Origin of the sequence: Flavobacterium sp. ARAG 55.4, from assembly GCF_051846875.1 — a bacterium.
GTDB lineage: Bacteria > Bacteroidota > Bacteroidia > Flavobacteriales > Flavobacteriaceae > Flavobacterium > Flavobacterium plantiphilum.
Genome location: NZ_JBPYCT010000003.1, coordinates 304,425 through 402,400 on the forward strand (window position 1 = coordinate 304,425; position 97,976 = coordinate 402,400).

General features: G+C 34.8%; 85 protein-coding genes and 4 tRNA genes. 36 read left to right on the top strand and 53 right to left on the bottom strand.

Annotation, left to right across the window (positions count from 1 at the left end):
• Positions 1 to 86: 86 nt before the first annotated feature.
• Positions 87 to 2,030, bottom strand: coding sequence for a DNA topoisomerase (ATP-hydrolyzing) subunit B (gene gyrB, locus ACSV4D_RS05350; protein ID WP_408081277.1), 1,944 nt, complete (start codon positions 2,028 to 2,030; stop codon positions 87 to 89).
• Positions 2,031 to 2,232: 202 nt separating this feature from the next.
• On the opposite strand from gyrB, the gene ACSV4D_RS05355 reads away from it, so the two are divergent.
• Positions 2,233 to 2,691 (top strand): RNA methyltransferase, encoded by a 459-nt coding sequence (locus ACSV4D_RS05355; protein ID WP_408081276.1) that lies wholly within the window; start codon positions 2,233 to 2,235, stop codon positions 2,689 to 2,691.
• Positions 2,692 to 2,886: 195 nt separating this feature from the next.
• On the opposite strand, the gene gatB/aspS is transcribed toward ACSV4D_RS05355, so the two are convergent.
• The 5 genes from gatB/aspS to ACSV4D_RS05380 form a co-directional block, all read right to left on the bottom strand.
• Complete coding sequence (gene gatB/aspS, locus ACSV4D_RS05360; RefSeq protein ID WP_439227423.1) at positions 2,887 to 6,219, bottom strand: bifunctional amidotransferase subunit GatB/aspartate--tRNA ligase AspS; 3,333 nt, start codon at positions 6,217 to 6,219, stop codon at positions 2,887 to 2,889.
• The gene (locus ACSV4D_RS05365; RefSeq protein ID WP_439227424.1) at positions 6,219 to 7,616 is read right to left on the bottom strand and encodes an amidase; all 1,398 of its coding nucleotides are present in this window, start codon (positions 7,614 to 7,616) and stop codon (positions 6,219 to 6,221) included. Before ACSV4D_RS05365 ends, gatB/aspS begins: the two co-directional genes overlap by 1 nt.
• A gap of 1 nt (position 7,617) precedes the next feature.
• Positions 7,618 to 7,875, bottom strand: a complete 258-nt coding sequence (locus ACSV4D_RS05370; RefSeq protein WP_439227425.1) for a hypothetical protein — start codon at positions 7,873 to 7,875, stop codon at positions 7,618 to 7,620.
• A gap of 185 nt (positions 7,876 to 8,060) precedes the next feature.
• Entirely contained in the window at positions 8,061 to 8,267 is a 207-nt protein-coding gene (locus ACSV4D_RS05375) for a hypothetical protein (RefSeq protein WP_439227426.1), read from the bottom strand.
• A 7-nt stretch (positions 8,268 to 8,274) separates the two neighbouring features.
• A complete protein-coding gene (locus ACSV4D_RS05380; RefSeq protein WP_439227427.1) occupies positions 8,275 to 8,724 on the bottom strand; it encodes a hypothetical protein in 450 nt (149 codons plus the stop codon).
• 183 nt (positions 8,725 to 8,907) lie between these two features.
• Here ACSV4D_RS05380 and ACSV4D_RS05385 point away from each other — a divergent pair, with 183 nt between their 5' ends.
• A complete protein-coding gene (locus ACSV4D_RS05385) occupies positions 8,908 to 9,453 on the top strand; it encodes a DUF2911 domain-containing protein (RefSeq protein ID WP_408081271.1) in 546 nt (181 codons plus the stop codon).
• Between the two features lie 132 nt (positions 9,454 to 9,585).
• Here ACSV4D_RS05385 and ACSV4D_RS05390 read toward each other — a convergent pair whose 3' ends face one another.
• Both ACSV4D_RS05390 and ACSV4D_RS05395 read right to left on the bottom strand, forming a co-directional pair.
• Entirely contained in the window at positions 9,586 to 11,319 is a 1,734-nt protein-coding gene (locus ACSV4D_RS05390; RefSeq protein WP_439227428.1) for a TonB-dependent receptor, read from the bottom strand.
• Positions 11,320 to 11,398: 79 nt separating this feature from the next.
• A complete protein-coding gene (locus ACSV4D_RS05395; protein ID WP_439227429.1) occupies positions 11,399 to 14,413 on the bottom strand; it encodes a tetratricopeptide repeat protein in 3,015 nt (1,004 codons plus the stop codon).
• Between the two features lie 170 nt (positions 14,414 to 14,583).
• Here ACSV4D_RS05395 and ACSV4D_RS05400 point away from each other — a divergent pair, with 170 nt between their 5' ends.
• Positions 14,584 to 15,267 (top strand): cell division ATP-binding protein FtsE, encoded by a 684-nt coding sequence (locus tag ACSV4D_RS05400; RefSeq protein ID WP_408081269.1) that lies wholly within the window; start codon positions 14,584 to 14,586, stop codon positions 15,265 to 15,267.
• 6 nt (positions 15,268 to 15,273) lie between these two features.
• On the opposite strand, the gene ACSV4D_RS05405 is transcribed toward ACSV4D_RS05400, so the two are convergent.
• On the bottom strand, positions 15,274 to 15,879 hold the full coding sequence (locus ACSV4D_RS05405; RefSeq protein WP_408081268.1) for a trimeric intracellular cation channel family protein: 606 nt from the start codon (positions 15,877 to 15,879) through the stop codon (positions 15,274 to 15,276).
• Between the two features lie 170 nt (positions 15,880 to 16,049).
• On the opposite strand from ACSV4D_RS05405, the gene ACSV4D_RS05410 reads away from it, so the two are divergent.
• From ACSV4D_RS05410 to ACSV4D_RS05440, 7 genes are all read left to right on the top strand, one after another.
• Positions 16,050 to 16,835, top strand: a complete 786-nt coding sequence (locus tag ACSV4D_RS05410; protein WP_439227430.1) for a TrmH family RNA methyltransferase — start codon at positions 16,050 to 16,052, stop codon at positions 16,833 to 16,835.
• 176 nt (positions 16,836 to 17,011) lie between these two features.
• On the top strand, positions 17,012 to 19,231 hold the full coding sequence (locus ACSV4D_RS05415) for a RelA/SpoT family protein (protein ID WP_408081534.1): 2,220 nt from the start codon (positions 17,012 to 17,014) through the stop codon (positions 19,229 to 19,231).
• Positions 19,232 to 19,404: 173 nt separating this feature from the next.
• On the top strand, positions 19,405 to 19,905 hold the full coding sequence (locus tag ACSV4D_RS05420) for a Fur family transcriptional regulator (RefSeq protein ID WP_439227431.1): 501 nt from the start codon (positions 19,405 to 19,407) through the stop codon (positions 19,903 to 19,905).
• Between the two features lie 65 nt (positions 19,906 to 19,970).
• Positions 19,971 to 21,242: an adenylosuccinate synthase gene (locus tag ACSV4D_RS05425; protein ID WP_408081265.1), complete on the top strand. Its 1,272-nt coding sequence runs from the start codon at positions 19,971 to 19,973 to the stop codon at positions 21,240 to 21,242.
• Positions 21,243 to 21,304: 62 nt separating this feature from the next.
• Positions 21,305 to 21,886: a GDP-mannose pyrophosphatase NudK gene (gene nudK / locus ACSV4D_RS05430; protein WP_439227432.1), complete on the top strand. Its 582-nt coding sequence runs from the start codon at positions 21,305 to 21,307 to the stop codon at positions 21,884 to 21,886.
• 157 nt (positions 21,887 to 22,043) lie between these two features.
• Positions 22,044 to 22,628, top strand: a complete 585-nt coding sequence (locus ACSV4D_RS05435) for a helix-turn-helix domain-containing protein (RefSeq protein ID WP_439227433.1) — start codon at positions 22,044 to 22,046, stop codon at positions 22,626 to 22,628.
• Positions 22,629 to 22,699: 71 nt separating this feature from the next.
• The gene (locus tag ACSV4D_RS05440; protein ID WP_439227434.1) at positions 22,700 to 23,143 is read left to right on the top strand and encodes a response regulator; all 444 of its coding nucleotides are present in this window, start codon (positions 22,700 to 22,702) and stop codon (positions 23,141 to 23,143) included.
• A 223-nt stretch (positions 23,144 to 23,366) separates the two neighbouring features.
• Here the strand turns inward: ACSV4D_RS05440 and ACSV4D_RS05445 are convergent, their stop codons facing one another.
• On the bottom strand, positions 23,367 to 24,005 hold the full coding sequence (locus ACSV4D_RS05445; RefSeq protein WP_408081261.1) for a peroxiredoxin: 639 nt from the start codon (positions 24,003 to 24,005) through the stop codon (positions 23,367 to 23,369).
• Positions 24,006 to 24,103: 98 nt separating this feature from the next.
• Positions 24,104 to 25,015, bottom strand: a complete 912-nt coding sequence (locus ACSV4D_RS05450; protein ID WP_439227435.1) for an AEC family transporter — start codon at positions 25,013 to 25,015, stop codon at positions 24,104 to 24,106.
• Between the two features lie 140 nt (positions 25,016 to 25,155).
• Here ACSV4D_RS05450 and meaB point away from each other — a divergent pair, with 140 nt between their 5' ends.
• Complete coding sequence (gene meaB, locus ACSV4D_RS05455) at positions 25,156 to 26,235, top strand: methylmalonyl Co-A mutase-associated GTPase MeaB (RefSeq protein ID WP_439227436.1); 1,080 nt, start codon at positions 25,156 to 25,158, stop codon at positions 26,233 to 26,235.
• On the opposite strand, the gene ACSV4D_RS05460 is transcribed toward meaB, so the two are convergent.
• Together ACSV4D_RS05460 and ACSV4D_RS05465 are read right to left on the bottom strand one after the other, a co-directional pair.
• Positions 26,232 to 26,462, bottom strand: coding sequence for a hypothetical protein (locus ACSV4D_RS05460; protein WP_073240840.1), 231 nt, complete (start codon positions 26,460 to 26,462; stop codon positions 26,232 to 26,234). The genes meaB and ACSV4D_RS05460 overlap by 4 nt on opposite strands.
• 71 nt (positions 26,463 to 26,533) lie before the next feature.
• Positions 26,534 to 27,910, bottom strand: a complete 1,377-nt coding sequence (locus ACSV4D_RS05465; protein WP_439227437.1) for an MATE family efflux transporter — start codon at positions 27,908 to 27,910, stop codon at positions 26,534 to 26,536.
• A gap of 256 nt (positions 27,911 to 28,166) precedes the next feature.
• Between ACSV4D_RS05465 and ACSV4D_RS05470 the strand changes: the two genes are divergently transcribed.
• Positions 28,167 to 28,709, top strand: coding sequence for a hypothetical protein (locus ACSV4D_RS05470; RefSeq protein ID WP_439227438.1), 543 nt, complete (start codon positions 28,167 to 28,169; stop codon positions 28,707 to 28,709).
• 61 nt (positions 28,710 to 28,770) lie between these two features.
• On the opposite strand, the gene ACSV4D_RS05475 is transcribed toward ACSV4D_RS05470, so the two are convergent.
• A complete protein-coding gene (locus tag ACSV4D_RS05475) occupies positions 28,771 to 29,649 on the bottom strand; it encodes a PPK2 family polyphosphate kinase (RefSeq protein ID WP_439227439.1) in 879 nt (292 codons plus the stop codon).
• Between the two features lie 177 nt (positions 29,650 to 29,826).
• On the opposite strand from ACSV4D_RS05475, the gene ACSV4D_RS05480 reads away from it, so the two are divergent.
• Positions 29,827 to 30,663, top strand: a complete 837-nt coding sequence (locus ACSV4D_RS05480; RefSeq protein WP_439227440.1) for a DUF6929 family protein — start codon at positions 29,827 to 29,829, stop codon at positions 30,661 to 30,663.
• 12 nt (positions 30,664 to 30,675) lie between these two features.
• Here the strand turns inward: ACSV4D_RS05480 and ACSV4D_RS05485 are convergent, their stop codons facing one another.
• Positions 30,676 to 31,548: a L,D-transpeptidase gene (locus tag ACSV4D_RS05485; RefSeq protein WP_439227441.1), complete on the bottom strand. Its 873-nt coding sequence runs from the start codon at positions 31,546 to 31,548 to the stop codon at positions 30,676 to 30,678.
• Positions 31,549 to 31,748: 200 nt separating this feature from the next.
• Here ACSV4D_RS05485 and ACSV4D_RS05490 point away from each other — a divergent pair, with 200 nt between their 5' ends.
• The 4 genes from ACSV4D_RS05490 to ACSV4D_RS05505 all read left to right on the top strand — a co-directional run bounded on the left by ACSV4D_RS05490 (position 31,749) and on the right by ACSV4D_RS05505 (position 36,077).
• Positions 31,749 to 32,465, top strand: a complete 717-nt coding sequence (locus ACSV4D_RS05490) for a 3-ketoacyl-ACP reductase (protein ID WP_439227442.1) — start codon at positions 31,749 to 31,751, stop codon at positions 32,463 to 32,465.
• A 12-nt stretch (positions 32,466 to 32,477) separates the two neighbouring features.
• Entirely contained in the window at positions 32,478 to 32,972 is a 495-nt protein-coding gene (locus ACSV4D_RS05495) for a hypothetical protein (RefSeq protein WP_439227443.1), read from the top strand.
• Between the two features lie 199 nt (positions 32,973 to 33,171).
• On the top strand, positions 33,172 to 33,672 hold the full coding sequence (locus tag ACSV4D_RS05500; protein WP_439227480.1) for an RNA polymerase sigma factor: 501 nt from the start codon (positions 33,172 to 33,174) through the stop codon (positions 33,670 to 33,672).
• Positions 33,673 to 33,674: 2 nt separating this feature from the next.
• Positions 33,675 to 36,077, top strand: a complete 2,403-nt coding sequence (locus ACSV4D_RS05505) for a YfbK domain-containing protein (protein WP_439227444.1) — start codon at positions 33,675 to 33,677, stop codon at positions 36,075 to 36,077.
• 87 nt (positions 36,078 to 36,164) lie between these two features.
• Here the strand turns inward: ACSV4D_RS05505 and mtaB are convergent, their stop codons facing one another.
• Complete coding sequence (mtaB, locus tag ACSV4D_RS05510; RefSeq protein WP_439227445.1) at positions 36,165 to 37,493, bottom strand: tRNA (N(6)-L-threonylcarbamoyladenosine(37)-C(2))-methylthiotransferase MtaB; 1,329 nt, start codon at positions 37,491 to 37,493, stop codon at positions 36,165 to 36,167.
• 239 nt (positions 37,494 to 37,732) lie between these two features.
• On the opposite strand from mtaB, the gene ACSV4D_RS05515 reads away from it, so the two are divergent.
• The 3 genes from ACSV4D_RS05515 to ACSV4D_RS05525 are packed head-to-tail and all read left to right on the top strand — an operon-like array spanning position 37,733 to position 39,732.
• On the top strand, positions 37,733 to 38,845 hold the full coding sequence (locus ACSV4D_RS05515; protein WP_439227446.1) for a hypothetical protein: 1,113 nt from the start codon (positions 37,733 to 37,735) through the stop codon (positions 38,843 to 38,845).
• A 6-nt stretch (positions 38,846 to 38,851) separates the two neighbouring features.
• The gene (locus ACSV4D_RS05520; protein WP_439227447.1) at positions 38,852 to 39,286 is read left to right on the top strand and encodes a hypothetical protein; all 435 of its coding nucleotides are present in this window, start codon (positions 38,852 to 38,854) and stop codon (positions 39,284 to 39,286) included.
• Positions 39,287 to 39,300: 14 nt separating this feature from the next.
• Complete coding sequence (locus ACSV4D_RS05525) at positions 39,301 to 39,732, top strand: hypothetical protein (RefSeq protein ID WP_439227448.1); 432 nt, start codon at positions 39,301 to 39,303, stop codon at positions 39,730 to 39,732.
• A 98-nt stretch (positions 39,733 to 39,830) separates the two neighbouring features.
• Here the strand turns inward: ACSV4D_RS05525 and ACSV4D_RS05530 are convergent, their stop codons facing one another.
• The 10 genes from ACSV4D_RS05530 to hisS all read right to left on the bottom strand — a co-directional run bounded on the left by ACSV4D_RS05530 (position 39,831) and on the right by hisS (position 49,608).
• Positions 39,831 to 40,628: a Cof-type HAD-IIB family hydrolase gene (locus ACSV4D_RS05530; protein WP_439227449.1), complete on the bottom strand. Its 798-nt coding sequence runs from the start codon at positions 40,626 to 40,628 to the stop codon at positions 39,831 to 39,833.
• Positions 40,629 to 40,673: 45 nt separating this feature from the next.
• Positions 40,674 to 40,892, bottom strand: coding sequence for a putative signal transducing protein (locus ACSV4D_RS05535; protein WP_408081244.1), 219 nt, complete (start codon positions 40,890 to 40,892; stop codon positions 40,674 to 40,676).
• A gap of 19 nt (positions 40,893 to 40,911) precedes the next feature.
• Positions 40,912 to 41,586, bottom strand: coding sequence for a DEAD/DEAH box helicase (locus ACSV4D_RS05540; RefSeq protein WP_439227450.1), 675 nt, complete (start codon positions 41,584 to 41,586; stop codon positions 40,912 to 40,914).
• 87 nt (positions 41,587 to 41,673) lie between these two features.
• Positions 41,674 to 42,837, bottom strand: a complete 1,164-nt coding sequence (locus ACSV4D_RS05545) for a sigma-54-dependent transcriptional regulator (RefSeq protein ID WP_439227451.1) — start codon at positions 42,835 to 42,837, stop codon at positions 41,674 to 41,676.
• Positions 42,838 to 42,850: 13 nt separating this feature from the next.
• Positions 42,851 to 43,717: a mechanosensitive ion channel family protein gene (locus ACSV4D_RS05550; RefSeq protein ID WP_408081241.1), complete on the bottom strand. Its 867-nt coding sequence runs from the start codon at positions 43,715 to 43,717 to the stop codon at positions 42,851 to 42,853.
• Positions 43,718 to 43,722: 5 nt separating this feature from the next.
• On the bottom strand, positions 43,723 to 45,036 hold the full coding sequence (locus tag ACSV4D_RS05555) for an ABC transporter permease (RefSeq protein WP_439227452.1): 1,314 nt from the start codon (positions 45,034 to 45,036) through the stop codon (positions 43,723 to 43,725).
• Positions 45,037 to 45,091: 55 nt separating this feature from the next.
• The gene (locus ACSV4D_RS05560) at positions 45,092 to 46,021 is read right to left on the bottom strand and encodes an ABC transporter ATP-binding protein (protein ID WP_439227453.1); all 930 of its coding nucleotides are present in this window, start codon (positions 46,019 to 46,021) and stop codon (positions 45,092 to 45,094) included.
• A 154-nt stretch (positions 46,022 to 46,175) separates the two neighbouring features.
• Positions 46,176 to 47,288 (bottom strand): molecular chaperone DnaJ, encoded by a 1,113-nt coding sequence (dnaJ, locus tag ACSV4D_RS05565; protein WP_408081238.1) that lies wholly within the window; start codon positions 47,286 to 47,288, stop codon positions 46,176 to 46,178.
• Positions 47,289 to 47,335: 47 nt separating this feature from the next.
• Positions 47,336 to 47,914 carry a nucleotide exchange factor GrpE gene (locus ACSV4D_RS05570; RefSeq protein ID WP_439227454.1) on the bottom strand — a complete coding sequence of 193 codons (579 nt, stop codon included), beginning with the start codon at positions 47,912 to 47,914 and terminating at the stop codon, positions 47,336 to 47,338.
• Positions 47,915 to 48,237: 323 nt separating this feature from the next.
• Positions 48,238 to 49,608, bottom strand: coding sequence for a histidine--tRNA ligase (gene hisS / locus ACSV4D_RS05575; protein ID WP_439227455.1), 1,371 nt, complete (start codon positions 49,606 to 49,608; stop codon positions 48,238 to 48,240).
• Positions 49,609 to 49,799: 191 nt separating this feature from the next.
• Between hisS and ACSV4D_RS05580 the strand changes: the two genes are divergently transcribed.
• Entirely contained in the window at positions 49,800 to 51,041 is a 1,242-nt protein-coding gene (locus tag ACSV4D_RS05580; RefSeq protein WP_439227456.1) for an ABC transporter permease, read from the top strand.
• Positions 51,042 to 51,108: 67 nt separating this feature from the next.
• Here ACSV4D_RS05580 and prmC read toward each other — a convergent pair whose 3' ends face one another.
• Positions 51,109 to 51,966: a peptide chain release factor N(5)-glutamine methyltransferase gene (gene prmC, locus ACSV4D_RS05585; protein ID WP_439227457.1), complete on the bottom strand. Its 858-nt coding sequence runs from the start codon at positions 51,964 to 51,966 to the stop codon at positions 51,109 to 51,111.
• A gap of 102 nt (positions 51,967 to 52,068) precedes the next feature.
• Here prmC and ribD point away from each other — a divergent pair, with 102 nt between their 5' ends.
• From ribD to ACSV4D_RS05600, 3 genes are all read left to right on the top strand, one after another.
• Positions 52,069 to 53,112 carry a bifunctional diaminohydroxyphosphoribosylaminopyrimidine deaminase/5-amino-6-(5-phosphoribosylamino)uracil reductase RibD gene (ribD, locus tag ACSV4D_RS05590; protein ID WP_439227458.1) on the top strand — a complete coding sequence of 348 codons (1,044 nt, stop codon included), beginning with the start codon at positions 52,069 to 52,071 and terminating at the stop codon, positions 53,110 to 53,112.
• Positions 53,105 to 53,707, top strand: a complete 603-nt coding sequence (locus tag ACSV4D_RS05595; protein WP_439227459.1) for an HAD family hydrolase — start codon at positions 53,105 to 53,107, stop codon at positions 53,705 to 53,707. The genes ribD and ACSV4D_RS05595 overlap by 8 nt, the downstream gene beginning before the upstream one ends.
• A 77-nt stretch (positions 53,708 to 53,784) precedes the next feature.
• Positions 53,785 to 54,396 (top strand): IMPACT family protein, encoded by a 612-nt coding sequence (locus ACSV4D_RS05600; RefSeq protein ID WP_439227460.1) that lies wholly within the window; start codon positions 53,785 to 53,787, stop codon positions 54,394 to 54,396.
• Positions 54,397 to 54,511: 115 nt separating this feature from the next.
• Here ACSV4D_RS05600 and ACSV4D_RS05605 read toward each other — a convergent pair whose 3' ends face one another.
• The gene (locus tag ACSV4D_RS05605) at positions 54,512 to 54,913 is read right to left on the bottom strand and encodes an acyl-CoA thioesterase (RefSeq protein WP_439227461.1); all 402 of its coding nucleotides are present in this window, start codon (positions 54,911 to 54,913) and stop codon (positions 54,512 to 54,514) included.
• 199 nt (positions 54,914 to 55,112) lie between these two features.
• On the opposite strand from ACSV4D_RS05605, the gene dnaA reads away from it, so the two are divergent.
• The 10 genes from dnaA to scpA all read left to right on the top strand — a co-directional run bounded on the left by dnaA (position 55,113) and on the right by scpA (position 66,065).
• Positions 55,113 to 56,540 carry a chromosomal replication initiator protein DnaA gene (gene dnaA, locus ACSV4D_RS05610; protein ID WP_373405347.1) on the top strand — a complete coding sequence of 476 codons (1,428 nt, stop codon included), beginning with the start codon at positions 55,113 to 55,115 and terminating at the stop codon, positions 56,538 to 56,540.
• A 7-nt stretch (positions 56,541 to 56,547) separates the two neighbouring features.
• Positions 56,548 to 57,015, top strand: a complete 468-nt coding sequence (locus tag ACSV4D_RS05615) for a low molecular weight protein-tyrosine-phosphatase (protein ID WP_408081230.1) — start codon at positions 56,548 to 56,550, stop codon at positions 57,013 to 57,015.
• A 31-nt stretch (positions 57,016 to 57,046) separates the two neighbouring features.
• A complete protein-coding gene (locus ACSV4D_RS05620) occupies positions 57,047 to 57,769 on the top strand; it encodes an SAM-dependent methyltransferase (RefSeq protein ID WP_439227462.1) in 723 nt (240 codons plus the stop codon).
• A gap of 224 nt (positions 57,770 to 57,993) precedes the next feature.
• Positions 57,994 to 59,121 (top strand): methionine aminotransferase, encoded by a 1,128-nt coding sequence (locus tag ACSV4D_RS05625; RefSeq protein WP_439227463.1) that lies wholly within the window; start codon positions 57,994 to 57,996, stop codon positions 59,119 to 59,121.
• A 201-nt stretch (positions 59,122 to 59,322) separates the two neighbouring features.
• A complete protein-coding gene (locus tag ACSV4D_RS05630; RefSeq protein WP_439227464.1) occupies positions 59,323 to 60,204 on the top strand; it encodes an SDR family oxidoreductase in 882 nt (293 codons plus the stop codon).
• Between the two features lie 354 nt (positions 60,205 to 60,558).
• The gene (locus tag ACSV4D_RS05635; protein ID WP_439227465.1) at positions 60,559 to 61,206 is read left to right on the top strand and encodes a hypothetical protein; all 648 of its coding nucleotides are present in this window, start codon (positions 60,559 to 60,561) and stop codon (positions 61,204 to 61,206) included.
• A gap of 147 nt (positions 61,207 to 61,353) precedes the next feature.
• A complete protein-coding gene (gene udk, locus ACSV4D_RS05640; RefSeq protein ID WP_408081223.1) occupies positions 61,354 to 61,962 on the top strand; it encodes a uridine kinase in 609 nt (202 codons plus the stop codon).
• Positions 61,963 to 62,113: 151 nt separating this feature from the next.
• Complete coding sequence (locus tag ACSV4D_RS05645) at positions 62,114 to 62,437, top strand: FtsB family cell division protein (RefSeq protein WP_439227466.1); 324 nt, start codon at positions 62,114 to 62,116, stop codon at positions 62,435 to 62,437.
• A gap of 73 nt (positions 62,438 to 62,510) precedes the next feature.
• Positions 62,511 to 63,875, top strand: coding sequence for a methylmalonyl-CoA mutase subunit beta (locus ACSV4D_RS05650; RefSeq protein WP_439227467.1), 1,365 nt, complete (start codon positions 62,511 to 62,513; stop codon positions 63,873 to 63,875).
• Positions 63,876 to 63,914: 39 nt separating this feature from the next.
• Positions 63,915 to 66,065: a methylmalonyl-CoA mutase gene (scpA, locus tag ACSV4D_RS05655; protein ID WP_439227481.1), complete on the top strand. Its 2,151-nt coding sequence runs from the start codon at positions 63,915 to 63,917 to the stop codon at positions 66,063 to 66,065.
• 41 nt (positions 66,066 to 66,106) lie between these two features.
• Here the strand turns inward: scpA and ACSV4D_RS05660 are convergent, their stop codons facing one another.
• The 5 genes from ACSV4D_RS05660 to dapF all read right to left on the bottom strand — a co-directional run bounded on the left by ACSV4D_RS05660 (position 66,107) and on the right by dapF (position 70,151).
• Entirely contained in the window at positions 66,107 to 66,745 is a 639-nt protein-coding gene (locus ACSV4D_RS05660; protein WP_439227468.1) for a peptidoglycan-binding protein LysM, read from the bottom strand.
• A gap of 96 nt (positions 66,746 to 66,841) precedes the next feature.
• A complete protein-coding gene (locus tag ACSV4D_RS05665; protein ID WP_439227469.1) occupies positions 66,842 to 67,756 on the bottom strand; it encodes a DUF2279 domain-containing protein in 915 nt (304 codons plus the stop codon).
• Between the two features lie 2 nt (positions 67,757 to 67,758).
• Positions 67,759 to 68,799, bottom strand: a complete 1,041-nt coding sequence (gene mltG, locus ACSV4D_RS05670) for an endolytic transglycosylase MltG (protein ID WP_408081217.1) — start codon at positions 68,797 to 68,799, stop codon at positions 67,759 to 67,761.
• Positions 68,800 to 68,809: 10 nt separating this feature from the next.
• On the bottom strand, positions 68,810 to 69,343 hold the full coding sequence (locus ACSV4D_RS05675; protein WP_439227470.1) for a GNAT family N-acetyltransferase: 534 nt from the start codon (positions 69,341 to 69,343) through the stop codon (positions 68,810 to 68,812).
• A 25-nt stretch (positions 69,344 to 69,368) separates the two neighbouring features.
• Complete coding sequence (gene dapF, locus ACSV4D_RS05680) at positions 69,369 to 70,151, bottom strand: diaminopimelate epimerase (RefSeq protein ID WP_439227471.1); 783 nt, start codon at positions 70,149 to 70,151, stop codon at positions 69,369 to 69,371.
• A gap of 135 nt (positions 70,152 to 70,286) precedes the next feature.
• On the opposite strand from dapF, the gene ACSV4D_RS05685 reads away from it, so the two are divergent.
• Positions 70,287 to 71,687, top strand: coding sequence for a trypsin-like peptidase domain-containing protein (locus ACSV4D_RS05685; RefSeq protein ID WP_408081214.1), 1,401 nt, complete (start codon positions 70,287 to 70,289; stop codon positions 71,685 to 71,687).
• Positions 71,688 to 71,983: 296 nt separating this feature from the next.
• Here the strand turns inward: ACSV4D_RS05685 and ACSV4D_RS05690 are convergent, their stop codons facing one another.
• From ACSV4D_RS05690 to ACSV4D_RS05710, 5 genes are all read right to left on the bottom strand, one after another.
• On the bottom strand, positions 71,984 to 73,360 hold the full coding sequence (locus ACSV4D_RS05690; protein ID WP_439227472.1) for a LysM peptidoglycan-binding domain-containing protein: 1,377 nt from the start codon (positions 73,358 to 73,360) through the stop codon (positions 71,984 to 71,986).
• A gap of 222 nt (positions 73,361 to 73,582) precedes the next feature.
• Complete coding sequence (locus ACSV4D_RS05695) at positions 73,583 to 75,850, bottom strand: aconitate hydratase (protein WP_408081212.1); 2,268 nt, start codon at positions 75,848 to 75,850, stop codon at positions 73,583 to 73,585.
• Positions 75,851 to 75,985: 135 nt separating this feature from the next.
• Positions 75,986 to 78,757, bottom strand: a complete 2,772-nt coding sequence (locus tag ACSV4D_RS05700) for a bifunctional aconitate hydratase 2/2-methylisocitrate dehydratase (protein ID WP_439227473.1) — start codon at positions 78,755 to 78,757, stop codon at positions 75,986 to 75,988.
• 318 nt (positions 78,758 to 79,075) lie between these two features.
• The gene (locus ACSV4D_RS05705) at positions 79,076 to 80,029 is read right to left on the bottom strand and encodes an AAA family ATPase (protein WP_439227474.1); all 954 of its coding nucleotides are present in this window, start codon (positions 80,027 to 80,029) and stop codon (positions 79,076 to 79,078) included.
• Positions 80,030 to 80,107: 78 nt separating this feature from the next.
• Positions 80,108 to 81,541, bottom strand: coding sequence for a peptidylprolyl isomerase (locus ACSV4D_RS05710; RefSeq protein WP_408081209.1), 1,434 nt, complete (start codon positions 81,539 to 81,541; stop codon positions 80,108 to 80,110).
• A gap of 353 nt (positions 81,542 to 81,894) precedes the next feature.
• On the opposite strand from ACSV4D_RS05710, the gene ACSV4D_RS05715 reads away from it, so the two are divergent.
• Positions 81,895 to 83,484 carry a peptide chain release factor 3 gene (locus ACSV4D_RS05715; protein ID WP_439227475.1) on the top strand — a complete coding sequence of 530 codons (1,590 nt, stop codon included), beginning with the start codon at positions 81,895 to 81,897 and terminating at the stop codon, positions 83,482 to 83,484.
• Positions 83,485 to 83,561: 77 nt separating this feature from the next.
• On the opposite strand, the gene ACSV4D_RS05720 is transcribed toward ACSV4D_RS05715, so the two are convergent.
• The 15 genes from ACSV4D_RS05720 to ACSV4D_RS05790 all read right to left on the bottom strand — a co-directional run bounded on the left by ACSV4D_RS05720 (position 83,562) and on the right by ACSV4D_RS05790 (position 97,974).
• Complete coding sequence (locus tag ACSV4D_RS05720; protein ID WP_408081207.1) at positions 83,562 to 83,867, bottom strand: hypothetical protein; 306 nt, start codon at positions 83,865 to 83,867, stop codon at positions 83,562 to 83,564.
• A gap of 211 nt (positions 83,868 to 84,078) precedes the next feature.
• Entirely contained in the window at positions 84,079 to 84,381 is a 303-nt protein-coding gene (locus ACSV4D_RS05725) for a DUF3467 domain-containing protein (RefSeq protein WP_073240933.1), read from the bottom strand.
• Between the two features lie 96 nt (positions 84,382 to 84,477).
• On the bottom strand, positions 84,478 to 88,785 hold the full coding sequence (rpoC, locus tag ACSV4D_RS05730) for a DNA-directed RNA polymerase subunit beta' (protein ID WP_408081205.1): 4,308 nt from the start codon (positions 88,783 to 88,785) through the stop codon (positions 84,478 to 84,480).
• A 306-nt stretch (positions 88,786 to 89,091) separates the two neighbouring features.
• Complete coding sequence (gene rpoB / locus ACSV4D_RS05735; RefSeq protein ID WP_408081204.1) at positions 89,092 to 92,904, bottom strand: DNA-directed RNA polymerase subunit beta; 3,813 nt, start codon at positions 92,902 to 92,904, stop codon at positions 89,092 to 89,094.
• A 267-nt stretch (positions 92,905 to 93,171) separates the two neighbouring features.
• The gene (gene rplL / locus ACSV4D_RS05740) at positions 93,172 to 93,543 is read right to left on the bottom strand and encodes a 50S ribosomal protein L7/L12 (protein WP_408081203.1); all 372 of its coding nucleotides are present in this window, start codon (positions 93,541 to 93,543) and stop codon (positions 93,172 to 93,174) included.
• Positions 93,544 to 93,630: 87 nt separating this feature from the next.
• Complete coding sequence (rplJ, locus tag ACSV4D_RS05745) at positions 93,631 to 94,134, bottom strand: 50S ribosomal protein L10 (protein WP_408081202.1); 504 nt, start codon at positions 94,132 to 94,134, stop codon at positions 93,631 to 93,633.
• Positions 94,135 to 94,156: 22 nt separating this feature from the next.
• The gene (gene rplA / locus ACSV4D_RS05750; RefSeq protein WP_408081201.1) at positions 94,157 to 94,846 is read right to left on the bottom strand and encodes a 50S ribosomal protein L1; all 690 of its coding nucleotides are present in this window, start codon (positions 94,844 to 94,846) and stop codon (positions 94,157 to 94,159) included.
• Between the two features lie 13 nt (positions 94,847 to 94,859).
• A complete protein-coding gene (gene rplK, locus ACSV4D_RS05755; protein WP_071185147.1) occupies positions 94,860 to 95,297 on the bottom strand; it encodes a 50S ribosomal protein L11 in 438 nt (145 codons plus the stop codon).
• A gap of 66 nt (positions 95,298 to 95,363) precedes the next feature.
• Entirely contained in the window at positions 95,364 to 95,915 is a 552-nt protein-coding gene (gene nusG / locus ACSV4D_RS05760) for a transcription termination/antitermination protein NusG (RefSeq protein WP_408081200.1), read from the bottom strand.
• A gap of 8 nt (positions 95,916 to 95,923) precedes the next feature.
• On the bottom strand, positions 95,924 to 96,121 hold the full coding sequence (secE, locus tag ACSV4D_RS05765) for a preprotein translocase subunit SecE (protein ID WP_408081199.1): 198 nt from the start codon (positions 96,119 to 96,121) through the stop codon (positions 95,924 to 95,926).
• Positions 96,122 to 96,139: 18 nt separating this feature from the next.
• Positions 96,140 to 96,210: transfer RNA gene (locus tag ACSV4D_RS05770), tRNA-Trp, on the bottom strand.
• A gap of 54 nt (positions 96,211 to 96,264) precedes the next feature.
• Entirely contained in the window at positions 96,265 to 97,452 is a 1,188-nt protein-coding gene (tuf, locus tag ACSV4D_RS05775; protein WP_408081198.1) for an elongation factor Tu, read from the bottom strand.
• Between the two features lie 54 nt (positions 97,453 to 97,506).
• A tRNA-Thr gene (locus tag ACSV4D_RS05780) sits at positions 97,507 to 97,578 on the bottom strand.
• An 87-nt stretch (positions 97,579 to 97,665) separates the two neighbouring features.
• A tRNA-Tyr gene (locus ACSV4D_RS05785) sits at positions 97,666 to 97,746 on the bottom strand.
• Positions 97,747 to 97,900: 154 nt separating this feature from the next.
• Positions 97,901 to 97,974, bottom strand: a tRNA-Thr gene (locus ACSV4D_RS05790).
• Positions 97,975 to 97,976: the final 2 nt, after the last annotated feature.

The window sequence follows — 97,976 nt, forward strand, 5'->3', positions numbered from 1 at the left end:
TTAACGTTTATCGGTTATTTAAAAATTGGTTAACTCCTGCTAATCTACAATTTATTGCTTAAATTCACCACCCAATAAACTATTTTTTATGCGTCAATATTAGCATAAACAGCATTTTTCTCGATAAATTCTCTTCGTGGCGGTACTTCATCTCCCATTAACATAGAAAAAACACGATCTGCTTCTGCTAAACTCTCAATAGTTACCTGACGTAAGGTTCTGAAATTAGGATCCATTGTAGTTTCCCACAATTGTTCTGCATTCATTTCCCCAAGACCTTTATAACGCTGAATAGCGGCACTTCCTCCCATTCTTTCGTTAGCCTGATCACGTTGAACATCAGTCCATGCATATTCTTTTTTGTTTCCTTTTTTAACTAAGTATAAAGGCGGAGCAGCAATATACACATGTCCTTCTTCAATTAATTCTTTCATAAAACGGAAGAAGAATGTCAAAATCAAAGTAGAAATGTGGCTTCCATCAACATCGGCATCACACATAATAATTACTTTATGGTAACGCAATTTAGATATATTCAAAGCTTTACTGTCTTCTTCAGTTCCAACCGTCACTCCAAGTGCTGTAAATATATTTCGAATCTCTTCGTTTTCAAAAACCTTGTGATGCATCGCTTTTTCTACATTCAGAATCTTACCTCTCAAAGGCAAAATAGCCTGAAAATTACGGTCACGACCTTGTTTAGCAGTTCCGCCTGCCGAATCTCCCTCGACAAGATACACCTCACATTTTGCCGGATCCTGTTCAGAACAATCTGATAATTTTCCTGGCAATCCACCACCACCCATAACGGTTTTACGCTGTACCATCTCACGCGCTTTCTTAGCTGCATGACGGGCCTGAGCCGCAAGAATTACTTTTTGAACAATGATTTTAGCATCATTTGGATTTTCTTCCAAATAAGTTTCTACCATTTCACTTACCGCCTGACTTACAGGAGACACAACTTCTCTGTTCCCAAGTTTGGTTTTAGTTTGTCCTTCAAATTGTGGCTCTGCAACTTTCACCGAAATAATTGCTGTCAATCCCTCACGGAAATCATCTCCGGCAATATCAAATTTCAACTTATCTAACATTCCGGAAGCATCCGCATATTTCTTAAGTGAACGGGTCAATCCCATTCTGAAACCTTGCAAATGTGTTCCCCCTTCATGCGTATTGATATTATTTACATAAGAAAAGATATTCTCAGAATAACTGGTATTGTAAATCAAAGCTACCTCAACCGGAATTTCCGCATTTTGATTATCCATTGAAATCACATGCCCAATAATTGGCTCACGGTTTCCATCTAAATAACGGATATACTCTTTCAATCCTTCTTGCGAATGAAAAATCTCCCCTACTGGTTCTCCTTTTTCATCCAGTTCTCTTTTATCACAAAAATGAATTGTAATTCCTTTATTTAAAAATGCCAACTCACGCATACGCGCCGACAATGTATCGTAAGAATAATCTGTAGTTTGTGTAAAAATAGTCGGATCCGGATAAAAAGTAACAATGGTTCCTCTTTTATTGGTATCTCCAATTTGTTTTACCGGATACAATGCTTTACCTCTCTCATACTCCTGTTGGTAAATTTTACCATCACTACTATGAACGGTAGCCGTTAAATGGGTAGACAAAGCGTTCACACAAGAAACTCCGACCCCGTGTAACCCCCCGGAAACCTTATAGGAATCTTTATCAAATTTACCTCCGGCACCAATTTTAGTCATTACAACTTCCAGTGCTGAAACCCCTTCTTTTTTATGAATTCCAACCGGAATACCACGACCATTATCTTCTACAGTAATAGAACCATCTTCATTAATTGAAACACTAATCGTGTCACAATGACCTCCCATCGCCTCATCAATGGAGTTATCTACAACCTCATAAACTAAGTGGTGAAGTCCACGAACTCCTACATCTCCTATATACATGGAAGGACGCATTCTTACGTGCTCCATTCCCTCTAATGCCTGAATACTATCTGCTGAATAATTTCCTTTATTGATTTCTTCGCTCATATAATTTATTCTAAAAATGTAATTTTTTGTCTAACACGCAAATATATAAAAACGCAATTTATATACCGTTAAAAATAACCTTTTAAGCTCTTAAGTTATCAACAAAAAATGTCAATTTCACAGGATAAATCAGAAAAGAAGCTGTTTTATTTAAACGATTCAGAAACTTGAAAATTCTAGCAACAGTTTGTACTTTTGCACTATGAATGATAATTTTATAAATGAGTTTTTCGGAATCGGAATTCAAAACGGCAAAACACCGGAAAACCTCGGGGTTTTATGGCGATCAGCACAAAACCTGGGTGCCAGCTTTATTTTTACTATTGGTAATCGATATGCCAAACAAGCTTGCGACACCCATAACGCTGTAAAATCGATGCCTTATTTCCATTATGAAAATTTTGATGATTTTTTCAAAAACCTACCTAAAGGTGCTCGCTTAGTTGGAGTAGAATTAGATGACAGAGCCGAAGATTTAGAAACTTTTGAACATCCTAGACGCTGTGTGTATTTATTAGGCGCTGAAGACAACGGACTTTCTAAACAAGCCATTGAAAAATGCCATTCTTTAGTAAAATTCAAATCCGAAAAAAGCTTGAATGTATCCGTTGCAGGAACGATTGTACTTTATGACAGAGGACTAAATAAGCCGAGATCATAAAAAAATATAATATTCTTCAATCATCAGTTCGAGCGCAGTCGGGAACCGATAAAACATCTCGACTGCGCTCGATGAGACAACGGTATCGAACCAAAAATTCAAACAAAAAAAAAAAAAAAAAAAAAAAAAAAAAAAAACGGATTTATATCTTTCGATACAAATCCGCTTTTACTATTTATTTAGATTTTTAAAAATCTATTTTCTCATAATTTTCACATTCATCTCTTCCACCTTTTTATCAGACAAAGGAGATGGTGCACCAAATAATAAATCTTCGCTGGTTCCGGTTTTCGGGAAAGCCATAACCTCACGAATCGATGCTTTTTTCTCTAAAATCATCATCAAACGATCAATTCCCCAGGCGATTCCTCCGTGTGGTGGTGCTCCGTACTGGAAAGCCTTATACATCGTTCCTACGCTCTTTATCATCTCTTCTTTGTTGTAACCCATATTTCTATAAGTTGCTTCCAGAATTTCCGATTTGTGCGCACGAACAGATCCTCCACCTATTTCGTATCCATTTAAAATGATATCATATTGTTGCGCGATAATACTTCCTATTTCTTCATCTTTACCATTCATGTGTTTTTCTAAGTCATAAATAGCAGGCATTGAGAACGGATTATGAGTAAAAGTCCATCTTCCTTCATCAGTTCTTTCAAACATTGGAAAATCAACCACCCATGCCGGACGCAATTCCTTCGGATTAATCAAGTTCAACATGCGCCCCATTTCCTGACGAACAGCATCTAAAGCTTTATTTGCCGTAGCATAATCTGCAGCTGAGAAGAAAACAATATCACCTACTTGTGCATTCGTTGCTTTGATGATTCCAGCCGCAATTTCTTCACCTAAGAATTTAATAATTGGCGATTGCAAATCTTCTTCGTTCACAATAATATAAGCCAAACCTCCTAAACCATGTTGTTGTGCAACAGCAGTTAATGTTTCAATTTGCCCTTTAGACATACGCTTATTTCCTTGCTCTTCAGCCGAAACTTTGATACATTTTACAATTCCGCCTTCTTCAATTGGTTTAGAAAATACTTGGAAAGTAGTATCTTTTACAATTTCGGTAATGTCTTGCATTTTTAAGCCGTAACGCAAATCAGGTCGATCACAACCATAGAAATCCATGGCATCTTTATAGGTGATTACTTCAAACGGATGCAAAATCCATTTTTTACCGTACACCTTAGTCACAATTTCATTGAATAATTTGGTATTCAAATCAATAATTTGCTGCATACTGGCATACGCCATTTCCATATCCAATTGCGTAAATTCCGGTTGACGATCTCCACGAGAATCCTCATCTCTAAAACAACGCGCTACTTGGAAATATTTCTCATAACCACTCACCATCAACATTTGTTTGAACTGTTGTGGCGCTTGTGGTAAGGTATAAAAGAAACCTGCCTGTTTGCGTGTAGGAACAATAAACTCACGAGCTCCCTCATCGGTTCCGGCACTTAAAATTGGGGTTTCTATTTCTAAAAACTCCTCTTCATCCAGAATATCACGCAATAACTTAATTACTTTATGACGATTTACAATAGCTCTTCTTACTTCCTCATTTCTGTGATCTAAGAATTTGTATTGAAAACGTGTCGCTTCATTGGTTTTAGCAGCTCTTTTGATTTCAAAAGGCAATGTTTTAGATAAGTTTAAAATCTCTAAAACCGAAGTTTCTAATTCAATTTTACCGGTACGTAATCCAGCATTAAAATCATCTTCATTACGACCAACTACAACACCTTTTACTGAAATAACCGATTCCGGTTTTAATTTTACTAATTCATCGATATTAGGGAATGACTCCCTACTAATACGGATTTGGAAAATCTCAAAACTGGAATCACGCAAATCAATAAACATCAATTCACCGTGGTCACGAACACTCGCTACCCAACCGGACAACATTACTTCTTGTTGAATATTAGCTTCTGATATTTGCGAAATTTTATGCGTTCTGTAAGTATCTTTTATAACAATAGGAATTTCAGGAAGTGCTTCTTCTTGACTTTCTTTTGAATCAACAACCGTTTCTTTAGCCGCTTTTTCTTCAGTTGCTGCCTTTTCTAAAACTGCCGCTGCTCCTAATTTATCTAAAATAATCTGACGAATAACCTTTCCGTTGGCCCCTTTTCCAATAACACCTAAAACTTTACCAACTAAAATACCGGCTTTCCCTTGGTCTCCCGCTTTGATATCATTGGCAACAGCCTCATTTTCTGAAATTACTTTTGTAATAACTTCTTGGATTTTATCTTCAGAAATAGTATTTTCTTCAAAATACTTGTTGTAATCAAAATTTTGATCTTTTAGATAACCTGCAATTGCATTTTGAACCAAAACCGCTGTGATTTTTTCGGCTTTGAATAAAACAAAAATGGTTATTAAATGCTCTATATTATGGATTTTATCATAATCTTCCGCTTTGATATTGTTTGCCAAAGTTTTAGCCACAAAAGAAGGATCATTGATCGCATTATTCAAAGTCACAAAGGTTCTTGAACGCAAAGCATCGGCTGTAAAAAACTTAGCATCCTGCGGCAAAACACCTCCATTAATCAAAATAGATTCCACAGCATAAGGCAAAGCACTTGTATCCACTTTAATCGCTTCAATCTCGGCCTTGATATTTACAAAAGGTAAATCCGGTTCCGAAATAAAACGGTAGTCCGCTTCAAATTCTTTTTTACGCATGGTTTTGGTCTGCTTCAAATCAGCATCCCATAAAACCGTTGTTTGATCTGGTCTAAACGCTTTGTTTTCTATAAAATAATTGAATTGTTTTTCAACTTCTTCTTTCAAAGCCTCCACCATAAACTTAAATGAATTCAAGTTTTTGATTTCCGTTCTTGGATTCAAATCAGCGCTGTCTTTTTTACGCAAAGACACCGACACATCTGATTTGAATTCCCCTTTTTCCAAGTTCGCTTCAGAGATTCCTAAATTCTGAACAATACGCTGAATGTATTGCGCATAAGTCGAAGCATCTTCGATATTTCTAATACAAGGTTCTGTAACAATTTCGATTAACGGCACTCCAGCTTTATTGAAATCAACTAACGAAATTTTCTTTTCATGCATCAATTTGGCAGCATCTTCCTCGATATGAACCTGAGTTAAATTTACCGTAAATTGCGAACCGTCATTTCTATAACAGGAAACTTCTCCGTCAGGAATAATAGGGTTATGGTATTGCGTAATTTGGATATTTTTTGGGTTATCCGGATATTCATAATGTTTTCTATCCCAGGAAATCACCTCATTACTAAAAGAGGAATTTACCGCTTTACCAAAATAAATTGCTTTTGTAATCGCTTCTTTATTGATAGCAGGCAAAACACCCATTTGTCCCGTACAAACCGAACAGATATTCACATTAGGTGTTTCAATTTCCTGATTGGGACAAGAACAAAACAACTTGGTTTTGGTATTCAATCGAACGTGCGTTTCCAGTCCGATTACCAATTCTAAATCGTGGGCTTTAATAGCCGCATTTAATTGCTCCAATTCCATTATAGTGTATCTTTTAAGAAGTTTGCAAATTGCAATACTAATTCATCATTATTTTTTGCCGCAGTAATCTGCAGTCCTGTTGTTGTTCCTTGTGGCACGGTCAAAGTGGGTAATTGTCCCAAACTAAAACCAACGGTATAAGCATCTGACAAATACATCGCCAAAGGATCTTTTAAGCTATCTCCAATTTTAGGAGGTGTACTTGGAGTAACCGGCGATAAAACAATATCAACCTCGTTAAAATCTTTACTAAAATTTTCCGAAATTTGATCTCTTACAGCCAATCCTTTCAAATAAATTTCATCTGAGAAACCTTGAGACAACACTTGGTTTCCACCTACAATTCTGCGTTTTGTTTCTTCTGAAAAGTTTTCAGAACGCGTCATCGCATACGTCTCAATTAAATTCTCTGCTTCGATACGGTTTCCATAATTGGTTCCGTCAAGACGAGATAAATTGGAAGCCGTTTCCGCCATTGCCAATGTATAATAAGTTGAAACTAAAATATCAGATTTAAAGAAATCCAGTTCTTTTACTTCAATTCCTTTTGCTTTTATTTTTTCGATACTAGCTAAGAAATCAGCTTTTACCTGAGTATCAATAGCATCACTTTCGACAAAGTTTTTAAAATAACCAATTGTTTTTACTGGCGAAGTAGCCAATGCTTCTTCGGTAATTTCATGTGCCGCAATAGAGGTTTGATCTTTTGGATCTTTTCCGCTCATGACATTCATTACAATTCGAATATCTTCAATTGATTTTGCTAATGGTCCCACACAGTCTGTAGAAGATGCATACGCCATTAATCCATATCTTGAAATTCTTCCGTAAGTAGGTTTAAAACCATAAATATCGTTATAACCCGCAGGCTGACGAATCGAACCTCCTGTGTCTCCTCCAATAGAAAATACCGTATAATCCTTAGCCACATTTACTGCTGAACCTCCACTGGAGCCTCCGGCAACTAATTCCGGATTGATAGCGTTTTTAACCGCTCCAAAAATGGTATTTTCACTTGAAGAACCATGACCAAAACTATCACAGTTTTCTTTTACTAACGGAATAGCACCTGCATCCAATAATTTCTGAATGGCAGTAGCAGTATATGGCGATTTATAGTTTTTCAACAAATCAGAACTTGCAGTAGTATACGTTCCTTGCAACATATACACATCTTTAATTCCAAAAGGGATTCCCTCTAATAAACCAATGGTTTCTCCGTTTGCAATTTTAGCATCTACCTTAGCAGCTAAATCCAGCGCGAAAGTATCCAACACAGCATTTACGGACTTATAGGTATTTTGTTTTAGTAAATCTAATTTTTCTTGCACTAAAGCTGTACAAGTGATTTGTTTGGTCACCAATTGCTGGTGTATTTTTTTTATCTGTGAATCCATTTTATCCTTCTATAACTTTAGCAACCACTAAAAATCCATTTTTCTTGTTCGGGAAATTTTCTATGATAAGTTGTTTTTCTATTTCCGAACTCTCTATCACAACATCTTCCCTTAAATCACTTACAGACACGCAATTACGATTGACATTATTCAAGGAATTATTATTTGTAGGAACTGCATTTTTAATCACATCAAATAATTGGTTCACACTCTCGGAAGGCTGTGCTCCTTTAATACTCGACAAAATGTCGACTGTCATTATTTTACTCATAATTTTGTTAGGTTTTAAAGTCAAACTTTTAAGGTCGCGAATTTACGAAAAGTTTTTTTAGGGAGTCCCGTTTTTTTAAATGGATTTCGATTGCTCAAAAAGCCAAAGTCGTTAGCATAATCAAACTTAAATAATGAAACAAGAATTACAAATAACACAATTCTTTAAAAAATTCATCCTATTGCTTTAAAAAAATAAATAACACCCATAATCACAAACATTACAATCCCCATCCAATGCTTAAAACCACCAACTTTCACCTGAAATTTATAAAGTTTATCCTTTTCAGTAACGTCTTTATGCCAAATTTTGTGAATTTTATAAAAAGCAAAAGCTGATATAAACCAAGAAAAACTGCATATTAAATACCAATAATCCATTTGTAAATCAATTAATTTCTTCTATCAAATACTTTGTCCCATTAATTTCAAAAGTAAATCCCACGGAATTCCCCATTAGTTTATTTCCCAATGGCGATTGTGGTGATAACGCAATCACATTAATTCCTTCGAGAGTAATTTTTGGCAAAGCCAAAGACACATACAAGTAAATCCCATTGGCTTTTACCAAACTTCCTAAAGTGATGGATTTAGCTGTAATTTCTGGATTTATTTTATCCAAAACTGCTTTTTGTTCTAGCACTTCTCGCAACTTTGTATTGAATTTTTCCTGTTCCAAATGCATCATCGACAAAGCCGTTTCGTGCTTATCGCCTGCCGAACCTTTGGCATCGTTTTTAGAATCCTCAGTCAAAGCTGCAATCATATCCCTAAAAGCATCAATCCTGTCTTCTACCAGTCGGGAATAATACTGATGTATTTTTTGTTTAAAAGTCATTTTATTGAAGTACTCGTTTCTTAGATTACAAAGATGTTGTTTTTTTGAAGGGAACAAAAGTAAATTTAATTTATTATTACAAAAGCGGATTATTTTATCACTGGCAGAATTCTTAATGATTAGACATTTTTTTTATTTAACTTCGTAAAAGAATCATTACTAATCTTTTATTTTAAAATTATTATGAAAAAATTAAAATTTATTTCCGCACTTGCTTTTGGTTTGCTATTGCTATTAGCTACTGAGGTACAAGCTCAAAAATTTCCCGGTTTAGATAAAAGTCCAATGGATTTGGCTTTATATCCGGCAGATAATAAAATCCCAACTAAAATGGCTAAAGTAGTTTACAGCCGTCCGCAACTCAAGGGGCGTTCTTTAAGCGAACTTGCTCCTGAAGGAAAAGTATGGAGAACCGGTGCTAATGAAGCCACAGAAATTACTTTTTATAGAGATTTCAAACTAGGCTCTACCAGAATCAATTCAGGAACTTATTCCTTGTACACTATTCCGGGAAAAGATAATTACACCGTTATTATCAACAGAAGTACGAATGTGTGGGGAGCTTACAACTACAAAGCAGAAAACGATCTTGCCCGTTTGAGTGTTCCTGTTACACAAGCAGAAGAATCTCTTGAAGCGCTTTCGATGGTATTTACTCCAGCTGATAAAGGTATGGTGCTAAACATTGGATGGGATAAAACTCGTATTGCAATTCCTTTTACAGAATAATATCTTTTAACCGCAGAGAACGCTAAGTTCACAGTAGCCAACAGCTAGTTTCAAAAAAAGGCAATAAATTCACAAATTAAAATCTTTGTGAACTTATTGCCTTTTTTTAAACTTTGAGATTAAGTAAAAAACCTAGAAATCAAATTTAAAATTAGCTCCTACTAATACCTGAAAACCCTGAACCGGGTATTTCATCCATTTTTGATAGGATTTACCAGTCATATTATTCAGTTTTACAAATGCCGTTAACTGAGAATTATATTTATAACCTACATGCGAATTCAAATCAAAATAGCTTCCTATTTTTGTTGGAGAAGTTACCATTAATGCATCCGATAAATTTGTTTGCATATCTTTTCTTTCTCCTACATAAAATACTTTTGCACCGGCAAACCATTTAGGCGTGATATTAAAATCGATTGACGAGTTTACCTCAACAGCCGGCAAATTCCAGGCTTCCTGCTCATTACTGTTTTTATAGCTATTGAAAGCTCCACCAATAGAAAAACTTACATTATCAGAAAAATCCGCTTTTAAATCACCTGAAAAACGAAAAGTACGAACATCATCATACACTACCTGAAATGAATTCCCGAAAGCATAATCTTCATTAGCAGCATTTTCAGTATAATCATTAGCTCTGTATAAAGCCTTATTTCTTTCATTGGTATAAGAACCACGCAGATTATAACTTACGCTTGAAGCTAATTTTCCTTTCAAACCTGCAAAAATATCATATTGTCTGTCTGTTGGCATAATAGCCAGAGTAGGCGACAAAAAAGGATTTTCGTTGACAAATTCCATATAAGAGTTTTGCTCTAATCCCCCTTCGGCACCAGCATAAAAAATCATTAAATCCTCAACAACCGGATAAGAAACATTAATATTTGGATAAATCAAGAACTGACTGTCATTCCCTTCATTATCCATACTGTAAAACAACGAAGCTCCTAATTTCACATCCCATCCGTTTTCCTGAATTACAAAACTAGGCGAAATACCTAAATTAGTAAAGCCATACTTGATAGCTTCTGTATTGGTATTCAGGTAATTTTTATCAAATGATCCTCCCACATAATCCACTGTAATATCAGTTTTCACAAATTGGTTTCCCACATTAAACCGCAACGAAGGTTTTACAAAAAAACGGTTTTCCGATGAATCAAAATTATCCGAAAAATGGCTAAACTTCATAGCTGCTTCTTTTAAAAAACCTTCATTAAATTCCAGTTTACCTCCTAAAGAAATACCATTATAAGTATGTTTTGAATCAATATCATCTAATAATGAACTATCAAAATCCATAGGTAAACCGTACCAGTTGTATACTTGATTGTGATAACCTAAATCAAGATTCCAAGACATATTATCCAGGTTAGCTCCATACGTCAAATCTAAAGCAGTGTTGTAAAACCAATCGTCTAATTGAACATCGTTTATCCCGCCCTGTGAAGAAAAATGACGAAACATTCCCCCCACATAATTGTTATTATTTAATTCCTGATTGATAAATAATTCGGCATTCAGATTACCATAGTTTCCATATCCTAAAGTAGCATAATTATTGTAAAACTTTTCTTTAGCTTCTTTGTCTACACCTTCTGCTTTTCCTTTAGCAGGTGCAAAAGTGGAGGCAACAGGAAAAGAAAAAATAGAATAATTGATGGTTTCTTTTTTTGCATTTCCGTCATCATCAAGTACAACTGATTCCTGAACCTTGGAAGCATCGGATATTGTTGGGGTATATGGTTTTACAATATTTACTTCTTCTGAACCAATACTTTTCTCTTTCTTTTGAGCAAAAGAAACTTGTAAAATCATTAGAAACAGACCTATTGTTATTTTATTTTGGAAATTGAATTTCATATTTTATTTTTTAATGTGAAGCACTTCGATCCTTCGATAAACTCAGGAAAGGCTGAGCTCAGTGTGACAACTTTTTTAATTAATTACCTATCGAAGAATTTGTTTTAGACTCTTCTGATTTGATTCGGCTTAACTCTGTTTGCGCTTCCGAAACTACATCCGGGAAATCGGCAAAATTCTTAATTACACTATCCAGAATATAGGTAGCCTGAAAACTGTCTTTTAATCCGTAAAAGTTTTTAGCCATTAAAATTAATCCTTTAGCTCCATACAAACGATAAGCGGAGTAGCTCTTTGCCAGTTTTTGAACTGAAGTATTTGAAGCCTCAAATTTAGCTTCCTTGTTTTTAAAATAAGCATCATAATACAATGCTTCCGCTGCCAATTCTCCTTTGGCAATCGGCATCACTTTTGCATAAGCAGCTTTCGCTTTAGCCTCATCGCCTGTTTGCATAGCCGAACGTGCAATGATTATTTGGGCATCACTTTTAACATTATCATCTGTTTTTGGATTACTCAAAACTTTATCTGCATAAACCACTGCGTTAGAATAGTCTTTGTTCTCATAATACAATTTCATCAGATTGGATTGTGCGAAAACTTTATTCTGGGACAAATCAGCTTCATTTTCTAAACGAATTAATACCGGAGTTGCTTTTTGTTTATCTGCTGAATCTAATAAAATCTGAGCTAACCTTGTTAATGATTGCTCTGTAAATTCATTTCGGGGCTGATTGATTACATACTCATAATTAGGTAAAGCTTTGTCTTTCTGACCTTCTGCATAATAAGCCTGTGCCAAATTAAAATTAGCTTTCAAAGCATGAATACCATTTGGAAAACTTGAAATATAAGCTCTGAATCCGGAAATTGCCTGAGCTGTATTATTTTGTTCAAATTGTTTCATTGCCGATTCATAAGTATCATTATCCAGATCAGCATCAGTAACCTCAACAAAATCAAGTGTTTTTACCCAACTCGCATATTCATTCACTTTTCCGCCATCAACATAAATCAATCTTGCGGTAGCAACTGCTTCTAAAGCTTCGGGAGTTTTAGGATATTCGGCAGCTACTTTTTTAAATTTCACTAAAGCATCCGAACTCCTGTCCGAATTATAATAAACCAATCCCTGACGCAAAATCGCTCTGGCTGTAAAAGCACTATTTTTATATTCACTGATTAACCTGTCATAAGTTTTCAATGCCTGATCTTGCTTATCACCCGCCACATAGGTATTGGCCAGTTCAAACATGGCATCATCACGGTAAGCCGATTTAGGATAATTTTGAATAAAAGCATTCAAATCTTCAATTTTTCTGTCATTTCTGGCAACAAAACCATAACAAAGGGCTTTTTGATAATGCGCATAATCAGCATCTACACTTTTTAATTCGATTACTTTATTATAAGCATCCATTGCCGGCCAGTATTTAGAAGTCACAAAACGGCAATCTGCTAATCGCAAATAAGCATCTGTCAATCTGGTTTTATCATCTTTTGTTTTATCAATAAATTTCTGAAAAGCATCTCCGGCTGAATCGTATTCTTTTAATTTAAAATAAGCATACGCTACATTATAATTGCTGTTTTTATACTCAGGAGTAGTACTAGCTGCTGACATTCCTGCAAATTGTTTAAAACTCAACAATGCTTTATTGTAATCATTCAATACATATTCTGTTTCTCCTTTCCAGAAAGTAGCTCTGGCAGTAAATTCAGCATCCATTGCATTTCCTAAAGATTTTTGGAACATTTGCAAAGCCTGCGTATAATTTCTATCGGTATATAATTCTAAACCTCTGTAGAACGTCACTTTTTGGTAAGCCAGTTTATTTTCAGGGCTTTTATTTTTTTCCAATAAAACTAAGGCTTCTTTGTAATTTTTAGAAGAGATATAAGAGTCAATCAATAACTTTTCTACAACCGGACGGCTGGAATTGTTGGGATATTTATTGATAAAACCTAACAGAATAGATGGTACACTTTGATAAGAATTCCCTAATTCATAGCTTAATTTAGCATAATTTAAATACGCATCTTCCTGAATTGCTGCTTCAAATGGCATTTCGGAAGCATTTTTGAAAGCATTCAGTGCTTCTTGTTTTTTATTTAGTTTAAGATAACTTTCACCTAAATGATAATAAGCATTTTGCGCCACTCCGTCTTTTCCTCCAATAATTTTATTGAATTGTGCGATAGCATTTTCAAAATCATTTTGTTTGTAATACGCATACCCTAACTGGTAATAATCGGTATTATTCCATCTTCCTTTTTTTCCTTTATAAGCCACTAAATAAGGAATAGACTCCTTGTATTTCTTTAAATTAAAATAACTCTCACCAATAATTTTATTCAGTTCTGACTTTTCAGCAGCATTGGATTTCCCCATTGCTTTTTGTCCAAGTTCAATAGCTTTTTCAAAATTCCCCGATTTAAAATTCATGTCAGCCTGATAATAGGATAACTTTTCAGCATATTTTTCATCTCCGGCAACGGCATCAAAATATTTATTGGCTTCCTGATAATTATCGCCTTCATATGCCATAAAACCCAGATAATATTTAGCCTGAGGTCCATAAACATCTGATTGTAATACTTTATTGAAGTAAGTTGTAGCTTCTTTTTTATTATTGGAACTAAAAAAACTGTATCCTTTTTGGAAATTAAAACGATCCTTATCTTTAGCACTTAACTGATTTTCATCTGTTTTTTCAAACCATCTTAAAGCCTCATTATAATTTCCCTGATTGAAATAAAAATGAGCTACTTCAGTATATGCCTGATTACTCTTGGAACTCGTAGGGTAATTTTCCAGAAATGATTCCATCAGCACATCGGCATTTGGATGTCCTAAACGTACCGCACAACTGGCATCATAATAAGCACAATCCGACTTCATCTCTTCATTTTGAGTTTTATCCTTTACTTTTTCAAAAAGATACTGAGCCGAAGCATATTGATTATCCTTAAACAAGTCCACTGCCCTGCTGTAATCCTTTAAATTATTGGTATATATTATTGATTCCTGTGCTAAAAGCATATTGGTTTTAACAAAAACCAATAAAAAAAAGAGCCACGAGAGTTTACGCATTTTCATTTATTTTTTTTAATATCCCAAATATATCATATTCTAAGATTTATAACGAGGGATTAATTCGTTTTATTATGAACAAATATTTTAACAGAACACAAAAAACTAATATTTTGATATTGCCATTTCATAATTGATAATTACTTTTACACCATAAACAAAATAAAATTATGTCCCAAGCCATATTATCATTAAAAAATGCAACCATTTACCAGGAAGACAAAGTAGTTTTATCGAATGTTAACCTGGAAGTTAATCGTGGAGAGTTTCTGTATATTATTGGAAAAACAGGTTCCGGAAAAAGTAGTTTTATGAAAACGCTGTATGCCGATTTACCATTAACAGAAGGAACCGGGCATATTGTAGACTTTGATTTAGAAACCTTAAAAGAGAATGACATTCCGTTTTTAAGACGTAAAATAGGAATTGTTTTTCAGGATTTCAAACTGTTACCGGACCGTTCCATTCAGGACAACATGCTTTTTGTATTAAGAGCTACAGGCTGGGCTGACCAAAATGAAATGGAACGAAAAATAGAAGAAGTACTGGATAAAGTAGGAATGAAAAACTATGCGCAAAAAATGCCTCATCAAATTTCCGGTGGAGAACAACAACGTGTAGCCATTGCCAGAGCATTGCTTAATGACCCTGAACTTATTCTTGCTGATGAGCCTACAGGAAACTTAGATCCTCAAACCAGTGTGGAAGTTTTAGATGTTTTGAAAAAAATAAACGGAAACGGAAAAACAATTATCATGGCCACTCACGACTATGCTTTGCTAATGAAATTCCCTTCAAAAACACTAAAATGCGAAGACTCTAAAATTTTTGAAGTCGTTCAGAGAACCGTTTAACAAACACTATTTATCACTTTCCAAAGCAGGCAAATGCCATTTGTATTTCACTGCCATCAATCGGATACTAATAATGACAGATACTGTTGTTATATAAATAATCTCATCATTCAGCTGAAAGGCTTTGAGTATAAAAAACAGAATTCCGCCAAGAATACAAATAGTTGCATAAATCTCTTTACGGAAGATTACGGGAATTTCATTGCATAAAATATCACGGATAACACCGCCAAAACATGCGGTGATTGTCCCCAGAGCAATGCAAATAATAGGATGTAAACCTATCTCAATTCCTTTTCTCAATCCCGTTAAAGTATAAACCCCCAGACCAATAGTATCAAAAAGAAACAAAGAAGTTCTCAATCTATCAAATTTCTTCCGAAAAACCACTGCCAGTATAAATCCGGTAATAATCATATAAACATACTCCAAATCCATCATCCAGCCCACCGGAGTCCGTCCTATTAAAACATCACGCAAGGTCCCTCCGCCCACTGCGGTTACAAAAGCAATAATAAAAACACCAAAAGGATCTAACTTTTTCTCCATGGCTGTCAAAACCCCGGACATAGCAAAAGCCATCGTACCCACAATTTCTAAAAAACTAATCATAGCTGATGATTTAATTAATGACTTACAGCAAATTAAAGAAAAACAACTCACTTACATCACCCAAACTTTATTATTCTATCTGAAATGAAATAAAAATTTAAATACAGTTTTACAAAACAATCATTGTCTGTGTATCTTTGCTGTGAATTTAATTTTAAATCCTGCGCCTCTTGAAACAAATAACATCCATTCAGAATCCTTTTATTAAATCTTTGGTATTATTACAGGAAAAAGCCAAAAACAGGAGACAAACAGCGACGTTTTTGATTGAAGGGATACGTGAAATTTCATTGGCAGTAAAAGGGAAATATGAAATTGAAACTATTTTATTCTATCCCGAAATCTGCAGCCAGACAGAAGCTAAAAAACTAGCTCCGGACGCTGGATTAATTGAAATCAATAAAGAGATTTTTCAAAAACTGAGCTATCGTGATACCACTGATGGTGTTTTGGCTGTAGCCAAATCCAAATCCTTACAACTTTCAGATCTAGAACTTTCTGAAAACCCGTTAATCTTAGTCGCTGAAGCTCCGGAAAAACCAGGAAACATCGGAGCACTTTTAAGAACTGCCGATGCCGCTAATCTGGACGCTGTAATTATTGCTAACCCAAAGAGTGATTTATACAACCCAAATATTGTTCGTTCCAGCGTAGGCTGTTTGTTCACCAATCAAATTGCCACTGCAACTACCTCAGAAATCATTGCTTTTTTAAAAGAAAAAAACATCAATTTCTATTGTGCCACTTTACAAAATTCAACCAGCTATCATACTCAGGATTTTACAAATCCAACAGCTCTGATAGTAGGAACTGAAGCCACCGGCCTAACACAGGAATGGCGTGATGCTGCCACACAAAATATTATCATCCCAATGCAAGGCGAAATTGACAGCATGAATGTTTCGGTTGCTGCGGCCATTTTAATATTTGAAGCAAAAAGGCAAAGAGGATTTTAAAATTTAGATTTCAGATATTATATTGCAGATTAAATAGTTATAAATTCGATTTTATTCTTTAAAAACCTGACGTTTTTTAAAATTTAATATCTAAAATCAGAAATCTACAATCTACATTCCCAACTCTTGCATATATGCTAACTTATGATTATTTTTAGAAAATGAACCCTGCAAGTATGACCGAAATAGATATCGAAAAAGAAAATAAAGCAATTGCTCAGGAATATAAAGAATTGCTTCGTATCAGTTACCAAACCTTAACCACAGAAGATAAAAAACTTATACGAAAAGCATTTGATGTTGCAGTTGAAGCGCATAAAGACCAAAGAAGAAAATCGGGCGAAGCCTATATTTTTCATCCTATTGCTGTGGCTAAAATTGTTGCTTCGGAAATTGGTCTTGGAGCAACCTCAATTGCGGCTGCTTTATTGCATGATGTGGTGGAAGACACTCCAACTACAGTAAAAGATATTGAACGAATGTTCAACCCGAAAGTAGCACAACTTGTAGAGGGTTTAACCAAAATATCTATTGTACAAAAAGACATGAATGTGTCTATGCAAGCTGAGAATTTTCGAAAAATGTTATTGACTTTGTATGATGACGTAAGAGTGATTCTTATTAAAATTGCCGACAGATTGCACAATATGCAAACTATGGATTCGATGATTGACCACAAACAGGTTAAGATTGCTTCGGAAACACTTTATATTTATGCACCATTAGCGCATCGTTTAGGACTATACAACATTAAAACAAAACTGGAAGATTTAGGATTAAAATACACTGAACCGGCAGTTTACAATGATATTGTCAGCAAAATAAAAGAAACCAAAGAACAACAGGACGCTTACATCAAAGATATTTCTGATGTTTTAAAAGCCTCTTTAGACGCTGAAGACATTGATTATATCATCAAAGGCCGCCCAAAATCCATCTATTCGATTCGCAGAAAGATGAAGGCTCAAAACGTAACTTTTGACGAAGTTTACGATAAATTTGCGCTGAGGATTGTCTATAAATCAGATCCACATGATGAAAAATTTATCGCCTGGAAAATTTATTCTATCGTTACAGACCATTACAGACCGAGTCCAAGTCGTTTAAGAGACTGGATTTCCTCTCCTAAATCTACCGGTTATGAAGCATTGCATATTACTGTAATGGGACCTAAAGGACGCTGGGTAGAAATTCAGGTTCGCAGTGAACGTATGGATGAAATCGCTGAAAAAGGATATGCAGCGCATTATAAATACAAAAATGGAGATTCAGAAGAAGGTGGTCTGGATGTCTGGTTAAACTTATTGAGAGAAGCATTAGAAAATTCAGAAACAAATGCTATCGACTTTGTTGAAGATTTCAAAATGAACCTGTATTCAAAAGAAATCTATGTCTTTACACCAAAAGGAGATATTAAATCCTTACCTAAAGGTGCAACATCACTTGATTTTGCCTTTAGTATCCACTCCGAAATTGGAATTAAAACCCGTGGAACAAGAGTTAACGGAAAACTAGTTCCTTTAAACTATGAATTAAAAAGCGGGGATCAGGTAGAAATAATCACATCTCCAAACCAGAAACCAACAGCAAACTGGTTTGATTATGTAACCACTTCCAGAGCCAAAAATAAAATCAGAAACGTTCTCAACGAAAACACCAAAAAAATTGCTGAAGACGGAAAAGAAGTACTGACACGTAAATTAAAACACCTTAAAGTTACGCTAAACGAAACTGTCATCAACGAGTTAGTTAACTTTTTCCACCTTAAAACCAGTCTGGATTTATTTTACCGTGTTGGAATCGGAACTATTGATAACCAACAATTGAAAGATTTTGCAGCACAAAAAAGCAATACTTTAATTAATTTCTTTAAAAACAAAATAAAACGCAGTGGAAATACTGCCGATGCTGATATTCATAAACCTGTTCTGAACAGCAATTATGACATGCTGGTTTTTGGAAAGGAACAAGACAAATTAGATTATAAACTCTCTACTTGCTGTAATCCGATTCCAGGAGATCAGGTTTTTGGCTTTGTTACGATAAACGAAGGGATAAAAGTGCATAAAAAAGACTGTCCTAATGCTATCTCTCTACAATCCAATTATGCTTACCGAATCATGCCTGCCAAATGGATTGATTCTTCGCAACAGGAATTCAAAGCTATTCTTAATATTACCGGAATGGATACCATTGGCCTTACTAATGAGCTCACAAAAGTAATTTCGAACAACATGAACGTCAATATTCAGAGTATTTCGCTGAGTGGAGATGCCGGATTGTTTAAAGGACAATTAACTGTTATTGTTCAAAACATTACTATTCTGAAAAAACTAATTGAAAACATAAAAAAAATTGACGGGATTGACCGCGTGACAAGGGTTTACAAGAATTAATAATTTTTGAATGATTTAACATTATTTCACATCCTTTTTTCCGATTTTTGAAAAGCTTTTCAGACTTAAGGAGAATACAAAATTATTGTTTAACTTTATAAAAAAACAAAATTATTCTCTTATAAGTACTTAAACTTGAAAACTATTAAAATAAAAATTTATCTTTGCCGAATATGACACTCATTTCCACAAATAACAACAAAAATCAGGAAATTGTAAAAAATGTTTTTACAATGTATCTTGAAAAAAACGGGCATAGAAAAACGCCTGAACGTTACTCCATACTTCAGGAAATCTATGAAAGTGAAGAACATTTTGATATTGAAAACCTCTATATCAAAATGAAAAATAAAAACTATCGTGTGAGCAGAGCAACGCTGTATAATACTATAGAATTACTTTTAGACTGTGGTCTGGTTCGTAAACATCAATTTGGACAAAACCAGGCTCATTATGAAAAATCTTACTTCGACAAACAACATGATCATATTATCATGACCGATTCTGGTGAGGTAATTGAGTTTTGTGATCCAAGAATACAGACCATAAAAAAAACCATTGAAGAAATTTTTGATGTGGAAATCATCAATCATTCCCTGTATTTTTATGGAATAAAAAAGACAGCTAAAACAACAGAGGAACAAGAAGAAAATACTAATAACGAAAACATTTAGTTTTAAAAAAGGCAGTAACTCACTATTACCGCCAAAACGAATTAACGAAAATAAATAAATTAAAAATGACCGTAGATTTATTACTAGGATTACAATGGGGAGATGAAGGAAAAGGAAAAATTGTTGACGTTCTTACCTCAAATTATGATATTATTGCTCGTTTTCAGGGAGGTCCTAATGCCGGACACACTTTAGAATTTGACGGAATAAAACATGTATTGAGAACCATTCCTTCCGGAATTTTCCATAAATCAGCGGTAAATATTATTGGAAACGGTGTTGTAATTGATCCTGTTGTATTTCAGAAAGAAATTGAAGGATTAGCAAAATTTAACATTGATATCAAAAAGAAATTAATCATTTCCAGAAAAGCACATTTAATTTTACCTACCCACCGTTTATTAGACGCAGCCTCTGAAGCTTCTAAAGGAAAAGCTAAAATTGGTTCTACTCTTAAAGGAATCGGACCAACTTACATGGATAAAACCGGCAGAAATGGTTTACGTGTAGGAGACATTGAATTAGAAGATTTTAAAGAAAGATACCGTGCTCTTGCTGACAAACATGAAGCTATGATTGCTTTTTATGGTGTAGAATTAGAATATAATTTACCGGAATTAGAAGCAGAATTTTTTGAATCTATCGAAGAAATTAAAAAATTAGATTTCATAGATAGTGAAGAATACATGTATCAGGCTCAAAAAGCAGGTAAATCTATTTTATGTGAAGGAGCTCAGGGTTCTTTATTAGATGTTGATTTCGGGACTTATCCTTTTGTGACTTCTTCTAATACTACAGCAGCCGGAGCCTGTACAGGTTTAGGAATTGCTCCTAATAAAATTAAAGAAGTGTACGGAATTTTTAAAGCATACACCACTCGTGTAGGTAGCGGTCCTTTTCCAACAGAACTTTTTGACGAAACAGGTGCGACAATGGCTAAAGTAGGTAACGAATTTGGTTCCGTTACAGGAAGAGCAAGACGTTGCGGATGGTTAGACTTAGTAGCTTTGAAATATGCTGTTCAGGTTAACGGAGTTACACAATTAATGATGATGAAAGGTGACGTACTTTCCGGTTTTGATACTCTGAAAGTATGTACAGAATACAATTACAAAGGAAAAAACATTGCTCATTTCCCTTACAATGTAGAAGAAGAAAATGTTTCTCCTGTTTACAAAGAATTCAAAGGATGGAAACAAGATTTAACAGGAATGACTACTTATGAGGAATTACCAGTTGAATTAAAAGAATATATTGAGTTTATTGAAAAAGAACTTGAAGTTCCTATTAAAATTGTTTCTGTTGGTCCGGACAGAAAACAAACTATCCTAAAATAAAAAATTAACGCCCTGAAATTCGGGGCGTTTTTTTATACATTAAATCAAATCGCAAATAACAAATGAACGACCCAAAAATAAGCATCAAAGAAACCAAATTATTATCTGACAACTGGTACATTTTAAACAAAGTAACTTTTGATTATAAAAAACCGGATAATAGTGTCATTACACAACAACGAGAAGTGTATGACCGGGGCAACGGAGCTGCTATATTACTCTACAATACTGCAAATAAGACTATTATTTTAACACGTCAGTTTCGTTTACCCACCTACTTAAATGGAAATAAAAACGGAATGATGATTGAAGTTTGTGCCGGATTATTAGATGAGGATGAGCCTGAACAATGCATCATACGGGAAACGGAAGAAGAAACGGGCTACCGCATTTCTAAAGTCGAAAAAATCATGGAAACCTACATGTCTCCTGGCGCTATAACTGAAATTTTATATTTATTTATTGGCGAATATGATGCCTCTATGAAAGTAAGCGAAGGTGGCGGATTAGAGCATGAACAGGAAAATATTGAAGTTATTGAAATGTCTTTTGAGGAAGCTTACGATAAAATAGCAACAGGAGAAATACAAGACGCAAAAACTATTATGTTACTGCAATATGCTAAAATTAATCTGGGATTTTAAACCAATTATCATATACATTTGTAAATCAACATCCTAAAAAACACCATACAAATAAGTAATTACATTTAGTATTTTAACGTAGAATAGCTGATTTTTTTTATTTGGAAAAAGTATATATTTACAAAAAATCCAGAAACTATTTAGTTAAATCATCCTGATGAAAATTTATATTAAAAACATGGCCTGCGAAAGCTGCAAGGTGGTAGTCAAAGAAGCACTAGAAGAATTAAACTTAAATCCTGTAAAAATAGAACTTGGGGAAGCTGTTATCAAAGAAGAAATTACTACCGAGAAAAAGAAAAAACTGAATGCTATTATAAATAAAGTAGGCCTGGAAATTATTGAAAGCAAGGGTGGAGTTTTAATAGAAAAAATCAAAAACTATTGTCAGGAATACATCAATATTGACAAACCGGTAAAAGTTAATCTATCTGATTTTTTAACTGAAAAACTGGATTTGGATTACAATTATTTGTCAAATGCTTTTTCTGAAGTAACTTCATCTACAATTATTCATTATACCAACTTATTAAAAATGGAGAAAGCGAAAGAAATGATTTTATTCGAAGAATACAATTTTTCAGAAATAGCCAGCAAACTTAATTTTAGCAGTCTTTCGGCATTTTCAACTCAATTTAAAAAAGTTACAGGCTATAGTCCTACTCATTTTAAAAACTTAAAAGAGAAAAGAAGAAAAGCTATTCAGGAGTTAAATGAAGACTTAAAAAAGAAAAACCAATAAAATTTATAAAATTATAAGGAAAAAAGTGAATTTTTATAAGATACCTTTACCTATTAAAATTATAAAAAAATATGAGTAAAATAAGTATCTTTTATGCTGACGACGACGAGGATGATTTAATGTTTTTTAATGATGCGGTAGAAAGCGTTAGTAATACTTGCAACTTACTCGTCCAGCTTTATATCCATAAAAACGGTGACAATCTTGTTACTAATATTAAAGAGCAAAAACCTGAAAACGGAGTCGTATTTTTAGACTTAAATATGCCAAAAAAATCCGGGTTTCAGATTTTGGAAGAAATACGTAATGAACCCGCTATTAAACACTTTCCGGTAGTTATTTATTCTACCAGTTCTGATAAATCAGATATTGAATTAAGTCTTAATCTTGGTGCAAACTTTTATGCTGTCAAACCTTATAATTTCAATGATTTGATGAAGATGATTCAAAACGTGATTAAAATAAACTGGAATAATCATAAGGTTGATATAGAAAATTTTTTGTTAATTAAATAAAATATTAAACCTTTTACACCAAATTATCAAATTGCCACTAACCCGCATGAGGGATGGAAGCGGCATCCTTTTATGTATTTCTTTAATACATAAAAGATACAGCGTACAGACCGGCCTTATTGAAAAAATATTTTTTACTATTTTTTTTAATAAGGTCATGCAAAAGAAAAGGAGAACACAAATAAAATTGTATTCTCCTTTTTTATGCAATAAAAATGTAAAATTATTTATTAGGCTGCGGAGTCATTCTTAAATAATATTTTATTCTGTTGAAGCCTTTTGGGAATTTCGCGGGGATATCTTCATCTTTAATTGATGGAGATATTACAACATCCTGACCGTCTTTCCAGTTTGCCGGAGTGGCCACACTGTAATTAGCAGTTAATTGCAAACTGTCGATAACGCGTAAAATTTCGTCAAAGTTTCTTCCTGTTGAAGCCGGATAAGTCAAAATTAATTTAATCTTTTTATCTGCTCCGATTACAAATACAGAGCGAACAGTAAAAGTATCATTAGCATTTGGATGAATCATATCATACAAATTAGCTATTTCTTTATTTTCATCGGCTATGATAGGATACTGTAAGGTAGTATTTTGAGTTTCCTCAATGTCTTTAATCCAGTTTACATGCGACTCTAATCCATCCACACTCAATGCAATAACCTTAGTATTTCTTTTTTGAAATTCAGGAAAATAATTTGCTACTGTTCCTAATTCAGTAGTACAAACGGGTGTAAAATCAGAAGGATGAGAAAATAAAACACCCCATGAATCGCCCAGCCATTCGTGAAAATGTATGGTTCCCTGAGTAGTTTCTGCTGTAAAATCCGGAGCTGTATCTCCTAAACGTATTGTTGCCATTGTATATCTGTTTTTAAATTCGAATAAAGTTAATCAAAAAAATAGCGATAGCCGATGGATTGCATTTAAATATTTGTTAAAGAGAGTCCGAATCTTTTTTAAATGTAATGTAAAATGAAATACCAAAAAGCCAGTGTGACAAACGAAACAGGAATCCCAAAACCAATCATCATACTGCTCAATCGTGGTTTTAAACCATAAGAAGTAGCCAGAATACTCGCCATAATCATGGGTGCCATGGCGGCTTCGATAATAGCTACCTGAATCATTAAGGAACTTTGTTTCAGGATAACAACATAAAGTAAAAAAAGTATGGCTGGTGTAATTAACAACTTATATGCTAATCCAATCCACAGAAATTTCCAATGCTTGCTCCGGCTGTCAAAATGCAATTGCAACCCAACAGAAATCATGGCTAATGGTGTGAGCAGACTTCCTAATTTCTGAAAAGCCAACTGGAGATAATCATGAAAATCTAAATCCAGAACATTAGCAAAAACAGCCACTAAAAAGCAGATAAAAGGAGGAAACAGCAAAACTTTCTGAGCAATTTTAACTCCGCTTGCTGCTTCTTTAGAATACAATGTTGCCACCACTACGGCAATCGTAGAAAGCACTACAAATGTTCCCGGCTGATCGACCAAAATAGCCATTTTTAATCCTTCGGAACCATACAGGGCATTTACTATAGGATATCCCAAAAAGGAAGTGTTTCCCAAACCTGCAGTTATAATCAGACAACCTGTTAATTTTTTAGACCAGCCGTATTTTTTTCCTAAAAAACGAAATAAAAAGAAAGCTATTGTAAATCCAATCCAGGTAACACCAATGAGATAAAGCAATTCATTATCCCAGCGAACTTTTGGGATATAATACAGCGCTAAAGCCGGAAGACAGCAGTAAACAACAAATTTATTGATCAGCTTATAACTATCAGAGGGAAACCATTTAACACGCTGAAGCGCAACACCTGCCAGTAAATAGACAAAAATCAGAATAATATTAATCATAATGCTGCAAAGATATTTACTAATTTGCTAGTATCATAAACATATGTAGAATATAACATCTCGAGTAAGATTCATTGTATTAACAACAGACAGCAAAGTTTAGTCTGAATGTATTATTTTTACAAAAAGCATTCTGTATTTTGAAAAAAGATAAGCTCAATCCAAAAGACAATCAGGACAATCCTGAAATTTTTAATGCTGCTGTGTTGAAAAAAATTCAACAGGCACGCAATTCCCAACCCAGTATCGAAGTACTTATTTCCGGGATTTTATCAGGAGAAATTAGTGCACTGAGCAGAGCTATTACTATAATCGAAAGCAATAATAAAAATCATTTTGCTAAAGCTAATTCAATTATTAATGCCTGCCTCCCTTATGCGAACCAATCTGTCCGAATAGGCATTACAGGTGTTCCCGGAGCAGGAAAAAGTACATTCATCGAAGCTTTTGGTAAACACCTAAGCAGTCTGGGTAAAAAAACAGCCGTTTTAACAATTGACCCAACCAGCAGTATTTCCCACGGGAGTATTCTGGGCGATAAAACCCGAATGGACGAATTATCCAAAGATCCTAATACGTATATCAGACCGTCAGCGTCAGGCGACACACTGGGCGGAGTGGCTCGAAAAACAAGAGAAACTATCATACTCTGTGAAGCAGCAGGTTTTGATATTATTATAATTGAAACTGTAGGTGTGGGACAAAACGAGATTGCCGTTCACAGCATGGTCGATTTTTTCTTATTGTTACAAATTGCAGGAGCCGGTGACGAATTACAAGGTATAAAAAGAGGAGTTATCGAAATTGCAGATGCAATTGTAATTAACAAATCAGATGGTGACAACATCGCCAAAACCGAACAAGCAAAAGCCGAACTGAGTCGTGCTCTGCATTTTTTCCCTCCTAAAAAATCAGGATGGATTCCTGTTGTATCAAGTTGTAGTGCTAAAAACAATCAGGGCATAACAGAAATACAGCAGATAATTACAGACTATATTGAACTCACAAAAAGTAACGCTTATTTTGATACCAAAAGAGCGGAACAAAATGAATTCTGGCTAGTAGAAACCATTAATGAGCAACTAAAACAAGATTTTTATGGAAATACTGAAATTCAAAACCTCTTAGAAAAAACTAAAAAAGCGGTGCAAAATAATGAATCCTCACCTTTTGCAGCCGCCCGTTTATTAATTGAAACTTATTTTAATTCTAAAGACTAATCTTGTTCGTAACGCTCCATTTCCCTGTCATAAAAAGCATTGGCCTGCTCTATTAAGCCTTCCATTTCGGCATTTAATTCAGCTTCATCAAGATCTTCAGCTTCTTCCATAAATTCTACTTCATCATCTTTCAGATTAATAATAAATCTGGGATAATCTAAATGAATGATAAAAATGTCATCTGGAAAATCAGTGTTGTCGCCAAGTAAAAATTTAGGTAATTCCATGCTGTAATTAATTTGATTATTTTTTGAGTTGTCTTTTTTTTTATTTTAAAAACGACAATAATTTTGTGTTTCTAATGTTGCTCGAAGATTAAGCGTTTCGTTAATCTGATAAAGCGAATATACAAAAATAAAGCTGCCATAGTTAATCCTGCCAAAAGTCCAATCCAGATTCCAACTGCTTTTAAACCGGTATAAAACCCCAGATAGATGGAAACCGGAAATCCCACAACCCAGTATGCTACAAAAGTTATATACATTGGAACTTTAGCATCCTGCAAACCTCGCAAAGCACCTAAAACTACCGCCTGAATCCCATCTGAAATTTGGAAAACAGCTGCAATTAGCAGTAATTGAGCAGCTATGGTTATTACTTCAGTATTGGCTGCAAAATCAGCAGTATTATTCATATCTACAAATAAAACCGGCATTTGTTTATGAAATAAAACAAAAAACAGTGCAAAGAAAATTTCTAATAAAACTGCTAGTAAAAAGATAGAAAAAGCGACAATTTTCATTTTTTTATAATCACCTAAACCTTTTTGATTCCCTACTCTTATAGTAGCAGCAACGCTCAATCCCATCGCAAACATAAAAGTAAATGAAGCCAGACTCAACGCAATCTGATTAGCTGCCTGATACGCTATTCCTAAACGGCCGGAAAGCCAGACTGCGGCAGTAAATAAACCTACTTCAAAAAACATTTGCATCGAGGAAGGAGCACCTAACCTAATGATTTTCAGATTAATTTCGCGCTGAATATTTTTAAACGAAAACCCCTCAAAAAAAGGATAAAACTTAACGTTTTTTTTCATCTTGTAATGCATATATCCCAACATTACAAAACGGGAAACAATAGTTCCAATAGCGGCCCCCACAATGCCTAATTCAGGAAAAATCCAGACTCCGTAAATGAAAATGTAATTCAAAACCACATTCACCACATTCCCTAAAATAGTTGCCCACATGGAATATTTGGTTTCACTCATCCCATCTGCAAATTGTTTGTACCCCTGAAAAACTATCAATGGTACTAAAGAAAATGCTACAATATCAAGATAAGGCTGAGAAAGTTCTACTACATTAGCAGGTTGTCCCATAAAAACAATCCATTGTTTAGCAAAAAATACCAGTACAAAAAGAAAAAAACCTAAGAAAGTACATAAATACAAACCATGATGAAACACGCTTCTGCCTTTTTCAATGTTCTGTTCTCCATCGGCCTCGGCAGCCAGAGGTGTAATAGCGGTCGAAAAACCTATTCCTAATGACATGGCTATAAAAACAAAGCTGTTGGCTAATGAAACTGCCGCCAGTTCAGCCGGTCCTAATTTCCCTACCATAATATTATCTACAATCCCAACAACAGTATGCCCAATCATCCCTAAAATGATAGGATAAGCCAAATGTAAATTATAGGAGAATTCTTTGGTATAAGTAGCTAGAGTCACTTTGATTTTTTTAAGGCGACAAAGGTAAGCAGAAGTAAATCGACTGCAAGGTGTAATCCCAATATTTATACAACAAAAAAATGCTGTTAAAAAAATTCGTTAGCTAATTGATAGTCAATTGTTCCCGTTTTATAAATATAAAAAAGCAAAAAACAGCACAACATTTAAAGTCAACTCTCGTTTATAAGCTCTATAACCGCCCTGATTACGGGTAGTTTTAAATAAAATTGAAAAAATAATTAAACCCCCTCGAATCATGAAAACAACAAAAAAATTTACAGCTGCCATTTTATTTACACTGGCATTATTTACATTTAATGGCGCAAAAGCTCAGGAAACATCAAAATACGATCAGGGTTTCCGATTAGGTTTTGGATTAAGTGGTGGTTATGCCACCGAAGATCCTTATAAAGCTGCTGTAGGAGGTGATGTCCGCCTGCAATATGATTTAACTAAAAGGTATTCAATCACTTTAACTACTGGTTACAATCACATCTTTGTGAGCGAAAGTGATGGAAAAGACTTAGGTTTTATTCCTGTAAAAGCAGGTTTAAAAGCCTTTATCTGGAACGACCAGTTTTATCTAACAGGAGAAGCCGGAGCTGCTTTTTCGGTAGCGAATAATTACAATCAAACCTCTTTATTATTAGCTCCTGGAATTGGATATGCGACTAAATACATCGATATTTCTGCACGTTACGAGCATTATTCTGATTTCAAAACAATCAATAACGATGGAACTCCGGGACAGGGTTTTGGTCAGGTAGCAATTAGACTGGCTTATGGTTTTAAATTATAAAAATTTAAAAGATAACTAACAAAAAACACCTGATCACTTAAATGGCTATCAGGTGTTTTTTTTATTCTTTTGTCAGTTGCTCTTTATACATGGCAAAATTCATTTTAATCTTATCATCCAGTTGTGGTTCTTTTATATCGGTATATTTCTGCATTTCTTCCCAAATAATTTTTGCCACAATATAACGAGACATTTCTTTATCATCAGCAGGAATTACATACCAGGGTGCTTTTTCAGTACTGGTTTTATTAATAGCTTCCTGATAATATTTCATATAATCTTGCCAGCGGTCTCTTTCTTTTAAATCACCGGGCGAAAATTTCCAGTGATGTTCTTCTTTTTCTAAGCGTCTTAACAGCCTTTTACGTTGTTCTTCTTTGCTTAAATGCATATAAAACTTTAAGACAATAGTTCCGTTTTGAGTCAGATGTTCTTCAAAATTCCTAATCTGCTGCATTCTGTTTTCCCAGAACTCAGGAGTAATATCATCTACACTTTCTATTCCGGGTAAATTCTCATTCATGATATATTCAGGATGCACTCTGGTAACTAAAACATTCTCATAATGCGTTCTGTTAAACACGGCAAATTTTCCCTTTTCAGGCAAAGCCAGATAATGCCTCCATAAATAATCGTGTTCAAGTTCAGTAGAATTAGGTGTTTTAAAACTATGCACCACCACACCACGCGGATTAAACTCTTTAAAAACTTCCCTGATTAAACTGTCTTTCCCGGAAGTATCCATACCCTGAAGACAAATTAAAACCCCGTAACGGTTATGCGCATACATGACATCCTGCAAAACACTCAGTTTAGCCTGAACCTCATCTAATTTAGCTTCTTTAACATCATCACTTGCTTCGTTAAATAAATTAGTCGGGATTTTAGACAAATCAATTTCTCTTGTTACTTTAAAATCATCGGGATTTATGGCTTTCATAGGTACTATTTTATCATTATATTCTCAAATATAAGCAATAAATACTATAATTTTAGCCTTTAAATAGCTTTATCAGAAGCTGTTTCCGGTTATTCACTATATCTTTAGCTCCATAAAGAAAGGAGCTAAAGGATACCGCTGCTACCCGGGCTATTCAATCTGTTTTTAAATTAACATATGGAAAAATTTACACTCGAAATATTGTTTCACATCATCGGCATAGGTGCTGCTTCAGGATTAATTTATAAAGACAACTCTCTTTATCTTATTAGCGACAACAGCAGTTATTTATACGAATATCACATGAATTCTCAGGATTTACAACGTCATGCCCTTACAACCGATCCTGCTGAGAACATTCCTAAAAAAGACAAACCTGATTTTGAAGCTATGACTGCTTTTCAGGATACACTTTATATATTTGGCTCAGGTTCCACTACCAACAGAAACAAAATGGTCGAATTTGATTTGGCACAAAAAAAGAAAATTGCTACCAATGATTTAAGTAATCTGTACGAAGTAATGCAAAATTTTGCCTCTATAAAACCGGAAGATTTTAATATTGAAGGCATCATGCACGATGGTGAAAACTGGTATTTTTTAAATCGTGGTAACGGAATTGCAAATAAAAACACCCTTCTTAGTGTTCATGCTAAAAAGCTCGATCAGGAATTCAGCCTTATGGCAAACGACTATAAATTACCAAAGATAAAAGGAGTACGTACCAGTTTTACTGATGCTGTATTAACAGATAATGCCATTTATTTTTTGGCCACAGCCGAAAATTCAAAATCCACGTATCACGACGGAGAAGTATTAGGAAGCATCATTGGACGCATTAATCTGGAAACGATGAAAATTGATTTTACAAAAAAAATTAGCCCCACAAATAAATTTGAAGGGCTAACGGTATATTCAAAAACGGAGCATCAGATTCAGTTTTTGCTGTGTGAAGATAAAGATTCTGATGTATTAGAAAGTACTATTTACGAATTAACAGTTCCTCTAAAATAATTTTTTTTCTTATTATAAATCAGCTCTCTTTTTTTGTTCAATCATAATACTATCTTTAAAAGGTTTCACCACTCTGGCTATTTCTTCTTCAGAAATATTAAGAGCTTTTGGATCATCCAGCAGTTTTAACCATGGCTTTGGTGCTTTAAAATCATAAGATCCAAAAACAATTACAGGTGTTCCTTTTACCTTTACGGTTTCATTGTCTTCAAGTACCCATTCGTCAGCCCAGTCATACAGATAACGTGCATCTTTTTCCTGTAACCTTAAACAGGAATGTGAAGCCGGATAACCCGGTAGGGTATACTGATGAAATCCTACTCCTAATTTATTTTCGATATTAAAATTCCATTTTAAAATCCATTCATCATTAAAGGTACTGGTAGTTTCTTCGGCTTTCCAATTTGTAAAGAAAAGACCTGTGGGAGTAGGATCTTTTTCTCTTCCCATATTTGTAGGTCCCGTATACACTAAACGCCCCTTATCATAAGCGACAAAAGTTTGAGTAGGATATGAAAATAAAATGATTTTATGTATGTCTTGTAAGACCTTTACTTCCAGCGGAAACGGTAAATAAAACTCGATATCGCCACTTTTGTCTTTGGGAACAATAACAGAATCCATTTTTTTTAAATTAGCGGCATCGGTTCTGTTGGCCGCATATACCAATTTTAAGTAAGCTTCGTCTGTTTTATTTTTTGCTAACCATTCTTTTGTATTTACCATCTGGTAAGCCACTTTTTCCGTAGGTTCATGACGCACCGGACTTTCTATGGTTCCTATAATCGTTTTTTCGTTTTCTATAGCTGGTTTTTCATTTTCCTGTTTGCAGGCAACAAATAAAAGGGCAGCCAGCCCGGTACAGAGTAAGAGTATCTTCTTCATATTTTGATATTAAATTATTAAGTTATGCTTATTATTTCATAAAACTCAAGATTGTAAAATTCATACTTTTTATGTCACTTTTTGTTACGGAATTTTCAGAAAATCTTATCATATTTAAAGACTGTCTTTTTTAACTTTTTAATACGATTAAAAAACAATGAAACCTTTAAATTTGTTAAACAAACGTAAATAAAACAGAAATGAACGATTTAAAAAATAAAAACGCACTGATTACAGGAGCGGGAAAAGGAATAGGAAAAGCAATTGCAATTGCTCTGGCAAAAGAAGGCGTAAATCTGATATTGGTAGCCCGCACCCAATCAGAAATTGATGCTGTGGCACAGCAAGTACAGACTTTTGGTGTAAAAGCCCTGGCTCTAACTGCAGATGTTTCCAATATGGATTCTGTAAATACAGCCGTGGAAAAAGCCTTAACCGAATTTGAAACTATTGATATTCTTATCAACAATGCCGGTATTGCTGCTTTTGGTAAATTTTTAGATTTAGAACCTACCGAATGGGAACGCATTATTCAGGTGAATGTAATGGGAATTTATTATGTAACCCGTGCTGTTGTTCCTAACATGATAGAAAGACAAACGGGTGATATCATCAATATTTCATCCACTGCGGGATTAGCAGGAAATGCACTTACAAGTGCTTACAGTGCTTCTAAATTTGCTGTGCTTGGATTAACCGACTCGTTGATGCAAGAAATGCGTAAACATAATATTCGTGTATCCGCTTTAACACCAAGTACCGTGGCTACTGACATGGCCAAAGATTTAAATCTGACAGACGGGAATCCTGAGAAAGTAATGCAATCCGAAGATATGGCCGAATTAATTGTAGCACAGTTAAAACTCAACCGTCGCGTGTTTATAAAAAACAGCAGCATCTGGTCAACAAACCCTTAATTATATATTGAAATGGAACAATATTTAAGACAATTAATCGAAATCGAATTTGAAGACAAAAAAGAACTCTATACCGGATTTCTTATTGACTATTCTGACGATTGGATTTTATTAAGAAACAATCCTGTAGACTTTATAGTAGATGGATTTGTTATTCTGAGGAACAGGAATATAGCTAACATTCACAGAGATGAACAACTTGAATTTACTGAAAAAGTGATTCGGCTAAAAGGAGTAAAAACAAACGCTGAGGACATTATCCCAATTAGAGATTTAGAGACCATTATCCATTATCTTGATAAGAAATATGGTGTTTTCCAAATTGCAAAAAAATCAGCTAAATCTGCCTATTTAGGAAAATTAATAGCACTCAACAATGAAGAACTTACGATTGATTTTCTAGACATCAGAGGTGAATTTGGCGGTGAGTTAAGTTTTAATCCCGAAAAAATAAGAGTAATTGAATTTGATACCGATTATATCAATTCTTTAAAACTATTAATTTAGACAAATAAATTAAAGATTACATCCAAACTGAAACCATTAAAAATCAATAGAATATTTTTTATTGCATTGATTTTTAATGGTTTTTATTTATTTTTAAAAAAAATCGAACTTCGCTCCCAACCTTTTTCTCTTTTTAATCCTCTTTAGTAGAAAGACAACAATTGTGATAAACGAAAACTTAATTTCTGACTGCAAAAAAATGCACCGTGATGCCCAGCGTCAAGTGTATGAGCTTATGGCTCCAAAACTGTATCGCACTTGCAAGCGCTACCTAAAGAAAGAAGAAGAAATAGAAGAAGCACTGGCCGATGCTTTCTATACTATTTTTACTAAACTCGATCAGCTTAAAGAATGGGGTGCTTTTGAATCCTGGTCCCGAAAAATTACTGTCAACCATTGTCTGGCAACCATCAAAAAGAAAACCAATTTCAATTTATATCTTGATGATGTGAGTATGCTCTCACAGCCTTTTACTGATGAAGTAACAGAACTTGAAGAGGAAGATTTACTCCATTTACTGGATCAGCTTCCTGAAGGCTGTAAAACTATTTTTAATCTTTTCGTTATTGAAGGCTATGCGCACAAAGAAATTGCGGCCATGCTTCATATTTCCGAAGGCACATCCAAATCACAATTGAATGCTTCGAAAACAAAACTGAAAGAATTAGTAAACAATTTGTATTACCAAAAAGCAAAATAGTCATGGACAATCAAGATAAAATATTCGAAAAAATAAAAAATGCGGCTCAAAAAAATGAGGAAAAAGACTTTGCTGCATTCGAAAAAGTATGGTCTCGTGTAGAAGAAAAACTAGACAAAAAAGAAGATAAAAAAGTAATTGTACTTTGGAAAAAGTTAGCCATTGCTGCTTCACTTCTATTGTTTATTTCTTTGGGATATCAATTTTTAAAAACAGACCGAAATCAAATTACTCCAAAAAACACCAAAGAAAATCCAATTGTAATCAAAGGAAAAACTAATCCAAAAATTACTTCTCCAAAGGACACAAAAGAAAACAATGTAGTAATTCAGGAAAAAACGGAGTCAAAACCAACCGATAAATTTTCAAAAAACATCAAATCCAATGCGGAAGTCATCCTAAAAAAACAAATGGAAAACCCAGTTGCTTTGACTGAAGCAGATACAATTTCAAAAATAAATACCAGCACTAATGGAAATGGAATTGCATCAATGCAAGCAAAAAGCGTGGCTTTAAATGAAGTCATTGTTGTAGGCTATGGTACACAAAAAAGAAAAGAGCTCACAGGTTCAGTTACAAGTATTGCTGCAACTAAAGGAAAAAAACAAAAATCTGAAAATATTATTGAAACACTTCAGGGAAGAGTTGCAGAACATAAAATATCAGCTAATACAAGTCAAGGTACCGCTGGTTCCAATCTAAACATTATGATTCGAGGCGGAGGTTCAATTGCATCTGGAAATGAACCTTTATATATTGTTGATGGAGTTCCCATGAATACTGATATATCAGCAATAAAACCTAATGATATTGCAACAATTGATGTATTGAAAGATGCTTCTTCAACAGCTATTTATGGAAATCGCGGTGCAAACGGAGTGATTCTAATCACTACTAAAAACGGAATATTTCAAAATCTTTCCAAAAAACAATTAGAGCAAAAACTAAAAAAACTGGATAAACAGAAAAAAGCAACCTTAAGAATTTTGCCGCCAAAATCGATAGCAGTTTCTCAGGAAGAATACGAAAACTTTGTCGAAAACCAATTTGAAACACCTAAAAATGCTCCGCTTTCTACTTTTTCAATCGATGTGGATAATGCCTCATATACTAACATTCGTCGTTTTTTAAACAATGGACAAACGGTACCTAAAGACGCTGTAAGAATTGAGGAAATGCTAAACTTTTTCAAATACAAATACCCACAACCACAAGACCAGCATCCGTTTTCGATTAATACAGAATACAGTAATTGTCCCTGGAATCCAAAACACCAATTGCTAAAAATAGGATTACAGGGAAAAAATATCCCAACGGAAAATTTACCTGCATCCAATTTGGTTTTCCTGATTGATGTTTCGGGTTCTATGAGCGATGCCAACAAATTACCCTTACTCAAACAATCGATGAAAATTTTAGTAAACGAACTAAGAAAAGAAGATAAAGTGGCCATGGTGGTTTATGCCGGTGCAGCAGGAATGGTACTGCCTCCCACATCAGGAGATAAAAAACAAACCATCATCAGTGCATTAGACAATCTTAACGCTGGTGGGAGCACTGCCGGTGGAGCAGGAATAGAATTGGCATACAGAACTGCAATGGAAAACTTTATTAAAGGAGGAAATAATCGCGTTGTTCTGGCTACCGACGGCGATTTTAATTTGGGCAGCTCCTCTAATACCGACATGCAAAGTTTGATCGAAGAAAAACGAAAATCAGGTATTTACCTGACTTGTCTGGGCTACGGAATGGGGAATTACAAAGACAGTAAAATGGAAATTCTGGCCAACAAAGGCAATGGAAACTATGCGTATATCGATAACATTCAGGAAGCCAATCGATTTTTGGGAAAAGAATACAAAGGTTCGATGTTTGCCATCGCCAAAGATGTAAAAATCCAGATTGAATTCAACCCGAAACATGTGCAAGCGTATCGATTAATTGGTTACGAAAATCGTAAACTCCGTCCGGAAGACTTTAAAAATGACGCCATCGATGCCGGAGAATTAGGAAGCGGACACACAGTAACGGCTTTGTATGAAATTATTCCAACAGGTATTGAAAGTGATTATACCACAGCCGATTTAAAATACACTAAAAGCAATAAAACTGACAATTACAGTAATGAACTGGCAACTATAAAATTCCGCTATAAAAAACCGGATGGAGATAAGAGTATCGAAATGGTGAAAGTAATTGAGAACAAATCCGTTCCATTAAAAAATGCTTCTGATGATTTTAAATTCAGTGCTGCCGTAGCCTGGTTCGGATTAAAGTTAAGAGACTCAGATTTGGTTCCCAATAAATCTACAGACGAAATAAAAAAACTGGCAAAAGAAGGATTGTCTAATGATGAAGACGGTTACAAATCGGAATTTATCCGATTAACAGAAACTGTAAAATAATAAAAAAGAAAACCATTCATAACTACAAAAACTAAGGATAGTATTTAATTTTTGCAGTTGTGAATGGTTTAAAATTTTATACTAAAATTAAACCAAAGCCTCAACAAATTCCATTCGCACACTGCCATCTTCGTCAATATGTGTCAAATGAACGTGTTGTAAAGTATTGGCTAATTCGGGATTCCAAGGTGTTTTTACTTTAACGTAATTCTCCGTAAAACCGTGAATATAACCTTCTTTATTTTCGCTTTCGAATAAAACGGTTCTGCTCGTTCCTAACTGACTTTCATAAAAGGCACGACGCTTTTTAACCGATAAACTGCGTAACATTTTGCTTCGTTTAGCACGTACATTCCCCGGAACTACACCTTCCATCAAAGCAGCTTCGGTATTGTCTCTTTCTGAATACGTAAAAACATGCAAATAGGAAATATCCAAATCATTCAGAAAATGATAGGTTTCTAAGAAATGTTCATCTGTTTCTCCCGGAAAACCTACAATCACATCGACACCAATACACGCATGAGGCATTACTTCCCGAATTTTACTCACTCTTTCGGTATAAACCTCACGCAAATAACGACGTTTCATTAATTTCAAAATATCATTACTCCCCGATTGTAGCGGAATATGAAAATGCGGTACAAAAGTTCTGCTTTTCGAAACAAACTCAATCGTTTCGTTTTTCAGCAAATTCGGTTCGATAGATGAAATTCGCAAACGCTCAATTCCTTCCACCTCATCCAAAGCCTGAACTAATTCCAGAAAAGTATGTTCGTGTTTTTTGTTACCAAATTCCCCTTTTCCGTAATCACCAATGTTCACACCAGTAAGCACGATTTCCTTGATGCCTTGTTTCGAAATTTCGTAGGCATTTTTTAATACATTTTGCAATTCGTCACTACGCGAAATTCCACGAGCCAGCGGAATCGTACAATAAGTACATTTGTAATCGCAACCATCCTGCACTTTCAGGAAAGCACGGGTACGATCGCCAATAGAATAACTGCCTACATAGAAATCAGCTTCGGAAATCTCGCAGGAATGCACTTCGCCAATATCATTTTTAGACAAATCATTGATGTAATCGTTTAGTTTGAACTTTTCGGTGGCACCCAAAACCAAATCCACACCATCCACATTGGCCAATTCTTCCGGTTTTAATTGCGCATAACAACCCATCGCAGCAATAAAGGCATTGCTGTTTAGTTTCATGGCTTTGCGAACGACTTGTTTGAATTGTTTATCGGCGTTTTCGGTAACGGAGCAGGTGTTAATCACATACATATCAGCCACTTCCTCAAAATCCACACGATCAAAACCTTCGTCCTGTAAGTTACGGGCAATTGTCGAAGTTTCTGAAAAGTTCAGTTTACAGCCTAAGGTATAGAAGGCCACTTTTTTTCTGTTTTCCATAAGTAAGCGCTATCTAATGAAATCGTTGTCAAAAAAATAGCGTGCGCAAATTTACAAACAAATACGGGAATAGTACAACCAATTTTTATTTTATTCCGAGAGATAATTTTGTAGTTATTTATTGATATATTTGAAAATATATAAAGTATAACAGTTGTCCCTTTTATATTCAGAAAAAAGGTAGCTTTGAATGATTTAGTCATACATACGTTTACTATACAAACCAAAATAATGAAAATATGGATAACAGAAAAAAAGAACTTGAAGACTCACAAAATAATCCTTGCTGGGTTGCTTTTATTCATCCAATGACATTTATTGTCCCCAATGATGAAATTCCTTGGGAAGTCAAATTAGAAGATATTAATAATATTTCATATAGCAGTGGAAATTTAGTTCGAATTGTAACAAAATTCAATATCGAAAAATCTGAACTCTGCGGTTTAATTTGTTATGACGGAGCAGTTGCTATTCCAAAAAACATTAAATTTCAAACTAAAGAATCAGCTTTAAATTATTTTAGTTTATTCTTTGCTAAACTCCTTCTTGCAAATTTTTATGTAGAAGGAATTGATCATAAAGATATTGTTAATGGTAACCTTAATGAAAATTGGTCTATATGGCCGACAGATTTAGGAAACAGTTCTATTTCAAACTTACATTCAAAAATTAGAATGCTCAATGCAAGTAATATGGATACTATTCATCTGGCAAATCCAAGAATATTATATGTAAATGATCTACTAGATAAATTAAAATTAGGAGACGAAATTTTTAAACAAATACCAAATTTAAATCCTAAATTTCTATTAAGAGGAATAACTGAATTTAAGTATAAAAATTGGGATTTAGTATTATCCAATTTATGGATAAGTCTTGAACAATTGATTGATTTCATATGGAACCATAATTTTTTGGCTAATAACGTAAACCATCCAAATATTGAAGTCCCTAATCGAAAAAAATCACTAAAGGAAGATAGCAGAACATGGTCTGCTTCAGTCAAACAAGAAATTTTATATCAAAAAAATCTAATTGATGAAGATATACTTAATCGCCTATCAAAAGCTCGAAAAATAAGAAATAAATTAGTTCATCAAGGAATAAATGTAGATGAGCAAACAGCCAAAGACATATTAGATGTAACAATTAGGTTAATAAAAATAATTGCCATAAAATCAAATTTAGAAGATCTAAATTTTGACAAAAGTGATATTCGAAAAGTAAAAAATAGTGATTTCCAACCTAACTTTATATCTTGGAAAAAATTACCAGATTCAAATTTTGTGGAAAGTGTTTTTGGAAAAGATGTTACCAAAAAAGTAAAAAAAGAATCCCGCAAAAAAAATTAGATTGATATGCAACTAATCATTAAGTTTAAAAACTACATTCCATTAATTTCTTTCGCTTTATTACTTATTCTAGCCATTCCTTTTGAATCTGGTTTTACCATTCAAAGTCTTACCGGTTGGAATATGGTTATTCCAAGTACGAGTTATTTGGAAATAATAGTTTTGATTATACTTTCGATAATCACATTTAAATATTGGAAAATAACCAAATATAAAATTGATTTAAGGTTGTTTGCACTTCATTTTATTTTAACCATCCCAATTGTACTGTGGGCACGCTTTAATTTTCCGATTCGTCAATTTACTGCAAAAAATTCAACAGATATTTTTGAAATGATTGATTTAATTAATACAATTCTTTACACTGTACTAATATTATTTTTTATAGGACAAGTGATTTTTGCATATTTACTTTTTAAAACACGAAAGAAAAACAAATGACTAATCTTAAAACAATGAAGAAAACCTCTCTATTTCTTTTATTATTAACGTTCATTTCTTGCAATCCATTTAATGAAAATAAGGTTTTGAAGTACAAAAATGAATTAATCAATTTAGTTTCAAAATTTGAAAAATATAATAATGGTGTTTATGATAGAGATGAATTTGATGAATTTCTAATTGATGATATTGAGCAATTAGATATTGATTTAGTAGTAAAAAATGGAAATAAAAAAAATCTAAATTATTCAGGTTTTATAGAAGAGAACGATAGTTTACTAATTTTTATCAAAAAATCCAATAGCTTATTCGACAAGGAGAAAAGAATCATTTATGACTCTACTAAAAAGCCAAGAAACTTTGGGAACAATGAAGTAATTGGAGCATCTTACAAATTCATACAAGTTGACGAAAGATGGTATTATTCTGAAATTGGATTTGATTAAAAAAATCAAATACTATCCTATGACTCACAAGTATCAAAAAACCATTAAGAAACTTAATCAACTTAATTTCTTAATGGTTTCTAATTTATGTAAACGGCTTAAGCCAATATAAATCGTCTTACTACCTCAGCAACTCCGTGATCGTTATTAGAAGCTACAATTAAATCTCCTTTGTGTCTTAACTCCTGTTCCACATTGTCAACCCAAACACCCAGACCGGCATATTCAATCATCGTAACGTCATTTTCAGCGTTTCCTACTGCAATAATTTCACTTGGACTGATATTTAATTTTTCAGCCAGATATTGAACACTTGCCCCTTTATCAATTCCAGTTTGAGCCACTTCTAAAAAGAAAGGCTTTGACATACATACACTCAAATGAGGCATGGCGGCTTTCAAGTCTTTTTCTACTTCTTTTAAGTACTGAGGTTCTTCAAGCAAAATACATTTTATCGCTGGTGCTTGTACTCTTTGTTTAAAATCAGGTACTACTTCGTGTTTTAAACCTGTAATATCTATTTCGATATCAATATACTCTGAATTCGTTTCGCTGATAACATTTCCGTCCAAATAGGTAATAATATGTGTTTTCTTGTATTGACTGTAATTGTACAGCGCATGAATTTGTTCGACAGTCAGATTTTGCTCAAAAATAACTTCATTGCGTGTTAAGTCAGTAATCACACCACCATTAAACGAAATCATATACGAATCCATCAACCCCAGATCCTTTGCATATTCAATCATCGCAGCCGTTGGACGACCGGAAGCTAAAATTATCTTTACACCTTTTTCTTTCGCTTTTTCTAACATCGTTCTGTTCTCAACTGAGATTTCATGATCATCATTCAACAGGGTATCATCCATGTCAAGAACTAACATTTTGTATTTCATATTTTATTTTTTATTAATCATCAAAGTTAAAACTTCAGTGACCCATTAAATATTCAATCGAAACTCTTCAATAACAGGATTAGCCTTAGCAAAATCCGTTTCCTGAATAAACAACTCAACAGCAGCAGACAGACTTCCAAAGCCCGCTAATCTGGCCGATTGAATATTGTCTTTCAACAATACATCCACACCTATTGCTTCAATTTTTTCTTTTAAAGCCAATGCTAAAATTTCACTCCCCGAAAACACCTTCATTAATCCCATATCTATTTTTATTTATTTTTTATACTTCCTGTTCATTGTTCTCCTCTTCTTCTAAATCTTCTTCTTCTTCATCATACTCCACATCTTCAAAATCAAATATCTCAGGCTCTTCCATCATTTTTTCGGCTAAAATTTCGATTCTTTCAGAAAACTGATTACCAAAAATAATTCGCTGTGTTTTAGCAATACTATTAGAAATACGCATGATTTTTGTTTCATGACGCAATTTCAAAATTGGATTAGCATCATCCAGAATAAACATTTTCAATCGGTTTACATTATATCCGGCTGTAGAAAACATTTCATTCAGTTTATGTGGTGTACCTATTAAAACGTCGATTCCGGTTGAAATGTAATTTTTATCATAATCCATATCGCCTTTATCATGAACGCCATAAACCTCCAGATTACTGTATTTTCCATATTTTTCAAAAAGCGCTTCCATTTCCAGCACTTTGGGTTTGTCTTCCACAATAATCAAAGCTCTTGGCGATTCTTCATTGGAACCAATCAGCCGCTGAATCACATTGAGTACAATTGTTGTCGTTTTTCCTTCACCATCCGGAGCAATGATAATACAATCCACTCCGCTTTTTATAGTCGAAAAAGTTTCTTTCTGAATATCATTTGCCTCTGTTAATCCGTTTTCAATTAAAGCTTGCTTTAAAGTTTCGTTTATTTTTTTTAGTTTCATCTATTTTAGATTGAAAAATTTAATCATTGAAAAATTAAAAGATTATTTCTCCTAATTTTAAAACCTTTAAATCTTTAAATTATTCCATTATTTGGAAGCAAACAGCTTCACATCATTTTCAGAAATCTGGCTTCCGCCAAGGATAATCAAACGCTCAATTACATTTCGTAATTCACGAATATTTCCTGTCCAGTCATATTCCTGAAGTAATTTAATCGCATCATCAGAAAATTTCTTCACTGCTGTTCCCTGTTCTGAAGCAATTTTGTTTGAAAAATGATTCACTAACAAAGGAATATCTTCCCGTCTGTCATTCAGCGAAGGTACTTTAATTAAAATTACCGCTAACCGATGGTATAAATCTTCTCTAAAACGTCCTTCTTCAATTTCCTTTTTCAAATCTTTATTTGTGGCAGCAACAACGCGTACATCTACTTTTATGTCTTTATCAGCACCCACTCTGGTAATGATATTTTCCTGCAATGCACGCAACACTTTGGCCTGAGCCGAAAGACTCATATCACCTATTTCATCCAGAAAAATTGTTCCTTTATCAGCTGCTTCAAACTTTCCGGCACGGTCTTTAACCGCCGAAGTAAAAGCGCCTTTTACGTGACCAAAAAGTTCACTCTCAATCAATTCAGAAGGAATCGCAGCGCAGTTTACCTCAACAAGAGGAAAACCGGCACGTTCACTTTTTTCATGCAACTGATGCGCCACCAGTTCTTTTCCGGTTCCGTTAGGACCTGTAACCAGAACACGCGCTTCCGTAGGTGCGACCTTATCAATCATCATTTTGATGTGATTAATAGCTTCGCTTTCGCCAATCATTTCGTAGTTTTTGCTTACTTTTTTCTTCAGAATTTTATTTTCAACGACCAGTTGTTTCCGGTCTAAAGCATTGCGAACCGTATTCAATAACCTGTTTAAATCAGGCGGTTTAGAAATATAATCAAAGGCCCCCAAACGCATCGCATTAATGGCCGTTTCCATATCTCCATGTCCGGAAATCATCACTATCGGAATTTCCGACTTTATTTTTTTGACTTCTTCCAATAATTCAACACCATCCATTTTAGGCATTTTGATGTCACATAGTACCAGGTCGTAATCGTTATTTTTTATTTTTTCATATCCCGAAACTCCATCTTCTGCTTCTTCTACCTGATAACTTTCATTTTCTTCAGAAAGAATTTTTGTCAGCACTCTTCTGATAGCCGCTTCGTCTTCTATAATTAATATTTTACTCATAGTTTTTTTTTATTTAATCTCTCTGATTGTTCTTTTGAGAATCAGAATCAGCTTTAGTCTTAATTAGATGCACATCCAGTTGCGGAAACGAAATACGGATATCATTTTTAGCAAATAAATCATAGATTTTAAAACGTATCTGACTTTGAATTCCCGGAGTCTGCATGCCGTGATACACATAAAAATGTACTGCAAATTCTAAGGAAGAATCTCCAAACTCATCAAAAGTAACGTTGATTCTGCTGGTAGGCACAATCCCTTCTATGGAATCTACTGCTTCTAAAAGTAATTTTTCAACCAGACGAACATCACTTTCATAGGCTACCCTGACAGATACTTTTTCGCGATTACTGGAATTATTTTGTGTCCAGTTAAAAAGCGTATCTTCCATAAATTTATGGTTCGGAATGACCATTACACGATCGTTTCTGGTAAACATAACTGTAGTACGCAATTTTATTTCCTGTACTTCTCCTACTCTTCCGTCAACTTCGATAATATCACCTACATGCAAAGACTGATCCAGTATTATTAATATTCCGGAAATAATATCCTGAAAAAAAGTTTTTAAGGCAAAACCTAATCCAACAAATAAGGCTGCTGAAGCCGTTAAAAGTACATTAACGTTGACGCCTGTAGCATTTAAAATCAATACTATTACAAATAGAAAAACAATGTATCTGAAAACCTGAAAAACACTGTTAAATCGCTTCTTATCGTTAAGAGGAAGTTTTCTGCTGAATAATTTCTGAATTAATTTTAAAACAATTGAGGTGACTGCAATGGCAATAATTATTAGTCCTACATCTAATAAAGAAATCTTTATATCTTTTCCGTTTATGAAATCATAGGAAACAAAATCAACAATATCCTGCCACATAATTTTTAATATTTAAGCCATTTGTAAAGTTCTTTCCACGATGGTTTCTTACCATACATTAATATGCCTACACGATAAATTTTGGCTGCAAACCATACTACTGCCAAAAAAGTAGCAAATAGTAAAGTTAATGAAATTGCAATTTGCCACCAAGGAACTCCAAAAGGAATCCTCATCAGCATCACAATAGGAGATGTTAATGGAAAAATCGAAAAAGCAACTGCAATAGTACTGTCAGGATCGTTTACAACACTAAAAAAACCAATATAAACACTTAATATCAAAGGCATAATTATCGGTAACAGAAATTGCTGTGAATCCGTTTGATTATCAACAGCTGCGCCAATAGCAGCATAAAAGGAACTGTATAAAAAATAACCGCCTATAAAATAAACGATAAAACTTATCAGAATACCGGCAATAGGTAAATTCCATATTTCCTTAATAAATAGTTGTGCTGTTCCGGCAAATTCTGTTTGTGTATGAGTTAATAATCCTGAAGACAAATGAGCTGAGGTCCCTACATCGACACCTAAAAAAGCAGAAGCTAAAAACAGCAGAGAAAGTCCTATAATTACCCAAATACTAAACTGTAAAATTCCGGCCAGAGAAGTTCCTATAATCTTTCCAATCATCAGTTGAAACGGCTTTACTGAAGAAATGATAATCTCTATAATCCGGTTTGTTTTTTCTTCGATAACACTACGCATTACCATGTTTCCATAAATAATGATAAACATCATAATCAGATAACCAAAAGCACCTCCGATAGCAATTTTCGCTTCATTTAGCCCTTTAACACCTTGTTCTCCGGATGTTTTAGCAATAGTAATAGTCACATTGGCCTGCGCTTTTTGAATCGCTAAAGTGTCTAAATGCGCTTTTTCAAAATTAAGCTGAGTAATTTTCCGGGCAATAACAGCCTGTGTATTTTCTATAAAAGAAATGCTTGGACTGGCATTTGAAATAAATTCGATTTTATGTTCTAATGCTGTAACATCAGTTGTTGCCGGAATTATTAATAATCCTTCGTACCCATTATTTACACTGTCTTTTAAATACTGATTGTCAATTTGCGAAAAATCAAGATACTTATAAGCTCCGTCTTCTGAATTCTGGGCTAAAAAGTCTTTTACAAACAATCCTGTTTCATCATGAACAGCCACACGCTTAACGGTAGTTTCAGCGGCACTTAAATAGCCCACAAATATTGCTATTGCTACAAATAATAACGGGCTTAAAAAAGTCATTACAATAAAAGATTTATTGCGCACTTTGGCAAAAAACTCTCTTTTTATAATTAGTGATATGATGCTCATTTCCTGATTTTAGATATTAGATTTAGATATTAGATTTTAGATTTAACTCCGAAATCTAAACTTTGTTTTCTGTTACAGTTTGAATAAAAATATCATGTACTGTTGGAATTTTTTCTACAAAATGAGTGAGTTGCCCCCGTTGGGTTAAAAGATTCAATAATTCATTTGGAGCCGAATTCCCTAACTGTATTTCCAGTTTTAATTCATTATTCAAAGATTTAAAATGAGCCGGACTCACCGTAAACTGCTGAGTAATATCATACATTAATCCTTCTACATTGTCAGTTAAAATACCCACTTCAAAACTGTTGGTTTTATGCTGTCTTTTAACATCATCTAATTTTCCTTCGATTAATTTATTAGATTTATGAATCAGTGCAATATGATCGCATAATTCCTCCACACTTTCCATTCTGTGCGTCGAAAAAATAATGGTAGCTCCTTGTTCTTTCAAAGCGAGAATTTCGTCTTTGATTACATTTGCGTTTACTGGGTCAAAACCGGAAAATGGTTCATCAAAAATCAGCAATTTGGGCTGATGCAGTACACAAACCACAAACTGAATTTTTTGTGCCATTCCTTTAGAAAGTTCCTGGATTTTCTTATTCCACCAGCCCTGAATTCCTAATCTGTCAAACCAGTAATCCAGCTGCTTTTTGGCCTCAGTCTTGGACAAACCTTTCATTTGGGCCAGATACAAGCATTGTTCACCCACTTTCATACTTTGATACAAGCCTCTTTCTTCAGGAAGATACCCAATATATTGAACGTGCTTAGGCTGCAATTTTTCTCCATCAAGAATAATTTGTCCGCTGTCGGGCATAGTAATTTGATTGATAATGCGAATGAGGGAAGTTTTTCCGGCACCGTTAGGACCTAAAAGTCCGTAAATACTACCTCTGGGAACAGTTAAAGAGACTTCGTTAAGCGCTACATAATTATCGTATTGCTTCACTACTTTATTGACTTCTAATAAGATATTCATCTTTTTTTGAATTTTCTTCTTGGGTTTGGTCTTTTTGACCTTGCGTGTGTAAAAGTAAATAATTACTAACTAAATAGCTTAGATTATGGTATAAAAAAACCCATCTTCATTTTATTCGGATGGGTTTTTACAACTATTTGAATTACAAAAAAGCTTAAGAAAACATATCTTTTACTTTTTCGAAAAATGATTTATCTGATTTTTCAGGATTTGGAGAAAAATTATCATCTTCTAAATTTTTCTCGAAAAATTGTTTTTGTTCTTTATTCAGCGTTTTAGGTGTCCAGACATTTACGTGAACCAGCAAATCTCCGTTTCCATAACCATTGATACTTGGAATACCTTTTCCTTTTAATCGAAGAATTTTTCCGGACTGAATTCCTTCTTCTAATTTAATTCTCACTTTACCATTGATAGCTTCAATATCTTTAGAAACTCCAAGAACCGCTTCAGGGAAACTTACATATAAATCATAATGCAGATTTTCTCCTTCACGCTTTAAAAATTCATGTTCTAATTCTTCAATTGCCACAATTAAATCTCCCGGAATACTGTTTCCAGGTGCATCGTTTCCTTTGTTGGAAACTTTTAACTGCATACCATCAACAACACCAGCCGGAATTTTAATAGAAACAGTTTCGTCTTCTACAATCATCCCCTGTGCATCCGCATTAGATGGTTTTTTATCTAAAATCTGACCGGAACCGCCACAGGCAGGACAAGTTGTCGCAGACTGCATTCTGCCCAGAATGGTATTTGTCACCCGCATTACCTGACCCTGACCATTACAGGTAGAACAGGTTTTATAGGAAACTCCAGGAGCCTGAACTTTTCTTTTAACTTTTACTTTTTTCTCTACTCCATTAGCAATTTCTTCCAAAGTTAACTTTACTTTGATACGCAAATTACTTCCCTTAGCACGACGGACTCCGCCACGGCTTCCGCCTCCGCCAAAGCCACCGAAACCACCGCCAAAGATATCACCAAACTGACTGAAGATATCATCCATATTCATGTGACCATGACCGCCAAATCCTCCGGAACCATCAAAAGCCTGATGCCCATACTGGTCATACTTTGCTTTTTTGTCAGGATCTCCTAAAACTTCATAAGCTTCCGCTGCTTCTTTGAATTTTTCCTCTGCCGCTTTGTCTCCCGGATTTTTGTCAGGGTGAAACTCAATTGCTTTCTTTCTATAGGCTTTCTTTATTGCCGCAGTGTCCGCATTTTTAGAAACACCTAATATGTCGTAAAAATCTTTTTTCATTTGTATTTATTTTTTTAAAATGCACAGCTGTACATTTCTAACCCAATTTACTGCCCAATAACTACTTTTGGAAAACGGATAATTTTATCTCCCAGTTTGTATCCTTTTTCAAGAACATCCACTATTTTTCCTTTTAATTTAGGTGTTGGTGCAGGAATTTGAGTAATTGCTTCTGCAAAATCAGCATCAAAACCGTCTCCTACCTTTACATCAACTAATTCTAATCCTTTTGAAGATAAAGTGCTTTTAAGCTTTTCATGAATCAGCTCCACTCCTTTAGTCAGTGTCTCGTCTTCTGATTTAGCAATTTCAATTAAAGCTCTGTCAAAATCATCTAAAACAGGTAACATTGCCAGTAAAACTTCCTGGTTAGCTGTTTTAAATAAATCGATACGCTCTTTTGAAGTTCTTCTTTTATAATTTTCAAATTCAGCAAATAATCGTAAGTGTTTGTCTTTTTCATTCGCTAAGTCTTTTGCTAATTGCTCTTCAACACTTAACTCCTCAGTAACTGCATGCTCTTCGCCTGCTGTATTTTCAATTGTTACCTCATCTTTTTCTTTATCGATTTCTGTATTCTCAGTACTCATATTTCCCTTATTTTTAAAAATATTCTTAAACTTCATTTTTACACTTTCCTTTGGATAGCAAAAGTACTGCCAAATCAGACTAAATGTCAAATTGTCACTCTTTTTCCTAATAGTTATTTTTAATAGCTGTTTTTTCTTAAATTATTTTTTTTATACTTTTAAAATAAAAATTTAGTAATTTTTTAAGACATATTTCAAATAGATTCTATATGTTTGTTATTAGGTTCTAATCAGTTTCTGATTTTTAGAATATAAAAATCGATACTGGTTCCAAAACAATTATTAATTCACCATTACTCATATTAAAAAAAGCTTTGTCTTAAAGGGGACAAAGCTTTTTTTATATTATTTTTTTCTGATTAAATCAAAGCATTTTTCAAACCTTCAAAGTCCAGATTTACTTGTTCTCCTGAAACTAAATTTTTAAGCGAATAACTCCCTGAACTCATTTCTTCACCGCCCACAATCACCGCAAAAGGGATATTTCGCTTATCAGCATGCTGAAATTGTTTTCCCACCTTCGCCTTATCAGGATACAATTCTGCTTTTATACCTGAATCTCTTAATTTTTTAATAGCCTGCAAAGCATAAAAAGCTTCGGCATCACCATAATTAATAAACAAGGCTTTTGAACTTGCGGTAACAGTCTCCGGAAATAAATTCAACTCCTCTACAACCAGATAAATACGATCCAATCCAAAAGAAATCCCCACACCGCTCATGTTTTTCAAACCAAAAATCCCGGTCAGATCATCATATCTTCCGCCGCCGCCGATGGAACCCATAGCCACTCCCTTAGGCGCTGCCACTTCAAAAATAGCTCCTGTATAATAATTCAACCCACGTGCCAGAGTCACATCCAGATCTAAAATAGCGGTTGACAATCCCAGTTTAGTGACATTATCACATATAAAGCGTAACTCTTCCACTCCTTTCATTCCTTCTTCAGACGTAGCTAACAAACCTGAAAGTTGTTCAATTTTCTCAGAAATAGTTCCTGAAAAAGAAAATAACGGCTGCACTTTTACAATCGCTTCTTCGGTAATTCCTTTTTCAACCATTTCTTTTTTTACACCGTCTTCTCCAATTTTGTCTAACTTGTCTAAGGCAACCGTAAAATCAATTAATTTATCCGAAGCACCAATTACCTCAGCAATTCCGGATAAAATTTTTCGGTTATTGATTTTAACTGTAACTCCGTTTAAACCTAAAGCAGTAAAAACAGTATCGTACAATTGTACCAATTCTACTTCCTGCCACAATGATTTCGAACCCACCACATCGGCATCACATTGAAAAAATTCTCTGAAACGTCCTTTTTGCGGACGGTCAGCACGCCAAACCGGTTGGATTTGGTATCTTTTAAATGGAAACTCAATTTCATTCTGGTGTTGCACCACATATCTGGCAAAAGGTACTGTCAAGTCATAACGTAACGCTTTTTCAGAAATACTGGATGTTAATTTTGTACTATCCTTAGCTTCTAAATGCGTTGCATTCGCCTTAGCCAAATAATCTCCGGAATTCAATATTTTAAAGATCAATCGATCGCCTTCTTCTCCATATTTACCCATTAGGGTTTCTGAATTTTCAAACGAAGGTGTTTCAATCGGTTGAAAACCAAATTTCTCAAAATTACTTTTTATTGTTTGGATAATATATTGACGTTTTGCCACCTCAGCAGGTGAAAAATCTCTTGTTCCTTTAGGAATACTTGGTTTTGATGCCATTTTAATATGATTTCAGATATTAGATTTTAGATTTAAAATTGGAACAGATTTTAAAAAAGCAGCTTCTTAAATTGAATGTCAAAAATCTTAAATCTTAAATTTCGCCTGCAAATATCTTATTTTTAAAATAAATAATCATCCTTGAAAACAAACTTCTGTCAAAAATTGTATTTTCGTATCAAACTACAATCATGAGCAATTTATTAAAGGAAAATATAAAGATAGCTTCCGGTTCGATAAAAACCCAAATCCTAAGAACAATCCTTACCATAGTTATTATCGCTATTGGAATCACGGCTCTGGTAGGAATTCTCACAGTAGTTTCAGCTTTAGAAAACACGATTTCTTCTGATTTTGCTTCGATGGGAGCTAACACTTTCAATATTAACCGTTATGAAAACACCGTAAAAAAACAAGGTGGAAATGAACGGGAAATTATCAACCCTGTTATTTCTTATCCGGAAGCAGTAGCTTTTAAAAACAAATACAACTTTCCGCTTTCGCAAACCTCACTTTCCTTTAAAGCTACTTCTACAGCCGAAGTAAAATTTGAAGCTCAGAAAACCGATCCTGAAATTTCTGTTTTGGGTGTAGATGAGTATTTTGTAACTAATTCAGGACTGGAAACCAGTCAGGGACGTAATTTCAATAATTTTGATATCAGCAACAATAATTATGTTTGTATAGTAGGTTCTGATTTTGAAAAAGGTCTGTTAAAAGACGTTAACCCCATTAATAAAATCATTTCGATACGGGGCGCACGTTTTAAAGTTATTGGTGTTTTAAAAGAAAAAGGCTCTACTTTTGGCAACAGCCAGGATTTAAGAGTCCTGATTCCTATTCAGCTGGCACGGTCCTTATTTACAGCTCCTAACATCAATTACAGCCTGAGTGTAATGGTAAATAACAAAGATTTTATGGAACAAGCCACTGATGACGCCATTAGCACCATGCGTAGTATCCGAAAACTGAGTCCGGTAAAAGAAAACAACTTTGGTATTGTCAGAAGTGACGATCTGATTAACCGAATACTCAGCATTACCCAATATCTTGGCTGGGCAGCATGGGTGATTAGTATTGTAACAATTCTGGGGTCGTCGATTGCTTTAATGAATATCATGATTGTTTCTGTTACAGAACGCACCCGGGAAATTGGAGTGCGAAAAGCATTGGGTGCCAAACGCTCAACGGTTGCCATTCAGTTTTTTATAGAAACACTATTAATTGGTCAATTAGGAGGACTCGCCGGTATTATTTTCGGAATATTAATAGGTTACGGAATCGCCACTGCCTTGAGTTTCGCCTTTATAATTCCATGGATGGCTATTTTTGCTGCTTTTGCAACAAGTTTTGTTGTAGCCATTGTATCCGGATTATATCCCGCCATTAAAGCTGCAAAATTAGATCCTATTGAGGCGTTGCGATACGAATAAGTAGTAGTGAAGCGTTTTTCAGTAATCAGTCTAAACATTCGTAAAAAAGCAAAACACTAAATATTACCTACAGAATATTACATCTTGTCATCCTGTCATTCTCATAAATATCTTTTCGCAGTTCAATATTTTTGAAATTCATTTTTTCGAGTAATGCTACCATTTCTTTTCCAAGATACTGATTAATTTCAAAAAATAACTGCCCGTTTGGAGTTAGATGATGTTGCGCTAATTCGGCTATTTTCCGATAAAAAATTAAAGCTTGATCATCTTCAACAAAAAGAGCCAAATGCGGTTCATAGTCCAGAACATTCTTCCTGATTTCGTCTTTTTCCAAATTTCGGACATAAGGCGGATTAGAAACAATGATATCAAACTGTTGCTCTAAATCCTCTGTTCCTAAAATATTCTTATGAATAAAAGTGACATTCACCTGATTTTTTTCGGCGTTTTTCCGGGCTGTAGCCAAGGCTTTCTCCGATATATCAATAGCAAAAACTTCCGCATTCTGAATATTTTTAGCCAATGAAATTGCAATACAGCCACTGCCGGTACCAATGTCTAAAATTCTTAACTTCTCACTTCTCCTTGCAGACTTCTCACTTTCAACAATCCAATCGACAAGTTCTTCCGTTTCTGGTCTCGGAATCAAAACATTCTCATTTACTTCAAATTCCAATCCGTAAAAATGAGTTTTTCCAAGCAGGTATTGCACCGGAATCTCTAATTTCAGTTGTTCCAAAATAACATTCCAATCTGCAATCTCTGCTTTAGAAAAAACCAAATCAGGATACAAAGCCAGATCAATTCGCCTCAGTTGTTTTTTTTCTTCTAAAATCAGATAGAAAAAACTTTCCGCTTCTACTGTATCGTAAAAGGGTAAAAGTGCCTGAATAAACTGCGTTCTGTATTGCTTGATTTGCATGTTTCCACTAAAATTTAAAAAAGCAAAAATAAGAATACTTTATTGTAATTTTTAGTGCTTTTAAAACTAAATCATAAACTCAAAAATAACTACTTTTGTCTTGTGAAGATACATGAAAAATACCTCGCACGCTGCATTCAACTGGCTAAAAACGGCTTAGGAACCACCTACCCTAATCCGATGGTTGGCAGTGTGATTGTTTATGAAGACCAAATTATTGGCGAAGGCTGGCATAAAAAAGCAGGCGAACCACACGCCGAAGTAAATGCTATAAACGCTGTAAAAGACAAATCATTATTACGAAAAGCAACGATTTATGTGAGTTTAGAACCCTGCAGTCATTTTGGAAAAACACCGCCTTGTTGTGATTTAATCATTCAAAATAAAATCCCAAATGTGGTTATAGGAACGGTAGATCCTAATGAAAAAGTAGCCGGAAAAGGAATCAGAAGACTCCGGGAAGCTGGAATTAATGTTACTGTAGGTATTCTGGAAAATGAATGCAATGCGCTAAACAAACGTTTTTTCACTTTCCATCGGCAAAAAAGACCTTATATTATCCTGAAATGGGCCGAAAGTCCTGACGGATTTATTGCTCCAACAGAAAGAAATGAGCAAAAACCTGTGTGGATTACTAATCCCTATTCGAGACAATTAGTTCATAAATGGCGTAGTGAAGAACAAGCCATTCTAGTGGGCACACAAACCGCCATAGACGACAATCCTAAATTAGATGTAAGAGACTGGTCAGGAAATAATCCGGTAAGAATCGTTTTAGATAAAAACAACAGAATTCCCAAAGAGGCTTACCTGATGGACAATCAAATCAAAACTATTGTTTTTTGCCAGACAGAAACAAATATAAACCGGGAAAAGCTTATCTTTGAAGTAATTGATTTTAAGCAGAATATAGCTCTGCAAATCGTAGAAATTCTATTTCAGCATCATATTCAATCAGTTATTATTGAAGGCGGCCGTCAGACTTTACAAACTTTTATCGACGAAAACCTTTGGGACGAAGTCCGCATTTTTAAAGGAAAAACAAGCTTTAAAAACGGAACCAAGGCACCACATTTACAAACCAACACAAACCAAAAACAGTTCATTTTAAAAGATGAACTCATAATTTTTACCAATCATGATTAATACTATTATTTTTGATTTTGGAGATATCTTCATCAATCTGGATAAACAAGCCACAATAGACGGACTTAAAAATTTAGGTCTGAAAGAATGGAACAGCGATTTAGATCGGCTGAACACTGAATTCGAAAAAGGTAAAATCACAAAAGATGAATTTCTAAGCGGTTTTCAAAAACACATGCCCAATGCCGGCATTGATGAAATCTTAAAAGCATGGAATGCTGTTTTACTGGACTTTCCTTTGTATCGCCTGGAATTTTTACAAATACTTTCGCAAAAGTACCGCCTATTTCTATTAAGTAATACGGATTCCATACATATTGAAACTTTTGAGCAAACAGTAGGCTCTTCTTTTTATGGAGATTTTTATCAGTGCTTTGAAAAAGTTTATTTTTCGTTTGAAATGGGAATGCGAAAACCTGATTCAGAAATCTATCTTACTCTTTTAAACAAACATGAACTACAGCCAAAACGCACTTTATTCATTGACGATAAAAAAGAAAATACAGATGCTGCAGCAGCTCTTGGAATTCATGTCTGGAATCTTCAGGTAGGAAAAGAAGATGTAATTAATTTATTCGAAAAAGAAATACTTTAAAATAGCCTAACAAAATTCAACAGCAATGGCAATTCTGCTTTGAAATTGAATTTCGTTATTGAAATTGACATTGATTAATGAAAGATACTTACCAGACTATTGCATCTCCATCAGAAGAAATTCTGTTTAAAGAAAAAGGAAGCAAATTCTTTGGTTACGCTTACCCGATAACATCAGAAACAGAAGTAAAACCCCTACTTGATATTTTAAGAAAAAAACATCCTACTGCCTGCCATTATTGCTATGCCTATCAAATTGGAACTGAAAAAATCAGCTACAGAGCTAATGATGATGGCGAACCCAGTAATTCAGCAGGAATGCCTATTTACGGACAAATTCAGTCTTTTTCCGTTACAAACATTCTGGTGGTAATCGTCCGTATTTTTGGTGGCACAAAATTAGGTGTCGGCGGATTAATTACCGCTTATAAAACTGCCGCACAACTTACACTTGAAAATTGTTTCATTATCGAAAAAACGATTGATGTTCATTATTTAATTTCTTTTGATTACAAAAACATGAATAAAGTAATGCGTATTATCAAAGAAAAAAATCTGGATATCGTAAATCAAACCATGGAAATGAGCTGCGAAATCGAAATCAAAACCCGAAAAAAAAATGCCGAACCGTTAGTCGGCATTTTTAATTCTTTATTTGAAATCGGGATAACAGAAAAAAATAAAGTGTAATTTTCGATTACAGTTTACAAAATACTATTGTAAAATAAATTCCGATATCCTTAAATTTCTACTTAAAAAATGACACAAAAATTAAGGATAAAAGAATATTAAATTCATCCTGTTTTTATATTCCTAAAAGTTTATCTTTTATATACTCCGGAGCTGCCATAGGACGCCCTGTTTTCATGTTCACAAACACCAAAACTGAGTTCCCAATTGTTAATAACTCATCCTGTTCATTATATATCTCATAATCAAATTCTATCTTAACAGAAGTCTGACTTTTAAAAATTGTTTTCACTCTTAATAAATCGTCATATCGCGCAGGCTTTTTATAGTTCATTGATAAAGAAACTACCGGAAGCATCACGCCGTTATCTTCCATCGATTTATAAGAAATCCCAATGTTTCTAAGCCATTCCACGCGTCCCATCTCAAAGTATTGCGCATAATTCCCATGATAAACTACTCCCATCTGGTCTGTTTCTGAATAGCGTACGCGCACTTTAAACTCGTATATTTTCATTTGTAAATTGTATTATTTTATCTATTTTTTTAAAAGCTTCTCTTTATTACTTACAATAATTTTTCTTCAAAATCAACCCCGATAAATTTTTTTTTAACGAAAATTGTTCACATATTTGTTACCCCGATAAATAACATCTTTTTTTGATATTATTTACTTCAGACAACCTAATACAAAATATAATAATTTAACAGAATTTATGAACAAAACTGCTCAATCAGTATGGGATAACTGTTTGTCTTTCATAAAAGACAATATTCAAGACCAGGCATACAAAACTTGGTTTGAACCAATTAAGTCAGTTGAACTTACCGATAACGCATTATACATTCAGGTTCCTAGTAAATTTTTCTACGAATGGTTAGAAGAGCACTATGTTAAATTATTAAAAGTTGCCTTAACTAAAGAACTTGGAAAAAACGCAAAGTTACTTTATAAAATCAAAATGGAGAACACTTACGGCAACAAACAGCCGTTTACAGAACAATTGCCAAGTGCAAACCGTTCTCCAATGAAACCTCAGAATGTTGATGCCCCTTTAAAGAATCTTGATCCTGAATTAAAAAATCCTTTTGTAATTCCCGGAATCAGAAATTTAAAGATTGAATCCCAACTAAATGCCAATTATAGTTTTGATAATTTCCTGGAAGGAGATTCTAACCGATTAGCACGCTCCGCAGGTATGGCTGTTGCCAATAAACCGGGTGGAACGTCATTCAATCCATTATTAATTTTTGGAGGTGTCGGATTAGGAAAAACGCATTTAGCTCATGCTATCGGAGTTGAAATTAAAGATAAATATCCTGAAAAAACCGTTTTATATATTTCTGCTGAAATTTTCACGCAACAATATATCGATTCGGTAAAGAAAAACAACAGAAATGACTTTATTCATTTCTACCAGCTAATCGATGTTTTAATCATTGATGACGTGCAATTCTTATCCGGAAAATCCGGAACGCAGGACGTATTTTTCCATATTTTTAATTATTTGCATCAAAACGGAAAACAAGTTATCCTGACTTCTGATAAAGCACCTGTTGATATGCAGGATATTGAGCAACGCTTATTATCCCGTTTCAAATGGGGACTTTCTGCTGAATTGCACCAACCTGATTACGAAACCCGAATTTCTATCTTAAAAAACATCTTGTACCGCGATGGTGTTGAAATGCCGGACGAAATTATTGAATATGTAGCCCGCAACATTAAATCGAATGTTCGTGAACTGGAAGGAGCTATCATTTCATTGATTGCACAATCTTCTTTTAACAAAAAAGAAGTGACTATTGAGCTGGCCAAAAGCGTTGTAGAGAAATTTGTTAAAAATGTAAAACGCGAAATTTCGATTGATTACATTCAGAAAATTGTTTCAGATTATTTCCAGTTGGATATCGAAACTTTACAATCTAAAACCAGAAAACGTCACGTAGTCCAAGCCAGACAATTAGCAATGTTTTTTGCCAAGAAGTTTACTAAATCCTCTTTGGCTAACATTGGTTCGCAAATAGGTGATCGCGATCATGCAACGGTATTGCACGCCTGTAAAACTGTAGATAATTTAGTTGCTACTGACAAACAATTTAAAAAGTTTGTCGAGGACATCCACAAGAAATTAACGCTATAAAAAGCTTATGTCGGTCAAAATTTTAATGGTGTGTTTAGGAAATATCTGCCGGTCTCCTTTAGCCGAAGGAATCTTAGCTTCTAAACTGCCTAAAAATAAATTCACTATTGATTCAGCCGGAACAGGTTCCTGGCATGTAGGACACCAGCCAGATTCCCGTTCTATTGCTGTTGCAAAAAAATATCAGCTGGATATTTCCGGACAAAAAGGAAGACAATTTAAACCCGCTGACTTTGATACTTTTGATTACATCTATGTTATGGATAATTCCAATTACAGAGATGTAATTCATCTGGCTAAAAATGAAAGCCAGAAAGCAAAAGTCCAAATTATTCTCAACGAATTATATCCCGGGGAAAACGTAGATGTTCCCGATCCATATTACGGAATCGAAAACGGATTTGAAACAGTATACCAGATGCTGGACGAAGCCTGCGAAAATATTGCGGCAAAATTAAAAGCAAAACATACTTAAATCTTTTTCAATACTTTCAAAAAACAACATAATGGAACCAAACGCTCTTTTAGGAAAACTATATTTAATCCCAACCACCATGGGAGAATGTGACCCAATGGATGTGTTGCCACAAACTATAAAAAGAACGATTGATTTTATTGACTATTATATTGTTGAAAACGAAAAAACAGCCCGAAAATCCATCAAAGCAGTACATCCTGAAAAAAAACAATCCGATTTAGTACTTTTTGCTTTAAACAAACATACGGAAGCCAAAGAACATTTAGACTTCATCAAACCTTTATTGGAAGGAAAAAATGTAGGTTTAATGAGTGAAGCGGGCTGTCCCGGTGTTGCCGATCCCGGTGCTGTAATTGTAAAATTAGCTCATGACAGAGGCATTCAGGTGATTCCGTTAGTAGGACCTTCTTCTATATTATTGGCTATGATGGCTTCGGGAATGAACGGACAAAGTTTTACTTTTCACGGTTATTTGCCTATAGAAAAAGATGAAAAAAGAGCAAGTTTTAAAAACTTAGAAAGAACCTCTTTCGAAAAAAATCAATCTCAAATTTTCATTGAAACCCCTTATCGCAACAATAAGTTACTGGAAGATTTAATTCAGACGTTGCATCCGGAAACCCATTTGTGTATCGCCGCCGATATTACTTTACCAACGGAATACATCAAAACCAAGAAAATTTCAGCCTGGAAAAAAGAAACGATTGATTTACATAAACGTCCTACTATTTTTATTATTCATAAAATGTAGTTTTCTTGTTCATTTGTAAGTTTATAAAATTCAAACTATTAAGAACTTAAACTTCATTAAGTTTTCTTTCTTCGAAAGAGAAGTTTATGTGACTTTTATGGTAAAAAAACTAAAAAGAAAACCTTCCTCCTGCTTCTTGCATCTTTATTCTTTTCTCTTTCTTCTATTTTCTTTTTCCACAAATCAAGACCTTTCCTTACTTTTAGCCTTTCAAAAAGTAAAGTATGTCTAAACTTCCCAATAGCACCACCAGCATTTTCACTGTCATGTCAAAAATGGCTACTGAACACAATGCGATCAATTTATCACAAGGATTTCCAAATTTCCCTGTTGATGAAAAACTGACTGATATAGTAGCTCAACTAACCAAGCAGGATGTACATCAATACACTCCGATGGCAGGCTATCCGCCATTAATGAATAAAATTACCACACTGGTTGCCCATTCGTACCAAAGAACAATTCAGTCTGAAACCGAGATTTTGGTCACTACCGGAGCCACTCAGGGAATTTTCAGCAGTGTTCAGGCTTTAGTGGGCAATGGAGACGAAGTCATAATTTTAGACCCCAGTTACGACTCTTACGAACCTAATGTTTTGTTATCAAATGGAACTCCTGTTCGGATTGCATTAAACGATGATTACACCCCCAATTGGGAAATCATCGAAGCGGCTTGTTCGGAGAAAACCAAAATGATTATCATCAATAATCCACACAATCCAACAGGAAAGATTCTAACCGAATCGGATTTTGAAGCCTTAGAAAAACTACTGGAAAAATTTCCAAATATCATTTTGCTATCTGACGAGGTGTACGAATACATCACTTTCGAACAAAAGCACATTTCTGTTCACACCAAACCATTGCTTCGCAACCGGGCCGTTGTGATTTCTTCTTTTGGAAAAACCTTTCACATTACGGGGTGGAAAATTGGTTATGTAGTCGCTCCAGAACATTTAATGACAGAAATTAAAAAAGTACATCAATTTCTGGTTTTCAGTGTCAACAGTCTTTCGCAAGCAGCTATTAGCGAATATTTAGATATCGTTTCCGTTGACAGCATTGGTGATTTCTTCCAACAAAAAAGAGATTATTTCAGACAGTTACTTGGCAAAAGCCGATTCAAATTATTACCTTGTGAAGGGACTTATTTTCAGGTAGTTTCTTATGAAGCCATTTCGAATGAAAACGATGTGGATTTTTGCAAACGTTTAATCACCGAACATGGCGTTGCTGCAATTCCTATTTCTACTTTTTACGAAAACGAAAAAGACTTAAAACTCATCCGCTTTTGTTTTGCCAAAGACAATGCTACCTTAGAAGAAGCAGCGAGAAGACTTTGCGAAATTTAATCTAAAAAATCCTTTTGTCAGTGTGAGCCTGTTGAAGACTTCATTTTGACAAACATAAAAAACATTTCGACAGGCTGAGTGTGACATAAATATTGTATATAAAATAAATTCCCAACTTCATTTCGAGTATTTTTTGTTTCTTTTTTGATCAAGCAAAAAAGAAAAACCTATTTCGTATATTTACCATAAAACCTCAACAAAATGAACTTTAGCCAAAAAATGCTTCGCGACGATGCTCTTCAGGGAAAAGTAATTGTAGTTACCGGAGGCGGTAGCGGATTAGGAAAATCGATGACTAAATATTTCCTGGAACTGGGTGCCAAAGTTGCCATTACTTCCCGAGATTTAGACAAACTCAGAAATACAGCTGCCGAATTAGAATCCGACACAGGCGGTACTTGTTTGCCCTTGCAATGCGATGTGCGTCATTATGAAGATGTCGAAAACATGCTACAGGAAGTCCTCAACAACTTTGGAAAAGTCGATATTTTATTGAACAACGCAGCTGGAAACTTCATCTCTCCTACCGAACGATTGTCTGCTAATGCCTTTGACACTATTATAGATATTGTTTTAAAAGGAACAAAAAACTGCACCCTTGCTTTTGGAAAACACTGGATAGACAGCAAGCAAACATCAGCTACGGTTTTAAATATTGTAACCACTTATGCCTGGACCGGTTCGGCATATGTGGTGCCCAGCGCCACTGCTAAGGCTGGCGTTCTGGCCATGACCCGAAGTCTGGCGGTAGAATGGGCTAAATACGGTATTCGTACCAACGCCATCGCTCCGGGACCTTTCCCTACCAAAGGTGCCTGGGACCGATTACTTCCCGGAGATCTTGCCGAAAAATTTGATATGGCTAAAAAAGTGCCGCTAAAACGTGTGGGCGATCATCAGGAATTAGCCAATTTAGCCGCTTACCTCGTTTCCGATTTTTCTGCCTATATCAATGGCGAAGTCGTGGTCATTGACGGTGGCGAATGGCTCAAAGGCGCAGGACAATTCAATCTATTAGAAGCCATTCCCGAAGAACTTTGGGATCAACTCGAAATGATGATTAAAGCAAAGAAGAACAAATAAAATTCCATTATTTTTTTGGGCGTTCCCCCGCTTACACGCCACAGCAATACCGGAACTTCTGAATAGCGGGGTCAGGCTGTACGCTATATCTTTTTATTTTGTCATCCTGAGCCTGTCGAAGGACAAAATAAAAAAGATACCGCTTCCATCCTTAACGCGAACCTTAGCCACCACGTTTGTCTTTGCGAGCGTAGCGAAGCAATCTCACGAAGTAATCCCATTATGTTTTTCAAATTCACAAACAACTCAAAAAAACAAATTATTTGTAACTAATTATTGATATATTTGAGAAATTATAAAAAATATTTGAGATCTAATTAACAAATCAAACATTTTTTTTTCATAGAACCTATTATGGATAATACTCATGAATCAATATCAAAAATTTTAGAGGTAGAAATTAAAAATCTCGAATCTAAAGAAATCCAATTAATAGAAATAGCTAAAAAACTCAATTCAGAAAAGTTTTACCCTTTAGACTTTTTATCAAATGCTGTCATTAACAGATCTCTAAAATTAATTTTTGGGTTTACTACATTATTAAAAAATGAAAATTTCATAGCTGCTTCTCACCTTGTTAGATGTCATTTAGATAACATTATCAGATTCTCAGCTTCTTGGATTGTAAATAACCCACATGATTTTGCAATAAAAGTAATTGATGGCGTTAAAATAGAAACATTAAAAGACAAAAATGGTAAACTAATGAAAGATTGGTATCTCAGAAATCTTTTAAATGAAGAACATCCATGGATTTCTAATGTATATGAACAATCTTCTGGATATATACATTTCAGTTCTAAACATATTTTTAACTCGATATACTCTATTGACTCACAAAATAGAACAATGCAATTTTCTTTTTCAAAAAAAGACAATGAAATTAATGAAAATTTGAAAATAGAAGCAATTCAATGTATGGGAGAAATCACCGAAATTTTACTGCAATATTTAAATGGTTGGTATCATACTAAAGAAAACCCAAATAATATGAACCAATAATGAAAACCAACCCCAAAATTGGTCCTTTTTAACAGTTCCAAAATAATAAACGCCCTGTTGAAAACCCACCAACATTTCATCTCAAAACCAAAATATACTCCCAATTAAATTCCTATTTTTGTTTTACGATAAAAGAAAAAATAGACCATGCTCATTATAGGAATTGCAGGCGGAACCGGAAGCGGAAAAACAACGGTAGTACGCCAAATCATGAATCAGTTACCGGATGCCGAAGTGGGCGTTATTTCTCAGGATTCCTATTATAAAAAAAATGATCATCTGAGTTATGATGAACGTGTACTGATTAACTTTGATCACCCCAGAGCCATTGATTTTGATTTATTGGTCAGTCATTTAAACGAACTCAAAGCAGGCAAAACCATTCAACAACCTGTCTATTCTTTTGTAACCCACAACCGCACCGAAGACAGCATCAGCACACATCCCAGAAAAGTAATGATTGTAGAAGGCATTTTAATTCTGGCTAATCCGGAATTAAGGGATTTATTTGACATTAAAATCTTTGTACATGCCGACGCTGATGAAAGACTCATCCGCAGACTCAAAAGAGACATTGCCGAACGTGGTCGGGATATGGAAGAAGTTTTAAACCGCTATCAAAAAACTTTAAAACCGATGCACGAACAATTTATTGAACCTACAAAAGCTTTTGCGGATATTATTATCCCAAACAACAACTACAATACTGTTGCCATCGACATGCTAAGAACCGTAATTAATCAAAAAATCATATAATTTTATTGTAACTTTAGTGTTCTGAAAAGGCAAAAAATAGTATTTATATTTACCAAATAAAAAACGATAACAAACAGAATTTGTCAGACTAAGCTCAAAGTCTTGCAAACAAAACGAATAGAACAACTGCTCAACCTGACATATACAACGAATGAAAAATCCATATAAAGAGAAAGGCTGGTTTAAATTTTTAAGTAACAAATACATGTGGTCTCTAAGTTTTTTTGCCGTTTGGATGCTGTTTCTCGACAATTATTCTTATTTTGATCATCGCGTTTTAGACAATCAAATTCAAGAATTAGAAGACAATAAAACCTATTACCAGGAAGAAATTAAAAAAGATGAAGCACAAATAAAACAGCTCAAAAATCCGGAACAAATAGAAAAATACGCCCGCGAAAAATACTATATGAAAAAAGATAGTGAAGATATATACATTATTGAATTTGAAGGTGACACTATTGAAAAAAAATAAACACTTCCGTTTATAACAACTAAAAGACATAGCCATATTCCCTCTCAACAGAGAAATTAAAATCAAAATTAAAATGAATACTCCATTCTTCGAAGATTTCGCCCCAGTTTCATCCAAACAATGGAAACAAAAAATCCAGTTTGAATTGGATGGCGCCGATTATAACGAGACTTTAGTGTGGAATTCACCGGAAGACATTAAGGTAAAACCTTTTTATCATCGTGATGATTTTAATAAAACGGCTACGACTGATAGTCACACAGGAAATTTTAAAATTTGTCAAAACATCTTTGTTTTTGATGTTGAAAAATCTGTGGACAGAGCCTTGGATTTACTTCAAAGAGGAGCCGAAAGTTTACGATTTACCATCGATAACGAATCTTTGGATATCAATAAACTTCTCGGAAAACTTCCGTTAGACAAAACCCCTGTTTATTTTGATCTGAAGTTTCTATCCGTTGATTTTATTAGTAAAATAAACGACATTATCGAACATAAAAAAGCGACTGTTTTTTACAATTTGGATCCTATTGGTCACCTGGCCAAAGAAGGGAATTGGTTTACGACCAAAGAAAAAAACAATTTCGAAACCCTGCAAATTATTTCTAAAAACACTCGTGAAAGCTCATTAATTAGCATTAATCTGGGCTTATATCAAAATGCCGGTGCCAATATGGTACAGCAAATTGCTTATAGTCTGGCTCATGCCAATGAATACCTCAACCGTATTCCTACCATCCATCAGCCTATTGTTTTTGAAATTGCTGTGGGAAGTAATTACTTTTTTGAAATTGCCAAATTGCGGGCTTTGCGATTGTTATTTCAATTAATAGCTAAAGAATATTACCACGACAACGATTGTCATTTTTTAGTAACACCAACTAAACGCAACAAAACCCTGTATGATTTTAATACCAATATGCTGCGTACCACTACCGAATGCATGTCGGCTATAATTGGAGGAGCTGATACTATTGCCAACTTACCTTATGATGCCATTTATCATAAAAACAATGAATTTGGAGACAGGATTGCCCGCAATCAACTGCTGCTGTTGAAAAACGAAAGCTACTTTGACAAAGTAAAAAATCCTGCCGACGGAAGTTACTACATCGAAACGCTGACGCAGCAATTGGCAGACAAAGCCTTAACTCTATTTAAAGAAATTGAAGCCAATGGCGGATTTTTAAAGCAGTTAAACGACGGAATTATCAAAAGAAAAATTCAGGAAAGTGCTGATAAAGAACAACGCCTTTTTGATACAAACAAAGAAATTCTGGTTGGAACGAACAAATATCAGAATCCCAAAGACAAAATGAAAGAGCAAATTGAACTCTATCCATTTGTAAAAACAAAACCAAGAAAAACACTGATTACCCCAATCATTGAAAAACGACTGGCAGAGAAATTAGAACAGGAACGACTGGCTTCGGAATAATTTAATCACCGATACCCTAAAATGGTAAAAAGCATCCAAATGATTCGAAAAGACCTTAAACATATTCAACTTCATCCTGAAAAATCCAAAATTAATACTGGTTTTGCAGATAAAAATTCGGCTATACCAGATTTTGTTACAGCTGAAGGAATCGAGCTGAAAGCTGCCTATTCAGAAAAGGATACTGAAGATTTAGAACATTTGGACTTTGCGGCCGGATTCCCTCCGTTTCTTCGTGGTCCTTACACCACCATGTACGTTCAAAAACCGTGGACGATTCGTCAATATTCTGGTTTTTCTACTGCAGAAGAAAGTAATGCTTTTTACAGAAGGAATATCAAAGCAGGACAAGAAGGACTTTCTATCGCTTTTGATTTGGCTACACATCGCGGCTATGATTCTGATCACGAACGTGTAACAGGCGACGTTGGAAAAGCAGGAGTTGCTATTGATACTGTTGAAGATTTTAAAATATTATTTGACCAGATACCTTTGGATACAATGTCTGTTTCCATGACTATGAATGGAGCGGTTTTACCTATTATGGCATTTTATATTGTAGCCGCCGAGGAACAAGGAGTCAAACCCGAGCAGCTTTCAGGTACTATTCAAAATGATATTCTTAAGGAGTTTATGGTACGTAATACCTACATTTATCCACCGGAAGCTTCGATGAAAATTATTGCAGCTATTTTTGAATATACCAGCAAAAAAATGCCCAAATTCCATTCGGTTTCCATTTCCGGTTATCACATGCAGGAAGCGGGCGCCACCGCCGATATTGAACTGGCTTATACGCTGGCCGATGGATTAGAATATGTAAGAACCGGTCTTTCAGCCGGACTTAAAATAGACGACTTTGCTCCCCGATTGTCTTTCTTTTGGGGAATTGGAATGAATCATTTTATGGAAATTGCCAAAATGAGGGCGGCAAGAATGATCTGGACGAAATTAATTAAAGATTTTAATCCCAAAAACAGTAAATCCCTCACTTTACGAACCCATTGTCAAACCAGTGGCTGGAGTTTGACCGCTCAGGATCCTTTTAATAATGTTGCCCGCACTTGTATTGAAGCTACAGCAGCTGTATTTGGCGGAACACAATCGCTCCACACCAATGCTTTAGACGAAGCAATGGCATTGCCTACTGATTTTTCTGCACGAATTGCAAGAAACACACAATTATATTTATTAGAAGAAACTAAAATCAGTAAAACAGTTGACCCTTGGGCAGGCAGTTATTATGTTGAAAGTCTGACACATGAACTTGTTCAAAAAGCCTGGAAACTAATTGAGGAAATTGAAGCATTAGGAGGTATGACTAAAGCCTTGGAAACCGGAATTCCTAAATTAAGAATTGAAGAAGCAGCAGCCCGAAAACAAGCCCGTATCGACAGTGATCAGGATATAATTATAGGTGTGAATAAATTTCAAGCTAAAAAAGAAGTATCTTTAAATATTCTGGACATTGATATTGAAAAAGTCAGAAACCAACAACTGGACCGGCTCAATCAGGTTAAATCAAAACGAAATATTTTAAAAGTAAAAGAAGCTTTAGAAAGAATCACCCAAGCTGCCCAAACCGGAACCGGAAATTTACTGGAATTAGCTATTGAAGCTGCCAGAGAAAGAGCTACATTAGGTGAAATTAGTGCCGCTTTAGAAAATGTTTTTGGAAGATATAAAGCGCAAATTAAATCTTTGAACGGTGTGTATAGTAAAGAAATCAAAGACAATAAAAGTTTTAAAAAAGCAAAATATTTAGCCGATGTTTTTGCTAGACAAGAAGGTCGCAGACCAAGAATTCTGATTGCTAAAATAGGACAGGACGGACATGACAGAGGAGCCAAAGTTGTAGCTACCGCATTTGCCGATATCGGTTTTGATGTAGATATTGGTCCTCTTTTTCAAACAGCTGCAGAAACAGCCAAACAAGCCATGGAAAATGATGTCCATATTTTAGGTATTTCTTCTCTTGCGGCGGGACACAAAACCTTAGTACCGCAAGTGGTTCATGAACTAAAAAAATTAGGTCGTGAAGATATAATGGTGGTAGTAGGCGGAGTAATACCCACACAGGATTACCAATATCTTTTCGACGCAGGTACCGCTGCAATTTTTGGTCCTGGGACAAATATTAGTAAAATCGCTGTAAAAATCCTGAGTTTATTTATTAATGAAGAATTATAAAAAGACACCCATTTGCAATTAAACAAATGGGTGTTTATTTTTTAAAGAGAAACTACTGCGTTTATATTAGGCACAATAAATGAAGTATCATAACCTCCAAAAGCTTTTAAGTAACTCCTTATCGAAGTTCCGTAAGCATCTTTAATGTATTTTTTTCCATTATTTTTAAAATACCTCTTTACAGAACCTGCTCCGCCAAGATGAGCCGCTGCTAAAATACCCGATTCAGTTATTAAAATTCCGTTTACAACTTTTCCGTCATATTTTTCAATAACATCTTTTAAAATAAATTTGTTTTTTGATAACAAAGCAACAAAGGCCTTTTCCTGTAGTTTCGGGCTTTTTAAGAATTTATCAGTATCATGAATTCCAATAGACCTTAAAGTTTCATTTCCGAATTGATATTTTCCTAAATATCCTAATGAATTTACTTTTTTATACTTGTTTTCAGATTCTCTGAAGCCCAGAGCTTCTTTAAAACCAATGAATAAATTTCCGGTGAAAGGAATATTCAGACTCGTATAATCTTCTTGCTTGACAGATGGAAATAAGTAGGGAGTCCCATTATCATTTTTTCTCAAAAACCACTCTTTAGTATCTAATTTTAGTGGTTTAAAACTGTAACTTAAAAAAGCTATAATTACAGTTAAACTGGTGTAAAAATACCATTTTTTTATCATAAATTGTTTTTCTTCTCAATCTGTCACCTCGAGAAATTTCTGCATGCAAAGATACAACTTTTTTCATAAATCTGAAAATCAAGCTGTTAATGCTTTCTAAAAATACAAAACATGAGCTCTAAATCCCTCGTTAACTGTATATTCCAAGGTGGGTGCAGGAATTTTTACAACAGAAAAAACAGAGAAAAAAGTCTTCCAAAAATGAGATTTTGTTTCAATTTTCGTCAGGTCAATGTCGAAACTCAGATAAAATTGTCGTGATTTTGAAAAATTTTGCTCCGGAAAAAACGATGAATTTTCTGCTGTTCCACTAAGCATACCATCGGCACCGTACCCAACAGCTAAATTTAAGATTTTTGGAATTTTAGAGTCTTTAAAAAATGATTTCAGATTGGCCGATAACCAATAAGTTTGTCCATTGTAATCTTTCAATACTTGTTCAGAGAAACTGCTTCCTAAAACCTTAGGTCTGTATTTTGCAAACCGGGTAGTATGAAATGAAAATTTAGGCGTGATGCGTTGTTCTTTCCACAGTAATTGTTGCGAAACGTACAAAGCTGTTCCGCTCGCATTAGCAATAATATCACCTGATGAAGCTCCCCATTCTGATGAAAAGCCATCTAAAACTTCTACAGCCGTTAAGAAAGCAAATCCTAAACCTGCACCGTACACTAACTGCTGTTTACGGCTCACTCCGCTCCATTGCAGCATTTCACTTCCCAAACGTCCTAAATGATACGAAGAGTATAAATGTCCTATTTTATCCATTTGCAACCATTCCTTATTATCATTTGTAAAATGAAATTTAGATTGGGGATAATCAGCATACCATAATTGATGTAAACCAATCAATGCACTAACTGAAACCACAGATTCAGCTATAAAAACCGCATTTTTTCTTTTGAAATTTAATGTATCAGATGGTTTTAAGAAAGAGTTTATTCCACTCTGAGCAATACAATTAGAAATTGTAAATACAAAAATTAAGAATAAAGATTTTTTTAACTTCAAAACTATCTTTTAACTCCCTGTGCATTAATCCAGTTGGAATATTTTTTAGCATTTACAGTATGCTCCTGTAAAGTAGCCGCAAACTCATGATAACCAAAACGATCTACAGAGGCACAGAAATAAATAAAGTCATGTTTTTCCGGATTTAAAACAGCTTCTAATGCCGTAATATCGGGCATGGCAATAGGTCCGGGCGGAAGACCAATTACTTTATAAGTATTATATGGTGAGTTCAAAAACAAATCGTTATAAAACACCCTTTTAATTACCTGATCAAAATCGTTGTCCTTTTTCTTTTTAGCAAAAATGACTGTTGGGTCAGCCTGAAGCGGCATTCCTAATCGTAATCTGTTTAAATACACACCGGCAATTCTGGGTCTTTCGTCTTTTTTAACTGATTCTTTATGTACGATTGAGGCTAATATTGTAGCTTCTGTGGGAGTAAAACCTTGTTTTTCCGCTTGCGCGATTCGTTCGGAAGTCCAAAAATTACGGTATTCTTTTATCATTTTATCCCGGAACTTAACAGCCGATGTATTCCAGTACACTTCATAAGTATTAGGGATAAACATAGCCAAAATGTTTTCCTCGGTAAATCCATTTTCTTTTAAAAAAACCGAATCTTTAAAAGCTTTAAGTAATGAAACACTGTCCGCTTCTATTTGAGAACCTACACGACCGGCCAGATTTTCCACACGTTCCTGATTATTAAAAGCTAATTTTACCGGAACATTGTATCGCATGGCTTTTACTAACTCATAACTGTTCATTCCGTTTGTCAGCAAAAAGCGTCCTGATTTTACATTCTCAGGATAATTCATCTTACTGGCGACCATTTCAAAACGATTTAAATTTGTGACATATAGAGCCATGGAATCTAATACCTGTTCATAAGTCGCATCCGTTGGAATATGAACATATATTTCCTGCTTATCAAAGCTTGTGTTTTTTGAAAATATCTGAGTAATAAGTACAAAACCGTAAATAATCAATCCTGAAATAACAGCTATAGAAACGATTGAAATAATTTTTTTTGGAGTCAAAACTATGAAATTAAAATTGTTGATTAATCAATTGATAGATGGCTTCGTCTTGATACACTCCATTAATAAGGTTCCAATCCTTTTTAACACCTATACATTCAAAGCCAAATTTAGTAAAAAGAGCTTTACTTGCTTCGTTTTCTATACTAATATTTGCATACAATTGATGCAAATTTAGATGCTTAAAGGAATAAGCAATCAATAGACTCAAAGCCTCTGAACCTATTTTTAAATTTCTGTTAGCAACATCCTGAATCAGAATTCCCACTCCGGCTCTGTTATTTTTTGGATCAAAGTCAAACAAATCAATTAAACCCAGCGCCGGAAAATCTTCATCCTGACAAATAGCTAATCGTAATTGTTTAGCCTCATAAATATCCTGATGAGCATTTTCAAGATATTGCCTTATCAAAAACCTGCTGTAAGGAGTTTGTGTATTACTTACTTCCCAAATGCTCTGATCATTTTCCATAATATAAATAAATTCTAAGTCATTAGGTTCAAGCGCCCTTAAGTAAATAGAATCACCTTTTAATTTTACCATTGGGAAGTAAGTATTTTTTATTAAATTATATTTCGATTATTCCTTCAAAAACAAATTTGGCCGGACCATTCAGAAAGACATTCACATATTTATTTCCTTCTTTTTGAAAAGAAACCGATAATTTCCCCCCTTCAACATTCACATTGATAGCAGTCAAATCTGTTTGTCCGATGGCATTCATTGCAATGGCAGCGGCAGTTGCACCGGTTCCGCAAGCTAATGTTTCATCTTCTACTCCACGTTCGTAAGTGCGCAATGCAAAGGTGGTATCGTCTATTTTTTTAACAAAATTGATATTGCTTCCTGCTTTACCATATAGTTCTCCATATCGAATGGAGGCACCGTTTTCTTTTACATTATAATTTTCTAAATCATCCACTAATTGTATATGATGCGGTGAACCTGTATTTAGAAAAGTATAGTCAGCATTCGTTTTTATACCATCAACATCGATCATTTGCAAAGAAACAATTCCTTCCTGACTAACGGAAGCATGATGCAGTCCATCCACTGCATTAAAAGAGGTAGTATCTCCTATAACATTTAATTGTTTTGCGAAGGCAACCAGGCATCTTCCGCCGTTTCCGCACATAGTGCTCTGATTTCCATCAGAATTGTAATACACCATCCTGAAATCTGTTTCATCATCATTTTCGAGTAAAATAAGTCCATCAGCACCTATACCAAATCGTCTGTCGCAAAGACGCTCAATAAGTTTTGTATCTTCTTTTGGAAAAAAATCGGAACGATTATCAATCATTACAAAATCGTTTCCGGTACCCTGATATTTATAAAATTGTATACGCATTATTTCTAATTTTGTTTTACAAAAGTACGAACTATTAATGAAATGTTAATCATTGTTAAACAGCGTTAAAGTGTTTTTTAACATTCGATTTTACTCTTAATTTTACTCTACAAATAACACAAAACGATCGCTATTATGAAACGATTTTCAAATCTATTTTTAGTGTCTTTATTGAGCGGAGCTATCACATTAGGCGCTTATAAATTTTTGTTTGACAACGATGGTTATTTTTCGAAAGACCGGAGCTCTTTAACCACTCTGGCTTCTGAAAATTATACCAAAAGAGTTGGTTTATCATCTGATGTTCTTGATTTTACAGAAGCTGCAGATAAGACAATTCATAGTGTTGTTCACGTTAAAAATGTTTCTTATCACAAAGTAAGCAATCCTATGCTGGAGTTTTTCTACGGTTATAAAGGAGGTCAATCTCAGGAACAGGTAGGAACAGGTTCCGGAGTTATCATTTCTGAAGACGGATATATTGTGACTAATAATCACGTAATCAGAGACGCTTCGGAAATTGAAATTACTTTAAACAATAAAAAATCGTATACCGCAAAACTGATAGGAACCGATTCTAAAATGGATATTGCATTATTGAAAATTGATGCCGATGAGAAATTACCTTATACTACTTTTGGTAATTCTGATGATGTTAAAGTTGGCGAATGGGTTCTGGCAGTAGGAAATCCGTACAACCTGACTTCTACAGTAACAGCAGGAATTGTTTCGGCTAAGGCCAGAAATTTAGGAACTGACGGAATTCAGTCCTTCATACAAACCGACGCTGCAGTAAACCCAGGAAACAGTGGTGGTGCATTAGTAAATACCCGTGGTGATTTAATTGGAATCAACACCATGATTACTTCGATGACGGGATCTTATGTAGGTTACTCTTTTGCAGTTCCTTCTAACATTACCCGAAAAATAATTGAAGATATTATGGAGTACGGCAATGTACAGCGCGGCATTTTAGGTGTTGAAGGAGGCGAACTAAATGCAATGGCTTCAAAAGAATTAGGAGTAAAAGAAACACAGGGTTTTTATATTAAGAATGTTAGAAAAAATACCGGTGCAGCTAAATCAGGATTGCAGGCAGGAGATATTATTGTAAAAATTGACAATCAAAATATTTCCACTTTTGCAGACCTTTCCGGTTACATCAACACTAAAAGACCTAACGATAAAGTTGCTGTGACCATCATCAGGAATGGAGAAAACAAAACAATTCCTGTGACTTTAAGCAAAAACGAACTTTTCAGCGTTGAGTTTAAAGGGATGGAATTAGAAAATATCTCAGCCACTGACAAAAAGAAATTCAAAGTTGATTATGGTGTAAAAATTAAGTCTATCAACAACGACAACTTAAGAGAATATACAGATGAATTAGTCGGAAATATTATATTGAGCATTGATAATATAAAAGCCACAGATGTTGAAGGTGTCTCTAAATTCTTAAATAGTAAAGATGAAAGACAAAGCGTCCGAATTGAAATGGTAAATAAAAACGGAGAAATTATTCGCATCATCATTTAATACAATACATACTAAATCCCAAAATCAAAGCCAGTAAATTTATTCTTACTGGCTTTTTTAATTCTAAAAAAAAATAAGCTTAAAAACTTCTCTCTTTAAAGTTATACTTAATCGTAGCATAAAGACCTTTCATTTATTAAAAGCGGCTCATTAAACGCAAAACTGTCCTAAAAAATCTAAGTCTTTCTCTGAGGGTACATACTTTAAAAAGTTTTTCAAAATAGTACCACAAAAAAAAGGCTATCCTTATTTTCCCGGAAAGCCTCTATATATTCTGACATTAATAACCTCAGTAATTACAACACCCTATTAATCTGAGTAACTCTTTTGCTGTAATATTTTTCTTTTATTGATGAAATTATAACTCCTCCGCCTACAGATGCATGAATGAATTTTATATCCCCATTGTCTACTTCAACTACCATTCCTACATGATTGATCTGGCTGCGTCCATTGGTTTTAAAAAAGATCAAATCTCCCTTTTGAGCTTCCTCACTATTCACTTTTACACCATATTGCGACTGTTCAAAAGAAGTTCTCGGTAGTTGAATATCAAATGCGCCAAAAGTAGTACACATTAAACCCGAGCAATCAAAACCATCTTTCGTTGTTCCGCCTGTTCTGTAACGAACACCTATATTTTCTGAGGCAGTAGCGATTAATTTCTCAATAAAATCTGCATCGTGAAGGGGCTCCACTACATAAACAGATTCATTTTTACTGATTCCCTCATCAGTGAAATCAAACTTTTTAGGTGTTTTTACATTGGATTTCAGTGTACGTATTTTTAATTTCTCTCCTATTAAAAGCTTAGCTGCAATTTTAGGATTCTGAATCTCTAACTCCTTTACTGTAATTCCGTATTCTTTTGCAATTCCGTATTTTGTTTCTTTAGCTACAACCTCATGACTAACTTCAACTTCAGCATCATCCAAAGTTTTTTGAACATCCTCTACAGTTGGACGCACTTCATTTTTTAAAGCAGTTTCTTCTTTTTTTATTTTATTGTTGGTGGTAGGAATTACTATTTTCTGACCAGTTCTTAGTGCCTGTGTTTCTAAAATCGGATTAGCCTTTTGAATATCAGACACTGATACACCATATTCCTTAGCTATACCATACAGCGTTTCTTTAGCCAAAACTTCTTTTATTACATTCATTGTTAAATGAAGGTTAATACCGTTTTCAGTATTCTGCTTCACTTCAGGAGCAGAAATCTCTTTCTGGGCAGTAGTAACCTCATCTTTTAATTCCTGACCAGGTATAATAATCGAACTTCCAACACGAAGCCCTTTTTTCTTTAATAACGGATTTGAACTGTATAAATCAGCCACTTTCACCCCATATTGCTTAGCAATTCCGTATAAAGTTTCTTTAGCTAAAACAAGATGTTGCTTTTGAGTACTAATCCCTTCTGAATCATCCTTAATATTAGCTGTTAGCTTTCCATTTTTATCGCTAACAAATGGTATTAATAAAACCTGTTCAAATTTAATTCCATCCTTAGCATTCGGATTAACAGCATAAATCTGAGAAGCATCTAAATGGTATTGTTGTGCAATTTTAAAAACAGTTTCTCCTTTAGCCACTATATGCTGAATGTATTTCTCCTGAGAAAAAACATTCCAAGTACCAAATAAAAGAAACATTAAAATCCAAAAATTACACCTCATAAAATCGTTTAAATAATTTCTTAATCTATTGTATTGTTTAAAACTAATAAACAGACAAAGAACTTCATAACTAACTATAATTTTTTTTTACGAAAGCGAATTTAATGTTTTAATGACAAGAATCCCAACTTTTAACACCACTTTAAACTATTTTTTGCACTAAAACCAAAAAAAAGCGCCTTGTTCACACAAAGCGCTTTTAAATATAAATTTCAAATCATTTTATTCATTTGCTTCTGCGGCAATTAAATTCAACGCTGAACCAGCTACAAACCAGCCTATCTGACTCGCATTGTAAGTGTGGTTAGCCAGAATAACATCTTTAGAACCGTCAGCATGAACAAATTCTACTGATAATGGTTTTCCTGGTGCAAAATCAACTAAATCAATAAAGTTAATTGTATCATCTTCCTGAATTTTATCATAATCATTTTCATCTGCAAATGTCAACCCTAAAAGACCTTGTTTTTTGAGATTAGTTTCATGAATACGGGCAAATGATTTTACTAAAACCGCTTTTACTCCTAAGAAACGTGGTTCCATAGCAGCATGTTCACGTGAAGAACCTTCGCCGTAATTATGATCTCCAATCACAACCGAAGGAATTCCTGCGGCTTTATAGGCACGTGCCACAGCAGGAACAGCATCATACATTCCTGTTATTTGATTTTTAACTGCATTGGTCTTTTGATTAAATGCATTTACGGCACCAATTAACATATTATTAGAAATATTATCTAAATGCCCACGGAAACGCAACCAGGGTCCAGCCATAGAAATATGATCTGTAGTACATTTTCCAAAAGCTTTAATTAGCAATTTTGCTCCTGAAATATTTTTACCATCCCATGGTTCAAATGGAGCTAATAATTGCAATCTGTCCGAATCAGGATTAACTGCAATCTGAACAGCTGAACCATCTTCGGCCGGAGCCTGAAAACCTGCATCTTCTACATCAAATCCTTTTGAAGGTAATTCTTCCCCAAAAGGTGCGGTCAATTTAACTTCCTGACCATTATCATTTAATAAAGTATCAGTTATGGGATTAAAATCCAGCCTTCCCGAGATTGCTAATGCAGCAACCATCTCCGGCGAAGTTACAAATGCATGTGTATTTGGGTTACCATCTGCTCTTTTTGAGAAATTACGGTTAAACGAATGCACAATAGTGTTTTTTTCTCCTTTATCAGCACCTTCTCTGTCCCATTGTCCAATACATGGTCCGCAAGCATTAGTAAACACCTTAGTGCCTAATTTTTCAAAAGTAGCAATTATACCGTCTCTTTCAATAGTATAACGAATTTGTTCAGAACCCGGATTAATTCCAAACTCAGCTTTTGGAGTAATTCCAAGCTCAACAGCCTGACTTACAATAGATGCAGCTCTGGTCATGTCTTCATAAGAAGAATTAGTACAGGAACCTATTAATCCCCACTCTACTTTTAGTGGCCATCCATTAGCTTCAGCTTCCGCTTTCATTTTAGAAACCGGAGTACCTCTGTCCGGAGTAAAAGGACCATTGATATGAGGCTCTAATTCTGAAAGATTAATTTCAATAACCTGATCAAAATACTTTTCCGGATTAGCATAAACTTCAGCATCTCCCGTCAAATAATCCGCCACTTCATCAGCAGCATCCACAACGTCCTGACGACCTGTAGCAGCTAAATATCTTCTCATGGAATCATCATATCCAAAAGTTGAAGTTGTAGCACCAATTTCAGCCCCCATATTACAAATGGTACCTTTACCGGTACAAGACATATTAGTAGCACCTTCACCAAAATATTCAACAATAGCTCCCGTTCCTCCTTTTACCGTAAGAATATCAGCTACTTTTAAAATAACATCTTTTGGTGCCGTCCATCCGGATAATTTTCCTGTTAGTTTTACACCTATTAATTTTGGAAATTTCAATTCCCATGACATTCCCGACATTACATCCACTGCATCTGCTCCTCCAACACCAATTGCCAGCATACCCAATCCACCTGCATTAACTGTATGAGAATCGGTCCCAATCATCATTCCACCTGGGAAAGCATAATTTTCCAATACAATCTGATGAATAATTCCAGATCCAGGTTTCCAGAAACCAATACCATATTTATTTGAAACTGATGATAAGAAATCAAAAACTTCTTTAGATTGTGAATTGGCTACAGCCAAATCATATTTAGCTCCATTTTTTGCTAAGATTAAGTGATCACAATGCACTGTGGTGGGCACAGCAACTGTTTTCTTTCCGGCGTGCATAAATTGCAATAAAGCCATTTGAGCCGTTGCATCCTGACATGCTACACGGTCAGGAGCAAAATCAACATAATCAACCCCTCTTACATAGGCTTCCTTGGCCATACCTTCCCAAAGGTGGCTATACAAAATCTTCTCTGTTAAAGTAAGTGGACGATCAACTATTTTTCGTGCTGCATCAACACGAGTACTCATGTTGGCATACACTTTTTTTATCATTTCAATATCAAATGCCATAAGATTTATTAATTGTTTTTTTATTATTATTTTTTGACATCACAATATACGAAAAATAGAGTAGCTATAAAAAAAAAGCCTGAGTTTATTACTCAGGCTTTGGATTATGATGAACTACTATTAGTATAAAAATAATTATTTCACTAACTGTTTATGAGAAGGCGCAAATTTAGTCAGGTTGATACCCTTAACTGCTGTTTTATATTCATCTATAGTAGGTGTTCTACCTAAAATAGTAGAAAGAACTACAACAGGAGTTGAAGAAAGTAATGATTCTCCTTTTTTACCTTCAGCATCTTCAACAACTCTTCCCTGGAAAAGGCGAGTAGAAGTTGCCATAACCGTATCTCCTTTTGCTGCTTTTTCCTGATTTCCCATACAAAGATTACAACCCGGACGCTCTAAATACAACATTTTCTCATAAGTTGTACGTGCCGCTATTTTTGGTGCGTTATCATCAAATTCGAAACCTGAATATTTTTGTAAAACCTCCCAGTCTCCTTCAGACTTCAGTTCGTCTACAATATTATAAGTAGGAGGAGCAACTACAAGTGGCGCTTTAAATTCCACTTTACCCTGCTGCTCTTCTATGTTTTTAAGCATCTGAGCAAGGATTTTCATATCTCCTTTATGAACCATACAAGAACCTATAAATCCAAGATCCACTTTTTTATCACCTCCGTAAAAAGACAAAGGTCTAATTGTGTCGTGCGTATATCTTTTAGAAACATCAATATTATTCACATCAGGATCAGCAATCATAGGTTCAGCAATAATATCAAGATCAACCACTACTTCAGCGTAATACTTAGCATTTGCATCCGGAGCCAATGCAGGTTTTTCACCTGATTTTATTTCAGCAATTCTTCTGTCAGCAATAGCAATCAATCCTTTAAGAACCTGATTTTTATTATCCATTCCTTTATCAATCATGATCTGGATTCTGCTTTTAGCTATTTCTAAAGACTCAATCAGAGTTTCATCTTCAGAGATACAGATAGAAGCTTTCGCTTTCATCTCTGCAGTCCAATCCGTAAAAGTAAAGGCCTGATCTGCCGTAAGCGTACCAATATGCACTTCAATAACTCTGCCCTGAAACACATTTTCACCTTTAAACTGCTGTAACATCTGAGCCTGAGTAGCATGAACAACATCACGGAAATCCATGTAAGGCGCCATATCACCTTTAAACGTAACCTTAACAGACTGAGGGATTGGCATCGTTGCTTCACCAGTAGCCAATGCTAAAGCAACAGTTCCTGAGTCAGCACCAAAAGCAACACCTTTAGACATTCTTGTATGAGAATCACCCCCAATGATGATAGCCCAGTCATCTACCGTAATATCATTAAGCACTTTATGAATTACATCGGTCATTGCATGGTATTCTCCTTTAGGGTCACGAGCTGTAATCAAACCAAAATCATTCATGAACTTCATCAATCTTGGAATGTTTGCTTTAGACTTGTTATCCCAAACAGAAGCAGTATGACAACCAGATTGGTAAGCACCATCAACAATTGGCGAAATTACCGTAGCTGCCATAGACTCTAATTCCTGAGAAGTCATCAAACCAGTAGTATCCTGAGACCCTACAATGTTTACTTCTACACGTACATCAGAACCTGCATGTAATACTTTGCCTGGTGTAGTTCCAACAGCATTTTTATTAAATATCTTCTCTACTGCGGTAAGTCCCTGACCTTCATGAGAAATTTCTTTTGAAGGAGCATAAACAGCCGGAACAGGAATATTTAGTGTTTTTGCAGCGAATGTTTGTAATTTTTTACCAAAAACGATAGCATAAGAACCACCAGCTTTAATAAATTCTACTTTTTGTGGAGTTAATGAAGATGATATATCAATCAGCTCTTTATCCCCATTATATAATTTTTTTGTTTTTGTATTAATAGTAAGAACCGTTCCTGTAGCTACAGAATACACTTCTTCCAGCACAGGCTCTCCTGATGCATCAACTATAACATTCCCCTGTGCATCTAGTTTTTTAACCCAGTTTTTAAGGTCGATACCAATTCCTCCTGTAACACCTACAGTAGTAAGGAAAATTGGAGAAATACCATTAGTTCCTGCAATAATTGGTGCAATATTAATAAACGGAACATAAGGACTTGCCTGTCTTCCGGTCCATAACGCCACATTATTTACTCCTGACATTCTGGATGACCCTACTCCCATAGTACCTCTTTCGGCAATTAGCATCACGCTTTTATCAGGATGCGCTTCTCTCAGGGATTTAATATCAGCCTGAGCTTCTGGTGAAATCAAACATTTACCATGAAGTTCACGATCTGATCTTGAGTGCGCCTGATTCCCCGGAGAAAGTAAATCAGTCGAAATATCTCCTTCACCTGCAATATAGGTAACTACTTTAATTTCTTCAGCAATTTCAGGTAATTTAGTAAAAAATTCTGCTTTTGCATAGCTTTCTAAAATAGCTGCAGCAATTTCATTTCCTTCTTTATAAGCTTTCTCTAAACGATCTGTATCTGCTTCATAAAGATAAACCTGAGTTTTAAGAACTTCTGCTGCTTCTTTAGCAATTACAGCATCATTACCTAAAGCCAAATCCAGTAATACTTCTATAGAAGGTCCACCTTTCATATGTGATAATAACTCTAAAGCAAATGCCGGAGTAATTTCTGCAACCACAGATTCTCCCAGAATTATTTCTTTCAAAAACTTAGCTTTTACGCCAGCAGCACTGGTAGTACCAGGTACAACATTATAAATAAAAAAATGAAGAGAATCCTCTCTATACTCATTATCCAAATCTTTAATTTGCCCAATGATTTCGCTTAGTAATTCAGCACCATCAATTGGTTTTGGGTTAAGACCCTGTACTTTTCGTTCTTCAATCTCTTGGATATAATCCTTATAAGTATTCATAATAGAAATCTTTTCATTGTTAGAGGTCAATTACTATGAAAATTTCAATGTAAAAGCCATAATACCTAGGTTTTTTTTATTTGTGGCGCAAATTTAGTTATTTATGATGAGATTTAAAAAAATTTTAACCTCCCTCTTCATACCCTTACATACATTATTAAAAAATACGCATTCTATTAGATTTAAAATAAGAAAAAAAACGAATTTCAACTCATTTTATAAACAATCAATAATACAGAAACTATTTTCTAACAAACTTAAAACATGTTGTTATATCGAAAAGCATTTTAGAGACTAGAAAACACCGCAAAATCAGTACTAAACGAGCTTAGCAATAATCATTTCTTCGGTAATTCCTTCGGCATCCGCCTTGTAATTTTTAATGATCCGATGTCTTAAAACTGAAGTCGCCACAGCCACTACATTTTCTATATCCGGAGAGAATTTTCCATTAAAAGCTGCATGCGCTTTAGCAGCTAAAATTAAATTTTGTGAAGCTCTGGGTCCGGCACCCCAATCCAAATAATTTTTAACGAAGTCGGTTGCTAAATTACCGTCAGGACGTGTTTTACTCACCAGACTCACCGCATATTCCACTACATTATCTGCTACAGGAATCCGGCGTATTAAATGTTGAAAATCGATGATTTCCTGAGCTGTAAATAAAGGAGTTATTTTCTGACTCACATCTGAAGTAGTTCTCTTAACGACCTGAACTTCTTCTTCAAAAGAAGGATACTCCAGCTTAACTGCAAACATAAACCGATCCAGCTGCGCTTCAGGCAAAGGATAGGTACCTTCTTGCTCAATAGGATTTTGAGTCGCTAAAACAAAATAAGGCAAATCCAGTTTATGATTCACCCCCGCTATTGTAACCGATCGCTCCTGCATAGCTTCCAATAAAGCGGCCTGAGTTTTAGGTGGTGTTCTGTTAATTTCGTCTGCTAAAATAATATTTGAAAAAACAGGTCCTTTTATAAATTTAAACTGTCTGTTTTCATCTAAAATTTCACTTCCTAAAATATCCGAAGGCATTAAATCAGGCGTAAACTGAATTCTTTTAAAATTTAGTCCTAATGCTTCCGAAAGCGTATTAACCATTAATGTTTTTGCTAAACCGGGAACCCCAATTAAAAGCGCATGTCCTCCTGAAAAAATACACAACAGCAACTGATCGATTACCGCTTCCTGACCTACAATGATTTTTGCTATTTCACTTTTTAACTCAGTCCGTTTCTGAACTAAATTCTGTATTGCCGTTACATCAGACATTTTAAAACTATTTTAAATTAAAAAAGAGTCAACTCTATAAATTTATAAAGCTAACTCTTTTTATATGTTTTGACCAAATTATTTTTTCAACCAGTTATTTGTAAAATCACAATCTCTGTATTCACCAACAATCTTAATGTATGTTTCTTTAATCTTCTCATCAAACCACTTTGCAATGGCTTTGATTTGTTTTTCTTTAAGAGCCAGATCCTTAATTTTCACATAATCCTGAGCATAATCAGCAGTATGCTCATTAATCCTGTTTGTCACCGTAATAATTTTATACTGTTTTTTTCCCGATGGTGTTTCATCTAAAATAGGCATTGAAATTTCATTATCTTTTAAATTAGAAACCTGTGAATATAATGTAGGATCCATTTTAGTCAATTCAAAGCGTGCATCCTGGGTATTTGGATTAATTAAAACTCCGCCATTCGCCCTGGTTTCTTTTTGATCAGAAGTACTTCTTGCAGCATCTGCAAAAGAAATTTCTTTATCTACGATACGCTTTCTAATTAGAGTAATTTTTTCTTTTGCTTCATCCAGAGATTCTTTAGTAACTGTTGGAGTCAATAAAATATGACGCAACTCCAGCTCCTGACCTTTAATTTTCTCTAAATAAATAATATGAAAACCATATTCTGTTTCAAAAGGCTCCGAAATTTCACCTTCATCTAAACTAAAAGCAACATCTTTAAACTCTTTTACAAAAGGTGTTTTTCGGGTCATTTTATAAAAACCTCCACTTGATCTTGATCCAGGATCCTGAGAATACAATACTGCCTTAGTAGCAAAGCTTGATCCTTCCTGAATATCTTTTTTAAAACCATTTAACCGGTCTATTACTTTTTGTTTTTCTGCCTGTGTAATTTTAGGCTCTATCACAATTTGTGCTACCTCCATTTCAGCACCAAAAAGCGGTAACTCATCCTTAGGTATTCTTTTGAAAAAATTACGCACTTCTTCCGGTGTGATTTCAACTCCGTCAACTATCTTTTTCTGCATTTCAGAAGTGAGTTTATTTTCTTTTAAAATATCAAAAAAATAACTTCTGAACTCTTCTTCAGAATCTTTCTTATAATACTTTATTACCTTATCCATTGAACCAATTTGCTGGATCATATAACTCAAACGTTCGTCCATCATTGCCTTTACTTCGGCATCCGTAACCTTAACACTATCCTGAATAGCCTGATGTGCATATAATTTATCCTCCAGCAATTTCCCTAACATCTGACACCTTGTAATGTCTTTTACAGAACCTCCCTGACTTGAAATCTCCAGATAAGCTTTATCAATATCTGAATCTAAAACTATATAATCCCCCACTGTAGCAATTACACCATCTATTTTTTGCCTTTGACCCGTTGTTTTCATCTTTTTCTCTGAAACAACAGCACTGTCTTTTATTATTTCCTGTGCATTTACTGCGGTATTCAAAAACAGAACGCAAAAAAACAGAAGGGCATTTTTAATATGTATGGATTTCATTCTAAAGGATTTTACAAGCATTTGCTTTTAGGTAATTTATATTTTTTAATTGTTTTCCTATGTGATTTTCAAAGAATAAAAATCAGCCGGTAAGATAACAACTTAAAAAGACATTTGTTATAATTTATTTTAATAAAAACGAACAAAAATAACAATTCAATTACATTAAACAAGTTTACACCTGACTATTAACAAAAAATTATATTCAAAAAAAAAGACGAGAAAAAACTTTTAGAAAAAACTTTCTTTTCTAAAATCTGAATAAGAATTAAGAAAACGGTCATTTAAAAAGAAAAGATATCTATCAAGGGGGAAGTTATTTATTTTTAAATCGAATTTATAAATAGTACTTTTGCAAACTATTTATATTTACTATGAGCTTTTTAAAAGAAATACAACGTAGAAGAACCTTTGGAATTATCTCGCATCCTGATGCAGGAAAGACAACACTTACTGAAAAACTCCTTCTTTTTGGAGGTGCAATTCAGGAAGCAGGAGCTGTAAAAAACAATAAAATTAAAAAAGGAGCTACAAGTGATTTTATGGAAATTGAACGTCAGAGAGGAATCTCTGTATCAACTTCTGTTTTAGCATTCAACTACAAAGACAAAAAAATAAACATTCTCGACACTCCCGGACATAAGGATTTTGCCGAAGATACTTTTAGAACTTTGACTGCCGTTGACAGTGTAATCGTCGTAATTGACGTTGCAAAAGGAGTTGAGGAACAAACTGAAAAATTAGTTGCGGTTTGTCGAATGCGTAAAATCCCCATTATTGTTTTCATTAACAAATTGGATCGTGAAGGTCATGACGCTTTTGACCTGATGGATGAAGTAGAACAAAAATTAGGTCTTACTGTCACTCCATTGAGCTTCCCTATCGGAATGGGTTATGATTTTCAGGGAATTTACAATCTTTGGGAACAAAACATCAACTTATTTAGTGGAGACAGTCGAAAAAATATTGAAGAAACTATTGCTTTCGAAGATGTTCAAAATCCGGAATTAGAAAAAATTATTGGTCAAAAACCAGCTGAAAGATTACGTGAAGAACTGGAATTAATTGATGAAGTATATCCCAAATTCAACCAACAAGACTATCTGGACGGGAAATTACAACCTGTATTTTTTGGTTCTGCTTTAAATAATTTTGGTGTCAGAGAATTATTGGATTGTTTTGTTGCTATTGCTCCTTCGCCAAGACCTAAAGAATCAGAAACCCGTTTGGTTGATCCAAAAGAAGAAAAATTATCCGGTTTTGTATTTAAAATCCATGCTAATATGGATCCAAAACACCGTGACCGTTTAGCCTTTATCAAAATTGTTTCGGGAACTTTTGAGAGAAACAAACCTTATTATCATGTTCGTCAGAAGAAAAATTTAAAATTCTCGAGTCCAAATGCCTTTTTTGCAGAGAAAAAAGAAATTGTTGATATTTCTTATCCGGGCGATATTGTAGGATTGCACGATACAGGAAATTTCAAAATTGGTGACACTTTAACTGAGGGAGAAATTATGAATTTTAAAGGAATTCCGAGTTTCTCTCCGGAACATTTCAGATACATAAATAATGCCGACCCAATGAAAGCCAAACAACTGGACAAAGGCGTTGACCAATTAATGGATGAAGGTGTAGCACAGTTATTTACTTTAGAAATGAATAACCGAAAAGTAATTGGTACTGTAGGAGCGCTTCAATATGAAGTAATTCAATACCGTTTGGAACATGAATATGGCGCAAAATGTACCTACGAAAATTTCCCGGTTCACAAAGCGTGTTGGGTAAAACCGGATGATGCTAAAAATGAGGAATTCAAAGAATTTAAACGTATCAAACAAAAATTTCTTGCTAAGGATAAATACGATCAATTGGTATTCTTGGCTGATTCAGACTTTACCATACAGATGACACAAAATAAATACCCAAGTGTTAAATTGTTTTTCACTTCTGAATTGGATTAAAAACAATTACTTAAACGCATAAAAAAACGTCTCACTTATTGAATGAGACGTTTTTTTTATGATTTTTATCTTTCTATTTAAGATAATGAATTTTCGTAATTCACTACTTTTTTCAAAAAAGCTTTAATTAACAAACGATTAGGAGCTATTCCCGAAGTGATAATTAATTTCTTAGCACTTGTACCTTCTGAAGACATTATAGAATTAGGATCTTGTTTTGTTCCCATAAACCATAAAGCAAATTCCATGTTAGAAGTAGCTCTGGAGCTTTCAGCTTTCACATTAGCTGATACTTCTTTTTCATTAAATCCTACCGATTGATTTTGACTGAATCCGGAAAAAGAAAACATAAAAAACAGCACAAATACAAATATTGATAACATCAGTTGAGAATTTGTATTATTTGTTTTAGAGTTATTCATGGCTTTGTTTCTTCAGTTATTATTTTATTATGAAACAAATCTATTGCAATACAAAAGCAGTAAAAAACATTTCCGATAAACTACCCTAATACTCGATTAGTTACTGAAAAAAACAGCAATTACATCTTGTAAAAAACAAAAAAGGCTTTCATTTACCTGAAAGCCTTTGTGTTTATGCTTGTCCCGCAGGACCAAAATTAAGCGGAATAGGAGCCTGCTCCGTATCTTTTATTTCGCCATGAGCCACTTCAAAACGATGAATATTTTCGCCTATAGCTTTTAACAATCTCTTAGCATGCTGCGGAGTCAGAACAATTCTGGACTTTACTTTAGCTTTAGGAACTCCCGGCATAATACTCACAAAGTCTAAAACAAACTCTGAAGCCGAGTGATTGATTATAGCCAGATTAGAATAAATTCCTTCGGCAGTTTTTTCATCTAATTCAATATTGATTTGCTCTTGTTGTTCTTTCATATCAGATCTTTTTTAAAACTAAAAAGTTAAAAGTAAAAAAAATAGAAAGACCACACGAGGTAATCTTTCTATTTTTAATTCAAAGTATATAATTTATTAATAAATATATTCTTCTTTATTTGCCATCATATCGTTGTAATCTTCTTTAGAACCTACAATAGCGTTATCGTATTCTCTCATACCTGTACCAGCAGGGATTCTGTGTCCTACAATAACATTTTCTTTCAATCCTTCTAAAAGGTCTACTTTTCCGGCAACAGCAGCTTCGTTTAATACTTTTGTTGTTTCCTGGAAAGAAGCAGCAGAAATGAATGATTTTGTTTGAAGCGATGCTCTCGTAATACCTTGTAATATAGGAGTTGCAGTTGCAGTAACTACATCACGGGCAACAACAAGGTTTTTATCAGAACGTTTCAACAATGAATTCTCATCTCTTAATTGACGCGGAGTAACAATCTGACCTTCTTTTAAGTTAGAAGAATCTCCTGCATCCTCAACTACTTTCATACCATATAATTTATCATTTTCAACGATGAAATCTTTAGTATGAATCAATTGATCCTCTAAGAATAAAGTATCACCCGGATCCTGAACTCTTACTTTACGCATCATTTGACGAATAACTACCTCAAAGTGCTTGTCGTTAATTTTTACCCCTTGTAAACGGTAAACTTCCTGAATTTCATTAACAAGATACTGTTGAACAGCAGCTGGTCCTTGAATTCTCAAGATATCATCCGGAGTAATAGCTCCGTCAGACAAAGGAACACCTGCTCTTACAAAGTCATTTTCCTGAACAAGAATCTGACTTGATAATTTTACAAGGTATTTCTTAATTTCACCAAATTTGGATTCGATGATAATCTCGCGGTTACCACGTTTAATTTTACCAAAAGAAACAACACCGTCAATTTCAGAAACTACCGCTGGATTTGAAGGATTACGAGCCTCTAAAAGCTCCGTAATTCTTGGTAAACCTCCTGTGATATCTCCTGATTTAGAAGAACGACGAGGGATTTTAACCAATACTTTACCTGCTTTAATTTTCTCTCCATTCTCAACCATCAGGTGAGCTCCAACTGGTAAGTTGTAAGAACGAATCAATTCACCATCTTTACCGTAAACTAATAAAGTAGGAATTAATTTTTTGTTTCTCGCCTCAGAAATTACTTTTTCCTGGAATCCGGTTTGCTCATCAATTTCAACCATGAACGATTGTCCTTGCTCTAAATCTTCGTAAGCAATTTTACCCGTAAACTCCGAAACAATAACTCCATTATATGGATCCCATTTACAGATTACATCTCCTTTTGCAATAGACTGGCCATCTTTTACAAAAATACTGGATCCGTAAGGAATATTATGCGTATTTAAAACAATGCCTGTTTTTTCATCCACTAATTTCAATTCTGTAGAACGTGATACAACGATATCCACTTCGTTTCCTTCATTGTCTTCACCTTTTACAGTTTTTAAGTCTTCAACCTCTAGTTTCCCCGGAAATTTAGCAATAATACTGGATTCTTCAGAGATACCTCCTGCAACCCCTCCAACGTGGAATGTACGAAGTGTCAACTGTGTACCTGGCTCTCCAATAGACTGTGCAGCAATTACACCTACAGCTTCACCCCTTTGAGTCATTTTTCCGGTTGCTAAGTTACGTCCGTAACATTTAGCACAAATACCTTTTAACGCCTCACAAGTTAATGGAGAACGAACTTCGATACTCTCTAATGGAGAAGCATCGATAGCCTTAACAATTGCCTCAGTGATTTGTTGTCCTGAAGTAACTAACACTTCATTAGTTAAAGGATTAATTACGTCTTGCAATGCAACACGTCCTAAGATTCTTTCTCCTAATGATTCAACAATTTCTTCATTTTTCTTCAATGCTGAAACTTCAACACCTCTTAAAGTACCACAATCTTCGATGTTCACAATAACGTCTTGAGAAACGTCATGTAATCTACGTGTCAGGTAACCAGCATCGGCTGTTTTAAGAGCCGTATCCGCAAGACCTTTACGAGCACCGTGAGTAGAAATAAAGTACTCAAGGATAGAAAGACCTTCCTTAAAGTTAGAAAGAATCGGGTTTTCGATAATCTCACCACCACCGGCAGTAGATTTTTTAGGCTTAGCCATCAAACCACGCATACCAGTTAACTGACGAATTTGCTCTTTAGATCCACGAGCTCCGGAATCAAGCATCATATACACCGAGTTAAAACCTTGTTGGTCTTCTCTAATGTTTTTCATTGCTAATTCTGTCAATTGGGCATTAGCAGAAGTCCATACGTCAATAACCTGGTTGTAACGTTCGTTATTGGTAATAAGACCCATGTTATAGTTAGCAGAAATTCCTTCTACCTGCTCTCTTGCATCAGCAATCAGTTGAGTTTTTTGTTCCGGAATTCTAATATCACCTAATGAGAATGATAATCCTCCTCGGAAGGCGAATTTATACCCCATATCTTTCATGTTATCCAAGAAGGCAGCCGTTTCAGGTACACTTGTTGAATTCAATACGTGACCGATAATATCTCTAAGGTTTTTCTTAGTCAATACTTCATTAATATATCCAGCTGCTGGTGGAACTACTTCATTAAACAATACACGTCCTGCAGTTGTCTGGATAATTTTATATACTAATTCTCCTTCATCATTAAAATCTTTTGCTCTGATTTTCACACGGGCATTCAATTCTAATCGTCCTTCATTTAATGCAATATTTACTTCCTCAGCAGAATAAAAAGTAAGTCCCTCTCCTAGAATTTTCTTTTCCGGAGTAGACAAACGCTCTTTGGTCATATAATAAAGACCCAAAACCATGTCCTGAGAAGGTACTGTAATAGGAGCACCGTTAGCAGGGTTAAGGATGTTGTGAGAAGCTAACATTAATAATTGAGCTTCAAGGATTGCTTCTGGTCCTAATGGCAAGTGAACTGCCATCTGATCCCCGTCAAAATCCGCGTTGAAAGCCGTACATACTAATGGATGTAATTGAATTGCTTTTCCTTCAATTAATTTTGGTTGGAAAGCCTGAATACCCAATCGGTGCAAAGTAGGAGCACGGTTCAGTAATACTGGATGTCCTTTAATTACATTTTCAAGAATATCCCAAACTACAGGTTCTTTTTTATCTATAATTTTCTTAGCAGATTTAACTGTTTTTACAATTCCTCTTTCAATCAATTTACGTATAACGAAAGGTTTGTATAATTCAGCTGCCATATCTTTTGGCAATCCACATTCGAATAATTTCAATTCAGGTCCAACAACAATTACCGAACGAGCAGAATAATCCACACGTTTTCCAAGTAAGTTTTGACGGAAACGTCCTTGCTTACCTTTTAAGGAATCTGATAATGATTTTAATGGTCTGTTAGATTCTGTTTTAACAGCAGAAGCTTTACGTGTGTTATCAAATAATGAATCTACAGATTCCTGTAACATACGTTTTTCGTTTCTTAAGATAACTTCTGGAGCTTTAATCTCCATTAATCTTTTCAAACGGTTGTTACGGATGATTACACGACGGTATAAGTCATTTAAATCTGAAGTTGCAAAACGACCTCCATCAAGTGGCACAAGCGGACGTAATTCCGGTGGAATAACAGGAACCACTTTCATAATCATCCATTCCGGACGATTTTCGCGGTTTAAGTTAGACTCACGGAAAGATTCCACAACTTGTAATCTTTTTAAAGCTTCCGTTTTACGTTGTTTAGACGTTTCGTTGTTAGCGCTGTGTCTTAATTCATAAGATAAAGCATCTAAGTCAATACGAGCTAATAAATCCATAATACACTCTGCTCCCATTTTGGCAACAAATTTATTAGGATCCATGTCATCTAAATATTGATTTTCTTGCGGAAGAGTATCTAAAATATTTAAGTATTCTTCTTCAGTTAAGAAATCTAGTCTTTGTAAAGATTCTCCATCTGCGTTTTTAGCAATACCAGCCTGGATTACTACGTATCTTTCGTAGTAAATAATCATATCTAATTTCTTAGACGGAAGACCAAGGATATAACCAATTTTATTAGGAAGAGAACGGAAATACCAAATGTGAGCGATAGGCACAACAAGGTTGATGTGTCCTACTCTGTCACGACGTACTTTTTTCTCCGTAACTTCAACACCACAACGGTCACAGATAATACCTTTGTAACGAATTCTTTTATATTTACCACAAGCACACTCAAAATCTTTTACTGGTCCGAAGATTCTTTCGCAGAAAAGACCATCACGCTCTGGTTTGTGCGTTCTGTAGTTGATAGTTTCCGGCTTCAAAACCTCACCTCTTGATTCTTTCAAGATAGATTCCGGAGAAGCTAATCCTATCGAAATTTTGTCAAACCTTTTTACCTGGTTTTTCTCTTTATTATTTCTGTTATTCATCATAGTTTTTACTATTGATTTATTTGCAATTAAAAAATTGATTCTCGTTTTAGTCTAAAGTCAAATGTCATAAAGTTTCTAAAGTCATAAAAGACTTTGGACTTTCGGCTTTCAAACTTTCGACTTAAACACTACCTCGAATTACTTCTCTAAACTTCAAACGACTATTTGAAGTGCTAGTTATAAAAACCTTTTGGTTTAAATAAAAAATCGGAACGGTTTACGGGTATAAATCCTGAAAACTAAAAAAAGTGTTCAGTGTTTGATTGACATTTACCGCAACCAAACACTGTTCACTGAATACTATTATTATTCTTCTAATCTAATGTCTAATCCAAGACCTTTCAATTCATGCATCAATACATTGAATGATTCCGGCAATCCTGGTTCTGGCATAGTTTCTCCTTTTACGATAGCTTCGTAAGTTTTAGCTCTACCAATTACGTCATCAGACTTCACAGTTAAGATTTCACGTAGTGTACTTGAAGCTCCATAAGCCTCAAGTGCCCAAACCTCCATCTCTCCAAAACGCTGACCTCCAAATTGAGCTTTACCACCAAGTGGTTGTTGCGTAATCAACGAGTATGGACCAATAGAACGTGCGTGCATCTTATCATCAACCATGTGTCCTAATTTCAACATGTAGATAACCCCTACTGTTGCAGGTTGGTGGAAACGCTCTCCTGTTCCTCCGTCATACAGATAGGTATGACCAAATCTTGGAATTCCAGCCTCGTCAGTCAGTGCATTTATTTGGTCAAGAGAAGCACCGTCAAAAATTGGAGTAGCATATTTTCTGCCTAATTTTTGTCCAGCCCATCCAAGAACCGTTTCATAAATCTGACCAATGTTCATACGTGAAGGTACCCCAAGTGGATTCAATACAATATCAACTGGTGTTCCGTCTTCTAAGAAAGGCATATCTTCATGACGAACAATACGGGCAACGATACCTTTGTTACCGTGACGTCCTGCCATCTTATCCCCTACTTTCAACTTACGTTTCTTAGCAATATAAACTTTAGCTAATTTCAAAATTCCTGATGGCAATTCATCTCCAACAGTAATGGTGAATTTCTCTCTTCTTAACGCTCCTTGCAAATCGTTCAACTTAATTTTATAGTTATGAATTAAATCATTCACCATTTTATTAGTTGCATCATCAGCTACCCATTGACCTTTGCTTAAGTGAGCAAAATCTTCAACAGCGTAAAGCATTTTTTGAGTGTATTTTTTACCTTTTGGTAAAACTTCTTCACCCAAATCGTTCATTACACCCTGTGATGTTTTTCCGTTTACGATTAAGAAAAGTTTCTCAATTAATCTGTCTTTTAATTCTGTAAATTTAACTTCGAACTCCATTTCCAATGCTCCTAAAGCATCTTTATCCTGAGTACGTTTGCGTTTGTCTTTTACAGCTCTTGCAAATAATTTTTTGTCTAAAACTACACCATGAAGAGATGGAGAAGCTTTTAATGAAGCATCTTTTACATCACCAGCTTTATCCCCGAAGATAGCTCTTAATAATTTCTCTTCCGGAGTTGGATCAGATTCCCCTTTTGGCGTGATTTTACCAATAAGAATATCACCAGGTTTTACCTCGGCACCAATTCTAATCATACCGTTTTCATCCAAGTCTTTAGTAGCCTCTTCAGAAACGTTAGGAATATCATTCGTTAACTCTTCGTTACCTAATTTTGTATCACGTACTTCTAATGAATAATCATCAACGTGGATTGAAGTAAAGATATCATCACGAACTACTTTTTCAGAAATTACAATCGCATCCTCAAAGTTGTACCCTTTCCATGGCATGAACGCTACTTTCAGGTTTCTACCTAAAGCAAGTTCACCATTTTCAGTAGCATATCCTTCTGATAATACCTGACCAGGAATCACTCTGTCCCCTTTTCTTACGATAGGTTTCAGGTTAATACTTGTTCCTTGGTTGGTTTTTCTGAATTTAATTAAATTGTATGTCTTTTCATCAGCATCAAAACTTACCATTCTTTCTTCTTCAGAACGATCGTACTTGATAGTAATGATATTAGCATCTACATATTCTACAGTACCATGCCCTTCAGCATTAATCAATACTCTGGAATCAGAAGCTACCTGACGCTCTAAACCAGTTCCAACAATTGGAGCTTCAGGACGAATTAATGGTACGGCCTGACGCATCATGTTAGATCCCATCAACGCACGGTTCGCATCATCATGCTCCAAGAAAGGAATCAAAGATGCAGAAATCGAAGCAATTTGGTTAGGAGCAACGTCTGTATAATCTACTTTCGATGGATCAACAACAGGGAAATCACCTTCTTCACGTGCAATTACGTTTTCAGCTGTAATTTTTCCTGAGTCTTCCATTTCGATGTTTGCCTGAGCAATCAACATTCCTTCTTCTTCTTCAGCACTTAAGTAAGTTGCTTCAGAAACTAAATCAACTACACCATTCGTTACTTTACGGTAAGGTGTTTCAATGAATCCCATTCCGTTTACTTTAGCATAAACTCCAAGAGATGAAATCAAACCAATGTTTGGCCCCTCAGGAGTTTCAATAGGACATAAACGTCCGTAGTGTGTATAGTGAACGTCACGAACCTCAAATCCGGCTCTTTCTCTCGAAAGTCCACCCGGTCCAAGTGCAGATAATCTTCTTTTGTGTGTGATCTCAGCTAATGGATTCGTCTGATCCATAAATTGAGACAACTGGTTCGTTCCAAAGAAAGAGTTGATAACTGATGATAACGTTTTAGCATTAATCAAATCAATTGGTGTAAACACCTCGTTATCTCTAACGTTCATTCTCTCACGAATAGTTCTGGCCATACGTGCTAAACCAACACCGAATTGTTGAGACAATTGTTCACCAACTGTTCTCACACGACGGTTTGATAAGTGATCAATATCATCAATATCCGCCTTAGCGTTTATCAACTCAATTAAATACTTCACAATAGTTATGATATCTTCTTTGGTAAGCACTTGCTTTTCCATTGGGATATCCAACTGTAATTTTTTATTCATTCTGTAACGACCTACTTCACCTAAGTTGTAACGTTGGTCAGAGAAGAATAATTTATCTATAATACCACGAGCAGTTTCTTCATCAGGCGGTTCTGCATTACGCAATTGTCTGTAGATATGCTCAACAGCTTCTTTTTCAGAGTTTGTTGGATCTTTTTGTAACGTATTATGAATGATAGCGTAATCTGCCTGATTAGCATCTTCTTTATGTAACAAAATAGATTTAACGTTAGAATCAATGATTTCTTCCACATTATCTTTGTCGATAATAGTATCTCTATCAAGGATAATTTCGTTACGTTCGATAGAAACTACCTCTCCAGTATCTTCATCTACGAAATCTTCATGCCATGTATTCAATACACGGGCAGCTAATTTTCTACCGATATATTTTTTAAGTCCTGTTTTAGAAACTTTAATTTCTTCAGCAAGGTCAAAGATTTCAAGGATATCCTTATCTCTTTCAAAACCAATAGCACGGAATAAAGTTGTTACAGGTAATTTTTTCTTTCTATCGATATAAGCATACATTACGCTGTTGATATCTGTAGAAAATTCGATCCAGGAACCTTTAAAAGGAATTACTCTGGCAGAATATAATTTGGTTCCATTTGCGTGGAATGATTGTCCGAAGAAAACACCTGGAGATCGGTGAAGCTGAGAAACAACAACACGTTCAGCACCGTTAATAACAAAAGTACCACTTGGAGTCATGTAAGGAATTGTACCAAGATATACATCCTGAACAATAGTTTCAAAATCTTCGTGTTCCGGGTCTGTACAATATAGTTTCAACCTTGCTTTTAAAGGTACACTATGCGTTAAACCTCTTTCTATACATTCTTGAATTGTATAACGTGGCGGGTCAACAAAGTAATCCAGGAATTCCAACACAAAGTTATTTCTTGTATCTGTGATTGGAAAGTTTTCCATGAAGGTGTTGTATAACCCTTCGTTGCCTCTTTCGTCAGATTTAGTTTCTAATTGAAAAAAATCTTGAAAAGATTTCACCTGAACATCCAGAAAATCCGGATACTGAGGTATATTTTTTGTAGAGGCAAAATTCAATCTTTCAGTCTGATTTGTTATCATCAATGGACAAAATTTTGATTAAAAAAAAGTAGTTTTTGTGTAAAAACACATTGTTTAATGGATACTTTCTTTTTAGAATCAATACATCTTTAAAAACAAACCGATAAATTTCGGAGCTATTTTTTTTCTTCGTACTGATCAAAAACTTTTTCGTATTTTAAACTATTAATATTATAATAAAATTGATCTATTTTATTATACGAAAAATGGTTTAGGCATTAAGTGATTAACTTAATACCTAAACCTAGTTCTTAAAACTGTTTAAACTTATTTAAGCTCAACTACAGCTCCAGCTTCTTCTAATGATTTTTTAAGACCTTCAGCCTCTTCTTTAGAAACACCTTCTTTTACGTTAGATGGTGCACCGTCAACTACATCTTTAGCTTCTTTAAGACCTAATCCAGTTAATTCTTTTACTAATTTTACAACAGCTAATTTAGAAGCACCAGCCTCTTTTAATACAACTGTAAATTCAGTTTGAGCTTCTTCAGCAGCATCTCCTGCACCACCTCCTGAAACTACTACAGCTGCAGCAGCTGGTTCGATTCCGTACTCATCTTTTAATATTGTTGCTAATTCGTTAACTTCTTTTACAGTTAAGTTAACTAATTGTTCTGCGAATTGTTTCAAATCTGCCATTTTTTCTATCTTTTAAAATGATTTGTGAAATTATAATTTATTTATTGTGCGCAATTTAAAATAAAACAGAGCTTATACTCTGATTTATTATGCTTCTGTTTCTGCTTCTTCTCCAGCAAATTTGTTTTGAAGAGCAGAAATAATTCTTTGAGCTGGTGACTGAAGTAATCCGATGATTTCTCCAATAAGTTCTTCTTTAGATTTAATAGTTGCTAATGCCTCTAATTGATCATCACCAATATAAATCTCAGAATTTACATAAGCTCCTTTTAAAATAGGTTTTGCTGCTTTTTTTCTAAAGTCTTTAATAACTTTTCCAGGCGCATTAGCAACATCTGAAATAAGAATAGCGCTGTTACCAGTCAATACTGAAGGTAAATCACCATAATCATTATCAGAAGCTTCCATAGCTTTAGCAAGCAAAGTATTTTTTACAACCTCCAATTTAATTCCGGCTTTAAAACAAGCTCTTCTTAAGTTTGAAGTTGTTTCTGCATCAAGTCCAGAAATATCAGATACATAAATAATATTTGTACCAGCTAACTGTGCAGTTAAATTTTCAATCGCGATTGATTTTTCTTCTCTAGTCATACTAAAAATTTTTAACTACCAATTATACTGCTTTTGGGTCTAATGCAATAGCAGGACTCATTGTGCTTGTAAGGTGAATACCTTTAATATAGGTACCTTTAGCAGCAGTTGGCTTAAGTTTGATTAATGTTTGAATAATTTCGTGTGCATTGTCATAAATTTGCTCCGCTCCAAAAGAAACTTTACCAATTCCTGCATGTACAATACCAGTTTTATCAACTTTAAAGTCAATTTTACCAGCTTTTACCTCTGTAACAGCTTTTGCAACATCCATAGTTACAGTACCTGTCTTAGGGTTAGGCATTAAACCTCTAGGTCCTAAAATACGACCTAATGGACCTAATTTACCCATAACAGCAGGCATAGTGATGATTACATCAACATCTGTCCAACCGTCTTTAATTTTTTGTAAGTACTCGTCTAATCCCACGTAATCAGCTCCAGCTTCTTTAGCTTCAGCTTCTTTGTCCGGAGTAACTAATGCTAATACTTTTACATCTTTACCAGTTCCATGAGGCAATGTTACTACACCTCTCACCATTTGATTCGCTTTTCTTGGATCTACACCCAAACGAACTGCGATATCAACAGACTCATCAAATTTTGCAGAAGCAACAACTTTAATTAATGCAGCAGCATCTTTTAAAGAGTATAATTTGTTCTTTTCAATTTTTGAAGCAGCCTCTTTTTGCTTTTTTGTCAATTTTGCCATGTCTTTCTCTTAATTAAAAAGGAGCGTCTCCTGATACAGTTATACCCATAGATCTAGCTGTTCCAGCAACCATACTCATCGCTTTTTCAATTGTAAAAGCATTTAAGTCCGGCATTTTGTCTTCAGCAATAGTTCTAATTTGTTCCCAAGTAACACTAGCTACTTTTTTACGATTAGGCTCACCTGAACCAGATTTTAGCTTTGCAGCTTCCAATAACTGAACTGCTGCAGGAGGAGTCTTAACAACAAAATCAAATGATTTGTCTTTATACACAGTAATTTGTACTGGGCATATTTTGCCAGGTTTATCTTGTGTTCTAGCATTGAACTGCTTACAGAACTCCATGATATTAACCCCAGCAGCTCCTAAAGCAGGTCCAACCGGTGGCGACGGATTCGCAGCACCTCCCTTAACTTGTAGTTTAACTACCTTACTAATTTCTTTAGCCATTTTTTAAAAAATTTAACACAACAATTTACGGAAGCAATTGAAGTGATTATTATAGTGTAACAAAAATTATACTTTTTCTACTTGCATAAAACTTAGCTCTAATGGTGTTTTTCTACCGAAAATCTTAACCATAACTTCAAGTTTACGCTTTTCATCATTTATTTTTTCAACCGTACCGTTAAAACCATTAAAAGGTCCATCAATAACCTTAATAGTTTCACCTAAGTTAAATGGTATTGCCTTTGTATCTGTATTAACAGCTAACTCATCAACCTTACCTAGCATTCTGTTTACTTCAGAAAGACGTAGTGGCACCGGCTCTCCCCCTTTTGTTTCCCCCAAAAAACCTATTACACTGGTAACTGATTTTATAATATGAGGAATTTCACCAACTAAATTTGCTTCTATCATAACATAGCCAGGAAAATATACTTTCTCCTTAACTAATTTCTTACCATCTTTTACCGATACTACTTTCTCAGTAGGAACAAGAACCTGAGACACATAATCAGCCATCCCTAATCTGGAGATTTCTGTTTCAATATATGCCTTTACTTTATTTTCCTGTCCACTTACTGCACGAACAACATACCATTTCTTAACATTATTATCTGCCATAATAAAACTTAAGCTTTTATCCAGTTAAAAAATCCAGCTAGTGCTTTTGCAAAAAATTCATCCACTCCCCATGTAGCCAAAGCGAATAGTACTGAAAAAACAGCCACAACAATTGTTAGACTCTGCACCTCAGCCCAAGTAGGCCAAGTTACATTTGACTTCAATTCTTCAAATGCTTCTGATATGTAATTAACAATTTTTGCCATTATGATATATTTTTTTTGCACGGGCGGAGGGATTCGAACCCCCATCAACGGTTTTGGAGACCGCTATTCTACCCTTGAACTACGCCCGTATATATCAGTGCCGTTATTACTAACGGCACTGATTAAATAATTTATTTATAGAATTACTCTACGATTTCAGTTACCTGACCCGCTCCTACAGTTCTACCACCTTCACGGATAGCAAAACGTAAACCTACGTTCATAGCGATTGGGCTTAACAACTCAACATTAATAGTTAAGTTATCCCCAGGCATTACCATCTCTACTCCTTCTGGTAAAGTAATAACTCCAGTTACATCAGTTGTACGTACGTAGAACTGTGGACGGTAGTTATTATGGAATGGAGTATGACGTCCACCTTCTTCTTTTTTCAAGATATAAACCTCAGCTTTGAATTTTTTGTGTGGTTTTACTGAACCTGGCTTAATAATAACCATACCTCTTTTGATATCAGCTTTATCAATACCTCTTAACAATAAACCTACGTTATCTCCAGCTTCACCTCTGTCAAGGATTTTACGGAACATCTCAACTCCTGTAATAGTAGAAGTTAATTTTTCAGCTCCCATACCAATGATTTCAACAGGATCTCCAGTATTAGCAACTCCAGTTTCGATACGACCTGTAGCAACAGTTCCACGACCTGTAATTGTAAATACGTCCTCAACTGGCATCAAGAATGGTTTAGCTACGTCACGTACTGGCTCTTCGATCCAAGCATCAACAGCTTCCATTAATTCAAGAATTTTAGGAACCCAAGCAGCATCATTATTCAATCCTCCTAAAGCAGAACCTTGAATAACCGGACAGTTATCTCCATCATACTCATAGAAAGATAATAAATCTCTAATTTCCATTTCTACAAGCTCTAACAACTCAGCATCATCAACCATATCCACTTTGTTCATAAAAACAACGATACGTGGAATACCAACCTGACGTCCTAAAAGGATGTGCTCACGAGTTTGTGGCATTGGACCATCTGTAGCAGCAACTACTAAGATAGCACCGTCCATTTGAGCAGCACCAGTAACCATGTTCTTAACGTAATCCGCGTGACCTGGACAGTCAACGTGAGCGTAGTGACGGTTAGCTGTTTCATACTCTACGTGAGATGTATTAATAGTAATACCTCTTTCTTTCTCTTCCGGAGCGTTATCAATTTGATCAAAAGACTTAGCTTGACAGTATCCTGCATCAGATAACACTTTAGTGATTGCAGCAGTCAAAGTAGTCTTTCCGTGATCTACGTGTCCGATAGTACCAATATTTAAGTGTGGTTTCGAACGATTAAAACTTTCTTTTGCCATTTTACTTAATTTTTAATCTTAGTTATATATTAATTTCAATTTCCTACTTACTTGAGCCAATGTCGGGATTTGAACCCGAGACCTCTTCCTTACCAAGGAAGCACTCTACCCCTGAGCTACACCGGCAGAGAGTTCTGATTTTAGATTCTTGAATTCAGATTTCAGATTTAAAAATCCACAACCTACAATCCGAAATCTTAACTTCTTTTTTTGTGGGGAGAGCAGGATTCGAACCTGCGAAGTTCACACAGCAGATTTACAGTCTGCCCTCGTTGGCCGCTTGAGTATCTCCCCTTTTTTTTTATTCAACTCAAATACACTTTAGTTAGTTTGAACCACCTCAAACACACATCAAGTACATTAAATCAAATCTACAATATTTCAACTTACACCTTAAACCTCTGATTCTGAATTCAAAATTAAAGATTCAAACACCATAAATCTACCGAGCCGATAGAGGGACTCGAACCCACGACCTGCTGATTACAAATCAGCTGCTCTAGCCAGCTGAGCTACATCGGCAT

Excerpts from the sequence above, each read along its gene's own strand:
- ACSV4D_RS05395 (WP_439227429.1), bottom strand. The coding sequence starts at position 14,413 with ATGCGTAAACTCTCGTGGCTCTTTTTTTTATTGGTTTTTGTTAAAACC.
- ACSV4D_RS05660 (WP_439227468.1), bottom strand. The coding sequence starts at position 66,745 with ATGATAAAAAAATGGTATTTTTACACCAGTTTAACTGTAATTATAGCT.
- ACSV4D_RS05435 (WP_439227433.1), top strand. The coding sequence starts at position 22,044 with ATGAAAATTTATATTAAAAACATGGCCTGCGAAAGCTGCAAGGTGGTA.
- tuf (WP_408081198.1), bottom strand. The coding sequence starts at position 97,452 with ATGGCAAAAGAAAGTTTTAATCGTTCGAAACCACACTTAAATATTGGT.
- ACSV4D_RS05390 (WP_439227428.1), bottom strand. The coding sequence starts at position 11,319 with ATGAAATTCAATTTCCAAAATAAAATAACAATAGGTCTGTTTCTAATG.
- mtaB (WP_439227445.1), bottom strand. The coding sequence starts at position 37,493 with ATGGAAAACAGAAAAAAAGTGGCCTTCTATACCTTAGGCTGTAAACTG.
- ACSV4D_RS05630 (WP_439227464.1), top strand. The coding sequence starts at position 59,323 with ATGAACTTTAGCCAAAAAATGCTTCGCGACGATGCTCTTCAGGGAAAA.
- rplJ (WP_408081202.1), bottom strand. The coding sequence starts at position 94,134 with ATGACTAGAGAAGAAAAATCAATCGCGATTGAAAATTTAACTGCACAG.
- rpoC (WP_408081205.1), bottom strand. The coding sequence starts at position 88,785 with ATGATGAATAACAGAAATAATAAAGAGAAAAACCAGGTAAAAAGGTTT.
- dnaA (WP_373405347.1), top strand. The coding sequence starts at position 55,113 with ATGAACAAAACTGCTCAATCAGTATGGGATAACTGTTTGTCTTTCATA.
- ACSV4D_RS05710 (WP_408081209.1), bottom strand. The coding sequence starts at position 81,541 with ATGCTTGTAAAATCCTTTAGAATGAAATCCATACATATTAAAAATGCC.
- ACSV4D_RS05540 (WP_439227450.1), bottom strand. The coding sequence starts at position 41,586 with ATGAAACTAAAAAAAATAAACGAAACTTTAAAGCAAGCTTTAATTGAA.
- ACSV4D_RS05685 (WP_408081214.1), top strand. The coding sequence starts at position 70,287 with ATGAAACGATTTTCAAATCTATTTTTAGTGTCTTTATTGAGCGGAGCT.
- ACSV4D_RS05475 (WP_439227439.1), bottom strand. The coding sequence starts at position 29,649 with ATGAAAGCCATAAATCCCGATGATTTTAAAGTAACAAGAGAAATTGAT.
- ACSV4D_RS05405 (WP_408081268.1), bottom strand. The coding sequence starts at position 15,879 with ATGATTAGTTTTTTAGAAATTGTGGGTACGATGGCTTTTGCTATGTCC.
- hisS (WP_439227455.1), bottom strand. The coding sequence starts at position 49,608 with ATGGCATCAAAACCAAGTATTCCTAAAGGAACAAGAGATTTTTCACCT.
- ACSV4D_RS05705 (WP_439227474.1), bottom strand. The coding sequence starts at position 80,029 with ATGTCTGATGTAACGGCAATACAGAATTTAGTTCAGAAACGGACTGAG.
- ACSV4D_RS05425 (WP_408081265.1), top strand. The coding sequence starts at position 19,971 with ATGACCGTAGATTTATTACTAGGATTACAATGGGGAGATGAAGGAAAA.
- ACSV4D_RS05690 (WP_439227472.1), bottom strand. The coding sequence starts at position 73,360 with ATGAGGTGTAATTTTTGGATTTTAATGTTTCTTTTATTTGGTACTTGG.
- ACSV4D_RS05490 (WP_439227442.1), top strand. The coding sequence starts at position 31,749 with ATGAACGATTTAAAAAATAAAAACGCACTGATTACAGGAGCGGGAAAA.
- ACSV4D_RS05545 (WP_439227451.1), bottom strand. The coding sequence starts at position 42,837 with ATGAGTAAAATATTAATTATAGAAGACGAAGCGGCTATCAGAAGAGTG.
- secE (WP_408081199.1), bottom strand. The coding sequence starts at position 96,121 with ATGGCAAAAATTGTTAATTACATATCAGAAGCATTTGAAGAATTGAAG.
- ACSV4D_RS05355 (WP_408081276.1), top strand. The coding sequence starts at position 2,233 with ATGAATGATAATTTTATAAATGAGTTTTTCGGAATCGGAATTCAAAAC.
- ACSV4D_RS05675 (WP_439227470.1), bottom strand. The coding sequence starts at position 69,343 with ATGGTAAAATTAAAAGGTGATTCTATTTACTTAAGGGCGCTTGAACCT.
- ACSV4D_RS05720 (WP_408081207.1), bottom strand. The coding sequence starts at position 83,867 with ATGTTATCAATATTTGTATTTGTGCTGTTTTTTATGTTTTCTTTTTCC.
- ACSV4D_RS05570 (WP_439227454.1), bottom strand. The coding sequence starts at position 47,914 with ATGAAGTTTAAGAATATTTTTAAAAATAAGGGAAATATGAGTACTGAG.
- ACSV4D_RS05415 (WP_408081534.1), top strand. The coding sequence starts at position 17,012 with ATGACCGAAATAGATATCGAAAAAGAAAATAAAGCAATTGCTCAGGAA.
- gatB/aspS (WP_439227423.1), bottom strand. The coding sequence starts at position 6,219 with ATGGAATTGGAGCAATTAAATGCGGCTATTAAAGCCCACGATTTAGAA.
- ACSV4D_RS05620 (WP_439227462.1), top strand. The coding sequence starts at position 57,047 with ATGGAACCAAACGCTCTTTTAGGAAAACTATATTTAATCCCAACCACC.
- ACSV4D_RS05495 (WP_439227443.1), top strand. The coding sequence starts at position 32,478 with ATGGAACAATATTTAAGACAATTAATCGAAATCGAATTTGAAGACAAA.
- scpA (WP_439227481.1), top strand. The coding sequence starts at position 63,915 with ATGATTCGAAAAGACCTTAAACATATTCAACTTCATCCTGAAAAATCC.
- udk (WP_408081223.1), top strand. The coding sequence starts at position 61,354 with ATGCTCATTATAGGAATTGCAGGCGGAACCGGAAGCGGAAAAACAACG.
- dnaJ (WP_408081238.1), bottom strand. The coding sequence starts at position 47,288 with ATGAAAAAAGATTTTTACGACATATTAGGTGTTTCTAAAAATGCGGAC.
- ACSV4D_RS05505 (WP_439227444.1), top strand. The coding sequence starts at position 33,675 with ATGGACAATCAAGATAAAATATTCGAAAAAATAAAAAATGCGGCTCAA.
- ACSV4D_RS05635 (WP_439227465.1), top strand. The coding sequence starts at position 60,559 with ATGGATAATACTCATGAATCAATATCAAAAATTTTAGAGGTAGAAATT.
- rplL (WP_408081203.1), bottom strand. The coding sequence starts at position 93,543 with ATGGCAGATTTGAAACAATTCGCAGAACAATTAGTTAACTTAACTGTA.
- ACSV4D_RS05450 (WP_439227435.1), bottom strand. The coding sequence starts at position 25,015 with ATGATTAATATTATTCTGATTTTTGTCTATTTACTGGCAGGTGTTGCG.
- ACSV4D_RS05530 (WP_439227449.1), bottom strand. The coding sequence starts at position 40,628 with ATGAAATACAAAATGTTAGTTCTTGACATGGATGATACCCTGTTGAAT.
- ACSV4D_RS05400 (WP_408081269.1), top strand. The coding sequence starts at position 14,584 with ATGTCCCAAGCCATATTATCATTAAAAAATGCAACCATTTACCAGGAA.
- dapF (WP_439227471.1), bottom strand. The coding sequence starts at position 70,151 with ATGCGTATACAATTTTATAAATATCAGGGTACCGGAAACGATTTTGTA.
- ACSV4D_RS05440 (WP_439227434.1), top strand. The coding sequence starts at position 22,700 with ATGAGTAAAATAAGTATCTTTTATGCTGACGACGACGAGGATGATTTA.
- ACSV4D_RS05375 (WP_439227426.1), bottom strand. The coding sequence starts at position 8,267 with ATGGATTATTGGTATTTAATATGCAGTTTTTCTTGGTTTATATCAGCT.
- nusG (WP_408081200.1), bottom strand. The coding sequence starts at position 95,915 with ATGGCAGATAATAATGTTAAGAAATGGTATGTTGTTCGTGCAGTAAGT.
- ACSV4D_RS05615 (WP_408081230.1), top strand. The coding sequence starts at position 56,548 with ATGTCGGTCAAAATTTTAATGGTGTGTTTAGGAAATATCTGCCGGTCT.
- ACSV4D_RS05470 (WP_439227438.1), top strand. The coding sequence starts at position 28,167 with ATGAAAACAACAAAAAAATTTACAGCTGCCATTTTATTTACACTGGCA.
- ACSV4D_RS05625 (WP_439227463.1), top strand. The coding sequence starts at position 57,994 with ATGTCTAAACTTCCCAATAGCACCACCAGCATTTTCACTGTCATGTCA.
- rplK (WP_071185147.1), bottom strand. The coding sequence starts at position 95,297 with ATGGCTAAAGAAATTAGTAAGGTAGTTAAACTACAAGTTAAGGGAGGT.
- ACSV4D_RS05480 (WP_439227440.1), top strand. The coding sequence starts at position 29,827 with ATGGAAAAATTTACACTCGAAATATTGTTTCACATCATCGGCATAGGT.
- ACSV4D_RS05500 (WP_439227480.1), top strand. The coding sequence starts at position 33,172 with ATGCACCGTGATGCCCAGCGTCAAGTGTATGAGCTTATGGCTCCAAAA.
- ACSV4D_RS05380 (WP_439227427.1), bottom strand. The coding sequence starts at position 8,724 with ATGACTTTTAAACAAAAAATACATCAGTATTATTCCCGACTGGTAGAA.
- ACSV4D_RS05600 (WP_439227460.1), top strand. The coding sequence starts at position 53,785 with ATGAAAGATACTTACCAGACTATTGCATCTCCATCAGAAGAAATTCTG.
- ACSV4D_RS05370 (WP_439227425.1), bottom strand. The coding sequence starts at position 7,875 with ATGACAGTCGACATTTTGTCGAGTATTAAAGGAGCACAGCCTTCCGAG.
- ACSV4D_RS05725 (WP_073240933.1), bottom strand. The coding sequence starts at position 84,381 with ATGAAAGAACAACAAGAGCAAATCAATATTGAATTAGATGAAAAAACT.
- ACSV4D_RS05550 (WP_408081241.1), bottom strand. The coding sequence starts at position 43,717 with ATGTGGCAGGATATTGTTGATTTTGTTTCCTATGATTTCATAAACGGA.
- ACSV4D_RS05695 (WP_408081212.1), bottom strand. The coding sequence starts at position 75,850 with ATGGCATTTGATATTGAAATGATAAAAAAAGTGTATGCCAACATGAGT.
- ACSV4D_RS05595 (WP_439227459.1), top strand. The coding sequence starts at position 53,105 with ATGATTAATACTATTATTTTTGATTTTGGAGATATCTTCATCAATCTG.
- ACSV4D_RS05485 (WP_439227441.1), bottom strand. The coding sequence starts at position 31,548 with ATGAAGAAGATACTCTTACTCTGTACCGGGCTGGCTGCCCTTTTATTT.
- rpoB (WP_408081204.1), bottom strand. The coding sequence starts at position 92,904 with ATGATAACAAATCAGACTGAAAGATTGAATTTTGCCTCTACAAAAAAT.
- ACSV4D_RS05420 (WP_439227431.1), top strand. The coding sequence starts at position 19,405 with ATGACACTCATTTCCACAAATAACAACAAAAATCAGGAAATTGTAAAA.
- gyrB (WP_408081277.1), bottom strand. The coding sequence starts at position 2,030 with ATGAGCGAAGAAATCAATAAAGGAAATTATTCAGCAGATAGTATTCAG.
- ACSV4D_RS05605 (WP_439227461.1), bottom strand. The coding sequence starts at position 54,913 with ATGAAAATATACGAGTTTAAAGTGCGCGTACGCTATTCAGAAACAGAC.
- ACSV4D_RS05535 (WP_408081244.1), bottom strand. The coding sequence starts at position 40,892 with ATGGGATTAATGAAGGTGTTTTCGGGGAGTGAAATTTTAGCATTGGCT.
- ACSV4D_RS05560 (WP_439227453.1), bottom strand. The coding sequence starts at position 46,021 with ATGAATATCTTATTAGAAGTCAATAAAGTAGTGAAGCAATACGATAAT.
- prmC (WP_439227457.1), bottom strand. The coding sequence starts at position 51,966 with ATGCAAATCAAGCAATACAGAACGCAGTTTATTCAGGCACTTTTACCC.
- ACSV4D_RS05555 (WP_439227452.1), bottom strand. The coding sequence starts at position 45,036 with ATGAGCATCATATCACTAATTATAAAAAGAGAGTTTTTTGCCAAAGTG.
- ACSV4D_RS05445 (WP_408081261.1), bottom strand. The coding sequence starts at position 24,005 with ATGGCAACAATACGTTTAGGAGATACAGCTCCGGATTTTACAGCAGAA.
- ACSV4D_RS05460 (WP_073240840.1), bottom strand. The coding sequence starts at position 26,462 with ATGGAATTACCTAAATTTTTACTTGGCGACAACACTGATTTTCCAGAT.
- ACSV4D_RS05525 (WP_439227448.1), top strand. The coding sequence starts at position 39,301 with ATGAAGAAAACCTCTCTATTTCTTTTATTATTAACGTTCATTTCTTGC.
- ACSV4D_RS05520 (WP_439227447.1), top strand. The coding sequence starts at position 38,852 with ATGCAACTAATCATTAAGTTTAAAAACTACATTCCATTAATTTCTTTC.
- ACSV4D_RS05515 (WP_439227446.1), top strand. The coding sequence starts at position 37,733 with ATGGATAACAGAAAAAAAGAACTTGAAGACTCACAAAATAATCCTTGC.
- ACSV4D_RS05385 (WP_408081271.1), top strand. The coding sequence starts at position 8,908 with ATGAAAAAATTAAAATTTATTTCCGCACTTGCTTTTGGTTTGCTATTG.
- rplA (WP_408081201.1), bottom strand. The coding sequence starts at position 94,846 with ATGGCAAAATTGACAAAAAAGCAAAAAGAGGCTGCTTCAAAAATTGAA.
- ACSV4D_RS05580 (WP_439227456.1), top strand. The coding sequence starts at position 49,800 with ATGAGCAATTTATTAAAGGAAAATATAAAGATAGCTTCCGGTTCGATA.
- ACSV4D_RS05650 (WP_439227467.1), top strand. The coding sequence starts at position 62,511 with ATGAATACTCCATTCTTCGAAGATTTCGCCCCAGTTTCATCCAAACAA.
- ACSV4D_RS05645 (WP_439227466.1), top strand. The coding sequence starts at position 62,114 with ATGAAAAATCCATATAAAGAGAAAGGCTGGTTTAAATTTTTAAGTAAC.
- ACSV4D_RS05365 (WP_439227424.1), bottom strand. The coding sequence starts at position 7,616 with ATGGATTCACAGATAAAAAAAATACACCAGCAATTGGTGACCAAACAA.
- nudK (WP_439227432.1), top strand. The coding sequence starts at position 21,305 with ATGAACGACCCAAAAATAAGCATCAAAGAAACCAAATTATTATCTGAC.
- ACSV4D_RS05715 (WP_439227475.1), top strand. The coding sequence starts at position 81,895 with ATGAGCTTTTTAAAAGAAATACAACGTAGAAGAACCTTTGGAATTATC.
- ACSV4D_RS05700 (WP_439227473.1), bottom strand. The coding sequence starts at position 78,757 with ATGAATACTTATAAGGATTATATCCAAGAGATTGAAGAACGAAAAGTA.